97 protein-coding genes and 3 pseudogenes (2 of these 100 only partly in view) are annotated in these 114631 nt (G+C 68.9%); 58 read left to right on the forward strand and 42 right to left on the reverse strand.

Annotation, left to right across the window (positions count from 1 at the left end; translation table 11 throughout):
- Window positions 1–520, reverse strand: partial view of a ferredoxin reductase family protein gene (locus IP93_RS02805; RefSeq protein WP_199747068.1) — the 5' portion only. 743 nt of this gene lie to the left of the window's left edge; 520 of the gene's 1263 nt are visible here — the first part of the coding sequence; its start codon is at window positions 518–520; its stop codon lies beyond the left edge, outside the window.
- Window positions 521–775: 255 nt separating this feature from the next.
- Here IP93_RS02805 and IP93_RS02810 point away from each other — a divergent pair, with 255 nt between their 5' ends.
- Window positions 776–3007, forward strand: coding sequence for an NADP-dependent isocitrate dehydrogenase (locus IP93_RS02810; RefSeq protein ID WP_144812318.1), 2232 nt, complete (start codon window positions 776–778; stop codon window positions 3005–3007).
- A gap of 173 nt (window positions 3008–3180) precedes the next feature.
- Here IP93_RS02810 and IP93_RS02815 read toward each other — a convergent pair whose 3' ends face one another.
- The 5 genes from IP93_RS02815 to IP93_RS02835 form a co-directional block, all read right to left on the reverse strand.
- Window positions 3181–3396 (reverse strand): hypothetical protein, encoded by a 216-nt coding sequence (locus IP93_RS02815; RefSeq protein ID WP_144811734.1) that lies wholly within the window; start codon window positions 3394–3396, stop codon window positions 3181–3183.
- Between the two features lie 109 nt (window positions 3397–3505).
- The gene (locus IP93_RS02820) at window positions 3506–4525 is read right to left on the reverse strand and encodes a DUF4344 domain-containing metallopeptidase (RefSeq protein WP_158636254.1); all 1020 of its coding nucleotides are present in this window, start codon (window positions 4523–4525) and stop codon (window positions 3506–3508) included.
- A gap of 120 nt (window positions 4526–4645) precedes the next feature.
- Entirely contained in the window at window positions 4646–6148 is a 1503-nt protein-coding gene (locus IP93_RS02825; RefSeq protein WP_144811738.1) for a hypothetical protein, read from the reverse strand.
- The gene (locus IP93_RS02830) at window positions 6145–7083 is read right to left on the reverse strand and encodes an ABC transporter ATP-binding protein (RefSeq protein WP_242006711.1); all 939 of its coding nucleotides are present in this window, start codon (window positions 7081–7083) and stop codon (window positions 6145–6147) included. The genes IP93_RS02825 and IP93_RS02830 overlap by 4 nt, the downstream gene beginning before the upstream one ends.
- Entirely contained in the window at window positions 7080–7472 is a 393-nt protein-coding gene (locus tag IP93_RS02835; RefSeq protein ID WP_144811740.1) for a GntR family transcriptional regulator, read from the reverse strand. The genes IP93_RS02830 and IP93_RS02835 overlap by 4 nt, the downstream gene beginning before the upstream one ends.
- A 108-nt stretch (window positions 7473–7580) precedes the next feature.
- On the opposite strand from IP93_RS02835, the gene IP93_RS02840 reads away from it, so the two are divergent.
- Window positions 7581–8462, forward strand: a complete 882-nt coding sequence (locus IP93_RS02840) for a class I SAM-dependent methyltransferase (protein WP_144811743.1) — start codon at window positions 7581–7583, stop codon at window positions 8460–8462.
- Window positions 8463–8533: 71 nt separating this feature from the next.
- Window positions 8534–9100: a pseudouridine synthase gene (locus IP93_RS02845; RefSeq protein ID WP_144811744.1), complete on the forward strand. Its 567-nt coding sequence runs from the start codon at window positions 8534–8536 to the stop codon at window positions 9098–9100.
- Here the strand turns inward: IP93_RS02845 and IP93_RS02850 are convergent.
- Complete coding sequence (locus IP93_RS02850) at window positions 9077–10033, reverse strand: DMT family transporter (protein WP_199747070.1); 957 nt, start codon at window positions 10031–10033, stop codon at window positions 9077–9079. The two genes, IP93_RS02845 and IP93_RS02850, sit on opposite strands and share 24 nt — an antisense overlap.
- A 243-nt stretch (window positions 10034–10276) precedes the next feature.
- Here IP93_RS02850 and IP93_RS02855 point away from each other — a divergent pair, with 243 nt between their 5' ends.
- Window positions 10277–11368 carry a hybrid sensor histidine kinase/response regulator gene (locus IP93_RS02855; RefSeq protein WP_144811749.1) on the forward strand — a complete coding sequence of 364 codons (1092 nt, stop codon included), beginning with the start codon at window positions 10277–10279 and terminating at the stop codon, window positions 11366–11368.
- 120 nt (window positions 11369–11488) lie between these two features.
- Here IP93_RS02855 and IP93_RS02860 read toward each other — a convergent pair whose 3' ends face one another.
- Entirely contained in the window at window positions 11489–11845 is a 357-nt protein-coding gene (locus tag IP93_RS02860; protein ID WP_144811752.1) for a hypothetical protein, read from the reverse strand.
- 89 nt (window positions 11846–11934) lie between these two features.
- Window positions 11935–14586, reverse strand: coding sequence for an ATP-dependent helicase HrpB (gene hrpB, locus IP93_RS02865; protein ID WP_144811754.1), 2652 nt, complete (start codon window positions 14584–14586; stop codon window positions 11935–11937).
- Between the two features lie 118 nt (window positions 14587–14704).
- Between hrpB and IP93_RS02870 the strand changes: the two genes are divergently transcribed.
- The gene (locus tag IP93_RS02870) at window positions 14705–15499 is read left to right on the forward strand and encodes a TatD family hydrolase (RefSeq protein ID WP_144811756.1); all 795 of its coding nucleotides are present in this window, start codon (window positions 14705–14707) and stop codon (window positions 15497–15499) included.
- 85 nt (window positions 15500–15584) lie between these two features.
- Here the strand turns inward: IP93_RS02870 and IP93_RS02875 are convergent, their stop codons facing one another.
- From IP93_RS02875 to IP93_RS02885, 3 genes are all read right to left on the reverse strand, one after another.
- Window positions 15585–15938 (reverse strand): hypothetical protein, encoded by a 354-nt coding sequence (locus IP93_RS02875; protein WP_144811758.1) that lies wholly within the window; start codon window positions 15936–15938, stop codon window positions 15585–15587.
- 157 nt (window positions 15939–16095) lie between these two features.
- Entirely contained in the window at window positions 16096–16866 is a 771-nt protein-coding gene (locus IP93_RS02880) for an ABC transporter permease (protein ID WP_144811761.1), read from the reverse strand.
- On the reverse strand, window positions 16863–17804 hold the full coding sequence (locus tag IP93_RS02885; RefSeq protein WP_144811763.1) for an ABC transporter ATP-binding protein: 942 nt from the start codon (window positions 17802–17804) through the stop codon (window positions 16863–16865). Before IP93_RS02885 ends, IP93_RS02880 begins: the two co-directional genes overlap by 4 nt.
- Before the next feature lie 293 nt (window positions 17805–18097).
- Here IP93_RS02885 and IP93_RS02890 point away from each other — a divergent pair, with 293 nt between their 5' ends.
- The 9 genes from IP93_RS02890 to IP93_RS02930 all read left to right on the forward strand — a co-directional run bounded on the left by IP93_RS02890 (window position 18098) and on the right by IP93_RS02930 (window position 26392).
- Window positions 18098–18367: a hypothetical protein gene (locus IP93_RS02890; protein ID WP_199747072.1), complete on the forward strand. Its 270-nt coding sequence runs from the start codon at window positions 18098–18100 to the stop codon at window positions 18365–18367.
- Window positions 18364–19329 carry a c-type cytochrome gene (locus IP93_RS02895; RefSeq protein WP_144811766.1) on the forward strand — a complete coding sequence of 322 codons (966 nt, stop codon included), beginning with the start codon at window positions 18364–18366 and terminating at the stop codon, window positions 19327–19329. The genes IP93_RS02890 and IP93_RS02895 overlap by 4 nt, the downstream gene beginning before the upstream one ends.
- Window positions 19326–21035, forward strand: coding sequence for a cbb3-type cytochrome c oxidase subunit I (locus tag IP93_RS02900; protein ID WP_242006712.1), 1710 nt, complete (start codon window positions 19326–19328; stop codon window positions 21033–21035). The genes IP93_RS02895 and IP93_RS02900 overlap by 4 nt, the downstream gene beginning before the upstream one ends.
- 121 nt (window positions 21036–21156) lie before the next feature.
- Complete coding sequence (locus IP93_RS02905; protein ID WP_277874009.1) at window positions 21157–21921, forward strand: ferredoxin--NADP reductase; 765 nt, start codon at window positions 21157–21159, stop codon at window positions 21919–21921.
- Between the two features lie 186 nt (window positions 21922–22107).
- A complete protein-coding gene (locus IP93_RS02910) occupies window positions 22108–22536 on the forward strand; it encodes a hypothetical protein (RefSeq protein WP_144811769.1) in 429 nt (142 codons plus the stop codon).
- Window positions 22533–22730 carry a helix-turn-helix transcriptional regulator gene (locus IP93_RS02915; protein WP_144811772.1) on the forward strand — a complete coding sequence of 66 codons (198 nt, stop codon included), beginning with the start codon at window positions 22533–22535 and terminating at the stop codon, window positions 22728–22730. The genes IP93_RS02910 and IP93_RS02915 overlap by 4 nt, the downstream gene beginning before the upstream one ends.
- A gap of 170 nt (window positions 22731–22900) precedes the next feature.
- Window positions 22901–24427 (forward strand): alpha/beta hydrolase, encoded by a 1527-nt coding sequence (locus IP93_RS02920; protein WP_144811773.1) that lies wholly within the window; start codon window positions 22901–22903, stop codon window positions 24425–24427.
- Window positions 24428–24446: 19 nt separating this feature from the next.
- The gene (locus IP93_RS02925) at window positions 24447–25193 is read left to right on the forward strand and encodes an ABC transporter ATP-binding protein (protein WP_144811776.1); all 747 of its coding nucleotides are present in this window, start codon (window positions 24447–24449) and stop codon (window positions 25191–25193) included.
- The gene (locus IP93_RS02930) at window positions 25190–26392 is read left to right on the forward strand and encodes an ABC transporter permease (protein WP_144811778.1); all 1203 of its coding nucleotides are present in this window, start codon (window positions 25190–25192) and stop codon (window positions 26390–26392) included. Before IP93_RS02925 ends, IP93_RS02930 begins: the two co-directional genes overlap by 4 nt.
- A 75-nt stretch (window positions 26393–26467) precedes the next feature.
- On the opposite strand, the gene IP93_RS02935 is transcribed toward IP93_RS02930, so the two are convergent.
- The 5 genes from IP93_RS02935 to rpmH all read right to left on the reverse strand — a co-directional run bounded on the left by IP93_RS02935 (window position 26468) and on the right by rpmH (window position 31704).
- Window positions 26468–27505, reverse strand: a complete 1038-nt coding sequence (locus IP93_RS02935; protein ID WP_144811781.1) for an energy transducer TonB — start codon at window positions 27503–27505, stop codon at window positions 26468–26470.
- A gap of 169 nt (window positions 27506–27674) precedes the next feature.
- Window positions 27675–29024: a tRNA uridine-5-carboxymethylaminomethyl(34) synthesis GTPase MnmE gene (mnmE, locus tag IP93_RS02940; RefSeq protein ID WP_144811784.1), complete on the reverse strand. Its 1350-nt coding sequence runs from the start codon at window positions 29022–29024 to the stop codon at window positions 27675–27677.
- Window positions 29025–29280: 256 nt separating this feature from the next.
- On the reverse strand, window positions 29281–30996 hold the full coding sequence (gene yidC, locus IP93_RS02945) for a membrane protein insertase YidC (protein WP_144811786.1): 1716 nt from the start codon (window positions 30994–30996) through the stop codon (window positions 29281–29283).
- Window positions 30997–31022: 26 nt separating this feature from the next.
- A complete protein-coding gene (gene rnpA / locus IP93_RS02950) occupies window positions 31023–31520 on the reverse strand; it encodes a ribonuclease P protein component (protein ID WP_144811789.1) in 498 nt (165 codons plus the stop codon).
- Window positions 31521–31563: 43 nt separating this feature from the next.
- The gene (rpmH, locus tag IP93_RS02955; protein WP_144811792.1) at window positions 31564–31704 is read right to left on the reverse strand and encodes a 50S ribosomal protein L34; all 141 of its coding nucleotides are present in this window, start codon (window positions 31702–31704) and stop codon (window positions 31564–31566) included.
- Window positions 31705–31967: 263 nt separating this feature from the next.
- Here rpmH and IP93_RS02960 point away from each other — a divergent pair, with 263 nt between their 5' ends.
- The 6 genes from IP93_RS02960 to IP93_RS02985 all read left to right on the forward strand — a co-directional run bounded on the left by IP93_RS02960 (window position 31968) and on the right by IP93_RS02985 (window position 36302).
- Window positions 31968–32756 (forward strand): ABC transporter ATP-binding protein, encoded by a 789-nt coding sequence (locus IP93_RS02960; protein ID WP_144811795.1) that lies wholly within the window; start codon window positions 31968–31970, stop codon window positions 32754–32756.
- 61 nt (window positions 32757–32817) lie between these two features.
- Entirely contained in the window at window positions 32818–33567 is a 750-nt protein-coding gene (locus tag IP93_RS02965; protein WP_144811798.1) for an MlaE family lipid ABC transporter permease subunit, read from the forward strand.
- A 58-nt stretch (window positions 33568–33625) separates the two neighbouring features.
- Window positions 33626–34177, forward strand: a complete 552-nt coding sequence (gene mlaD / locus IP93_RS02970) for an outer membrane lipid asymmetry maintenance protein MlaD (RefSeq protein ID WP_144811800.1) — start codon at window positions 33626–33628, stop codon at window positions 34175–34177.
- A 6-nt stretch (window positions 34178–34183) separates the two neighbouring features.
- A complete protein-coding gene (locus IP93_RS02975; RefSeq protein ID WP_144811803.1) occupies window positions 34184–34840 on the forward strand; it encodes an MlaC/ttg2D family ABC transporter substrate-binding protein in 657 nt (218 codons plus the stop codon).
- A gap of 2 nt (window positions 34841–34842) precedes the next feature.
- On the forward strand, window positions 34843–35151 hold the full coding sequence (locus IP93_RS02980; RefSeq protein WP_144811806.1) for an STAS domain-containing protein: 309 nt from the start codon (window positions 34843–34845) through the stop codon (window positions 35149–35151).
- Window positions 35152–35225: 74 nt separating this feature from the next.
- Entirely contained in the window at window positions 35226–36302 is a 1077-nt protein-coding gene (locus IP93_RS02985) for an MlaA family lipoprotein (protein ID WP_144811808.1), read from the forward strand.
- 41 nt (window positions 36303–36343) lie between these two features.
- On the opposite strand, the gene IP93_RS02990 is transcribed toward IP93_RS02985, so the two are convergent.
- Window positions 36344–37780: a DNA recombination protein RmuC gene (locus tag IP93_RS02990; RefSeq protein WP_144811811.1), complete on the reverse strand. Its 1437-nt coding sequence runs from the start codon at window positions 37778–37780 to the stop codon at window positions 36344–36346.
- A gap of 277 nt (window positions 37781–38057) precedes the next feature.
- Here IP93_RS02990 and IP93_RS03000 point away from each other — a divergent pair, with 277 nt between their 5' ends.
- Complete coding sequence (locus IP93_RS03000; protein WP_144811813.1) at window positions 38058–38405, forward strand: GFA family protein; 348 nt, start codon at window positions 38058–38060, stop codon at window positions 38403–38405.
- Between the two features lie 72 nt (window positions 38406–38477).
- Here IP93_RS03000 and IP93_RS03005 read toward each other — a convergent pair whose 3' ends face one another.
- Window positions 38478–39662, reverse strand: coding sequence for a class I SAM-dependent rRNA methyltransferase (locus IP93_RS03005; RefSeq protein ID WP_144811816.1), 1185 nt, complete (start codon window positions 39660–39662; stop codon window positions 38478–38480).
- Between the two features lie 271 nt (window positions 39663–39933).
- Between IP93_RS03005 and IP93_RS03010 the strand changes: the two genes are divergently transcribed.
- The 5 genes from IP93_RS03010 to IP93_RS03030 all read left to right on the forward strand — a co-directional run bounded on the left by IP93_RS03010 (window position 39934) and on the right by IP93_RS03030 (window position 45921).
- Complete coding sequence (locus tag IP93_RS03010; protein WP_144811819.1) at window positions 39934–40935, forward strand: TerC family protein; 1002 nt, start codon at window positions 39934–39936, stop codon at window positions 40933–40935.
- Window positions 40936–41000: 65 nt separating this feature from the next.
- The gene (locus tag IP93_RS03015; protein ID WP_144811822.1) at window positions 41001–41786 is read left to right on the forward strand and encodes a rhomboid family intramembrane serine protease; all 786 of its coding nucleotides are present in this window, start codon (window positions 41001–41003) and stop codon (window positions 41784–41786) included.
- Window positions 41787–41817: 31 nt separating this feature from the next.
- Window positions 41818–43572, forward strand: coding sequence for a M28 family peptidase (locus IP93_RS03020; protein ID WP_158636255.1), 1755 nt, complete (start codon window positions 41818–41820; stop codon window positions 43570–43572).
- Window positions 43573–43671: 99 nt separating this feature from the next.
- Window positions 43672–44700: a TIGR00266 family protein gene (locus tag IP93_RS03025; protein ID WP_144811826.1), complete on the forward strand. Its 1029-nt coding sequence runs from the start codon at window positions 43672–43674 to the stop codon at window positions 44698–44700.
- A gap of 180 nt (window positions 44701–44880) precedes the next feature.
- Window positions 44881–45921, forward strand: a complete 1041-nt coding sequence (locus IP93_RS03030; RefSeq protein WP_144811829.1) for a patatin-like phospholipase family protein — start codon at window positions 44881–44883, stop codon at window positions 45919–45921.
- Window positions 45922–46049: 128 nt separating this feature from the next.
- On the opposite strand, the gene IP93_RS03035 is transcribed toward IP93_RS03030, so the two are convergent.
- Window positions 46050–46523, reverse strand: coding sequence for an Lrp/AsnC family transcriptional regulator (locus IP93_RS03035; RefSeq protein ID WP_144811831.1), 474 nt, complete (start codon window positions 46521–46523; stop codon window positions 46050–46052).
- A 282-nt stretch (window positions 46524–46805) separates the two neighbouring features.
- Between IP93_RS03035 and phhA the strand changes: the two genes are divergently transcribed.
- Window positions 46806–47699: a phenylalanine 4-monooxygenase gene (gene phhA, locus IP93_RS03040; protein WP_144811833.1), complete on the forward strand. Its 894-nt coding sequence runs from the start codon at window positions 46806–46808 to the stop codon at window positions 47697–47699.
- Here the strand turns inward: phhA and IP93_RS03045 are convergent.
- On the reverse strand, window positions 47588–48970 hold the full coding sequence (locus tag IP93_RS03045) for an FAD/NAD(P)-binding protein (RefSeq protein ID WP_144811836.1): 1383 nt from the start codon (window positions 48968–48970) through the stop codon (window positions 47588–47590). The genes phhA and IP93_RS03045 overlap by 112 nt on opposite strands.
- A gap of 98 nt (window positions 48971–49068) precedes the next feature.
- Window positions 49069–49821: a hypothetical protein gene (locus IP93_RS03050; RefSeq protein ID WP_144811839.1), complete on the reverse strand. Its 753-nt coding sequence runs from the start codon at window positions 49819–49821 to the stop codon at window positions 49069–49071.
- Window positions 49822–49966: 145 nt separating this feature from the next.
- Here IP93_RS03050 and IP93_RS03055 point away from each other — a divergent pair, with 145 nt between their 5' ends.
- From IP93_RS03055 to IP93_RS03080, 6 genes and pseudogenes are all read left to right on the forward strand, one after another.
- Window positions 49967–51073, forward strand: a complete 1107-nt coding sequence (locus IP93_RS03055) for a sensor histidine kinase (RefSeq protein WP_144811842.1) — start codon at window positions 49967–49969, stop codon at window positions 51071–51073.
- A 20-nt stretch (window positions 51074–51093) separates the two neighbouring features.
- Complete coding sequence (locus tag IP93_RS03060) at window positions 51094–51735, forward strand: response regulator transcription factor (protein WP_144812330.1); 642 nt, start codon at window positions 51094–51096, stop codon at window positions 51733–51735.
- Between the two features lie 40 nt (window positions 51736–51775).
- Window positions 51776–52486: pseudogene (locus IP93_RS03065) on the forward strand (MOSC domain-containing protein); the annotation flags it as partial.
- 265 nt (window positions 52487–52751) lie between these two features.
- Window positions 52752–53063, forward strand: coding sequence for a hypothetical protein (locus tag IP93_RS03070; RefSeq protein ID WP_158636256.1), 312 nt, complete (start codon window positions 52752–52754; stop codon window positions 53061–53063).
- 208 nt (window positions 53064–53271) lie between these two features.
- The gene (locus IP93_RS03075; RefSeq protein ID WP_144811851.1) at window positions 53272–54297 is read left to right on the forward strand and encodes a class 1 fructose-bisphosphatase; all 1026 of its coding nucleotides are present in this window, start codon (window positions 53272–53274) and stop codon (window positions 54295–54297) included.
- Entirely contained in the window at window positions 54297–55001 is a 705-nt protein-coding gene (locus IP93_RS03080) for a 2OG-Fe(II) oxygenase (RefSeq protein ID WP_144811854.1), read from the forward strand. Before IP93_RS03075 ends, IP93_RS03080 begins: the two co-directional genes overlap by 1 nt.
- Before the next feature lie 96 nt (window positions 55002–55097).
- On the opposite strand, the gene IP93_RS03085 is transcribed toward IP93_RS03080, so the two are convergent.
- Complete coding sequence (locus IP93_RS03085; RefSeq protein WP_242006713.1) at window positions 55098–55535, reverse strand: response regulator; 438 nt, start codon at window positions 55533–55535, stop codon at window positions 55098–55100.
- A gap of 40 nt (window positions 55536–55575) precedes the next feature.
- Window positions 55576–56283 (reverse strand): sensor histidine kinase, encoded by a 708-nt coding sequence (locus IP93_RS03090; RefSeq protein WP_158636257.1) that lies wholly within the window; start codon window positions 56281–56283, stop codon window positions 55576–55578.
- Window positions 56284–56442: 159 nt separating this feature from the next.
- On the opposite strand from IP93_RS03090, the gene IP93_RS03095 reads away from it, so the two are divergent.
- The 4 genes from IP93_RS03095 to IP93_RS03110 all read left to right on the forward strand — a co-directional run bounded on the left by IP93_RS03095 (window position 56443) and on the right by IP93_RS03110 (window position 61039).
- Window positions 56443–58236, forward strand: coding sequence for an SLC13 family permease (locus IP93_RS03095; RefSeq protein WP_144811862.1), 1794 nt, complete (start codon window positions 56443–56445; stop codon window positions 58234–58236).
- 204 nt (window positions 58237–58440) lie between these two features.
- Complete coding sequence (gene cls, locus IP93_RS03100) at window positions 58441–59877, forward strand: cardiolipin synthase (RefSeq protein WP_144811865.1); 1437 nt, start codon at window positions 58441–58443, stop codon at window positions 59875–59877.
- A 69-nt stretch (window positions 59878–59946) separates the two neighbouring features.
- A complete protein-coding gene (locus IP93_RS03105; protein ID WP_144812332.1) occupies window positions 59947–60204 on the forward strand; it encodes a hypothetical protein in 258 nt (85 codons plus the stop codon).
- Window positions 60205–60250: 46 nt separating this feature from the next.
- Window positions 60251–61039, forward strand: a complete 789-nt coding sequence (locus IP93_RS03110) for a pyridoxine 5'-phosphate synthase (protein ID WP_144811868.1) — start codon at window positions 60251–60253, stop codon at window positions 61037–61039.
- A gap of 131 nt (window positions 61040–61170) precedes the next feature.
- On the opposite strand, the gene IP93_RS03115 is transcribed toward IP93_RS03110, so the two are convergent.
- The 11 genes and pseudogenes from IP93_RS03115 to dnaA all read right to left on the reverse strand — a co-directional run bounded on the left by IP93_RS03115 (window position 61171) and on the right by dnaA (window position 73518).
- Window positions 61171–61587, reverse strand: a complete 417-nt coding sequence (locus IP93_RS03115; protein ID WP_144811870.1) for an ExbD/TolR family protein — start codon at window positions 61585–61587, stop codon at window positions 61171–61173.
- Window positions 61588–61599: 12 nt separating this feature from the next.
- Window positions 61600–62022 carry an ExbD/TolR family protein gene (locus IP93_RS03120; protein WP_144811873.1) on the reverse strand — a complete coding sequence of 141 codons (423 nt, stop codon included), beginning with the start codon at window positions 62020–62022 and terminating at the stop codon, window positions 61600–61602.
- Window positions 62023–62073: 51 nt separating this feature from the next.
- On the reverse strand, window positions 62074–62826 hold the full coding sequence (locus IP93_RS03125) for a MotA/TolQ/ExbB proton channel family protein (protein ID WP_144811876.1): 753 nt from the start codon (window positions 62824–62826) through the stop codon (window positions 62074–62076).
- Between the two features lie 76 nt (window positions 62827–62902).
- Window positions 62903–63583: an energy transducer TonB gene (locus IP93_RS03130; protein WP_144811879.1), complete on the reverse strand. Its 681-nt coding sequence runs from the start codon at window positions 63581–63583 to the stop codon at window positions 62903–62905.
- Window positions 63584–63732: 149 nt separating this feature from the next.
- Window positions 63733–64947: a tetratricopeptide repeat protein gene (locus IP93_RS03135; protein WP_144811882.1), complete on the reverse strand. Its 1215-nt coding sequence runs from the start codon at window positions 64945–64947 to the stop codon at window positions 63733–63735.
- A 127-nt stretch (window positions 64948–65074) separates the two neighbouring features.
- Complete coding sequence (locus tag IP93_RS03140; RefSeq protein WP_144811884.1) at window positions 65075–65878, reverse strand: M48 family metallopeptidase; 804 nt, start codon at window positions 65876–65878, stop codon at window positions 65075–65077.
- A gap of 245 nt (window positions 65879–66123) precedes the next feature.
- On the reverse strand, window positions 66124–68598 hold the full coding sequence (gene gyrB, locus IP93_RS03145) for a DNA topoisomerase (ATP-hydrolyzing) subunit B (protein ID WP_144811886.1): 2475 nt from the start codon (window positions 68596–68598) through the stop codon (window positions 66124–66126).
- A gap of 410 nt (window positions 68599–69008) precedes the next feature.
- Window positions 69009–69860: pseudogene (gene recF / locus IP93_RS03150) on the reverse strand (DNA replication/repair protein RecF); the annotation flags it as partial.
- A gap of 171 nt (window positions 69861–70031) precedes the next feature.
- Window positions 70032–70259: pseudogene (locus tag IP93_RS16005) on the reverse strand (AAA family ATPase); the annotation flags it as partial.
- A gap of 112 nt (window positions 70260–70371) precedes the next feature.
- Window positions 70372–71472, reverse strand: coding sequence for a DNA polymerase III subunit beta (gene dnaN, locus IP93_RS03160; RefSeq protein WP_144811889.1), 1101 nt, complete (start codon window positions 71470–71472; stop codon window positions 70372–70374).
- A gap of 708 nt (window positions 71473–72180) precedes the next feature.
- On the reverse strand, window positions 72181–73518 hold the full coding sequence (gene dnaA / locus IP93_RS03165; protein ID WP_144811892.1) for a chromosomal replication initiator protein DnaA: 1338 nt from the start codon (window positions 73516–73518) through the stop codon (window positions 72181–72183).
- Window positions 73519–73694: 176 nt separating this feature from the next.
- Here dnaA and IP93_RS03170 point away from each other — a divergent pair, with 176 nt between their 5' ends.
- On the forward strand, window positions 73695–75377 hold the full coding sequence (locus IP93_RS03170) for a sensor domain-containing diguanylate cyclase (protein ID WP_158636258.1): 1683 nt from the start codon (window positions 73695–73697) through the stop codon (window positions 75375–75377).
- A gap of 31 nt (window positions 75378–75408) precedes the next feature.
- Complete coding sequence (folE, locus tag IP93_RS03175) at window positions 75409–76002, forward strand: GTP cyclohydrolase I FolE (protein ID WP_199747074.1); 594 nt, start codon at window positions 75409–75411, stop codon at window positions 76000–76002.
- 756 nt (window positions 76003–76758) lie between these two features.
- On the opposite strand, the gene IP93_RS03185 is transcribed toward folE, so the two are convergent.
- Together IP93_RS03185 and gltB are read right to left on the reverse strand one after the other, a co-directional pair.
- On the reverse strand, window positions 76759–78294 hold the full coding sequence (locus tag IP93_RS03185) for an FAD-dependent oxidoreductase (protein WP_144811902.1): 1536 nt from the start codon (window positions 78292–78294) through the stop codon (window positions 76759–76761).
- A gap of 106 nt (window positions 78295–78400) precedes the next feature.
- Window positions 78401–82885: a glutamate synthase large subunit gene (gene gltB / locus IP93_RS03190; RefSeq protein WP_144811905.1), complete on the reverse strand. Its 4485-nt coding sequence runs from the start codon at window positions 82883–82885 to the stop codon at window positions 78401–78403.
- A gap of 283 nt (window positions 82886–83168) precedes the next feature.
- Between gltB and IP93_RS03195 the strand changes: the two genes are divergently transcribed.
- Entirely contained in the window at window positions 83169–84443 is a 1275-nt protein-coding gene (locus IP93_RS03195; RefSeq protein WP_144811908.1) for a TCR/Tet family MFS transporter, read from the forward strand.
- Between the two features lie 43 nt (window positions 84444–84486).
- On the opposite strand, the gene IP93_RS03200 is transcribed toward IP93_RS03195, so the two are convergent.
- The gene (locus IP93_RS03200; RefSeq protein WP_144811910.1) at window positions 84487–84927 is read right to left on the reverse strand and encodes a barstar family protein; all 441 of its coding nucleotides are present in this window, start codon (window positions 84925–84927) and stop codon (window positions 84487–84489) included.
- Window positions 84924–85427 carry a ribonuclease domain-containing protein gene (locus IP93_RS03205; protein ID WP_144811913.1) on the reverse strand — a complete coding sequence of 168 codons (504 nt, stop codon included), beginning with the start codon at window positions 85425–85427 and terminating at the stop codon, window positions 84924–84926. The genes IP93_RS03200 and IP93_RS03205 overlap by 4 nt, the downstream gene beginning before the upstream one ends.
- A gap of 127 nt (window positions 85428–85554) precedes the next feature.
- Here IP93_RS03205 and IP93_RS03210 point away from each other — a divergent pair, with 127 nt between their 5' ends.
- On the forward strand, window positions 85555–86847 hold the full coding sequence (locus IP93_RS03210) for a L,D-transpeptidase (RefSeq protein WP_144811916.1): 1293 nt from the start codon (window positions 85555–85557) through the stop codon (window positions 86845–86847).
- Window positions 86848–86872: 25 nt separating this feature from the next.
- Window positions 86873–87709 carry a murein L,D-transpeptidase catalytic domain family protein gene (locus tag IP93_RS03215; RefSeq protein ID WP_338419400.1) on the forward strand — a complete coding sequence of 279 codons (837 nt, stop codon included), beginning with the start codon at window positions 86873–86875 and terminating at the stop codon, window positions 87707–87709.
- On the opposite strand, the gene IP93_RS03220 is transcribed toward IP93_RS03215, so the two are convergent.
- Window positions 87687–88010 (reverse strand): I78 family peptidase inhibitor, encoded by a 324-nt coding sequence (locus IP93_RS03220; protein ID WP_144811918.1) that lies wholly within the window; start codon window positions 88008–88010, stop codon window positions 87687–87689. The two genes, IP93_RS03215 and IP93_RS03220, sit on opposite strands and share 23 nt — an antisense overlap.
- Before the next feature lie 140 nt (window positions 88011–88150).
- Here IP93_RS03220 and IP93_RS03225 point away from each other — a divergent pair, with 140 nt between their 5' ends.
- The 4 genes from IP93_RS03225 to IP93_RS03240 all read left to right on the forward strand — a co-directional run bounded on the left by IP93_RS03225 (window position 88151) and on the right by IP93_RS03240 (window position 93259).
- On the forward strand, window positions 88151–88747 hold the full coding sequence (locus IP93_RS03225) for a DUF938 domain-containing protein (RefSeq protein ID WP_144811921.1): 597 nt from the start codon (window positions 88151–88153) through the stop codon (window positions 88745–88747).
- Window positions 88748–88853: 106 nt separating this feature from the next.
- A complete protein-coding gene (locus IP93_RS03230; RefSeq protein ID WP_144811924.1) occupies window positions 88854–89390 on the forward strand; it encodes an EF-hand domain-containing protein in 537 nt (178 codons plus the stop codon).
- 215 nt (window positions 89391–89605) lie between these two features.
- Window positions 89606–91390, forward strand: coding sequence for a serine hydrolase (locus tag IP93_RS03235; protein WP_144811927.1), 1785 nt, complete (start codon window positions 89606–89608; stop codon window positions 91388–91390).
- 159 nt (window positions 91391–91549) lie between these two features.
- Window positions 91550–93259 (forward strand): NAD(P)/FAD-dependent oxidoreductase, encoded by a 1710-nt coding sequence (locus tag IP93_RS03240; RefSeq protein ID WP_144811930.1) that lies wholly within the window; start codon window positions 91550–91552, stop codon window positions 93257–93259.
- Here the strand turns inward: IP93_RS03240 and IP93_RS03245 are convergent.
- Window positions 93243–96203, reverse strand: coding sequence for a GGDEF domain-containing protein (locus tag IP93_RS03245; protein WP_144811933.1), 2961 nt, complete (start codon window positions 96201–96203; stop codon window positions 93243–93245). The two genes, IP93_RS03240 and IP93_RS03245, sit on opposite strands and share 17 nt — an antisense overlap.
- A gap of 236 nt (window positions 96204–96439) precedes the next feature.
- On the opposite strand from IP93_RS03245, the gene IP93_RS03250 reads away from it, so the two are divergent.
- From IP93_RS03250 to IP93_RS03260, 3 genes are all read left to right on the forward strand, one after another.
- The gene (locus tag IP93_RS03250) at window positions 96440–97444 is read left to right on the forward strand and encodes an alpha/beta hydrolase (protein ID WP_144811935.1); all 1005 of its coding nucleotides are present in this window, start codon (window positions 96440–96442) and stop codon (window positions 97442–97444) included.
- Between the two features lie 371 nt (window positions 97445–97815).
- Window positions 97816–100626 (forward strand): HsdM family class I SAM-dependent methyltransferase, encoded by a 2811-nt coding sequence (locus IP93_RS03255; protein WP_144811937.1) that lies wholly within the window; start codon window positions 97816–97818, stop codon window positions 100624–100626.
- Window positions 100613–101305, forward strand: coding sequence for a hypothetical protein (locus IP93_RS03260; RefSeq protein ID WP_144811939.1), 693 nt, complete (start codon window positions 100613–100615; stop codon window positions 101303–101305). The genes IP93_RS03255 and IP93_RS03260 overlap by 14 nt, the downstream gene beginning before the upstream one ends.
- 328 nt (window positions 101306–101633) lie before the next feature.
- Here the strand turns inward: IP93_RS03260 and IP93_RS03265 are convergent, their stop codons facing one another.
- A complete protein-coding gene (locus IP93_RS03265; protein ID WP_144811942.1) occupies window positions 101634–105359 on the reverse strand; it encodes an indolepyruvate ferredoxin oxidoreductase family protein in 3726 nt (1241 codons plus the stop codon).
- Window positions 105360–105563: 204 nt separating this feature from the next.
- On the opposite strand from IP93_RS03265, the gene IP93_RS03275 reads away from it, so the two are divergent.
- The 9 genes from IP93_RS03275 to IP93_RS03315 all read left to right on the forward strand — a co-directional run.
- Window positions 105564–106193 (forward strand): tetratricopeptide repeat protein, encoded by a 630-nt coding sequence (locus tag IP93_RS03275; protein WP_144811947.1) that lies wholly within the window; start codon window positions 105564–105566, stop codon window positions 106191–106193.
- A 95-nt stretch (window positions 106194–106288) separates the two neighbouring features.
- Window positions 106289–107179, forward strand: a complete 891-nt coding sequence (locus IP93_RS03280) for an EAL domain-containing protein (protein WP_144811949.1) — start codon at window positions 106289–106291, stop codon at window positions 107177–107179.
- The gene (locus IP93_RS15970; RefSeq protein WP_158636259.1) at window positions 107106–107486 is read left to right on the forward strand and encodes an EAL domain-containing protein; all 381 of its coding nucleotides are present in this window, start codon (window positions 107106–107108) and stop codon (window positions 107484–107486) included. Before IP93_RS03280 ends, IP93_RS15970 begins: the two co-directional genes overlap by 74 nt.
- A gap of 8 nt (window positions 107487–107494) precedes the next feature.
- Window positions 107495–110434 carry an ATP-binding protein gene (locus tag IP93_RS03290; RefSeq protein ID WP_144811955.1) on the forward strand — a complete coding sequence of 980 codons (2940 nt, stop codon included), beginning with the start codon at window positions 107495–107497 and terminating at the stop codon, window positions 110432–110434.
- Between the two features lie 82 nt (window positions 110435–110516).
- Window positions 110517–112247 (forward strand): gamma-glutamyltransferase, encoded by a 1731-nt coding sequence (gene ggt, locus IP93_RS03295; protein WP_144811958.1) that lies wholly within the window; start codon window positions 110517–110519, stop codon window positions 112245–112247.
- The gene (locus IP93_RS03300; protein ID WP_144811959.1) at window positions 112247–113155 is read left to right on the forward strand and encodes an AEC family transporter; all 909 of its coding nucleotides are present in this window, start codon (window positions 112247–112249) and stop codon (window positions 113153–113155) included. Before ggt ends, IP93_RS03300 begins: the two co-directional genes overlap by 1 nt.
- A gap of 164 nt (window positions 113156–113319) precedes the next feature.
- Window positions 113320–113952 carry a ParA family protein gene (locus IP93_RS03305; RefSeq protein WP_144811962.1) on the forward strand — a complete coding sequence of 211 codons (633 nt, stop codon included), beginning with the start codon at window positions 113320–113322 and terminating at the stop codon, window positions 113950–113952.
- Between the two features lie 22 nt (window positions 113953–113974).
- Window positions 113975–114451 carry a SixA phosphatase family protein gene (locus tag IP93_RS03310; RefSeq protein ID WP_144811964.1) on the forward strand — a complete coding sequence of 159 codons (477 nt, stop codon included), beginning with the start codon at window positions 113975–113977 and terminating at the stop codon, window positions 114449–114451.
- Between the two features lie 71 nt (window positions 114452–114522).
- Window positions 114523–114631, forward strand: the beginning of a protein-coding gene (locus tag IP93_RS03315; RefSeq protein WP_242006716.1) for a YceI family protein. 380 nt of this gene lie beyond the right edge of the window; the window shows 109 of its 489 coding nt (coding positions 1–109); the start codon lies at window positions 114523–114525; its stop codon lies beyond the right edge, outside the window.

Below are 114631 nucleotides of genomic sequence, written 5' to 3' on the forward strand. Positions count from 1 at the left end.
ACCACGCGCCAGCGGGGCTGGCCAGCGCCAGCGGTTGCTTGAAGCTCAGCCAGTGCAGGACCACCACCACGAACAGCGGCCCGGACAACTTGTGCCACAAACGCCACTGGCCGTAGGGGATGTTGCGATTGAGGGCCAACACCACGATGAACATCAGGCCCACGAACGAGAACTGGCGCAGGAACCGCGTCCAGCCACCGGACAGGGCCAGGATCGAAGCGGTGTCCCAGCCGGGCATCCCGGCCTTGAACACCAGGTGGATGCTGGCCAGGCCCAGTGCCCATACGCCCATCCATTTGTGCACCTGGTAGACGCGATCCAGGCCGCCGAACCGCGATTCGACCCACGACCAGCGCGCGCCCAGCACCGAGGCGGCGGCCATCAGGGTGAATGCGGCCACGCCGCTGGACAGGCTGAGCGCAGCGGTGCCCAGCCGGGTGTCCGCCGGCAGTTCCATCGCCACCAGTACTGCGCTGGCCACCACCAGGGCCGTGATCACGTGCCAGGACTTCAGGGTCATGCCTTTGCTCCGGAGGTGTGTCCGCACGCAAGGTCGAATCTAGTGCGACCCCCGTCGCGCCGCATTGATCGGCATCAACTGCGTCCCATCCGCCTGCGTATGCAACCCGCCTTGGCTATTGGCAACACCGGGGCGACAATGACCCGCTTGCGTTGGCGCCCCCGCGCCCGCATCGACGTATTGCCGATGGCGTCGGCGTGCCCGCGCACGCACGATCGTCCTTTCCCCCGCCGCAACCCGCGAGTGCCCACCGACATGTCCAACACCCCGAAGATCATCTACACGCTGACGGATGAAGCCCCGTTCCTGGCCACCCAGTCGCTGTTGCCGATCGTCGAGGCGTTCGCCGGCACCGCCGGCATCGCGGTGGAAACCCGCGACATCTCGCTGGCCGGGCGCATCCTGTCGCAATTCCCCGAGTCGCTGGCGCCGGAACAGAAGGTCGGCGACCACCTGGCCGAGCTGGGCCAGCTGGCGACCACGCCCGAGGCCAACATCATCAAGCTGCCCAACATCAGCGCCTCGGTGCCGCAGCTCAAGGCCGCCATCGCCGAGCTGCAGGCGCAGGGCTACGCGCTGCCCGAGTACATGGACGAGCCGCAGGGCGAGCGCGACCGCGAGCTCAAGGCGCGCTACGACCGCATCAAGGGCAGCGCGGTGAACCCGGTGCTGCGCGAAGGCAATTCCGACCGCCGCGCACCGAAGGCGGTGAAGGCCTACGCGAAGAAGCACCCGCACCGCATGGGCAAGTGGGACGCCGGCTCGAAGACGCACGTCGCGCACATGGAGAGCGGCGACTTCTTCGGTAGCGAGCAGTCCTACACCATGATCAACGCGGGCAGCGTGCGCATCGAGTACACCAGCGTGACCGGCAGCAGCTTCCCGCTGCGCGGCCCGGTGAAGGTGCAGGCCGGCGAGATGATCGACGCCGCGGTGCTGGACGTGAAGGCGCTGGGCGATTTCATCGATGCGCAGATCGCCGACGCCAAAGCGCAGGACGTGCTGTTCTCGCTGCACCTCAAGGCGACCATGATGAAGGTCAGCGACCCGATCATGTTCGGCGTCGCGGTCAGCCGCTTCTACGCGCCGGTGCTGGAGAAGCACCCGCTGAACCTGGAGAAGATCGACTTCAACCCGGAGAACGGCATCGGCGACCTGTACGCCCGCCTGGGCGAGCTGCCCGAAGCGCGCCGCGCCGAGATCGAGGCCGACATCGCCGCGCTGTATGCGCAGCGCCCGGGGCTGGCGATGGTCAATTCCGACAAAGGCATCACCAACCTGCACGTGCCCAGCGACGTGATCGTGGACGCGTCGATGCCGGCGATGATCCGCGACAGCGGCAAGATGTGGAACGCCAAGGGCGAGTTGCAGGACACCAAGGCGGTGATCCCGGACCGCAACTACGCCGGCATCTACCAGGCGGTGATCGAGGACTGCAAGGAGCACGGCGCGTTCGACCCGGCGACGATGGGCAGCGTGCCCAACGTGGGCCTGATGGCGCAGGCCGCCGAGGAATACGGCAGCCACGACAAGACCTTCCGCATCAGCGGCGACGGCACCGTGCGCGTGATCGACGAGCACGGCACCGTGCTGCTGCAGCACCCGGTCAAGGCCGGCGACATCTGGCGCATGTGCCAGACCAAGGACGCGCCGATCCGCGACTGGGTCAAGCTGGCGGTCAACCGCGCGCGCCTGTCCAACACCCCGGTGGTGTTCTGGCTGGATCCGCGCCGCGACCACGACCGCGGGCTGATCGCCAAGGTCGCCACCTACCTCAACGAGCACGACACCACCGGGCTGGACATCAGCATCCTCAGCCCGATCCGCGCGATGCGCCACACGCTCAAGCGCACCCGCGAGGGACTGGACACCATTGCCGCCACCGGCAACGTGCTGCGCGACTACCTGACCGACCTGTTCCCGATCATGGAGCTGGGCACCAGCGCCAAGATGCTGTCGATCGTGCCGCTGATGAACGGCGGCGGCCTGTTCGAGACCGGCGCCGGCGGCAGCGCGCCCAAGCACGTGCAGCAGTTCGTGGAAGAGAACTACCTGCGCTGGGATTCGCTGGGCGAGTTCCTGGCGCTGGCCGCCTCGTTCGAGCACCTGGCCAACACCACCGGCAACGCGCGCGCGCAGGTGCTGGCCGATGCGCTGGACGCGGCCAATGCCGAGTTCCTCGACAACGACCGCTCGCCGGGCCGCAAGCTGGGCACGATTGACAACCGCGGCAGCCACTTCTACCTGGCGATGTACTGGGCGCAGGCACTGGCCGGGCAGACCGCCGATGCGGCATTGGCGGCGAAGTTCGCACCGGTGGCCAAGGCGCTGACCGACAACGAGGCGAAGATCGTCGAGGAACTGCTCGCGGTGCAGGGCCAGCCGGTGGATATCGGTGGCTATTACCACGCCGACCCGGCCAAGCTGGCCACGGCGATGCGCCCCAGCGCCACGCTCAATACGGCGCTGGCCACGCTGGCCGGCTGAGTGCTGCAGTGACCGTGCGCGATTGGCGCATGGTCACCCCTGCCACGGACCGCGGATGCGCGATCGCCCTTGCGGCAACACGACGAAGGCCCGCCAATGTGCGGGCCTTCGTCCTTCTGGTCTTGTTGACGATGTGCCGGCGATGGGTGGCAGCATCGGGTGACGCAGGCGGGTTACGCGGCCTGGTCGTAGTGCACGGCGGTACGGGCGGCGGCCACTTCGGCGGCGAGTTCGCGGGCGGCCTCGATGCGGGCCTCCAGCGTCACCAATGCGGTCTCCCGCGCGGACACCGAGCGGCGGCCGTAACGGTTGCCGTACGCGCGGTCGCGGTACGACGCGACGACCGGTCGCGTGACTTCCTGGAACAACGGACCACGAAACAGTTGCATGGCACACTCCTATCCTTGGGTTGGCGGTGCGCAGTCTGCGCCTGCCCAATGACAGCCGGGTGCATGCGGTCTTGCAGATTTGTTGCTATGCAGCATCGCCACGGCGGGCTCAACGCACGTACGGGCTTTCCACGTTCTTGCGCCGTTCGCGCTCGCGCTGGTCGAAGAAGCGCAACGCCTTCTCCTCGGTCATCTGGAACTTCGGCGCCACGTGCGGCAGCAGCAGGCGGAGCCACGCATGGTCCACGCGTTGCGCCTCTTCCGGACAGCGCTCGGCGCGACCCGCCGGCAGGTCGCCGTCGGTGACGATGTACAGGTACTTGCCCGGGTCGCGACCGTAGATCAGGCACTGCAGGTTGAAGTAGCGCTGCTCGCCCAGCGCATGCTCGTCGGCATAGGCGTCGAGGTTGTATTGGCCCTGCGCGCGCTGCAGGAACCAGTGCGCGGCCATGCGCAGGTTCTCGGTGACCTGGCGCGGCGACTCGTCCACGCTGGCGAACTTCTGCATCAGCATCACCGCCAGTTGGTCCACCGCATCCTCTTCGCGGCCGGTGGTGGGCAGGTCGAGCAGGCGGATCAGCGCGTGGCCGGTTTCGTGCAGCAGGATGAAGCGCAGGTTGGCCAGCACGTACTGGTGCGGGAACTCCTCCTCCAGCGTGCCGGCCGCCTTCATCGCCTCGGCCTGCTTGGTGAGCACCTGGATGGTCTCGTAGCACAGCACCACCTCGTTGGTGGCGGGCGCGTAGAACGCATCCGGGCTCTTGCATTCGGCGGTCACGAACTTGATCGATGCGGGCAGCATGAACAGGCCGTCGATGGCCTTGATCTCGTGCAGCTTCTGCAGGAAGTTGCCCTCGCTGGCGGCCTGGTAGATCGGCTGCAGCGCCTCGGACTTGGGCGGCACGTACTCGTAGGTGAAGTTGGTGCCGGCCTCGGTCTTGGCCGACGCGCGCTGCAAGGCGGGATTCCCGCCGGCCCGGTCGAACGACGCCACGGTCACCGGCACGCGGGCCGTCACCACCGCGGGTGCGGGCGCGGGACGCATGCGGTCCCAGGTCGCATGCCCCAGCGCACCCGCGAGCACGCCGACGATGGCCGCGGTCAGGATGCCGATGTACTTGGGCCGCACGTGCCTTCTCCCCTGGCGGGACTGGTGCGTGGCGCTGCACGCGTTGCAGGAAACGATGCTGGAGCCTGCGACGTGAAGCAAGTGGCCCGGCGCCATCACCCCGGGCCTTGGCCCATGGCGTCAGTCCTGCAGGAAAGGATGCGTGCGCGCGCTGAACCGGCTCCACGAACCCCGCAAGGCCGCCAGTGTCGCCAGCGCCACCAAGGCGCACAGCAGGAACGCGACGGCACCCGGACTTCGTTCCGGATGGGGGCCGTACACGACCAGGCAGACCGTCGTCAGCAGCAGCGCCGCGCCCAGGAGCAGCAGCGGCCACCAGTGCATCAGGGGCTGCCCGGCCAGTGGCCGCAGGCAGGCCATGGCCGTGGTCAGCGCCAGCACCACCAGGCAGGAGACGAGCAGCAGCAGGCCGGTCGAAGGGAGGCCGACCAGCGCCGCGGCACCCAGCAGTACGCCGCCGATCAGCCCCCACGCACGCAAGGGAGCGTATGCAACGGCCCGCAACAGCAGGGCCCTACGGGCGTGGGCCGTGTCGCCCCAGCCGGGCAGCAACGCCAACTCGGCGAGCTCGCCCGCGCTGGCCCGCCGCATCTGTTCCAGTCGCCAGGCGTACATCGACACCATCACGATCACGCCGCCGCCCACACCACCAATGAGCCCCCCGACCATGCCGGACTGCACCAGCCTGGAGCCGTCGTCGGGGACGGCACCGAGCGCCATCACCAGGAACAGGCCCGCGATCAGCACGAGTTGCAGCCACCGCTGGCGGGCGTGCAGGGGCGCGAACGGGTTGCCCAGCCAGATGCGCATCGCGTGCGGGGGTTGTGCCGGGCCGGCCGTGGCCTTGCCCGACGGCCACAGCCATTCCGGCAGGTGCGCCCGCCACAGGTTGGGGTCCGCATCCACGCCCGTCATCCACAGCATGGGGCCGCGCTGGGCGGCGATCAGCGGGCGGCCCCACGGCGAGGCGTGGGCGGCCTTGCCGGCGGCAACCACCACCCGCCACCGCCAGATCGCCAGCAGGGACAGGCCCAGCAGCAGCCACGGCAGGTCGGCCCGCCCGGGGTGGAAGTCCAGGCTCGTCCAGAGCCCCGGACCAAACTGCGTGGTCAGCGCCTTCTTCAACAGCACCAGCACCAGCGGGGTGAAGCTGAGCGCGGTGTACGCGCCGACCGGCAACAGCGCCAACGACAGGCCCGACAGTGCTCCGACCAGCAGCACCTGCAGCGCGAAGCCCGGTGACGCGCCCAAGGCGGCCAGACCCAGGGCCGGCACCAGCACCGAGGCGAGCAGGGCGACCCCGAGCGCATGGGGCAGGTCCCGAACCAGCGCGGGCACGTGGGCCTCCCTCGCCTCGATATGGAGCAGGGCCAGCCGGGCGAACCAGAGTGCCCAAACGACGGCCGTCGCCATCCCGACGATGGCGACCAGCGCCACCAGGCCGCGTTCCGGCCGGCGGGCGATCTGGGAGAGCAGCACACCCAGCGCGGCGAGCAGTGCGTACAGCAGCATCGCCAGCCCGCGGCCGTGGCTACCGTGGCTGGCCTGCAGCAGGGCAAGGCCACGCATCCATGCACCGCCGCCCTGGCGGCCACTCGTTCCTTCGACAGGCGGCGCGTTCATCCCGCCACCTCGACGAACAGGTCTTCCAGCGAAAGACTTTCGCGTTGCACGCCCGGGGCGTGGACCAGCGACGGCCAGGGGGCGCCTTCCTCGCGCACCAGCACCACGCTGATGCCACCGTAGGGGTGCTGGCGACGAGCCACCTCGCCCGGCACCCGCCCGACCAGCTGGTCGGCGGCATGGCGCGGGACGTGCAGGCGCATGTGGCGCTCCTTCAGGCCGTCCAGTTCGCTGTGCAGCAGCACGCGGCCCTCGTGCATGAAGGCCACGTGCGAGGCGACGCGCTCCAGGTCGGAAACGATGTGGGTGGAGAACAGCACCGTGGTGCCGAACTCGCCGGCGCGCGTTGCGATCTCGCGCAGCAGGTCGCGGCGTGCGACGGGGTCGAGCGCGGCGGCGGGTTCGTCAAGCACCAGCAGCTCGGGGCGCATGGCCAGCGCACGCACGATCGCCACGCGCTGGCGTTCGCCCGGCGAGAGCTTGGCCAGCAGGCGGTTGCGCGGCAGTTGCCAGCGTTCAAGCGTGGTGTTGACGAAGTCGTGATCCCAGCGCGGATAGAAGCGGCCGACGAAATCGAGCATGTCGCCCACCTTCAGCCATGCCAGCGCCTCCGGTTGCTGCGGCACGTAGCCCAGTCGCGCCTTGCTGGCGTCGTCCAGCGCCAACGCGGACCGGCCCCAGACCCGCGCTTCGCCGGCATCGGGCTGGATCAGGCCCAGCAAGGCACGGATCAACGTGGACTTGCCGGCGCCATTGCGGCCGATCAGGCCCAGCACCGTGCCCGGCGCCAGCGTCAGCGTCAGCCGGTCCAGCACGTGACGCCCTTCGTACACCTTGAGCAGGCCGTCCGCGACCAAGGGCGGCGGGCCGCCGTCCCCCGCCCTGGCCTCGTCGTCGATGTCCCCTTGTCCCCGTCCCTGCAGCATCGCGTTCATTCGTGTTCCTCCTGCATCCGTTGCGAAAGGCGGGCGAGCACCTCGTCCGGCCCCAGTTCAAGTTCCCGTGCCTGCCGGGCCACCGCATCCAGCGCGGGGTCGAGCAGGGCCCAGCGGTGACCCGCGCCAGCCGCGTGCGGGGCACGTGCGGCGACCGCCATCCCCTTGCCGCGAAGGCGTTCCAACACGCCTTCGATCTCCAGCTGGCTGTAGGCCTTGGACACCGTCATCGGGTTGATGGCGTGGGCGGCGGCCACTTCGCGCACCGAGGGCAGCGTCGCACCGCGTGCGAGCTGGCCGCCCGCCACCATCCGCCGGATCTGCTCGGCAATCTGGCGGTAGATGGGCTCCGGCGAGGCCGGATGGATGTGCAGCAGCGTTGCGTCCATGTGTATTACTACAACAATACAGTTGACTGGAGTCAAGGGTCCTGTGCCCGTTCATCGTGGCCCGATTGGCGTTAGGCTGGTCGCCCGCCCTGGAAGGAACCGACCTGCATGAAAGCGCTGCTGCTTGCCACCGTGATTCCGCTGCTTGCCGCCTGCGCCCACGACCCCGGCACCACCGTCTCGGCGGCCGGCCTGTCCGGCGAAGGCGCCAACCCCGCGACTGCGGCAACGGATGCGGCGCTGGAGGCCGCGATTGCCGGCGCCTGGCGCGATCCGGCCAATGTGGCGCGCGACGCCTACCGCCATCCGGCGCAGACCCTGCGTTTCTTCGGCGTGACACCGTCCAGCCGGGTCATCGAAATCACGCCCGGCGGCGGCTGGTACACCGAGATCCTGGCCCCATACCTGCGCGAGCGTGGCCACCTGGTCGCGGCGCTGGCGGTGGCCGGCCCGGCGCAGTCCGAAGGCACGCGCAATTACCTGGCCAAGGGCAACGCCAACTTCCGCGCCAAGCTCGCGGCCGACCCGTCGCGTTACGACACGGTCGAAGTGCGCGAGTTCAGCGTGCCGCAGCCCACGCTGGGCGCGGACGGCAGCGCCGACGTGGTCCTGACCTTCCGCAACGTGCACAACTGGACCGGCTGGGGCAGCGACCAGGCGATGTTCGATGCGTTCTTCCGCGTGCTCAAGCCCGGCGGCGTGCTGGGCGTGGTCGACCATCGCGCCAGGCCCGGCACCTCGATCGAGGCGATGAAGAAATCGGGGTACCTGACCGAGGCCCACGTACTGGAACTGGCGCAGCGCGCCGGGTTCGTGCTGGAGGAACGCAGCGAGGTCAACGCCAACCCGCGCGACAGTGCAGACTACCCCAACGGCGTGTGGACGCTGCCGCCGAGCAACCGCCACGACCCGGAGGACGCGCAGATGTACCGCTCCATCGGCGAGAGCGACCGGATGACGTTGCGGTTCCGGAAATCCGCCCGCGACTGACGATCCGCCACGGCAGCGACCGCGCCGCGCGCGCGGCTGTCACCACCAGGCAGCCCGCGCTTTCCACCCCCATGCTCATCGCCTTCAACAAACCCTACGGCGTCCTATGCCAGTTCACCGACCGCAGCATGCCGCCACGCCCCACCCTGGCCGGCTTCGGCCTGCCAGCGGACGTGTACGCCGCCGGCCGCCTCGACCATGACAGCGAGGGCCTGCTGCTGCTCACCGACGACGGCGACCTGGCCCATCGCCTGACCGACCCGCGACACAAACAACCCAAGACCTACTGGGTGCAGGTGGAAGGCGACCCGGCCGAAGACGCGCTCGAGGCGCTGCGCCACGGGGTGACGCTCAACGACGGCCCGACCCGTCCCGCCGAGGTGCGCCGCATCGACGCACCGGCGCTGTGGCCGCGCGATCCACCGGTGCGCTTCCGCAAGACCGTCCCCGATGCCTGGCTGGAAATCACCATCGGCGAAGGACGCAACCGCCAGGTACGGCGCATGACCGCGGCGGTGGGCCTGCCCACGCTGCGGCTGGTGCGGGTGGCGATCGGTCCGTATCGGCTGGGTGAGCTCGCGCCCGGCACGTGGCACGCGGTGGAAACGGGGCGCTCAGCGCGTCCCGGGCGGCGCTGACGGCGCGATCGGCACCGAGTTGGCGCCCGCGCGGGTCAGCAGCAACACCGCGCCCAGCACCACCGCCGTGCCCAGCAGTTGCAGCGCGGTGATGCGTTCGCCCAGCAGCCAGCCGCCGAGGAACACCAGCGACACCGGCCCCAGCGCCGACAGCTGCGCGGCCGTGCCCGCCCCCAGCCGCGCCACCGCCCCCATGGTGAAGGTGACCGGCAGGAACGTGCACAGCACCGCGTTCACCAGCGCCAACCCGTACGCTTCGACGGGCCACGACAACAACCGCGCCGGTTCCCGCGCCAGCAGGTAATGCACCGCGGTGGCTGCGCTCGACACGGTCATCGCGTAGGCCACCAGCCGCAGCGAACCGATGCGCCGGATCAACTGCCCCGACATCGCCAGGTACAGCGCGTAGCTGAATGCTGCCGCGAGCACCAGCAGGCTGCCGCGCACCATGTGCGGGCCCTCCATGTGCAGGTTCTCGACAAACACCAGCGCCACGCCGGCGTAGCTGACCGCCATCGCGATCCATTCGCGGCGACTGACCCGGCGCCCGAACGCCAGCAGGCCGATCAGCACCACGAAGGTGGGGTTGAGGAACAGGATCAGCCGCTCCATCGACACCGGCACGTACTGCAGGCCCCAGAAATCCAGCAGGCTGGACAGGTAGTAGCCCAGCACGCCCAGCACCAGCACCTGCGCCCATTCGCGGCGGTTGAGCGGGGTGCGGTTGCCGCGCAGGTGCTCGCGCAGGCCCAGGCCGAGGAACAGCGGCAACGAGAGCGCCATGCGCAACGCCATCACGTCCAGCGCATCCAGCCCGTAGCGGAACTGGAACTTGGCGAGGATCGCCTTGGCCGAGAAAAGCACCGCACCGGTGGCCCCCAACAGGAGACCCACCCGTCGCGCCCGCGCCGGCGAAACGGCCAACGCGGTCACGGCCCCGCCACCGGGCATCGATGCAGCATGGGCACACTGGCGATGGTCATCGCGGGATCCTGAACCGGGGTCGCCTAGGATGCGGCCCAACCCGGTGCGTGGCCAGTCGCCAGGGGTCGGATACCGGTGCGATGGGGGGGCTGAACCAACGGCCTGCCACATGCGCCGACTTTTGTTAACGTGGCGCCTCTGGGTGCTAACCACTGATTGGCATTCCGCCGGTCGCTCACGTCCAGGGAAAGCATGGGCAACGCCATTCCGACCGCTCGCGTCCTCGTTGTCGATGACCAGCCGGCCAACCTGCGTGTGGTCAGCATGCTGCTGGCACGCCAGTCGTTCGAGGTCATCACCGCCGCAAGCGGCGAGGAGGCCCTGGACCGCTTCGAGGAAAAGCCACCGGACCTGGTGCTGCTGGACATGATGATGCCCGGCATGGACGGGTTCGAAGTGCTGTCCGGCCTGCGCGAACGCCGCCATCCCTTCGACGTGCCGGTGGTGTTCGTCACCGCCGCGCAGGACCGGGACCTGCTGTTGCGTGCGTTCGAAGCCGGCGCGGTGGATTACGTGACCAAGCCGTTCCTGCCCGAGGAACTGCTGGCGCGCGTCAATGCGCACGTCGGCCTCAAGTTGACCCGCGACCGGCTTGCACGCGTGGCACGCGAGCGCGAGGAGCTGGTCAACCTCGTCGCACATGATCTCAAGAACCCGTTGAGCAGCGTGCTGTTCGCCAGCGACATCCTGATGCAGGAAGGGGTCAAGCCTGAACGTGTGCCGCGCTACGTGCGGATGATCCACGAGAGCGCGCAGGACGCGCTGGGCTACATCCGGGAATACCTGGAAAGCCGCGCGCGCGGCGGGGTCAACCCGCACGCGGACGCCAGGGCCGACCTGGGCACCACGCTGGATTGGCTGATGCAGCGCTATGAAATGCAGTTGGAGGCGCGGGGGATCGCACCGACGGTGGTCCCGCCTGCGGAACCCGCGCAGGTGGCCATCGACGAACGCGTGCTGCGCCAGGTCTGCGAGAACCTCGTGACCAACGCGATGAAATACGCCGCCAACGCACCGCTGACCCTGGCAGCGCAGCGCGGCGCACCTGGCTTCTGGCGGCTGGTGGTGGCCGACCGCGGGCCGGGAATTCCCGCGTCCCGGCAGCGCGAGTTGTTCAAGCCTTTCACCCGGTTGCAGGCCGACCCCAAGGATACGATCTCCAGCGGGCTGGGCCTGTCGCTGGCCAAGCAGATCGTCGAATCCGCCGGCGGCCAACTCTGGCACGAGGCGCGGACCCGGGGCGGATCACGCTTCGTGATCGAACTGCCGGAAGCGGCGCCATGATCTGGCCGACGACACCCCGACGGACCTGATACCTGCCTGATCCTGGTCGGCGAACGCCGGTACGGCCGCATTCGATGCCGGCCTGGGCGCAGCGGCGGACAGGCCCTTCGCGGCGATCAGTTACGCTTGGTCACTGCCACCGTCATCGCGACTGCGCGCCGTGCTGCGCTGCTTGCGGGCACTCTTCTTCGCTTCGACACGGCGCGCGGTGCCCTCGATCGGCGCGTTGGCCTCGGCCTCGCGCGCCTTGCGGCGGGCGGCGTACCAGAGCAGACCGACACCGGCGACGGTGGCCACGGCAACGAACGGGTGACGGCGCACCATCGTGGTCGCCACGCGCGCACCGCCCTTCAGCGCGCCGAGCTTGGCGCCGGTCTGCAGCCACTTGTCCGCGGCAGGCAGCGCGTGCTTGAGGCCATCGCCCACGGCGTTGGCCAGGCCCAGGGCACGGTCGGGGAGGGTATGCAGGGCGTTCACGAGGGTGTTCTCCAAGGTTGAACCATGGGGGGCAGTCTCGCGGGGGCGCTGTTGCGGCGGCGTGAGCGCAGCGCCGATACGGCATTGGTTCAGGTGCCACGCGGCTTGGCGCGGTGGGTGGCGGTGGCGGTCCACGGGTCGTCGGGCCACGGGTGCTTGGGGTAGCGACCCTTCATTTCCTTTTTCACCTCGGGATAGGTGCGTTCCCAGAAGCCTTTCAGGTCCTGGGTGACCTGCAATGGGCGGCCGCCAGGTGAGAGCAGGTGCAGGGTGACGGGGACGCGACCGTCGGCCACGCGCGGGGTGTCGGCCAGGCCGAACAGCTCCTGCAGCTTCACCGCCAGCACCGGCGGCTGCGGCCCACCGACGGTGCGGCCGTCGGCATCGGTCAGTGCGTCGTCCCACGCGTACTCGATGCGGCGCTCCATGCCGGAGGGCACGGTGATGCGCGTGGGTGCAAGTGCGTCGATGCGTTGGCGCAGCGCCCACGGCAACGCGCTCTTCAGCGCTTCGCCGAACGCCTGCTCGTCGAGTGCATCGAGGCGGGTTTTGCCGCTCAACGCGGACTTGAGCCAGTCGTCGAGCGTGGCCAGCAACGCGGCGTCGGACAGGTCGGGCAACGCTGCTTCACCTTCGGCCAGTTCCGCGCACCATGCACGCAGGCAGCGCACGCGGGCGCGCCACTGACGCAGGCCCTCGGTCCACGGCAGCGCGTCCAGGCCGAGCTGGCGCACTGCGTCGACCAGCGCATCGGCGTAGCGCGCCGGGTCAGGTCTGGCCAGCGGTCTGGACGACAGCACGATGCGGTCGAAGCGGCTCTCGCGCACCGCGGCGATGCCGCGCACGGCCGCGTCCCACACCACGCGGTCCTCGGTGGCAAAGCGGCTGGGAAAGTCGCGGCGCAGCACTGCTTCGTCCGGTGGCGCGGCACGCAGGATGCGGGCGTCACGCGCCTCATCGCGCAGCTCGGTGATCACCAGCCACGGTTCGCCGTACAGCGCACTGTCATCGAACAGCTTCGCGCTGCGGCCGTTGGCGAGCTGGTAGCGGTACGGGTCGCCCGGGTGCTGGCGCGCGATGCGGTCGGGAAAGGCGTGCAGCAACAGGTCGCCGAGCGCGTGCGCGGGGTGGTCGGTGCGTGGCGGCGCGTCCACGCGCAGGCGACGGCGCCACTGGCGCGTGGCCTGGTCGAGTGCGGCCAGCGCCGAGCGCGAGACATTGCCGGCGACGCGACCATTGCGGAATGCGGCCAACGCCTGCCAACGATCGGCCAGTGCGTCGGAGCGAGGGACGCCCGGGCCGGTGCGCAGCGGGTCGCGTGCTTCGAGCAACGCGGCGAGGTCGCAGGCGAGCGAGCGCGCTTCGGCATCGCGGGGCGCCAGCAGCATCGCGGCCAGGCGTGGGTGGGTGCCGAGTGCCAGCATGCGACGGCCGACCGACGTAATCGCGGGGAGCGCGGCAAGGGGCTTGGCGGTGGTGGCGCTGCCATGGGTCGGGCCGATCGCCGGGGCGGCGTCGCGCGGTGACGCCGTCGATGCGCCGCCCGCCGCCAGTGCGCCAAGGCGTTGCAACAACTCGCAGGCGGCGGCCATCGCGCCGCTGGGCGGCGCATCGACGAACCGCAACTGCGTGCTGCCCCATGCGGCCAGCTCCAGCGCTAGGCCGGCCAGTTCCACCTGCGCGATTTCCGGCCGGCGCTGCGGCTCCAGCCGCTGCGACTCCGGCCAAAGGCGGTAGGCCCAACCTTCGGCGACGCGTCCGGCGCGGCCCGCGCGCTGGTCGGCCGAGGCCTGCGCGATGGTGACCACATCCAGCCGTGGGAAACCGCTATTGGGATCGTAGCGCGGCTCGCGCGCGAGACCGCTGTCGATCACCACGCGCACGCCGGGCAGGGTCACGCTGGACTCGGCGACGTTGGTGGCCAGCACCACGCGGCGATGGCCCTCGGGGTCGGGCTGCAGCACGCGCGACTGCTGCTCGACCGGCAACTCGCCGTGCAGCGCCAGCACATCCACCCCACGCAATGCGTCACTGCTGGCAAGCGCCGCGTCCACGCGCGATATCTCGCGCTGGCCCGGCAGGAACACCAGCACGTCGCCCGGATGCTGTGACACCGCGTGCTCGATGGCGCGGCGCGTCTGGTGCTCCAGCGCCTCCTCGCGACGCGCCGGGAAATGCGCAACCGACACCGGGAAGCTACGGCCGGCGCTGCCCAGCCGCGGCGCATCGAGGAACTGCGCCAGGCGCTCGCCATCCAGCGTGGCCGACATCACCACGATGCGCAGGTCCTCGCGCAGGCCGGCCTGCACGTCCAGCGCCAGCGCCAGGCCGAGGTCGGCGCTGAGGTGGCGTTCGTGGAATTCGTCGAACAGCAACGCGCCCACGCCTTCCAGCATTGGGTCGTCCTGCAGCATGCGGGTGAGGATGCCTTCGGTGACCACTTCGATCCGCGTGTTGGCGCCGACCTTGTTCTCGAAGCGGATGCGGTAGCCCACGGTTTCGCCGGGTTGTTCACCGCGCTGCCGCGCCATGAAGGTGGCGGCGGCGCGTGCGGCGACGCGGCGCGGTTCCAGCATCACGATCTTGCGGCCTTGCAGCCAGGGCGCATCGAGTAGCGCTGGTGGCACCTGGGTGGTCTTGCCGGCGCCGGGCGGGGCTTCAAGGACGAGACGCGGGTGCGTGGCAAGGCTGTCGCGGATCTGCGGGAGCAGTGCGTCGATGGGGAAGACGAGAGGGTTCATCGCTGCCAAGGATACGGGGACTTGGCAGCTTCAAAGCTGTTTGGGGACGGGTTGGTCGCGCGCCGACCGAAGACACGCCGCCAAAGCCCAGAAACCCGCCGTCGACTAAAATCCCCCTATGAACTTGATCGACATCGGCGCCAACCTCACCCACGACTCCTTCGACCACGACCGCGACGCCGTGCTGCAACGCGCCCGCGACGCTGGCGTTGGGCAGATGGTCATCACCGGCGCCAGCCGCGAGCATTCGCCGCAGGCGTTGGCGCTGGCGCAAGCGCACCCCGGTGAATTGTTCGCCACCGCCGGCGTGCACCCGCACCACGCCATCGAATACACCGCCGAGTGCGACGCGGAAATGCGCGCACTGCACACGCATCCGGAGGTGGTCGCGGTCGGTGAGTGCGGCCTCGACTACTTCCGCGACTTCTCGCCGCGCCCGGCGCAACGCCGCGCCTTCGAACTGCAGTTGCAGATCGGCGTGGACACCGGCAAGCCGCTGTTCCTGCACCAGCGCGACGCGCATGCCGACTTCATGGCAATGATGAAGAACTTCAACGGCCGCATCGGCCCGGCGGTGGTGCACTGTTTCACCGGCACGCGCGAGGAGCTGTTCGACTACCTCGACCAGGACTGGTACGTGGGCATCACCGGCTGGCTGTGCGACGAACGCCGCGGCCTGCACCTGCGCGAGCTGGTCAGGCACATTCCCGCCAACCGGCTGATGATCGAGACCGACGCGCCGTACCTGCTGCCGCGCACCGTGCGCCCGCAGCCCAGCCATCGCCGCAACGAGCCGATGTACCTGGCGCACATCGTCGAGGAGCTCGCACGTGACCGCGGCGAGGATGTCGCCACGACCGCGGCCAACAGCACGTCCGCGGCGCGCGCGTTCTTCCGTCTGCCTCCGCGCTGATGCTGTCGGCGACTGGCTCGGGCGGCGGTTGAAGCGCCAGGCGCACGCCTGACCGCGCGACGACACCACGGTACGGGCCGGGGTGTCAACGTATCGGCGTGTCCAGCCGCGCGAGGTAATGGGCGTCATGCCGCGATGGCGCCGCAGGCAGCACCACCACCTCGACACGTTCGATGCCCACGCGCTGGCAGGCACGTCCGACCTCGCTCATCAGCCGCGCCCGTGCGTCGTAGACCTGGCTGAAGTTGTACAGGCCCAGCACCTCGCCCACCTCGCGCTGGGTGGGCAACGCGCGCGCCTGGCAATCAAACGCCAGCCGCACGGCCCCGATCGGCGCCACATCGGTCACCGGCGGTTCGGCAGCGAATCCGGTGCCCGTAGCTGCCAACAGCGCAGCGGTGACACACCCACGCTGCATGGAGCGAAATGAAATGGCCATGGCGATGCTCCCTCGCGACGGACACGCGACCCGCACGGTGTGCAGGCGCGCCGTCATGCCGAAGCATTACGGTTTCACGCGCGGCGATGACGAAGTGCCGTCGCCCCGACGCCACCCGCCGACGAACGGCGCGCATTCCTCTGCATTGCCTCGCGCCTCAGCTGCGCAGCCCCACCCCGCGCTTGAGCAGCCACAGGCCGAACGCCGCCAGCGCGGCCGCGAACGCCAGCATCAGTGCATACGCCACCCACAGCGGCACGTCGCTCACGCCCAGCAGGCCGTAGCGGAACGCATTGACCATGTAGAAGATCGGGTTGAGGTGGGTCGCCGCCTCGGCCCAACCCGGCAGCAGCTTCACCGAATAGAACACGCCGCCCAGATAGGTCAGTGGGGTCAGGATGAACGTCGGCACGATGGCGATGTCGTCGAACTTCTTGGCGTACACCGCATTGACGAAGCCGGCCAGCGAGAAGATCGTCGCGCCCAGCAGCACGGTGGTGAACGTCACCAGCGGATGCGGGATCCGCACCTTGGTGAACAGCATGGCGATCAACAACACGATCACCCCGACCATCAACCCGCGCAGCACCGCTCCCGCCACGTAGCCGGTGAGGATCACCCAGTTGGGCATCGGGCTGACCAGCAGCTCCTCCACGTGGTGGCCGAACTTCGCGCCGAAGAACGAGCTGCTGATGTTGCCGTAGCTGTTCTGGATCACGCTCATCATCACCAGTCCGGGGACGATGAAGTCCATGTACGTGATTCCGTCCATCTCGCCCACGCGCGAGCCGATCAGCTGGCCGAAGATCATGAAGTACAGCGTCATGGTGATCGCCGGCGGAATCAGCGTCTGCGTCCAGATCCGCAGGATCCGCATCACTTCGCGGCGGGTGATCGTGCCCAGCGCGACCAGGTTGGGGTTGCTCATGCCGCCGCCCCCTCACGCGCGGTCATCCGCACGAACAGTTCTTCCAGCCTGTTGCTCTTGGTGCGCATCGAGCGCACCCGGATGCCGGCGGCGTCCAGCGCGGCGAATACCCGGTTGAGGTCCATCTCCCGCGGCATGTCCAGCTCCAGCGTGTGCGCGTCGGCGGCGACCAGGGTGGCGCCCTCGATGGCCGGCAGCGCTGCCGGCAGCGCGCCCTCGACGTCGAACAGGAAGCCTTCCACGTCGAGCTTGGCCAGCAGCGACTTCATCGGCCCGCTTTCCACGATGGTGCCGTGGTCGATGATGGCAAGGTTGCGGCACAGGCTCTCCGCTTCCTCCAGGTAATGCGTGGTGAGGATGATCGTGACGCCGGCGGCGTTGATCTCCTTCAGCGTCTTCCACATGCCGCGGCGGATCTCGATGTCCACGCCGGCGGTGGGTTCGTCCAGGATCAGCAGCTTCGGCTGGGTCATCATGGCGCGGGCGATCATCAGCCGCCGCTTCATGCCGCCGGACAGCGTGCGGCTCATCTTGTCCGCCTTGTCCCACAGCTGCGCGTCCTTCAGCACCTGCTCGGCGCGCACCAGCGCCTGCGCGCGCGGCACGCCGTAGAACCCCGCGTAGTTCACGCAGATGTCCAGCGGCTTCTCGAACATGTTGAAGTTGAATTCCTGCGGCACCAGCCCGATCAGGCGCATCGCGGCGCTGCGGTCTGCGTCGATGTCCACCCCGAACACCTCCACCGTGCCACCACTCTTGTTGACCAGCGAGCTGACGATGCCGATCAGGGTGCTCTTGCCGGCGCCGTTGGGGCCCAGCAGGGCGTGGAAATCGCCGGGCGCCACGTCCAGGCTCACGCCTTTCAGCGCCTGCACGCCGTTGTCGTAGGTCTTGCGCAGGTCACGCACGCGCAGCGCGGGCGCGGGAATCTCATGCATGCGGGCTCCGAACCGCCGCGCAGCGCGGCTTCCAGGGTCGAATAACGGGACGCTCCAGTATAGGTGACTGGGCCGGCCCTGCCCCGGCACCGGCGTTGCGGTAGGCGAACGGTCCGTCCCGCCAGCGGCATAACGTGATGATCATCACCTTCTACTGTCAGGGTGCTTGACTCAGGTCAAACCGTTTTCCTTGCGTTCAGGCGTAGTTTCAGATTGCGGCCATCGCCGCGTCGTCAGCTTCTGCCATCCAGGCCAACAACAGGCGCCCCGGCGCCTCGTCGAGGAGTTTGGGCATGCGCAAGCGCACCATCGATTTGTCCCTGTCCGTCATCGCCAGCGTCGCGGCACTGCTGCTGTCGTGGCCGTATTTCCGCGATTTCGAATATTTCGCCGAGTCCCGGCTGGCGTGGATCGTGTATTTCGTCGGTGGCTTCCTGCTGGCGGTGTACGTGTTCTACGTCTTCCTCCAGGCCACGCATACGCTGTTCGAGCATGATGCGCTGGAGCACGCGGAGGCCGCGAAGAACAGCGACCGCACCGGCAGCGGGGGGACGCAACCATGACCTGCACGCCAGGCCAGCCCTGCGAAGAAGGGCGCAAGCGCCGCACCGCCATGATGGCGCTGGGGATGATGGCGGCCATCTTCATCACCCTGTCGGTGGTGTCATTCACCGCTTCCCGCGGGCAGGTCACGCCAGCCACCGTGAACTACCGCGCCCACGATGCCGTGCAGGGCAAGCGCGTCTTCCAGGCCTACAACTGCATGGGTTGCCACACCCTGCTGGGCAACGGCGCCTACCTCGGCCCGGACCTGACCCGGGTGTATGCGCAGGCCGGGCCGGCCTGGCTGGAGGCGTTCCTGCCCTCCGCCGGCGGCTGGCCGACCGGACCGGCCGTGCAGGTACAGCTGCAGAAGGCCGATGTCGCCGCCGATGCCGGCGCCAGCGGGCTCGACGACTACCTGAAGCGCTATGCCGGCGCCGCCGAACGCGTGCAGCGCCGCGGCGGACAGGTGTCGCACATGCCCAACCTGCCGTTGACCGCCGAACAGGTCGGTCAGCTGATCGCGTTCCTGAAGTACGCCTCGGCGATGAACACCGAAGGCTGGCCGCCAAAGCCGAAGGTGGACGGTCTGGCGTCGCCGCTGGCCTGGCGGGCCCCGGCCGACACCGCGGTGGCAACCGCAGCCACGGCAGCAGCGGCGGCTCCCGCCAGCGACGACCCGGTCGCCGCCGGCGCACAGCTGGTGAAGGAGTTCGCCTGCGCCTCATGCCACGCGCTGGACAGCAGCAAGGTGGTCGGTCCCGGCTGGGGCGGGCTGGCGGGATCGCAGGTGGCGTTGGCGGACGGCAGCAAGGCCGTCGCGGATGACGCCTACCTCGCGGAATCCATCCGCGCACCGGACGCCAAGCTGGTGGCCGGGTACGCCGCGGGCACCATGCCGTCCTACGCCACCTTGCTCAACGAAGGCCAGGTCAGCGCCATGGTCGCCTACATCCGCAGCCTGCCGGGAGAAGGACAATGATCCGGATCCAGTACCAGACCCAGCGCCTGAGCATGCGTTTCTTCATGCTCATGCTCGCGCTGTTTTTCGTCCAGGTCGGTTTCGGCCTGCTGCTTGCCCTGCAACATTACGATCCGGCGCTGCTGGCCGGGACGCTCAATTTCAACATTGCCCGCGCCGAGCACCTGAACCTCGGCATCCTGTGGATCCTGTCGGGCTTCATCGGCACGATCCTGTTCGTGGGGCCGCTGCTGTCCAAGCGCGAGTTGTACGCGCCATGGCTGGTCAAGTTCCTGTTCTATGCGCTGGTGGTGGTCACCGCCTGGAACGTGTTCGCCCAGTCGTTCGCGGCCAAGGGCATTTCCGGCTGGTGGATGGGGCAGCCCTGGCTGCAGGAAGGCCTGGAGTACCTGGAAGCCGGTCGTGGTGCCGACGTTGTGATCCTGATCGGCTTCTCGATCCTGGCCTTCGTGGTGCTCAAGACCTTCCCGCCACGCAAGGAATGGAACGAGATCCACTGGGGGCTGGCGATCGGCGTGGTCGCGCTGACCGTGGTGTGGACGTTCGGCATGTTCTTCATCGAGCGCCAGGACGTCAGCGAGTACTTCCGCTGGTACGTCGTCCATTACTGGGTGGAGGGCGTGTGGGAAGTCATCCACATCACCCTGGTCGGCTTCCTGCTGGTGCTGCTGTTCGAGGCCAACATCAAGAGCGTGGGCTATGCGGTGTTCTGGGGGGTGTCGCTGATCTGGCTGTCGGGCCTGATCGGCAACGCACACCATTATTTCTGGATCGGGACACCGGAGTTCTGGCAGTTCTGGGGTTCGTTGTTCAGCGCACTGGAACCGCTGCCGCTGATCTTCTGTTTCTGGCACATCTACCTGGACGCGCACCACGACCGCAAGCCGCTGAAGAATGCCCCGGCGTTCTATTTCATCCTCGGCTCGGTGGTGCTGGAACAGGTGGGCGCCGGCATCCTCGGCTTCACCATGACCTTCGCCCTCACCAATGTGTGGTCGCACGGCACCTGGATCACCCCGGCGCACGGCCATCTGGCGCTGTTCGGCACCTTCGGCATGCTCGGCATCGCCGCCGCCTATTACGCCGTGCCGGCGATGCGCGGGATCACGACCTACGACCAGCGGCTGGGCAAGCTCGGGTTCTGGCTGCTGTTCACCGGCATGCTGGGGATCGGGTTTGCCTTCGCCATGGGCGGCACGGCACAGGTCTTCATCAACCGCACGCTGGCGCTGGACTGGTTCGGTGGCGACCTGTATCCCGCGATCCTGTTCTACAAGGGCCTGGTCCTGGTGTTTGGCCTGGTCTTCACCACGGGAACCTGCATCGTCGCCTACGACCTGATCACCCTGGGGTTGCGAGGCCGGTCGACGACGAACGCTCCCGCCCATGATGATGCCGACGCCGGCCATGCGGTCACGCGCTGGGGCCGCTACCTGACCGGTTTCGAAGCCGGCACGTGGCTGCTTGGCATGTGGGTCTTCGGCGCGGTCATCACCCTCGGCCTGCTCAGCTTCAACCTGCCGAGCGTGCAGGCCGGCAATCCGACCCTGCCCTACACCCTGGCGTGGATCGGTTATCCGGGACTGCTGCTGATCACGCTGCTGTTCGTGTGGCGATTCCTGGCCTCGCTGGAGGCGCGGGCGCTGGACCCCGCCAACACCGCCGCCCGCCCGCGCGTGGATCTCCCCCAGGTGGGCACGGCCTGAAAACGCGTTCGCCATGCCGCAGCTTTCCCGCTTGCGGCATGGCGAGCACGCGCCGTCGCGCATGATCCCGGTACCATAGGCATTCCGTGGCACACGCAGCGCCACGCCATTGCCCGGCGCCGTGGCCACCGCCCATTTCCCGCTCAAGCTCGTTTCCCACCGCATGCTGGCACCGGCAGTGGGCCATTACGTGTTCCAGCGCGACGACGGCCAGCCGCTGGATTTCATCCCCGGCCAGTTCATCCAGGTGCACTTCGAGTACGCCGACGGCACGCCGGCCAAGCGCAGCTACTCGCTGGCCACCATCCACGACCACACGCTTGACCCGGGCGAAGCGGTGGAGATCGCGGTCAGCTACGTGCACGGTGGCTCGGCCACGGCGCTGTTCCAGGACCTGCCCGTCGGCGGCACCCTCTCTGTCAGCGGACCGTACGGCCGTTTCTGCCTGATGCCCGCCGACAGCAACCGCCGCTACCTGCTGATCGCCACCGGCACCGGCGTCACCCCCTACCGTTCGATGCTGCCGCAGCTGGAGACGCTGATGCGCCAGCGCGGTGTGGAAGTAGTGCTGCTGCTGGGTGCGCGCACGCCGGCCGAGCTGCTGTACGGCGACGAGTTCCGCGCCTTCGCCAACACCCATCCGGGCTTCCGCTTCGTGCCGTGCTTCTCGCGCGAAATGCCGGCCGAAGGCTCGGCGCATGCCCATCCCGACGTGCGTCAAGGTTACGTGCAGGACGCCCTGCCCGAGTTCGCCCCGCAGGCGGCCACCGACATCGCCTACCTGTGCGGCAACCCGAACATGGTCGATGCGTGTTTCGAGGCGTTGAAGGGCTTTGGCCTGGGCGTGCCGCAGATCCGCCGCGAGAAGTACGTCAGCAGCAAGTAGGTCGCTGCCAAGGGCCCAAGCCGCCCTGTAAAGGACGCTTGACACCACCACAAGCGATGGCATACCGTCTGTAAAGGAAACTTTACAGGAACTGTGCCGCATGTCCGTTTCCCCATCGTGGATCAACGCCGGCTATCGGCGGCACCCGGCTGCCCTGGCCAAGATCGTGGCCGCGAGGCGGTACCGGTGACGGGGCCGGTACACCGCTACTGGACGGGCCTGAGCCCTGCCCTGCGACGCTACTACCGCGCCTCCATGCTGCCGGGCGTGCTGTTCCTCGCCCTGACCTTCGCGCACGAAGGGGCCGCGCGGCATCCGGGCCTCACCCCAGTGGCGCGCACCGCCTTCGCCCTCGCGCCCGTGCTCGCCTTGGCCTGGCTGTTCGTCGCCTACCTGCGCTTCCTGCGCGAATGCGACGAACTGGAACGGCGCATCGAGCTCGACGCGCTGGCCTGGGCCGCCGGCATCACCCTGCACGGTGTGCTGGCCTGCCTGTTCCTGCTCGATGCGCGCGTCCTGGCCTGGCCGGCACCGCGCGCGATGGCGGTGCTCGGTGTGCTGCTGCTGGGCAGTTACGCCGTGATCCGTTCCCTGCTGCACCGCCGCTACCAATGAACAACCACCTGCGCGAACTGCGCGACCAGCGCGGCTGGTCGCAGGGCGAACTGGCCGAACGCCTCGACGTCTCGCGGCAGACGATCAACGCGCTGGAAACCGGCAGGTACGACCCGTCGCTACCTCTGGCGTTCCGCATTGCCCGCCTGTTCGAGCGCCGCATCGAAGACATCTTCCTTCCCGATTCCGACTGAGCCGTCCGGCTCGCCAACCGCATCACCGAAAGCGCAAGGAGACGCAGCTGCCCATGTTCCGCCACCCTTTACCGGCTACCGGCGCCACCCCCCTACCTGACTTTTCTCACGTTCGGAACCACGAGGTCGCCTGCGATGCTCGGTCGCTGTCCGCAGCCAACGGGAACGCCATGAACGCACGACTGACCGGGACCGCGCTGGGCGCGGCCCTGCTGCTGGCCGCCTGCCAGCCCACCGGCGACACGGCGCCAACGGCCGCCACCGCCGACACCGCCGTCCACCACCTGGGCCAGGTCACCCTGCAGCCCTGCGTGCTGGGTGGCGACAATGGCCTGCCCACGGTGGAAGCACAGTGCGGCCAGTTCGAGGTCGCCGAGAATCCCGCCCAGCCGCAGGGCCGCCGGATCAAGCTCAACCTCGCGCGGCTGCCGGCCACCGGCAAGGGCGACGCGCAGCCCGATCCGGTGTTCTTCCTCGCCGGTGGACCGGGCCAGGCGGCCACGCGGCTGGCGCCGGTGGTGAACGCCGCCCTGCGCGAGGTGCGCAAGCAGCGCGACCTGATCCTCGTCGACCAGCGAGGCACCGGCGATTCCAACCCGTTGGACTGCAAGGACGCCAAGGGCGCGCCGCTGGAACTGGACGCCACCCGTACCCCGACCGATGCGGAGCTGGCCGGGTTCGCCCGCCAGTGCCTGGCCTCGCTCGCGGGGCGCGCCGATCCGCGCTTCTACACCACCACCCACGCCATCGCCGACCTCGAGGCGCTGCGTGCGGCGATGGGCGTGGACAAGATCAACCTCGTCGGCGGCTCCTACGGCACCCGGGTGGCGCAGCAGTACGCCATGCGCCATCCCGCACACACCCGTACCGTGGTGATCGACGGCGTGGCACCCAACCGGCTGGTCGTCGGCGGCGAGTTCGCGCGCACCCTGGAACGCGCGCTGCAACTGCAGCAGGCGCAATGCGCCAAGCTGCCGCAATGCCAGCAACGCCTGGGCGGCGATCTGGTCGCGCGGCTCAAGGCGCTCAAGGACAAGCTCAACGCCGCACCGGTCGAGGTCGCCTACCGCGACCCCACCACCAACGAACCCAGGCGCGACACGCTGTCCGGGGACCTGGTCGCTGGCCTGGCACAGGGCGTGTCATACATGCCGCAGGTCGCGGCGATGCTGCCGCTGGTGGTGAGCGAGGCCGAACAGGGCCGCTACGAATCGTTGATGGCCATCGCCCGGATCTGGTCCGGGCAGGTCGGCGGGCAAATGAACCGAGGCATGCAGTGGTCAGTGGTATGCGCCGAGGATGCACCGCGCTACCGGGCCGATCCGGCCGACGACGCCACCGTGTTCGGCGGCGGCATGGGCAAGCTGTTCTTCGCGGCCTGCGCGACCTGGACCAAGGGCGAGGTGCCGGCCGACTTCCACGCACCGTTCAAGTCGTCGCTGCCGACCCTGTTGCTGTCCGGCGAACTGGACCCGGTCACCCCGCCGGCGTATGCCGACGAAGTGGCCAAGGGCCTGGGCAACGCCCGCCACCTGGTGTTGCGTGGCCAGGCGCACGGCACGATGGGCACCGGCTGCATGCCCAAGCTGCTGAGCCAGTTCATCGAGAGCGCCGACCCCAAGGCGCTGGACACCCAGTGCCTCGACAGCCTGACCTACACCCCGCCGTTCACCAGCTTCAACGGCTGGGAACCCTGAGCGCGCAAGGACCGATTCCATGATCATCGCAAACGATCTGCACAAGGCGTTCAAGACCAAGACCGGCACGGTGCAGGCGGTCGAGGGCGTCTCCTTCCAGGCCCACGACGGCCAGATCACCGGCCTGCTCGGCCCCAACGGCGCCGGCAAGACCACCACCCTGCGCATGCTGTACACGCTGATGGCGCCCGACCGCGGCAACGTCACCGTCGACGGCATCGACGCGGCCAAGGATCCGGCCGCGGTGCGCCGCGCGCTGGGCGTGCTGCCCGATGCGCGCGGCGTGTACAAGCGCCTGACCGCGCGCGAGAACATCGCCTACTTCGGCGAACTGCACGGCATGTCCACCGCCGACATCGTCCGCCGCACCGACGTGCTGGCCCAGGCGCTGGACATGGGCGACATCCTCGACCGCCAGACCGAAGGCTTCTCGCAGGGCCAGCGCACCAAGACCGCCATCGCCCGCGCGCTGGTGCATGACCCGCGCAACGTGATCCTCGACGAGCCGACCAACGGCCTGGACGTGATGACCACCCGCGCCATGCGCGGTTTCCTGCAACAGCTGCGGGCCGAAGGCCGCTGCGTGATCTTCTCCAGCCACATCATGCAGGAGGTGGCGGCGCTGTGTGACCGCATCGTCATCATCGCCAAGGGCCGCGTGGTCGCCGCCGGCACCGCCGACGAGCTGCGTGCACAGACCGGCGAGAACAACCTGGAAGACGCCTTCGTCAAGGCCATCGGCTCGGAGGAGGGCCTGCACGCATGAAGACCCCGCTTTCGAAGACCGCGTTCTTCCAATCGATGTTCGCGGTGATGCGCAAGGAACTGCGCGAGGTCATGCGCGACCGCCGCACGATGATGATGGTGCTGGTACTGACCCCGCTGCTTACCCCGATCCTGTTCATGGGCATCGGCAAGTTGGGCGAGAACCGCGCCAAGACCGAGCTCGACAAGGTGCTGGAGGTGCCGGTGGTCGGCATCGAGCGCGCCCCCAACCTGGTCGCGTACCTGGCCACCCGCGGGATCAAGGCAGTGGCCGCGCCCAAGGACCTGGACGGCGCGATCGCCCGCCAGGAAGTCGACGTGGCGCTGGAGTTGGACAAGGATTTCGCCCAGCATTGGCGCGAGGGCCGCGCCGCCTCCATCGACATCGTCGCCGACACCACGAGCCGGGCCACCGAAGTCCCGATGGCCCGGGTCAGGAACGCGCTCGAAGGCTACCGTGACCAGATGGGCACGTTGCGCCTGATGGCCCGCGGCATCGACCCCGGCGTGGTGCGCCCGCTGAGCGTGGGCGTGCGCGACATGGCGTCGGCGGCGGCCAAGCGCGGGCAGCTGGCTGCGCTGATGCTGCCGTACCTGCTGATCCTGTCGTCGTTCCTCGGTGGCGTGTACCTGATCCTGGACGCCACGGCCGGCGAGCGCGAGCGCCAGTCGCTGGAACCGCTGCTGGCCACCCCGGCCCCGCGCAACGCCGTGGTCAGTGGCAAGATCGCCGCCGCGTGCGCGCTGGGCATGACCTCGCTGCTGCTGATGCTGTTGACGTTCAAGGCGCTGGCGATGCTGGCACCGGGCGCCGGCATGGTCATCGACGTCAGCACCCGCACCATCGTCATGCTGTTGCTGGTGCTGCTGCCGATGGTCTTCATCGGCACCTCGCTGCTGACCTACCTGGCCGCGAGCGCGAAGAGCATGAAGGAAGCCCAGAGCCACATGACCTGGCTGATGCTGCTGCCGATGATCCCGTCGATCGCGCTGATGGTGAACCCGATCAAGCAGCAGCTGTGGCAGTACGTGGTGCCGTTCCTCGCGCAGAACCAGATGATCCTCAAGATCGCGCGTGGCGAGGTGATCCAGCCGCAGATCTGGGGCCTGTACCTGGCCGCGAGCTTCGGCCTCGCCGGCGTGCTGTGGCTCGCCGCCGTGCGCCGCTACCAGCAGGAGCGGTTGGCGATTTCGGGCTGAGTCCCGAGCTCCGGCGTGGCAAAGAAGAAGCCCGGCATCGCCGGGCTTCTTTGTTTACGCTTTCGACGCCTTGGCTTACTGCCCCGGATCGAACCCGATCGTGCGGCGCGTGGTCACCGGCGCCGCGACCGGCTGGAAGCGCCACTTGCGCACGGCGTTGACCGCTTCGCGGTCGAAGATGCGCGGCGGATTGGCGCGCACCACGCGTGCGGCGGTCACGGTGCCGTCGGTGCCCACGGTGAATTCCACCTGCACCTCGCCCGACTGGCCCGAGCGCAGCGCTTCCGGCGGGAAGCGCGGTGCCGGCGTGGACAGGGCACGCAGTTCGCTGCTCGCCGACGACGCGGCGGACGACGTGGCCGCGGCCTGCTGCGCGGCACGCTGCTGGGCGGCGCGCTGTTCGGCTTCGCGCTGCTCGCTGGCGCGCTGTTCGGCGGCACGCTGGTCGGCTTCACGCTTCTGCGCGGCCTCACGATCGGCGACCTGCTGCGTGGCCAGCTTCTTCGCCGCGTCTTCCTGCTGCTTCTTCTGGTCGGCCAGGCGCTGCTTTTCCAGCTCGGCCTGCTTCCTGGCCTGTTCTTCGGCGGTCAGTGCCTGCTGTTCGGTGCGCTTGGCGGCCTCCGCCTGCCGGGCGGTGATGCTCTCCTTCAGGCGAGTGAGCGCGGGATGGCTGGCATCCGCCTTCTCCAGCAGGGCCGCCAGGCGCTGGGCCTCGGCGAAGTCCTCGCGGTTCACGCTCTGCTCGATCGCGATCACGGTCATCGGCAACAGGTCGACCAGCGCGCTGGACACCGCGGCATCGCCGGGCAGCTTGTCGCGCAGCGCCAGGTAGTACTCCACGGCATTGTCCTCGGCCGGGGCATACAGGCGGTTCTCGGTATAGGCCTTGCTCGCCGCCTCGCGGAGCGCGTCCACGCTCATGGCCGAGACCTTGGAGGAGACAGCCGTCTGCGGTGTTACCGCCGCGGCGGCCTGTTCGGCGGCAGGCGCGGCGGCGGGCGCCTCTTCCTTCTTGCCGCATGCCGCCAGCGCCAGGGCCAAGCCCAGGACCAGGACGGTTCGATCGATGGACGGCCAGCGGCGCACGGGCCGGGCCAGTGTGTTGTCGGTCATTGCGGAAACTCTCCCCAGAAGTACGCAGTTGGAAGCGTACGCGTACTAGGACGCTCTAGCAGAGGATATTTGTCAAGCGCCACCGCGCTCGTCCACCACCGTCAGCCAACACATGTTTTGCGACATGCGTCACGATTTCGTGAGTGACCCGGGGCCGTGGGCGGCCAGGTTATTTGCCGATGCAGAAGCTGGAGAAGATGTGCCCCAACAGGTCGTCCGCCCGCACCCGCCCGGTGATCTCGCCCAGCGCCTCATGCGCCAGGCGCAACGCCTCGGCGGCCAGGTCCAGCATTTCGTGTTCCAGCTGCAGGCGCGCTTCGGCCAGTTCATGCCGGGCCCGCTGCAGCGCCTCCACGTGGCGCGCGCGCGCGGTGAAGGTGCCCTCGGCACCGTCCGCGGCGTGGCCCAGCGCCAGCGCGCGCAGCCGCGCGTGCAGGTCGTCCAGGCCGGTTCCGGTCCGGGCGGAAACCCGAACCGTGGCATTGGCCTGCGCGTGCGGTTCGTCCAGCAGGTCGGCCTTGTTATGCACCCACAGCACCTCCGGCACGCCCGCCAAGGCGTCCTCGACCACAGCGCGCCCGGCATCCGGGTCACGCGCATCGACCACCACGATGGCCAGGTCGGCGCGCCCCAGTTCCGCCCGCGCCCGGCGCATGCCCTCCTGCTCGACGGCGTCGCCGCCCTCGCGCAGGCCCGCGGTATCCACCAGGCCCAGTTCCACGCCGTCCACGCGCACCACCTCGTGCAGCAGGTCGCGGGTGGTGCCGGCGATGTCGGTCACGATCGCCCGTTCGGCGCCGGCCAGCGCATTGAGCAGCGAACTCTTGCCGGCGTTGGGCGGGCCGACGATCACCGCGTGCAGGCCGTCGCGCAGCCGACGACCGCGTTCCGTGGTCCGCAGCAGGGCATCCAGGTCCAGCGCCAGCGCCGCCAGCTGCGCACGCAGCGCCGCGCCACCCAGGGTGTCGATGGGTTCGTCGGCGAAATCGATCGCCGCTTCCACGTGCACGCGGGTGCGCAGCAGGCCATCGGCGAGTGCCTCGACCCGGCGCGAAAACTCGCCGTCCAGCGCACGCCGCGCGGCGCGCGCCGCGGTCAGGTCGGCCGCGGCGATCAGGTCGGCCACCGCCTCGGCCTGCGCGAGGTCCAGACGGCCTTCGAGAAACGCGCGCTCGCTGAACTCACCCGGTCGCGCGCGACGCGCGCCCAGCGCGCAGCAACGCGCCACCAGCGCCTCCAGCACCGCGGGACTGCCGTGGGCCTGCAGTTCGACCACGTCCTCACCGGTGTAGCTGGCCGGCGCGGCGAAGTACAGCGCGATGCCGTCATCCAGCGTGGCGCCATCGGCGTCGCGGAAGCGCACGTGGTGTGCATGGCGCACGCGCAGGGCACGGCCGCTGATGGCCTCGGCGATGGCGCGCGCGCGCGGGCCCGACAGGCGCACGATGCCCACGCCGCCGGCCCCTGGCGCGGTGGCAACGGCGGCGATCGTGTCGCGGATGTCAGCGGCAGTGTTCATTGGGGAATCGTCGCATTTTTGACGGGCCGGACGGAGGGGAGTGCGGCCATGCATTGCTCCGTCCCTCCATCGCGGCATCCTGCCGCGAGTCGGGCCGCGCGCCATCCATGGCGCGCTTCTGCGCAACGCACGGCCACACTCCCCTCCTTGCCCAACCTTGAGGTGTGTTGCAGGAAAGCCGGCGCTCGACATTGTCGGACGTCCAAAAACAAAGCCCGCCAAGCGGCGGGCTTCATCGGGGCGAGGCGTCGCGGGCTTACGCCTTCGCCGGCGCCTCGGCGTACTTCTTGGTCATCCACCACTGCTGCAGCAGGCCCAGCGCGCCGTTGGTGATCCAGTACAGCACCAGGCCGGCCGGGAAGAAGGCGAACATCACGCCGAACACCAGCGGCATGTACTGCATCATCTTCTGCTGCATCGGGTCCATGCCCGGCGTCACCGGCGTGAGCTTCTGCGTGGCCCACATCACCGCCATGTTCAGCACCGGCAGCACGAAGTACGGATCGCGCGCGGTCAGGTCCTGGATCCAGCCCATCCACGGCGCGTGGCGCAGTTCCACCGATTCCGACAGCATCCAGTACAGGGCCAGGAACACCGGCATCTGCAGCAGGATCGGGAAGCAACCGCCCATCGGGTTGATCTTCTCCTTCTTGTACAGCTCCATCATCGCCATCTGGAACTTCTGCTTGTCGTCGCCGTAGCGCTCCTTGAGCTGGGCGATGCGCGGCTGGAACTTGCGCATCTTGGCCATCGACTTGTACTGCGCGGCGGACAGCGGGTACATCAGCAGCTTGAGCACCACCACCAGGCCGACGATCGACCAGCCCCAGTTGCCGATCAGGCCGTGGATCTTCTCCAGCACCCAGAACAGCCAGCCGGCGATGGTGGCCATGATGCTGTAGCTGCTGAAGTCGACCGCGCGCTCCAGGCCCGGCACGTTCGACGCCTCGATCTGCTTGACCAGCTTCGGGCCGACCCACAGGCGCGCCTCGGTGGCGGCCTTGGTGCCCGGGGCCACGCTCACGCCGGGGCCGACTTCGCGGATCAGGTACTGGGTGCCACCGGTGCCGGTGGGGGTGGCGAGCGAGAAGGTGCCGACATCCTTTTCGCCCGGTACCCATGCGGCGAAGAAGTGGTGCTGCAGCATGCCGATCCAGCCGCCGGTGACCTGCTTGTTGAGCGGGCCATCGTCGACGAAGTCATCGAACTTGCGCTTCTCGTACTTGTCGGTGCTGCTGTACCACGCCGCACCCTGGAAGCTGTACTGCTCGGCGCTCATGGGTCCGGACTTGACCAGCGCACGCGGCACGCGCGCCAGCTGGCGGTAGACGAAGCCCTGCCACGGCGCGGTGCCAGCGTTGACGACCTCGTCGCGCACGGCGACCACGTACTGGCCGCGCGTGAAGGTGTAGGTGCGGCGGATGCTCACGCCATTGGGGCCGGTCCAGGTGAACGGCACGGTCACGCTGTCGGCACCGGCCGGCAGGGCGAAGGTGGTCTGGCCGCCTTCCGGCACGAACCCGGACTGGTGGGTCGGCGCGGCGCCGCCCTGGCTGACCCAGCCGCTCTGGGCGACGAAATAGTTGGCCGCGTCCTGCGCGAACAGGCGCACCGGCGGGCTGCCGGCGGCACCGGTCTGCGGATAGGCCAGCAGGTCGGCCTCGCGCATCTCGCCGCCATCGAGCACCACCTTGAGTACGTCGGTGGTCACGGTAACGGTCGTGGCCTGCGCAGCGGCCGGGGTGGCGCCCACGGTGGCCAGCGGGGCCGCGGCCGGCACGCCCGGTAGCGCACCCTGGACAGCACTGGGTACGCTGCCCGGCGCGGCCGCGGTGGGCACGGCGGGTGCACTTGCCACCGGCGCCGCAGCGGCTGGAGTCGCCGGTGCGGCCTGCTCCTTGCCCCACTCCATCCACAGCAGCGCAGCCACCATCAGCCAGGCGAAGATCAGGAAGGTGCGGGTCTGGTTCATGGGCAGGAAGGCTCGGCCGGCGCCGCTCAGGGCGCGGGATCGGTGGACGGGGAAGCGGCCGGCATTGTGCCGGGCGCGGAAGTCAGGGGCAATTCACCACTGCCCCGAGATGCGGCCGCTTCGGCCGGACGCAAGGCGCCGGCCCGCTTGAGCAGGCCGAGGAAGGCGCTGCGCAGCTCCTCGCCGCTGCAGCGCGAAGCACCCGGGCGCGCGACCACGACGTAGTCGCCCGCGGCGAGCCGGGCCCGCTGCAGGCGGAAGGTGTCGCGCAGGATGCGCTTGATGCGGTTGCGACCGACCGCGCGCGGATCGACCTTGCGCGAGACCGCCAGACCCAGCCGCGGCGGGCCGGCAGGCGGTGTCGGGGCGGATTCGTCATCCCCGCCCGCACCGGCCGACGCGGGCGCGCCCTGCCAATGCAGCGCAAGCACGGGCAGCGCCACGCGCCGGCCGTGCTTGAAGATGCGGTCGAAGTCGGAACGCGCGCGGACCCGCGCGGTGCGCGGGTAGCGGTTCAGCGCCATCGGGCGTCTACGGCCACGCGGGGCGGCCGGAGTCAGTCTGCGCTCAGGCGCAGAGACGCTTGCGGCCCTTGGCGCGACGGCGGGCGAGGACCTTGCGGCCGTCGGCGGTCGCCATGCGGGCACGGAAGCCGTGGTCGCGGGCGCGCTTGAGGTTGCTGGGCTGGTAGGTGCGCTTGGTGGCCATGGTCCGGCTCTGCGTTTATGCGGGAAAAGACTTGGGATGGTAGCGCGAGACCCCTGCGCGGTCAACTGGGCAGCCACGCACACGCAGGGGCCAAGGGTGACCGTCGCCCCGGATTGGCCACCGCGGCGCGCACGCCGGCCGGTGGCCTGCGACAATGATAGCCCTTTCGTGTCCTGTTCAGCTGGCCATGGCCAAGCTGCACGGGTTTTGTCCCGCAGCACGCCCTTGCCATCCGGGTTCGCCCGCCCTTTGCCAGAGACCGCATGACCGACGTCCAGCCCATCGTCCGCCTGCGCGACGTCCGCCTCGAACGCGGCGGACGGGTGATCCTGCGCGACATCAACCTCGACGTCCCGCGCGGACGCGTGGTGGCGGTGCTGGGCCCTTCGGGCTGCGGCAAGTCGACCCTGCTGTCGGCGCTGACCGGACAATTGGAGCCGGCCGCCGGCACGGTCGAAGTGCTGGGCCGCCAGGTGCCGCGCGGCCACCGCGAACTGCTGGTGCTGCGCCGCAGCCTGGGCGTGCTGCTGCAGGGCAACGGCCTGCTGACCGACCTGACCGCGGCCGAGAACGTCGGCCTGCCGCTGCGCACCCACACCGACCTGCCCGAGCCGGTGATCCGCCGGCTGGTGCTGATGAAGTTGCACGCGGTCGGTTTGCAGGCGGCCGCCGACGCCTACCCGCGCGAACTGTCCGGCGGCATGGCGCGGCGCGTGGCGCTGGCGCGCGCGTTGGCGCTGGACCCGCCACTGATGATCTACGACGAGCCGCTGACCGGGCTGGACCCGATCGCCAGCGGCGTGGTCATGGACCTGGTGCGCCGGCTCAACGACACCCTGGGCCTGACCAGCATCGTGGTCACCCACCACGTGCACGAGACCCTGCCGGTGGCCGACCATGCCATCGTGATGGCCAATGGCGGCATCGTCTTCTCAGGCACCCCTGCCGAGCTGGAGACCAGCGACGATCCGCTCGTGCGCCAGTTCCTGCGCGGCGAGCCGGACGGCCCGATCGCCTTCGACGCGGCCCCGCGCACCCCGGAGGCCGCATGACCGCCGCCCATTCCGCCGCGGGCCCACGCCCGGCGACCCGCCACGCCCCGGAGGGCTGCTGATGCCGTTTGCCACCGCGACCCGCTCGCTGGGCCAGGCCGGGCTGTTCACCCTGTCGGTGTTCCGCGCGTCCAGGCCGAGCCTCGACTTCTGGCGCGAGCTGACCCGCGAGATCTATAAGATCGGCGCACGTTCGCTGCCGATCATCGCCGTTGGCGGCGCATTCGTCGGCCTTGTCCTGACCTTGCAGGGCTACCGCACGCTCGCCACCTTCGGCGCCAGCAATTCCCTGTCCACCCTGCTGGGCCTGTCGCTGTACCGCGAGCTGGGCCCGGTGCTGACCGCGCTGCTGTTCATCGGCCGCGCCGGCAGCTCCATCGCCGCCGAACTGGGGCTGATGCGCGCCACCGACCAGATCACCGCGCTGGAGCTGATGGCGATCGACCCGGTGGGCAAGGCGGTGGCGCCGCGCTTCTGGGCGGCGGTGCTGAGCGTGCCGTTGCTGACCGGCTTCTTCTGCAGCTTCGCCATCGCCGCCAGCTACCTGGAGGCGGTGCACGTGATCGGGCTGGACGCGGGCTACTTCTGGCCGGCGCTGAAGGACAATGTCGACTTCGTCGATGATTTCCTGGTCTCGCTGCTCAAGTCGGCGGTGTTCGGCGCCACCGCGGCGTTGACCGCGGCCTTCGTCGGCTTCCATGCCGAGCCGACCATCGAAGGCACCTCGGTGGCGACCACCCGTGCGGTGGTCAACGCCTCGCTGCTGGTGCTGATGCTCAACTTCGTCATGTCGGCGCTGCTGTTCCAATGACCCGTCCGTTTCCTACCCGTGCGCGTACTGCGATGCGCGCCTGCCAGGTGATCCACCCATGAGCTCACGCAGTCCTCGTATCGAATTCGCCGTCGGCGCCTTCCTGCTGCTGGCCCTGGCCTCGCTGCTGGTGCTGGCGGTGGCCTCCACCAACGGCCAGTGGGGCTTCGGCAGCGACAACTACCCGCTGAAGGCCCGCTTCAGCACCATCGGCGCGCTGCGCCCCAACGCCCCGATCAAGATCGGCGGCGTGGCCATCGGCCAGGTGGCGAAGATCGAGCTGGACCCGGTCAAGTTCGATTCGGTGGTGACCCTGTCGATCGACAACCGGTACAAGGACCTGCCGGCCGACACCGCCGCCAGCATCCTGACCAGCGGCCTGCTGGGCGAGAGCTACATCAACCTGGCGCCGGGCGGCGACCCGGAGACGCTCAAGCCCGGCGACGAGATCTACATGACCCAGGCCGCGGTGGACCTGATCCAGCTGGTGGGCAAATACATGTTCAGCGGCGGTGGAGCCAAGGCCGGCGACAATGCCGCGCAATCGACCGAGGGTGCCGGTGACGTGCCGGACTACCTGCAGGAAGACACCCCGACCCCCAAGGAATAATCCGCCATGAAGCGATCCTTCCTCACGATCGTCATTGCCTCGGCGCTGCTGACCGCGGCCCCGGCCACGGTGCTCGCGCAGGCCAAGGCCGCTCCAGCCGCCACGGCGGCCAAGGCCGGCACCCCGAGCCAGCTGGTGCTGACCAACAGCACCCGCATCCTGACCACGCTGGAGGCCCGCCGCGGCGAGTTCACCAAGGACCGCGCCGCGTTGCGCGCGTTCGTGGCCAGCGAGTTCGACGCGCTGTTCGACCGCGACTACGCCGCCCGCCTGGTGCTGGGCGTGCACGGCCGCGGCGCCTCCGAGGCCGACATCAACGTATTCGCCGACGCACTGGCCGACAGCCTGATGCAGCGCTACGGCTCGTCGCTGCTGGACCTCAACGCCAAGCTGAAGGTGCGGGTGAAGTCCGAGACTCCGTTGCGCAACGGCGCCATCGTCAAGGTCTCCAGCGAATACCTGCGCCAGGGCGCCGAGCCGGTACCGGTGGATTACCTGATGCGCAAGGTCGGCTCGCAGTGGAAGGCGTTCGACGTGATGGTGGAAGGCGTCAGCTTCGTGCAGACCTTCCGCAACCAGTTCGACGCGCCGCTCAAGCGCAAGCCGATCGTGCAGGTGGCCGCCGACATCAAGGCCGGCCGCCTGCAGGCCACGGCCAACTGAGCATGGCTGTCACCACCGGCCAGGCGGGCAGCGTCGTCGCGTCGTTGCGCCGCGACGGCGAGGCGCTGGTGTTCAATGGCGTGCTGGCGCGCGATGCGGTGGCAGGGTTGTGGCGGCAGGCGCTGCCACAGCTGGCCGGCGTGCACCGGCTGGACCTGGCCGGTGTGCGCAGTGTCGACAGCGCCGGCCTGGCGCTGCTCGCCGAGCTGGCGGCACGCACCGGGGGCGCCACCGTAGTGGGCCTGCCCGAAGGCCTGCCGGAACTGCGCGATGCCTACCGCCTGGACGACGCGCTGGCGTTTGCGCGCTGAATTCGCACACAGCATTCCGGTGGCGGTGGCAGAAGAACACACCGGCCGGCCACCCCAGCGACTACACTGACACGATGCGCGCACACGGACTCGCCCTTGCCCTGGCCGGCCTGCTGGCCACTGCCCCCCACGCCTTCGCCCAGGCTGCGGCGCAGGGCGCTGAACCGGCCGCGCCGGCCGCCGTCGAGGCGCTGGCGGTCGAGGTGGCGGAGGCTCCGCCCGCCACGAATGCACCCGTGCCGGCACCGGTGGACGCGACCGGCGGTACCCCGGTCGCTGCAGCGACGCCGACCGATGCGGCCACGACCCAGGATCCGGCTACGGCACCGCCTACCGGCACCGACGCGCGCACCAACGCCGAGCGCGACTTCGATGCGCTGTACGGCAACGGCGAGCCCTACAACCCGGTCGCCGATCCCACCCTGCCCCCTGCGGCCAACGTGGGCGTCGCGTACGACCCGTGGGAGCGCTACAACCGCCCCATGCACCGCTTCAACAACGCGGTCGACCGTACGGTAGCGCGGCCGCTGGCGCGCGCCTACGTGCGCGCCGTGCCGCGGCCGGTGAGGCTGGGCGTGACCAACTTCTTCAACAACCTCGGGCAGCCGGTGTCGGCGGTCAATGCGCTGCTGCAGGGCAAGCCGAGGCAGGCTGCGCATTCGCTGGGCCGCTTCGTGGTCAATTCCACGCTGGGTATCGCCGGCCTCTTCGATCCGGCCAGCGACGCCAAGCTCGACAACCGCCGCGAGGACTTCGGCCAGACCCTGGGCGTGTGGGGCTGGAAGCGCTCGCGCTACGTGGAGCTGCCACTGTTCGGGCCGCGCACGCTGCGCGACACTTTCGGCATGGCGGCCGACGCGCCGTTGAGCCCGGTGCGGCAGATCGAGGAAGACAAGGTGCGCGTGGGCCTGCAGGGCCTGCAGCTGGTCGACGTGCGCGCGCAGCTGCTGGCCATCGACAGCCTGCGCGAAGGCGCCGAGGATGACTACACGCTGGTGCGCGATGCGTGGATGCAGCGCCGCGACTACCAGATCTTCGGCGATCGCCAGCTCGACAGCGACCAGACACTGCCGGACTACCTCAAGGAAGAGAACAACCCGCTGGTGCCGATCGACGCGATCCCGGTAACCCCGTCCACCGGCAACAACTGAGCACGGCGCGGCACGCACGCCGTGCCGCCACAATCCCAACCTCAGTCCTCGTCGGCCACGTCCAGCGCTTCGCCCAGCAGGCGCTGGCTGTCTTCGCCCGCCAGTGACTCGACGCCGCGCAGCTTGCGCTCGATGGCCCGGGTGCGCACGCCGGCGGCCTCGATGCTGTTGCGCACCGTATCGAGCTGGTTGCGGGTCTTCTCCAGCACCACGCCGAACTTGCCGAACTCGGTCTTGACCGCACCCAGCAGCTGCCAGACCTCGCTGGAGCGCTGTTCGATGGCCAGCGTGCGGAAGCCCATCTGCAACGAGTTGAGCAACGCCAGCAGCGTGGTCGGGCCGACCAGGGTCACGCGCTGCTCGCGCTGCAACGCGTCGAACAGGCCCGGCCGGCGCAGCGCCTCGGCGTACAGGCCTTCGGTGGGCAGGAACAACAGGGCGAAGTCGGTGGTGTGCGGCGGCGCCAGGTACTTCTCCCGGATCTTCTTCGCCTCGTCACGCAGGCGGCGTTCGAGCGCGGCGGCGGCGACGTTGACCGCATCGCTGTCGGCGCGGTCCTGCGCATCCAGCAGGCGCTCGTAGTCCTCGCGCGGGAACTTGGCGTCGATCGGCAGGCGCACCGGCTGGTCGGCGGTGGTGCCCGGCAGGCGCACGGCGAATTCCACGCGTTCGCTGCTGCCGGGCACGGTGGCGACGTTGCTGTCGTACTGTTCGATGGTCAGCACCTGCTCCAGCAGCGCGCCCAGCTGCACTTCGCCGAAGGTGCCGCGGGTCTTGACGTTGGTCAGCACGCGCTTGAGGTCGCCCACGCCGGTGGCCAGCTGCTGCATTTCGCCCAGGCCGCGCTGCACCTGCTCCAGGCGCTCGGACACCAGCCGGAACGACTCGCCCAGGCGCGTCTCCAGCGTGGCGTGCAGCTTCTCGTCCACGGTGGCGCGCATCTGTTCCAGCTTGGCCGCGTTGTCGGTCTGCAGCTCGCGCAGCTTCTGTTCCAGCGTGGCGCGCATCTCGCCGATGCGCAGTTCGTTGCGCTGGGTCAGCTCCTGCAGGCGCTGCGACAGCGACTCGGCGTGGCGCTGCTGCTGTTCGGCGACCTCGATACGGAAGCGGTGCGCGTCCTCGATGGCCGCGGTGCGCGCTTTGAGTGCGTCGTCGACCAGTGCCTCGCGCAGTACGTCCAGGCGTGCGTCGGTACGGGTGCTGAGCTCGGTCAGGCGGGTGTCGGTGCGGCCGGTGAAATCGGTCAGGCGCGCGCCGAAGCCTTCGATGCGCTGCGCCTGCTGCGTGGACAGGCTGTCCAGCTGCTCGCGCAGTTCGCCGCGGCCGCCGCGCTGTTCGTCGCGCAGCGTCGCTTCCAGCCGTTCGCGCAGATCGGCCAGCGCGGCCTCCGGCTTGCGCAGCAGCAGCAAGACCAGCAGGACGATCGCCACGGCAACGGCGACCAGCAGCAACAGCAGCAACACGGAGGACTCAGGCATGGCGCCAGTGTAGCGGCCCGCGTCACGGGGGTTGAGATTGGCGGCGATCGCGACTCGCGCTGGCCGGGATGGCCTGTGGGACGGCGGCCGCCTGCCAGTGGGCGGTGGGCGGTGGGCGGTGGGCGGTGGGCGGTGGGCGGTGGGCGGTGGGCGGTGGCCAGTGGGCGGTGGGCGGTGGGCGATGCGCGGTCGGCATCCGGTTGCAGGCCGTGGCGACGCCGCCGGCGCTGGCAAGGAGTATCGTCGGCACATCCACCCACCCTGGAGGAAGCCCGCCATGACCCACACGGGAAGCTGTCACTGCGGGCAGGTGAAGTTCGAGGTCGATGGTGACATCGCCGGTGCTCTCGCGTGCAACTGCTCGATCTGCCAGCGCAAGGGCTCGCTGCTGTGGTTCGTGCCGCGCGCGCAGCTGCGGGTCACCGCCGGCGAGGACGCGCTGGCGACCTACACCTTCAACAGGCACGTGATCCGGCACCGCTTCTGCCCGACCTGCGGCATCCACCCGTTCGCCGAGGCCACCGACCCCAAGGGCAACGCGATGGCCGCGATCAACATCCGCTGCCTGGAGGACATCGACCTCGAGGCCATCCCGGTGCAGCACTACGACGGGCGTTCGAAGTAGCCGAATTCGATACTGCGCCGGGTTCCCGCACGGTGTCGACACGCGACCCGTGCGGGCGGGTGACGGGGCTGATCAGTCCAGCACGCGGCAGAACACCGCCTTCAGGTAGCGCGACTCCGGCACCTGTGCCAGCCACGGGTGGTCGGCGCCGGCGCCGGCCACCTTCAGCACCTGCACCGTGCGCCCGGAATAGAACGCGGCGCGGCGCAGCATGTCGAGGAACTGGTCCTCGCTGACCAGCCCGGTGCACGAGAACGTGGCGAACAGACCACCGGGCTTGACCACGCTCAGCGCCAGCTTGTTCATGTCCAGGTACTTCTTCAGCGCCGGGATCACCTGCTCGCGGTCGCGGGTCATCTTGGCCGGGTCGAGGATGACCACGTCGAAAAAGTCGCCGCGGTTCCCCGCATCGCGCAGCCACGGGAAGATGTCGGCCTGCACGAACTTCACCTGCGCGCCGTTGAGCTTGGCGTTGCCGCGCGCGATGTCGATCACGTCCTGGTCGATGTCGATCCCGACCACTTCTTCCGCACCGCCCTTGGCCTTGGCGTACACGCCGAAGCCGCCGGTGTTGCAGCACAGGTCGAGCACGCGCTTGCCCGCCACCTGGCGCGACAGCCATTCGCGGTTCTCGCGCTGGTCGGCGAAGAACCCGGTCTTGTGCGCGCCCGCCGGGTCGGCGCGGAATTTCACCCCGTACTCGGTGATGGTCGCCGGCGGCACCGGATCGCTGCCACGGTAGTCGAACGACTCCTGCTTCTGCACGTGCTCCTCGGCGAAGCTGTAGAAGCGGCAGCCGGGGAACTGCGCGCGCAACGCGTCGAAGATCCACTCGCGGTGGCGGAACATCCCGGCGCTGAAGAACTCCACCACCAGCAGATCGCCGTAGCGGTCCACCACCAGCCCGGACAGGCCGTCGCCCTCGCTGTGCACCACGCGCCAGGCGTCGGTGACCTCGTCCAGGCGCAGCACGTCGCGGCGCAGCGACACCGCCTCGGCGATCCTGCGCGCGAACCACGCCGCATCGACCGGGATGTTGCGGTCGGTCTCGAGGATGCGCACGGCGATGCGTGAGTGGCCGTTGTAGAAACCGCGGCCGATCCAGTCGCCGTCCACGCCCAGCACGTCGACGATGGCGCCGGGTTTGGGGCGCTGCGCGGGCTTGTCGACCAGGCGCTGGAAAATCCACGGATGGGTGGATTTCCACGCGTTCTTGAGGCGGACGGTGGGGATCTCGGTGCTGGGGTCGCGGTTCATCCGCCCATTGTACCGACCCGCCGTCGCCTTCATTGCCGCGCAACGGGTGGTGCTCTAAGCTATGCGTTCGAAGGGGAGTAGCTCCCTCACGCCGCGACCGTCATTCCGAGCCTAGCCCAAGGCAACCGCTCCGGTCCGTCGGCAACCCGCCTGGCAGCGCCCCGTGCGTGCCGTTTCAGGTCCGGGTTGCGAGCAAGACCTTCGCCGTCCACGGCGAAGGTGCGTCCATCCGTCCTCCGCCGTGGCCCCGAGCCACTCCCGAGGACCTTGCATGACCACCATCGGTACCCCCCTGCTGTGGGGCGTGTTCGCCGCCACGATTGTCATTGCGTTGCTGATCGACCTGGTGCTGATGCGCCACGGCGGCCCGCACCGCGTCACCTTCCGCGAAGCGTTGCTGTGGAGCATCGGCTGGGTGGCGCTGGCGCTGCTGTTCAACCTTGGGCTGTGGTGGTACGTCAGCGACCAGGCCGGCGCGGCCGAGGGCCAGCGCGTGGCACTGGAGTTCCTCACCGGCTACCTGGTGGAGAAGTCGCTGGCGGTCGACAACATCTTCGTGTTCCTGATGCTGTTCACCTACTTCGCGGTACCGGAGGAACAACGGCAGAAGGTGCTGGTGATCGGCGTGCTGGGCGCGATCGTGCTGCGCGCGCTGATGATCTTTGCCGGCGCGGTGCTGCTGGCGAAGTTCCACTGGATCCTCTACGTGTTCGGCGTGTTCCTGCTGGCGACCGGGGTGAAGATGCTGTGGTTCGCGGGCAAGGAACCGGACCTGGCGCGCAACCCGGTGCTGCGCTGGATGCGCAGCCACCTGCCGCTGACCGATGACTACCGCGGCAACCGCCTGGCGGTACGCGAGGCCGGCGTGCTGCGCTTCACCCCGCTGTTCCTGGTGGTGGTGCTGATCGGCATCACCGACGTGATCTTCGCGGTGGACTCGATCCCGGCGATCTTCGCCATCACCACCGACCCGTTCATCGTGCTGACCTCCAACGTGTTCGCGGTACTGGGCCTGCGCGCGATGTTCTTCCTGCTGGCGGGCATGGCCGACCGCTTCCACCTGCTGCCGTACGGGCTGGCGCTGGTGCTGATGTTCATCGGCAGCAAGATGCTGCTGGTGGACGTGGTGAAGATTCCGCTGCCGGTATCGCTGGGCGTGGTGGTGGCGGTGATCGGGGCGACGGTGGCGTTCAGCCTGCGGTTCCCGCCGCGGACGCCGCCGGGCGACGGCCGCGGCGGCACCAAACCACTGGAGCCGCGGTCTGGACACTGACCGCGGCACCGATGCGGCCGGCAGGGTGGACTTGCAAATCGCGGCGGTGGCGCCACGTCTGGAACATGCACCTGCCCACGCCCGAACATCCGCTCGACAGCCCCGCGCAGCGCAACGCCGACCGTCGGCGCCTGCTGCGCGCGCTCAACGCCAGCCTGGCCTTCGTCCTGCTGCTGGCCGCCGTGTTCGCCGCGCAGGGCCAGTTCGACACTGCAGCGTGGACGGTTACGCCAGGCTCGACGGCGGGCCTGCTGGGACTGCTCACCGCGCCCCTGCTGCACGGCTCGGTGGAGCATCTGGCGGCCAATGCCATCTCGTTGCTGCTGCTGGGCACGCTGGCTGGCGCGGTATATCCGCGTGCCACGCTGCGCGCGGTGCCGCTGTTGTGGCTCGGCTCGGGGTTCGGCGCATGGCTGCTCGGCGATCCCGGCTCGCACCACCTCGGTGCCAGCGGCCTGACCCACGGGCTGATGTTCCTGGTGTTCGTGCTGGGCGTGCTGCGCCGCGACCGGCCGTCGATCGCCGCGGCGATGATCGCATTCCTGTTGTACGGCGGCATGCTGCTGACGGTGCTGCCGCGCGAAGTCGGCGTGTCGTGGCAGTCGCACCTGGGCGGCGCGGTGGCTGGCGTACTGGCGGCATGGCTGTGGCGCCGTCGCGATCCGCTGCCGGTACGCAAACGCTACAGCTGGGAGGATGAGGACGAAGCGCAGGCGGCGGCCGACGCCGCCACACGTGATGCGCTGGAACCGCCCTCGCCAAATGGCGTACCGGTGATCTGGCAGCGCCCGGACGCGACGGATGAGCGCGGCGTGGTACTGGAGTTCCGGCCGCGCGGACGGGGACGATAGTCGTCGGGCCCCTGTCGCTGTTGCCGATGCCATGCCGCACGCCACGCTGATGCGCGCCAGCGCCGGCATCGTCATTGCCGTGGCGGTGCTGCTTGCGGCCTGCCAGCGTCCGGATGACGGCAGCCGCGCGGCGCAGGCCCGGATCAAGGCTGATGTAGGCCAGTTGGCCGACGACCGCATGGAAGGGCGCCGGGCGGGCGCGCGTGGACATGAGCGCGCCGCCGCCTATGTGGCCGCTCGGTTCGCCCAGATCGGCCTGCAGCCAGCCGGCGACGCGGAGGGCTACCTGCAGTCGGTTCCGCTGCTGCGGGCCGTTCGCGAACGGCAGGGCGCCGCGCTGGTGCTGCACCGCGACGGCCGGGATGACACTTTCGTTTTTGCCGGTGAGTACCTGCCGGCGCCGGACTTCAATCGAACCCGCAGCGCCCTGACGGCGCCGGCGGTGTTCGTCGGCCAGGCGGTTCAGGACCCCGGGTCCGGCCATGACGATTTCGCCGGCCTGGACCTGCACGGCCGGATCGCGGTGGTGCTCAACGGCGCGCCCGGTGGCATGGAACACGATGCGCGTGCGTACCACGGCTCGCTACAGCGCAAGCTGGCGCTGCTGAAGGCACACGGGGCAGTCGGCGCGGTACTGGTCAACACGCGCGGCGACGAAGCGCAGCGGCCGTGGGCGCGGGTGGCCGCGGACTGGCGGCAGCCGGTGTTGCGGCTGCGCTGCACAGACTCCGCGTGCGGAGGCGATGGCGCGGCGATCGACGCATTTCCCGAGCTGCGCGCGGTGGCCAGCGTCAGCGCGGCGGCCGCGCCACGGCTGTTTGCCGGCAGCGGTCGCGCGTATGGGGACCTGCTGGATGCCGCCGACGCAGGTACCCTGCGCGGCTTCGCCCTGCCCGGCACGATGACGCTGGCCACGCACACCCGCATCATGTCCCTGGCGTCGCCCAACGTGGTGGGGCGGCTGCCCGGCCGGGGGCCACTGGCGGCCGGGCACGTCGTGGTCACTGCGCACCTTGACCACATCGGTATCGGTACACCGGTACGTGGCGATGCGATCCACAACGGCGCGCTGGACAACGCGCTGGGCGTGGCGGTGATGCTCGAGAGTGCCCATGCCCTGGCCAGCACGCCATCCGAGGGGCGCTCGCTGCTGTTCGTGGCCACCACGGCCGAGGAGTCGGGGCTGCTGGGCGCGGAGTGGCTGGTCCGCCATCCGCCGGTGCCACGCGCGGCGCTGGTCGCCAACCTCAACCTGGACATGCCGTTGCTGCTGGCCCCGAGCAACGACGTGGTGGCGATCGGCAGCGGCCACTCGACGTTGCAGGCGGTGGTCGCGGCGGCCGCGCGCGACATCGGCGTGGACGTGTCACCGGATCCCGCCCCCGAGCAGAGCATGTTCGAGCGCAGCGACCAGTACCCGTTCGTCCGTGCCGGCATTCCCGCGGTGTACCTGGCAGGCGGCATCAAGGGTGCCGGATGGGGCGATGATCCGGCGGGTGCCGCGCGCACGTTCATGCGCGAGCGTTACCACCGCCCCGGCGACGACGCCTCGCAGCCGATCCAGTATGCCGACGCGGCGCGGCTGTCCCGGCTGGTGTCGCGCATCGCCACGCGCGTCGCACAAGCGTCACCGCCGCCGCGCTGGAATGATGGCGACTTCTTCGGCGAGCGGTTCGGACGGAGCGGCAACCACGATCCCGCGGCTTCGCGCGACAGTGGGTCCGACATGGCATCCAGTGCCCGTTCCACCCACGATGACACCCCGCGCGCCCCGCCTTTGCGCTGACACCGGGCACGACGACCTTCACCCCACGTTCGGCACAGGCATCCACCGGCCGATTACCGCTACCGTAGCCACCGCTACCTTTCGACAGAGGACGTTCCCATGACCCGTTGGTATTTCCACACCGGCAACGACAGCAGCCGCATCGGTCCCTTGGATGACGCGACCGCACGCGAGCACGCGCAGCGCAACCCGTCGGCGTTCTGCTGGCGCGAGGGCTTCAGCGAATGGAGACCGGTGCGCGACGTGGCCGAACTCGGTAGCGCGCCGCCGGATCTGCCCGAACACCTGCCGCCGCCGGCCGCGCGCAGCAGCGGCGCCAGCCGCCGCAGCGACGACATCGACTACCGCATCGTCGGCAACGACATGCCCTTCGTCGAGGTCGAGCTGGACCCGGGCGAAAGCGCGATCGCCGAGGCCGGCGCGCTGATGTACAAGGACGCCAGCGTGCAGATGGACACGGTGTTCGGCGACGGTTCGCACAGCGGCCAGGGCGGCGGCTTCATGGACAAGCTGTTCTCCGCGGGCAAGCGCGTGCTGACCGGCGAGAGCCTGTTCACCACGATGTTCACCCACACCGGCAGCGGCAAGGCGCACGTGGCGTTCGCCGCGCCCTACCCGGGCACGGTGCTGGCGATGAAGCTGGACGAGCACGGCGGCCGCCTGATCTGCCAGAAGGACAGTTTCCTGGCCGGTGCGCGCGGCGTGTCGGTCGGCATCCACCTGCAGCGCAAGATCCTGACCGGCCTGTTCGGCGGCGAGGGCTTCATCATGCAGAAGCTGGAAGGCGACGGCTGGGTGTTCGTGCACGCCGGGGGCACCCTGGTCGAGCGCGAGCTCAAGGCCGGTGAGCGCCTGGACGTCGACACCGGCTGCGTGGTGGCCTACCACGACAGCGTGCAGATGGACGTGCGGGCGGTCGGCGGCATCAAGAGCATGCTGTTTGGCGGCGAAGGCGTGTTCCTGGCCACGCTGACCGGGCCGGGCAAGGTGTGGCTGCAGTCGCTGCCGTTCTCGCGCATGGCCGGGCGCATGCTCGCGGCCGCGCCGCAGGGCGGCGGGCAGAATCGCGGCGAAGGCTCGGTGCTGGGCGGGTTGGGGCGGATCCTGGATGGCGACAACAGCTTCTGAAGCTTGCCGTCCGCGGGCATCGGTACACTCACACCGGCTCCTGCCCATCCGCGCCGACGTGTGTTGGTCCCCGAACGCGCCTGATGGCCGGCGGCCGACAGTTCCGCAACGCTGGTTGCGATGGGTTGGGCCTGGGGCGGCTAAGCTGTCGCCCCGTCTTCCGCTGACCGCATTGCACCCATGATCCGCGTCTTCCGCCTGCGACCGCTGCTGCTCCTGTCCTTCGCATTGCTGCTGGGCGCCTGTGGTGGCGGCAACGTCAAGCCGACCGCGACCGCCGCCACGCCGGTGGCACCGGTGCGCGTCGCGCCGGTAAAGGTGGGCATTGCCCTGGGCGGCGGCGCGGCCAAGGGCTTCGCCCACATCGGCGTGATCAAGATGCTGGAAGCCAACGGCATCCAGCCGGTGGTGGTGTCCGGCACCAGCGCCGGCAGCGTGGTCGGCGCGCTGTATGCCAGCGGCATGGACGCGTTCCAGATGCAGAAGGTCGCCTTCGCGCTGGACGAGGACAAGATCCGTGACGTCAGCCTGTTCTCCGGCGGCGTGATCAAGGGCCAGAAGCTGCAGGATTACGTCAACGAGCTGGTCGCGCAGCGCAAACTGGAGGCGATGAAGCGGCCGCTGGCGGTGGTCGCTACCCGATTGGAAGACGGCAAGCGCACGGTGTTCGTGCGCGGCAACACCGGGCAGGCGGTGCGCGCCTCCAGTTCGATCCCGGGCGTGTTCGAAGCGGTGAAGATCGGCGACAGCACCTATGTCGACGGCGGCGTGGTCAGCCCGGTGCCGGTGGACGCCGCGCGCGAACTGGGCGCGGACTTCGTCATCGCCGTGGACATTTCCAGCAAGGCCGACGGCAAGGCGCCGGGCAGCCTGCTGGGCAACATCAACCAGTCGATCACCATCATGGGCCAGAAGCTGGGCGCGCTGGAACTGCAGCGTGCCGACATCGTGCTGCGCCCCAAGGTGTTGGACATCGGCGCGGCGGACTTCGCGCAGAAGAACACCGCGATCCTGGAAGGCGAGCGCGCCGCGCTGGCGGCGATGCCGCGAATCAAGGCGAAGATCGCCCAGCTGCAGCAGGCGCGCCTCGCCGCCGCACGAGAGAAGGTGCGGGTGCAGGCGGTGCAGGACGCCGCCAGGGCGCAGGCCGAATGCGAGGCACGGCAGGGCACGGTGGACAAGCTGCTGCGGCGTGAGGACTGCACGGCGCTGGCGCGGTAACCGCCCCCGCCACTCCTGGTATCGACATCGATCGGCGCTGACCCAACCGCGGGGAGCCCTGGAGAATCGCGTGGGTTCATGGAACGGCCGCGCATTTCGGCCATCTTGTTGCGGGCTTGTGACCGGTCTCAACGCGGCAGCGGCAACCCCCGGAACGCCTTGACCGTGCGCAGCACGAAGCTCGAATTGACGTCCGCCACGCCGGCCTGGTTGAGCAGGCGGTCGAGCAGGAAGCGCGAGAAGTGGTCCAGGTCCTGCACCACCACGTGCAGCAGGTAGTCCATGTCGCCGGTCAGCGCGTGGCAGGCCACCACTTCGTCCCACTGGTCGACGAAGGCGGCGAAATCGCCGACCGCGGCGCGATCGTGGCGGCCCAGCTGCACCCGGACGAACGCCTGCAGGCCCAGCCCCAACCGTTCCGGGATGACCTCGGCGCGGTAGCCGCCGATCACCCCCTCACGCTCCAGCCGCTGCACCCGGCGCAGGGTGGCCGATGGCGAGAGGTGCACGCGCTCCGCCAGTTCGGCGTTGCTAAGACGGCCGTTGCGTTGCAGTTCGGTCAGCAGCAGCAAGTCGGTGCGGTCGAGATCGATGGCAGGCATGTTGGTGCGCGTTCAGGAGAGGCAGCGCAATGATTGTGCGCGTCTATCCTTAGTACTGCAATTTTTCACTCTTTTATCGACCTGACACGCATCAACTAGCAACCCGATTGCGCCCCCGCCACGCTAGCCTGAAGGACTGGCGGTATACCAGCCGCGCGGCACCCTTCGAGGACGCTGCGGAGGCCGGCCACGGCGCCCGCGTTCACGGTAGGCCGTTCGACCCGCGGATGGCTTGCCCACCTGCCGCCCAACTGTCCGCCTCTCTTTTTCGCCGAGCTCCCCATGACCCCTGCCACCCCCAACCGCGTCGAACACCAGCTCACCGACAAGGGCTACGTGCCGGTGTACACCACCGCGGTGGTGGAGCAGCCATGGGCAAGCTATTCGCAGGCCGACCACGACGTGTGGAAGGCCCTGTTCGCGCGCCAGCAGCAGATCCTGGTCGGCCGCGCCAGCGACGAGTTCCTGCGCCAGCAGCGGGCGATGGGCATGACTCCGGATCGGATCCCCAGGTTCGACGAGCTCAACAAGGTGCTGCGCGCCGCCACCGGCTGGGAACTGATCGGCGTGGAAGGCCTGCTGCCCGAACTCACCTTCTTCGAACACCTGGCCAACCGTCGCTTCCCGGTGACGTGGTGGATCCGCAAGCCCGAGCAACTGGACTACCTCAGCGAGCCGGACCTGTTCCACGACCTGTTCGGGCACGTGCCGCTGCTGATGAACCCGGTGTTTGCCGATTACATGGCCGCCTACGGCCGTGGCGGGGTCAAGGCGCACGCCATCGGCCCGGAGGCGCTGGTCAACCTGACCCGGCTGTACTGGTACACGGTGGAGTTCGGCCTGATCAAACAGGACGATGGCCTGCGCATCTACGGCAGCGGCATCGTGTCGTCGAAGGGCGAATCGATCCACTGCCTGGAAAGCGCCGCGCCCAATCGCATCGGCTTCGACCTGGAGCGGATCATGCGCACCCGCTACCGCATCGACACCTACCAGAAGACCTACTTCGTCATCGAAAGCTATGAGCAGTTGATGGATGCCACGCGCCCGGACTTCACCCCGATCTACGCCAGGCTGGCGCAGCAGGAGTCGATTCCGGCCGGCAGCGTGCTGGACACCGACACGGTGTTCAACCGTGGCACCGGCGAGGGCTGGCTCAACGACGGCGACGTGTGAGCCACGTCGCGCGGTGCGGCGGCGGCGCACGGCGCGCGCACCGCGCGGCCGTGGCGGTCGATCGCTTCCCAGCGGTCGTTGGTGTCCACCCCCAGGCCCAGCGGATCGGCACTGAGCAGGCCGGATTCGCGCAGGCTGGCCATCAACGGATGGGTCGTGCGGGCGAAGTCGGTGTCCAGTCCGGTGGCGCGCACCAGCACGTCGTAGCGCGCATTGCGGATGGCGCTGCTGCCGCGTTCCAGCAGCGAGACCTCGACCCCGGCTTCGCCGCGGCGCGCGCGCACCAGCCGCCCGGCCAGCAGCTGCAACTGGCCACTGGCGCGCAGTGCGTCCAGATCCTCGGCCACGGCCGGCGCCAGCCTGTGCCGCGCGACCTCCCAGTGCGGACGCAGGTGCCGCAGGAACCGGCGGCGCTGCGTCTCCGGCAAGTGGCGCCAGAAATCCTGCAGGTAGGGGCGCAGCGCATCCACCAGTCCGCGCCAGTCCGGCACGATCGGCGCCAGCGCGCGCAGGCTGCGCAGCACGCCGCGCAGGTCGTGGCGGTTGAGTGCGTGCAGCACGCCCGGCGGCAGCGCGATCGGCTCGCCACGTTCCGCGGTGTGCGCATGCGGCCACAGGCCGTGGCGCGACAGCACGGTGATCGGACCGCGGTGGCGACGGCGCCGCAGGGTGGCGGCCACGTCGGCCATGGTCAGCCCACTGCCGACCACCAGCACGGCCGCCTCCGCGGGGATCCGGTCGATCGCCCGCTCCTGCCACGGCCAGCCGATGTAGCCCGGATCCAGCGCCAGCCGCGGTCCAACCCCGGTCAGCGGCTGTGGTGGCAACGCGCCCACCGCAAGCACCACCGCATCGCTGAGGAAGGCACTGCCGTCGGCCAGGTGCACGCGGAACGCGCCGCGGCCCATGCGTTCCACCGCGATCGCCTCCTGTTCGATGCGCTCCAGCGCGGCCTCGGCCAGGTGCTCGGCCGACTGCAGCCGCGATTGCAGGTACTCGCCATACACCAGGCGTGGCAGGAACGCATCGCGCGCGCGCTCGCTCAAGTGCAGCCAGTCGGCAAACTCTCGCGGGTAGTCGCGCGTCGCACCCAGGTCACCTGCGCGCACGTTGAGCAGGTGCTCGATGCGTGCCTCGCCGTAGGCCACGCCGCGGCCGTAGGTCTCGGGCACGCCGACCAGGCTGATCGCCACGCCGGCGGTCGCGCGGCGAGCCAGTTCGATGGCGAGGACGCTGCCGGTGAATCCGGCGCCGATGATGGTGATGCGCATGCCGGCTCCCGCCGTCTGAGGGTGGAGGCATTAAAGCGAGCCGCGCGGCGCTTGCGGGTAAAACCGGGGTTACGCGTTGAGAACGGTTGTGCACATGCTCATCGCGGCACGGCATGAGTGGCGTGGGCGGTGGCTCCACCCCGCCTGGCCACGGCACGCGGCGGCAGGCGATGGCGACGGTCCAGCCACACCTTCGCCACCGCCGCCGCCGCCAATGGACCGAACCAGGCGGCGTAATACAGCCCGCTCGCGCCGACCGACGGCAGCAGCTTCGGCAGGCCGATGATCAGGAAGGCGATGTGCGTGGCCACGGCATTGCCGAGCATGGCGGTGTAGTGCTCGGTGCGCCACCACAGCGGGTGCCGGGCCAGCTGCGCGCGACGCAGGCGCTTGCGCAGCATGTCCACACCCACCGCCAGGCCGACGATCGAGAACCCGACCAGCAACGGCGCCTCCTTCTGCAGACCCAGGGCCAATACGCCCGCGCCCGCGAGGAAACTGGCCGCGCCCAGCGACACGTACACCGGACCGGTGTAGCGCGCCACGTCCGACTTGTCGCGCACCGCGCGCCATGAACTCCAGACCGCGGCGGCAGTGATCAGCAGCAGGTAGCCCAGGAACGACGATGCGACCACGTGGCCCTGCAGCGCCTTGCCCAGCGCCATCGCCGCGCCGGTCAGCAGGATGCCGGTCATCGCCAGCAGGTAGACTTGGCCGACCCGGCGGTGCAACGGGCTCCCTTTGCGCAGGAACGCGGCGGCCCAGAACGCGCCAAGTGCAACCGCGCCGATGCACGCGTGCACCGTGGCGATGGCGGGATAGGCGGCAAGCAGGGTTGCGGTCACCGACATGGCACGACTCCGGGTTGGGGTGCGCACAGGCTGCGTGCCGACGTGGTGACAACCCAGTTCCCGAAGTCACCGAGGCGGGGTGCCGGAAGTCACTTTCTTCTCCACAGCCATTGCCGCCCGGTCGCGGGCGTCGCAGCATGCGCCCATGTCGCCACTTCTTCGCCATTTCCTGCAGCCGCTGAACCTGGCCGGCCTGTTCACCCTGGTTGCGGTCGGCATGACCCTGCGTTGGCTGCCGGCCGAGCGGCAGGCCCCGGCGATGGCGTTGCTGGTGCTGTTCGGCGTGGTTCTGGTGTGGCGCGAGCTGGCCGAGCACGCCCGGCCGCGGCTGGCGCAATGCCTGCTATGGCTGATGCCACCGCTGGCGCTGGCGCTGCTGGCACTGGCGCCACGCCTGGGCACGCCGCAGATCCTGCTGGTGGTGTGGGTCGGTCTGGCCGCCTACCTGCTGCCGGCGCGCATGGTGCTGCTCGCCACGCTGGTGGCCAACACGTTCGCCTACCTGCTGATCCGCCAAGGTGGCCACGAGGCACCCTTCGTGATGGTGATGTTGTATGTCGCCTTCCAGGCCTTCGCGGCGCTGACCTCCCATTACGCCTGCACTGCCGAACGCGCGCGCGACAGCCTGGCGCGGGTCAATGCCGACCTGCTCGCCACCCGCGTGCTGCTGGCCGACAGCGCACGCGACAGCGAGCGATTGCGGGTGGCACGCGAACTGCACGACGTCGCCGGCCACAAGCTCACCGCACTGACCCTCAACCTGCGTGCAATCGCCGCCGAGCCGGCGTTCGCCGGCCGCCGCGAGCTGGCCGTGGCCCAACAGATGGCCGGCGAGCTGATGGGCGACCTGCGCAACGTGGTGCAGCAACTGCGCGACAGCCGGGGACTCGACCTCGCCACCGCCTTGCGCGCGCTTGCCGCGCCGTTGCCGCGGCCGGCGCTGCAGCTGGCGATCGACGACGACGTGCGCATCACCGATGCCCATGTCGCCGATACCGTGCTGCGCGTGGTGCAGGAAGCACTGACCAACAGCGTGCGCCACGGCGACGCCAAGACCTTGCACGTGCACCTGCAGCGCGATGGCGGCCGCATCCGGGTGAGCGCGGAGGACGACGGCCGCGTGCAGGCACCGCTGCGCGAGGGCAACGGCCTGGCCGGCATGCGCGAGCGCGTCGAGGCGGTCGGCGGCGCGCTGGCCCTGTCGACCTCGGCGCGCGGCGCACTGCGCATCGACGCGAGCGTGCCGGCGTGAACGCGGCCACAACCGGGGACATGGGCGGTGGCGCAGGCGTGCGCATCGCCTTGGCCGACGACCAGGCGTTGGTCCGCGCCGGGCTGCGCGCGCTGCTTGAACGCCAGGGCATCGCCATCGCCCTCGAGGCCGAGGACGGCGCGTCATTGCTCGACGGCCTGGCGCAGACCCCGGTCGACGTGGTGCTCAGCGACATCCGCATGCCCGGCACCGACGGCATCGACGCGCTGCAGCAATTGCGGGCGCGCGGCGACACCACGCCGGTGCTGCTGCTCACCACCTTCGACGACAGCGAGCTGCTACTGCGCGCCACCGAAGCCGGCGCCCAGGGCTTCCTGTTGAAGGACGCCGCGCCGGAGGACCTGCGCGATGCGATCGTGCGCATCGCCGCGGGCGATACCCTGCTGCAACCGGTCAGCACCGAACCGGTGCGCGCACGCTACCAGTACCACGCCGCCGATGCGCCACGGGAGCGCTTCAGCGAGCGCGAAGTGGCGGTCCTGCGCCTGCTCGCCGGCGGCTACTCCAACAAGGAGATCGCGCGCGCACTGTTCCTGGCCGAAGGCACGGTCAAGAATTACGTCTCCACCATCCTCGACAAGCTCGACACCCGCGACCGCACCCGCGCGGTGCTGAAGGCGATCACGCTGCGGGTGATCTGAACCGCGCATCGGCAAGCACCGCCGTACTCCACGGACTAGAATGGACGTCCGTACCGCGCCCTCGGATTGCCGCATTGACGCCGTTTCGCTTCTGACCGTCCTCACCGGCCGCGCCGTCCCGTTCACCCGGCCGGGCAGCGCCAGCGCCATCGCCAAGCAACCGCGCACCGAACGGATCGAGGTTCACGCCGAAGGCCTGCACGGTGACGAACAGGGCGATCGCCGCGTCCATGGAGGCCCCGACAAGGCCGTCCACCACTACCCGCTTGACCACTATCCGCCCTGGCGCGACGAACTCGGCGCGCACCCGCTGCTGCGGGCCGCCGGTGCCTTTGGCGAGAACCTGTCCACGCTCGGCATGACCGAGCAAAACGTGTGTCTGGGCGACCGCTTCGCGGTGGGCAGCGCGATGCTGGAAGTCAGCCAGGGCCGCATGCCGTGCTGGAAGCTCAACGACCGCTTCGGCGTGCCCCGCATGGCCCGCCGCGTGCAGGACACCGGCCGCACCGGCTGGTACTACCGCGTGCTGCAGCCGGGCGCGCTGTGCTTGGGCGACAGCCTCGCCCTGCTGGAACGCCCGCACCCCGCGTGGCCGCTGGCGCGCCTGTCCGCCTTGCTGTTCCAGCGCGTGCTCGATTTCGATGAGTTGCGCGCGGCACAGGCGCTGCCGTTGGTGCCATCGTGGCGCAGGCTGATCGACACCCGCCTGGCCCGTGGCGAGCGCGAGGACTGGAGCCGGCGCATCGATGGACCAGACTCCACGACCCCTGTCGAAGCCCTGCCAGTCCCGTTCAACGGTGTTGTGCCGGCTGCGGGCGACGCCCACGACGGCTGAGGCGCCGTAATGGCGCGCGCACCGCGCCGCTTGCACAAACCTGCACGCACGCTGAGCCGTCATCGCGCCATCGCCGTGCTGTCATTCTCGCGCGCCACCCTGTGCACCCGTTGCTCACAGCGGAATCGGCACCATGGCGCGCTACCCCAATCGGACCCTGGCCACGCCCAGTCCCCAAGCGATGCACGATAGCCCCGACCTGCACGATGCGCTGACGCGCACCGACGCCACCCTCAGCGAGGTGATCCGCCGTGCCGGCCGTGGCCTGGAACCCGAGCTGGAACGCGAGCTCGACGCCCACCTGCGCGGCCTGCGCGCGGTCCTGCCCGACGCCGATGTCGACGCCGCCGAGGCCACCATCGAAGCCGCCAAACGCGTGGCCGACTCCGCCGAACCCGAAGCCCCGCTGCTGATGCTGGCCATGGCCCGCGAGCAATTGACCCACGTGGTCCACCGTCGCGCCCGGTCCCGCCGCCGCCGCGCAGCGGCCTGACACCAGACCTCCCACACCCTCTCATCAGGTCTTGGGGTGCCGGGCGCGTTGTGGAAAAGCCGGCCAAGGATGGCCGGCGGCGCGACTCCGCGCAGGACTGCGCGTACGGGGCGCTGCAGCAACGCGCCCGGCACCCCAAGGCCGTGCGACCAAGCATTCCCCACCCACATCGGCGAAAATGGCGGCTTCGCGTCCACCCGTGCCCGCCATGACCCAGCCCAGCAGCCCCGTCTCCCTCACCCGCTTCCTGATCGAGGAGGAGCGCGCCGACCACATCAGCGCAGACCTGCGCCTGCTGATCGAAGTGGTCGCGCGCGCCTGCAAGACCATCTCCATCGCCGTGGGCAAGGGCGCACTGGGCGGCGTGCTGGGCGACGCCGGCACCGGAAACATCCAGGGCGAAGCACAGAAGAAACTCGACGTGATCGCCAACGACGTGCTGCTCGAGGCCAACGCCTGGGGCGGCCACCTCGCCGGCCTGGCGTCCGAGGAGATGGACCACAGCATGCCCATCCCCGACGTGTACCCGCGCGGCAACTACCTGCTGCTGTTCGATCCGCTGGACGGCTCGTCCAACATCGACGTCAACGTCTCGGTCGGCACCATCTTCTCGGTGCTGCGCTGTCCCGAGGGCGTGACCACGCCGGCCGACGAACACTACCTGCAGCCGGGCACCGCGCAGGTCGCGGCCGGCTACTGCGTGTACGGTCCGCAGACCACGCTGGTACTGACCGTCGGCCACGGCACCCACGCCTTCACCCTCGATCGCGAGGTTGGCAGCTTCGTGCTGACCACGCGCGGCATCCGGATTCCGGAAGAGACCAGGGAATTCGCGGTCAACGCCTCCAACCAGCGCTTCTGGGAGCCGCCGATGCAGCGTTACGTCGGCGACATGCTGCTGGGCAATCAAGGCACCCGCGGCAAGGACTTCAACATGCGCTGGATCGCGTCGATGGTGGCCGACGTGCACCGCATCATGACCCGCGGCGGCATCTTCAGCTATCCGCTGGACAGCAAGTGCGCGCCCAAGGGCGGCAAACTGCGGCTGATGTACGAAGCCAACCCGATGAGCTTCCTGGTGGAACAGGCCGGCGGCGCCGCCAGTACCGGCCGCCAGCGGATGATGGAGGTGCAGCCCAGCGGCCTGCACCAGCGCGTGCCGGTGTTCCTCGGCTCGAAGGCGGAAGTCGAGACCGCGGTGCGCTACCACGCCGAACACGACGCGGCGGGTTGATGACGGCACCCGCGGACTTCATCGAGGTCTATCCCGACGCACTCAGCCGCGAGCAGTGCGCGACGCTGCTGGCGCGCTTTGACGGCAGCAACGAGACCGCACCCGGGCGCGTCGGCGGCGGCGTACTGCCCGAGCTCAAGGACAGCCTCGACCTGACCCTGGCCGGCAAGCCCGCCTGGCGCGATGTCGAGAGCCTGCTCAACCAGGCCGTGTTCAACGCGCTGCTGGCCTACCTGCGCCGCTACCCCTACACCCTGATCGCGCCGCTGATGCTGGAAGTGGCGGGCGACGGCGGCAAGCGCCACCGGCTCACCGCCGAGCGCCTGGCGGCGATGGACGATGCCGCCCTGACCCCGATCGTGCAGGCCGTGCTGCGCCCCGGCGCGATCAACCTGCAGCGTTACACCGGCGGTCGCGGTGGCTACCCGTACTGGCACTGCGAGCTGTACCCGCGCGATCCGCGCGCTGACACCCTGCACCGCCACCTGCTATGGACGCTGTACCTCAACGACGAGTTCGAGGAAGGCGAGACCGAGTTCCTCTACCAGGGTCGCAAGATCACCCCGCGCACCGGTTCGCTGCTGATTGCGCCGGCGGGATTCACCCACACCCACCGCGGCAACCGCCCCCTGGGCGGCGACAAGGTCATCGCCACCAGCTGGATCCTGTTCCAGCGCGCCGAGCAGCTGTTCGGCGGGCAGTGACCATCCCGGCAGGCGCCGGATCGAAATGCGTCCGACGCGGATCGCGCGGGCCGACAACGGTCGCTGCGCCGCTTCCGGCGCCAGCACGCGCGCCGGTCAGCCGCCGGTGCGCGGGTGGTTGAGCACCAGCCAGTACAGCCCCACCTGCTTCACCGCCCAGACGAACTGCTCGAAGTCCACCGGCTTCTGGATGTAACTGTTTACCCCCAGCGCGTAGCTGGTCTCCACGTCGAACGGCTCGGCGCTGGTGGTCAGCACCACCACCGGCAGGGTTTTCGTCGCCTCGTTGGCGCGGATCGCCTGCAGCACCTCGCGGCCGTTGACCTTGGGCAGGTTGAGGTCCAGCAGCACGATCGATGGCAGTTCGGCCGGGTTGCGCCCGGCATGCGCGCCGCGCGCGAACAGGTAATCCAACGCCTCGGCGCCATCGGAAACCACGGTCAACGCGTTGGCGATCTTCGCCTCCCGGAACGCGATGCGGGTCAGCTCGACGTCGTCAGGATTGTCTTCGACCAGCAGGATTTCCTTGTGCATCATGCGTCTGCCCCCCGTGACGACGCGCCAGGCGCGCCGCTCATGTAACCGTGGCCGGCGCCACCGGCCATTCAAACGTGAAGACAGTACCGGTGCCCGGCACGGACTCGCCGCGCAGTTGGCCGCCGTGGCGCTCGGCGATGGCCTGCGCGATGGCCAGGCCAAGGCCATGGCCGGCGCCCTGCTCGGCCACGTGCAGGCGCTGGAACGGCTCGAACAGCTTGTGCGCATAGCGCATGTCGAAGCCGATGCCGTTGTCGCGCACCAGCAACTGCTGCCGGGTGCCATCGGTATTGGCGGAGACCTCGATGCGCGCGTTGGACACGCTGGCGGTGAACGCCCACGCGTTGTGCATCAGGTGCTGCACCAGCTGGCGCAGCAGGCGTTCGTCGCCAGTGACCTGCAACCCCGGCTGCACCGTCACCACCACCCGACGCTTCGGATCGCGATCGGCCAATTCGGCCGCCACCCATTCGACCAGCAGGCTCAGGTCGACGGCCGTGATATCCGGCTCGGCCCGTTGCGCTGCGGAAAGTTCGGACAGCGAGGCCATCAAGGCGCCCATGCGCGCGGACGCCACGCGGATCCGCGACAGGTAGTCGCGGCTGGTCTCGTCCATGCCATCGCCCGCGCGGCGCTCCAGCAGCGCCGCGAAGTTCTCGATCGCCCGCAACGGCGCGTACAGGTCATGCGCCAACGCATCGGCAAACGCCCGCTCACGCATGGCCGCGGCGGTCGGCGGCGACACGGGACTGCTCCCAGGGGGGGCTGACCCCTCTTCGGGAAGGCCGGATTGGCGGACGGAACTCGACATGGGCACTTCAGGTGGCGTACGTGGAGTTTAACCACTGCCGATGTGAGGGACGGGTGGACGCACCCTCACGCCGACTTCACGCACAATGGCTGGATGGACCTCCACCAGATCGTCTTCCTGCTGATTCTCGCCGGCTCGCTGTACCTGTTCATCAGCGAGCGGTTGCGGGTGGACGTCACCGCGATGCTGACCCTGCTGGCGCTGGTGGTCACCGGCGTGCTGGACTCCAAGTCCGCCCTGTCGGGCTTCGCCAGCGAACCGGCGATTATCGTCGCCGCGGTGTTCGTGATCTCCGGCGGGCTGGCCGCCACCGGCATCACCGAGAAGATCGGCCAGTGGGTGGAACGCGCCGCCGGCGCCAGCGAATCGCGGGCGATCGCGGTGACCATGCCGGTGGTGGCGGCGCTGTCGTCGTTCACCCACCACGTGATGGTCACCGCGATGATGCTGCCGATCCTGACCCGCCTGGCGCGGGCCAAGGGCCTGTCCGTCTCGCGGCTGCTGATGCCGATGTCGTTCGCCGCCTCGCTGGGCACCACCCTGACCCTGGTCAGCGCGCCGGCCTTCCTGCTGGCCGACAACCTCATCGAGCGCTCCGGCACCGAGGGCCTGGGCATCTTTTCCATCACCCCCATCGGCCTGACGCTGGTGGTGGTGGGCGTGGTGTACATGCTGCTGGCGCGCTGGCTGCTGCCCAAGCGTGCCGGGGACGCCGGCGATGACGGCTACCTGCGCCTGGATCGCTACCGCACCGAACTGCTGGTGGTGGAAGGCTCGCGCTGGAGCACGCGGCCACTGGCCGAATTGCAGAAGGCGCTCGGCGACAAGTTCCGCCTGATTGGCTGGCTGCGCGACGGCAAGGAGCGCGATGACCTGACCGCCAGCAGCCCGCTGATCAGTGGCGACGTGCTGCTGGTGGAGGCCTCGGCCGACGCGCTGGCCTCGCTGCATGACGACCCCGGGCTGGACCTCAACGCCCTGGCCCGCTTCGGCAACCGGATCACCGGCGAGGGCCAGCGGCAACTGGTGCAGGCGGTGGTAGCACCGGGCTCGGAGTTCATCGGCCGCTCCATCCGCGAACTCAACTTCGCCCGCCGTTTCCACACCGTGATCGCCGGGCTGTGGCGACGCGATGGTGACGTGGATTCGCGCCTGGCCGACGCGCGCCTGCGCGAAGGCGACCTGCTGGTGTTGTGGGGCCGGCCATCGCGCTTCACCGAGCTGGCCGCGCACCACGGCTTCCTGATGCTGGTGCCGTTCGCCGGCGAGGCCAAGCGCCGCGTGCGCGCGCCGCTGGCGCTGGCGGTGCTGGCGGCGACCGTGTTCGCCGCCGCCACCGAGCTGCTGCCGGCGGCGTTGGCGTTCCTGCTGGGCGCGGTGGCGATGGTCGCCACCCGCTGCGTGGACATCGAGCAGGCCTACCGCGAGATCGACGTGCGCATCTTCGTGATGATCGCCGGCGTCATCCCGCTGGGCATCGCCATGGAACGTACCGGGACCGCGGAACTGATGGCCGATGGCCTGCTGCACGTGGTCGCCGGCTGGCCCGCGTTGGCGGTGCTGCTGGTGATGTTCAGCGTGGCCGCGTTGCTCACGCAGATCCTGTCCGATGCGGCGACCACGGTATTACTGGGGCCGATCGCGGTGTCGCTGGCGCAATCGCTGGGACTGCCGGTGACTCCGTTCGTGGTGTGCACCGCACTGGGTGCGGTGGTCGCGTTCCTCACCCCGATCGGCCACCACGGCAACCTGCTGATCCTGGGACCTGGGCAGTACCGTTTCCATGACTTCCTGCGGATTGGCCTGCCGCTGACGGTGCTGATCGCGCTGGTGAGTGCGTGGATGGCGCAATGGTTGTGGCTGGACGGGCCGCTATTGCCCTTCTGAGGACCGCACGGCCTGCCCGGCCTACACCGGACCCCGTCGTCATCAGCGTCCCTGGCGACCTCGTTCCGGCGCGCCCCATCCCCCGTAAGGCGCCACCACGCCGTCCGGGGGCGCCGGGGGTTTGCGTGCATCGTCCATGCCGCTAGCCTAAGTCCCCGGGGCGGCGTGGACGCGACGCCCTCGCCCGCCGCCACCGAGCCCGTGATGCCGCCTTCGCCGCTCAACCTGTGGTCCTCGATCCTCGCCGTGCCCAACCTCGGGCTGTACCTGTGGCTGGGCTGGGCCGCCTACCTGCTCGGCCTGGGCAGCTGGATCATCCTGCAAAAGCGCGAACCGGCGGCTACGCTGAGCTGGCTCCTGAGCCTCGCTGCCCTGCCCTACATCGGCTTCGTCATCTACTACTTCCTCGGGCCGCAACGCATCCAGCGCCAGCGCCTGCGCCGCGTGCGCGCGCGCGCCACACTGCCGCCGCTTCCGCCGGACCTGAATCCGAGCCAGGACACCATCGAACTGGCGCGCATCGCCCAGTCCACCACCGGCCTGCCGCCCACCACCGCCACCGCCGCCGAGCTGCTGATCGACGGCGCGGCGAAGTTCGACGCGGTGCTGGCCGCCGTGGCGCAGGCGCGCGAGCACGTCCACCTGGAGTACTACATCTACCAGCCCGACCATATCGGTACCGCCCTGCGCGATGCGTTGGTGGAGCGCGCCCGGGCCGGGGTTCGCGTGCGCCTGCTGCTGGACGCGGTCGGCTCCGGCCGGACCAAGACGCGATTCCTGCAGCCGCTGGTCGACGCCGGCGGCGAGGTCGCGTGGTTCCATCCGATGCGGCTGCGCTGGTTCTGGCGGCGGCCGTGGCTGAACCTGCGCACCCACCGCAAGATCATCGTGATCGACGGCCGGATCGGCTTCACCGGCGGCATCAACATCACCGACGAGGAGGACGAACGCCGCCGCGACGACGCCTATCGCGACCTGCACCTGCGCCTGGAAGGCAACGTGGTGCATGAACTGCAGCTGGTGTTCGCCGAGGACTGGGCCTACGCCACCGGCGATGCGTTGCGCATGCCGCCGAGTCCGCCGGCCAGCCGCGGCACGACCATCGCACAGGTGCTGGTGTCGGGGCCGGATTCCAACTGGGAACCGATCCATCGGTTGCACGTCAGTGCCATCCACGAGGCCCGGGAGCGGGTCTGGCTGGTGACCCCCTATTTCGTCCCGGGCGAAGCGGCCCGGATGGCCCTGACCTCCGCCGCGCTGGGCGGCCTGGACGTGCGCCTGCTGGTGCCGCGGCTGAGCGACAGCCGCCTGGTGACCTACGCCGCCCGCTCCTATTTCGACGAACTGCAGGAGGCGGGCGTGCGGATCTACGAGTACGGCCCGCGCATGCTGCACACCAAGGCGCTGTTGTGCGACGACGACCTGGCGATCATCGGCAGCGCCAATTTCGACCATCGCAGTTTCCGCCTGAACTTCGAACTGTCGGTGCTGTTCCGGGACACCACGCTGGCGGCGCAGCTGGCGGAGCTGATCCGCGGCGAGTGCGCCAGCGCCACGGTGGCGCGCCACGACCGACCGCGCGACCTGTGGACCGTGCGCCTGCCCGAGGCGATGGCGCGGCTGGTGTCGCCGCTGCTCTGAACGCACGGGCTGCCAAGCGGCGGGACGACGGGTACACTCCGGCGACATGTCGAAGGAAGCCGCACCATGATGGCCTGGGTCTACCTCCTGCTTGCGATCGGCGCGCTGGCCGTGGCGTTCAAGACCGCGTCGGTCGGGCTGATGGCGGTGTGCCTGTTGCTGGCGCTAGGCCTGATCCTGGCCTGGGTGATGACCCTGCTCGCACAGCGCATCGACAGCCGCAGCCGCTCCGAGCACGCGATGATCGACCCCGACGAACTGCGTCGCATGCGCGAACAGGCCGAAGCGCGCAAGGCCGCCGCCGCGGCAGGTGAATCGCCGCGCTGACGTGGCAGCCGCCGTCGCCGTCCGCGGCGCGGCGTAAACTGCGCGGATGACCGTCCTCAGCGTCAACGTCAACAAGATCGCCGTGCTGCGCAATTCGCGCGGCGGCGACGAACCCAACGTCGTCCGTGCCGCCCGCGTCTGCCTGGAGGCCGGTGCGCACGGGATCACCGTGCACCCGCGTCCCGATGCCCGGCACATCCGCGCCGACGACGTGGTCGCCCTGGCCGCGCTCACCCGCGAGTTCGGGGTCGAGTTCAACCTGGAAGGCAACCCGTTCGCGCCGCCCCGGCCGGGCTACCCGGGGTTCCTGGCATTGTGCGAACAGGTGCGTCCGGCGCAGGCCACCCTGGTGCCCGACAGCGACGCACAACTGACGTCCGACCACGGCTTCGACTTCAGCCGCGACGTGGAGCCGCTCAAGCCGCTCGTCGCCGCGCTCAAGCGCCACGGCTGCCGCGTCAGCCTGTTCGCCGACGCGCATGGCGACCCGGGCCTCGATACCGCGGCCGGCGCCATCGAGCGTGCGGCCGAGACCGGCGCCGATCGCATCGAGTTGTACACCGGTCCTTATGCGGAAGCCTTTGCGGCCGGACAGGCCAGCACCATGCTGCAGCGCTTTGCCGGCATCGCCCGCCGCGCACAGGCGGCGGGTCTTGGGGTCAATGCCGGCCACGACCTGAGCCAGGCCAACCTCGGCGCGTTCCTGCAGGCGGTGCCTGGCGTGCTCGAAGTATCAATCGGCCACGCCCTGGTTGGCGAGGCGCTGTACGCCGGACTGGAGGCCACCGTACGGGGCTATCTCGCCGTGTTGCGGGACACGGCGCCGGCTGGCTGAGAGGCAACCGGCACGGACACGCTGTTGCCGCCCAGGCCTGGTGGCGAACACGGCTTCGTTGAGGCGGGTTGGGAACAGCAAAAAAAACGCCGCCCGAAGGCGGCGTTTTCACGACGGTAAGTGTCTTGCGGTCAATCGTTCTGCACGAAGCCGATCTTCTGCATGTCGGCATTCTTTGCATGTGCGAGCACCTTGGCCAGCACGCCGTAATCGGCGTCGCTGCTGGTTTCGATCTCCAGCAGCGGCTGGTTGGTCGGGTCACGCTCGACTTCCTGGCGCATCAGGTTCGGCAGGGCCGCTACCGGTTGCGTCTGGTCGTTCCAGAACACCTGGCCGCTGGCATCGATCCGCAGCCGGATCGGCGGCGGCGGTTCCTTGAGCTGCGGCGGCGGGTTGAGCGACTTCTGCGGCAGGTTCACCTCGATCGGATACGAGGCGATCGGCGCGGTCACCATGAAGATGATCAGCAGCACGAGCATCACGTCCACGAGGGGCGTGACGTTCATGTCCGACATTGCACCGCTACCGGAGTTGGATGCGAAAGCCATGGTCAGGTCTCCTTAGCGCTCTTTGATCGCGACGAAGCCGACCTTGCGCATGCCCTGGGCCTGCGCAATCTTCACGACATCCTGGACGATCCGGTACTTGGTGGTCTTGTCGCCGCGGACGTTGATCTGCGGCTGCGGGGTCTTCTGGGCCTCGACCGAGAGGCGGCTCTCGAGCTGGTCCTTGGAGATCGGCTCGTCATTCCAGAACAGCGAACCGTTCTCCTTCACCGCCAAGGTGATCGGCGGCACTTCCGGCGCCTTCTCGTCCTTCTTCGCCCCGATCTGGACCTCGGGGAGTTCGACCTGGATCTTATGCGACATCAGGGGCGCGGTGATCATGAAGATGATCAGCAGCACCAGCATCACGTCCACGAGTGGCGTGACGTTGATTTCGGCCATCGGGCCGCCGCCGCCGTTGCCTGTACTGAAAGCCATGTCGAAACTCCAACTACTGCGCTAAAGGAGAAAAGGCGCTGGTTGTGGGGATCAGCGCTTGCTGCCGATCTCGCCCACGCGCGAACCGGTGGCGAAGAAGTCGTGCAGGTCGTGCGCGAAGGTGTCGAACTTGTTGTTCGTCACGCGGTTCACGCGGGTGAAGAAGTTGTACGCCAGCACCGCCGGGATCGCGACGAACAGGCCGATCGCGGTCATGATCAGTGCTTCACCGACCGGGCCGGCCACGGCGTCGATCGAGGCCTGACCGGTCGCACCGATCTTGATCAGGGCGTGGTAGATGCCCCACACGGTGCCGAGCAGGCCGACGAACGGCGCGGTCGAACCGGTGGTGGCCAGCACGGCCAGGCCGTCTTCCAGGCGACCGCTCTCGCGGGTCACGGCCTGGCGCAGGGCGCGGTCCACGAACTCCGAACGGTTCAGCGACTCGACCAGGCGCGAGCCCTCATGGCGCTGGTGGTGGGCGGCGGCCTGGGCGGCGTCGAGGGCGATCTTGGAGAACGGCTCGGCCTTGGACTGCTCTTCCATGTAGCGGATCGCATCCTGCGCGTTCGGGGTTTCCCAGAACGTGCTGATCACGCGATCGGCGCTGCCGCGCAGGCGCATGTTCTTGATGAAATTGATCACGATCCAGTAGACCGACATCACCGACATCACCGCAAGCGTGATGAAGACGATCCAGCCGACCGTATCGAAGTTCTGGAGCAGATGGGCGAAGCTCATCTGCTGGAGGGCTTCGGCGTTGTTGCCCCCGGCAGCAGCAGCGGTGGTGGTTTCCTGCAGCATGACGCTTACCTTTCGATGTCGTGGAAAGAGGTTTGGGTATTACTGGTTATTGCGTGTTGCGCCCGGGCGGGTCCGATCACTCGCCCAGGTTGAACTCGTACGGCACGCGGACGCGGCTCGGCACGCCAACACCGCCCTTCTTGGCCGGGTTGAACTTCGAGCGACGGGCCGCATCCATCGCGGCACGGTCGAGGTTGCGGTTGCGGCTCGACTTCTCGACGGCCACGTCGGTGACGTTGCCGTTACCGTCGATGGTCACGATGACCACCACCGTGCCCTGCACGCCCCCGCGCAGCTCGGCCGGCGGGTACTTGGGCTGGTTCATGCGGCGCGACGAGGGGTCGATCGAACCCTCGACGTCGATCGAGGTCTGCGGGGCCGGTGGCGACGGCGGAGCCGGCGGCGGGGCCTGCACATCCACCGGCGACGGCTCGTCCACGATCACCGGCGGCTCTTCCGGCGGCGGCGGCAGCGGCGAGGGCTTCGGCGGCGTCAGGTCCTTCGGCGGGGTGATCGGCTTGATCTCCTGCGGCGGCGGCGGCGGCGGCGGCGGTGGCGGCGGCGGCGGCTTGATCAGGTTGACGAAGGTGACTTCCTCTTCCGCCTTGTCTTGGGCGGGAGGGGCCATCGGGGCCAGCATGAACAGCAGGGCCGCGGCATGCACGGCGATCGCCATGGTGATACCGGCGATACGTGCCCAGTTCAGGCCTTCGTCGCTATCGTCGGCGGAGTGGTGATGTGCGAGGTCTTGCGTCATGCGCCGTCAACTCGGGAGGGGTGACCGGACGCACGGGCGCCACGGGACTTGAACAGTTCCCGCGACAATTTCTCGTCGTGGGAACCTCCTAGGATATACCAAACCGAGACTTCCATTCCAAGGCCGGTGCTGCAAAAACGTGACGCCGGTTACTTGGACGGCAGCGCGAGGATTTTCTTGATGTCGGCCGGGTTCTTCACTCCCTTGGCCTGGGCCTGGCGGGCGGCTTCCTTGGCCTCCGGGATCCGGTCCTCCTGCCACAGCAGGCGGGCGAGGTTGAGATAGGCCTCGCCGTTGGTCGACAGCGGTGCCGCCTTGCGGTAGGCCTCGATGGCCGGGCCGGGCTGGTCGGTGAAGTAGTACGACTGGGCCAGGGCCAGATAGGTCTGGTAGTCGCCCTTCAACACGCCCTTCTGCAGGCCCTCGTTGATCACCGAGATCGCCTGCTTTTCCTGCCCATCGGTGTTGAGGTAGGCGGCGTACAACTGGCGGTACTCCCGCTCCTCGGTCAACTGGCCTGCACTGCGCAGCTTTTCCAGCACGCCGATCGCCTTATCCATCTGGTCGGCGTTCTGGTACGCCGCCGCCAGGTTCAGCTGGGCGCGCTTGTCGCTCGGGCTCTTGGCGGCGATGCGCTCGGCCAGCGCGGTCGCCTCGGCGTAGCGCTCGCTTTCGAAGTAGGTCGCCATCAGCACCTGCAGCCAGTCGTTCTTCGGCTCGGGCGAGGCGTCGATGGCCTGCTTGAGGATGGCCGCGGCCTCGGGGTAGCGCTCCATGCGGTACAGCGCGTTGCCCTTGATCATCAGGTGCTCCGGCTTCTGGCTCTTGCTCTCGGCCAGGAAGCGGTCCATCACCGCCAGCGATTCGGCGTACTTTTCGTCCTGCAGCAGCAGCTGCGCCTGCATCAGCATCGCGTTGAAATGGCCGTTGTTGTCCAGGCCATTCAACTGCTGCACCTGGGTGAGGTACGCCAGCGCCGCAGGGTTGTCATCGGCCTCGTAGGCGATCTGCGCACCCATCTGCGCCGCGAACGACTTGTCGTAGGCGTTGCTCTTGGCATCGGCGATCAGCTCATCGGCCAGGGCGCGGGCCTCGTCGCCCTTGTCGTCCTCGTACAGCTTGAGCAGCTTCTGCAACTTGGTCGATGCCTTGGCGCTGGCCTTGGCGTCCGGTTCCTGGCGCGTGGCCTGCGGATACAGGGCCTCGGCCTTCTTCTGGCTGCTCTTGCCGGCGCGTTCGGCGTCACGCTGGGCGCGGCGCTCGGCAGCCGACTGTGCGCTGGCCTGCGACACGGCACCCAGGGCGAGGACGGCACCCACCGCAATGGCGATGAGGGAACGATTGAGGGACACGGAAGTGTTCATGGGAGGTACCTCGGCCACGGCTGCAGTCATGCCGTTCCACCGACCACCGGCGGAACGAGAGGGAGGCAAAGCTATCATTAATGGCGGGACGTTCGAAACTGATCGAAATCAAGTATGAACGATTCGTTCAGCCACACCTTGGCGTATGGCCGGACGCGCGGGCCTGCTGGTAAACCGGCACCAGCGACGCGGCGCGGCTGCGCAGTTCGCTGATCCGGTTCTCGGGATTGGGATGGGTGGACATCCATTCCGGCGCGCGGCTGGTCTCGGCGGCGATCATGTTCTGCCACAGCGACACCGCCTGCTGCGGGTCGAAGCCGGCCTTGGCCATGAGCTGCTGGCCAACCACGTCGGCTTCGGATTCCTGGGTCCGGTTGTTGGGCAACAGGATCAGGGTCTGCGCGCCGATGCCGGCGATCTGCCCGGTGGTCTCCGCTGCACCGCTGCCGTAGCGCGAACCGATCAGCGCGCCGAGCAGGTTGACGCCTGCCTGCGCACCGGCCTGTTGGGTGACGCGTTCGTCGTGGTGGCGGGAGATGACGTGGCCGATCTCGTGCGCGATCACCGCCGCCAGCTGGTCCTGGTTCCTGGCGACGGTGAAGATGCCGGTGTTCACCCCGATCTTGCCGCCTGGCAGGGCAAAGGCGTTGGCCGAATTGTCGGCGAACAGCGCGACCTCCCAGTTGGCCTGCCACTCCGAGGGCAGCTGGCGGGTCACGGCGCTGGCCACGCAGCGCACGTACGCGGTCTGGGCCGCGTTGGTGCTCTGCGGGGTCTTGGCCTTGGCCTGTTCGAAGGCCTGCGCACCCATCTGGTTGAGCTGTTCCTGCGAGACCGCGCCGACACGCTGGGTGCGGCCGGTAGGCGAGGTGGCAGTGGCGCAGGCGGCCAGCGTGGCGGAGATGGCTAGGGCGAGCAGGACGCGCTTCATGGGGGGGCCTCTGGCAGGTTCATGTTGGTGAACTATGTAGTCCTGCGGCCATGAATGCGCCGTCAATTCCCATGCCAGCGTCGCCAACGGTTCAGCCAGGCGGCGGGCGCCCGGCCGCGCCTGCCCTGGACCCAACGAAGGCGCGCGTGCGGTTCGGCCAGGCGACGGCGCGGTCCCGCCGGCCTCGGCTCCATCGCTGGCACGCGAGCGCAGGGCGGGGGGCGGGGCGGGCCCCCTGCCTGCTGTCACACGTCGAGGTTGGACACCTTCAGTGCGTTGTCCTCGATGAACTCGCGGCGCGGTTCGACCACGTCGCCCATCAGGGTGCTGAAGATCTGGTCGGCGGCGACTGCGTCCTCGATGCGCACCTGCAGCAGGCGGCGGGTTTCCGGGTTGACCGTGGTGTCCCACAGCTGCTCGGGGTTCATTTCGCCCAGGCCCTTGAAGCGCTGGATCTGGCGACCCTTCTTGGCCTCTTCCAGCAGCCACGCCTGCGCCTCGGCGAAGCTGGCGATGGGCTGGGCGCGGTTGCCACGCACGATCTGCGCGCCTTCGCGGATCAGGCCGTGCAGCTGCGAGGCGGCTTCGCGCAAGGGGCGCAGGTCGCCGCCTTCGAAGGCGGACATCGGCAGGACCTGGATCAGCTCCTCGCCCATGTGCATGCGGTGCACGAGCAGGGCGGCCGGGCGCTGCTCATTGGCCGGCTGCAGCTCCAGGCGGTAGCGCGGGCGGCCCAGGCCGCCGCGGTTGAGGCGCGCCTCCAGCGCATCGAGTTCGTCGCGCTGGTCGACGCTGGCGTACAGCCGTTCGGGATCGAGCGCGGTGTAGTCGACCAGCACTTCCAGCACGTGGCTGTCGTAGCGGTACGCGTTGCGGGCGATGGTCTCGCGCGCCGCGGCGTAGGTGACCAGCAGCTTCTCCAGGGCGGTGCCCTCGATCGGCGGCTCGCCGGTAGCCGGGACCAGGCTGGCGCCATCGACCGCGTTGTTGGCCAGGTACGCATCCAGCGCGGCATCGTCCTTCAGGTACAGCTCGTTCTTGCCCTGCTTGATCTTGTACAGCGGCGGCAGGCCGATGTAGATGTGGCCGCGCTCGAGCAGCTCCGGCATCTGCCGGTAGAAGAACGTCAGCAGCAGGGTGCGGATGTGCGAGCCGTCCACGTCGGCGTCGGTCATCACGATGATCTTGTGGTAGCGCAGCTTGTCCGGGTTGTATTCGTCCTTGCCGATGCCGGTGCCCAGCGCGGTGATCAGCGTGCCGACCTCGGCGCTGGACAGCATGCGGTCGAAGCGCGCGCGCTCGACGTTGAGGATCTTGCCGCGCAGCGGCAGCACCGCCTGGGTCTTGCGGTTGCGGCCCTGCTTGGCCGAGCCGCCGGCCGAGTCACCCTCGACGATGAACAGCTCCGACAGCGCCGGGTCCTTCTCGGAGCAGTCGGCCAGCTTGCCGGGCAGGCCGGCAATGTCCAGCGCGCCCTTGCGGCGGGTCAGGTCGCGGGCCTTGCGTGCGGCCTCGCGGGCGCGGGCGGCGTCGACCACCTTTTCGCAGATGGCACGGGCCTCGTGGGGGTGTTCCTGCAGGAACTCCTCCAAACGTGCGCCGAACGTGCTTTCAACGACCGGCTTCACGTCGGAACTGACCAGCTTTTCCTTGGTCTGCGACGAGAAGGAGGGGTCCGGGACCTTGACCGACAGCACCGCGATCATGCCTTCGCGCATGTCGTCGCCGGACAGGTTGATCTTGGCCTGCTTGGCAATCCCGCTCTGCTCGATGTAGTTGCTGAGCGTGCGGGTCAGCGCGGCGCGGAAGCCGGCGAGGTGGGTGCCGCCGTCCTTCTGCGGGATGTTGTTGGTGAAGCAGAACATCGTTTCCTGGTAGGCGTCGGTCCACTGCAGGGCCACGTCCACGGTGATGCCGTTCATCTCACCACTGACCGAGATGACGTTGGGGTGCAGCGGGTTCTTCAGCTGGGCCAGGTGCTCGACGAACGAGCGGATGCCGCCCGCGTACTGGAAGGTGTCGCGCTTGCCTTCACCCCGTTCGTCGATCAGGGTGATCTTGACCCCGGAGTTGAGGAACGACAGCTCGCGCAGGCGGCGGGCGAGGATGTCGTAGTGGAACTCGGTGTCGGTGAAGATCTCCTTCGCCGGCAGGAAGCGCAGGGTGGTGCCGCGACGGGTCGAGGCTTCCAGCTGCTTGAGCGGGTAGACAGGCTCGCCCAGCGCGTATTCCTGCTGGTAGTGGTGGCCGTCGCGCCAGATGTCCAGCCACAGGCTGGAGGACAGCGCGTTGACCACCGACACGCCCACGCCGTGCAGGCCGCCGGAGACCTTGTAGCTGTTGTCGTCGAACTTGCCGCCGGCGTGCAGCACGGTGAGGATCACCTCGGCCGCGGACACGCCTTCTTCCTTGTGGATGTCGACCGGGATGCCGCGGCCGTTGTCGGACACCGAGCAGGAGCCGTCCTCGTGCAGGATCACGGTGACCTCGTCGGCGTGGCCGGCGAGGGCCTCGTCGATGGAGTTGTCCACGACCTCGAAGACCATGTGGTGCAGGCCGGTGCCGTCGTGCACGTCGCCGATGTACATGCCCGGACGCTTGCGCACGGCTTCCAGACCACGCAGGACGGTGATCTTGCTGGAGTCGTAGGTCTGGGAGACAGCGGTCGGGGCGTCGATCTGGGCCGGGTCTTGCGCGGGGTCGTGCGGGGTCTGGGTCATGCGGGAAAAGGCTCCGGTGACGCGGGTTCCGGGGTAGTCCGGACGCGTCGGGATACATCAAAGGGATGTGTTCCGAGTATAGCAGGCGGGGGCCTTGTGGCCGGGCTGGCCTGCTTTTGTTCCACGTGGAACACGGTGAGTGTTCAGCGGGTGGAGAGGGAACGGCGGGCGCGGAGCAGTGAGGGACAGGAGAAGTCCGGCACTGCCGGGCCTGCAAGCGCCAGCTGCCTTGAATCTGGAAGGTCCATCCAAGGAAAACCGGCGCGCCAGGGGCTGTCAGCGCCATCCCGTGGGTACGCGACGCGCGACGGAGGCGCAGGCGGTCGACACAGGTGCCCGGCACGAACGGGCGGCCAGTCTCCCCGCTGCGGGGGCGGGCGCCGGGACGCGCGGCGCGGCCGTGCAGGGGTTCAGTCGAGCGAGGGTGTGATCCGCCCATGTTCCACGTGGAACATGGAAACGTGGGGGGATGGCCCCTGCAGGGCAGGCGGCACCTCGGTGCCGGTAATGAAGGCCTGCGCACCAGTCGACCTCACCCAGGCCAGTACCCGGCCCTGGTGGTGCCGGTCCAGTTCCGATGCCAGGTCATCCAACACGATGACCGGCCAGTCCCCGCGCACCGCCGCATGGTGCTCGGCCTGGGCCAGCAGGGCGGAGAGCGCGGTCAGCTTGGCCTGCCCGCGCGACAAGGCCTCGCGGCCGGGCACGTTACCAAACGCGATCCGCCAGTCCGCACGGTGTGGCCCAACGGAGGTATAGCCGGCCTGCCGGTCGCGGTCGCGGACAAACAACAGGGCATCCAGCAACGGGAACTCCTCCCGGCGCCAACCGGGCAGATACTCCAGGCGCAGACCGCCCAAGCCAGGCGCCAGTTCCGCGGCCAGGCGGACCAAGGTCGGTTCGATGGCCTCAAGATAACGCTGGCGATGCTGGCCCAGGGGCTCGCCGGCCTCGGCCAGCTCCCGATCCCACGCATCGAGCTGGTCATCTCCCGACCTGGCCTTGAGCAGGGCATTGCGTTGGCGTAGTGCACGGGCATAACGTCGCCACAACGACAGGAACTCGTGTTCCACGTGGAACAAACCCCAATCCAGAAACCGGCGCCGGTTCTCCGCTGCGCCGGTGATCAGCGCGTGGCTGCCAGGTTCAAAGCTGACCACCGCCAGGGCCGCACACAGGTCGCCCAGCTGTGCCACCGTCTGCCCGTCCAGGCGGCCCTGCCAGTCGCGGCCGGTATGGCGCAGGCCCGCCCGGCGCGTGCGCAACGGATCCGTCGGGCTGCCAGGCATGGTTTCCTCCCGACCCGGGGCGGTACTGGCGATGGTCGAGCTCACGTCATCAGCTCCCAACTTCGGGCGTGGCCCATCCACGCCTGTCAGGCCAGCGCCCGAGGCTGGAGTGTCCGTTGCCGTCGCGCCGACGCCCGGCACACGCTCGCGCCATTCCACGAATACCTCGGTGGCCTCCGCGCCCTGGCGGATCAAACCATCGCCCACCCGCGCACGGAAACTGCGGCCATAGGCCATCAGGTGCAGGGCCTCCAACACGCTGGTCTTGCCGGCCCCGTTGTCGCCAGTGACCAGGTTGATCCCGGCACCCGGCAACAGCTGGACCTCGTCAAAGCGACGCAGGTTATGGAGGTCGAGGCGGGTGACATGCATGGCAGGCTAGGGAACCAGAAAGAACGACGCCCGGGCAAGCCGGGCGTCCAAACGGATTGCGACGGTTGGCCAAGGTTTGTTCCACGTGGAACAAACCGTCGGCATACCGGGGTTACAGGCGCAACGGCATCACCACATGGCGACAGCGCTCGTTGGAGGCCTCGCGTACCAGTGCCGAAGAGTTGGCGTCGCGCAGTGCCAGCACCACGTTCTCGTCACGCAGCGAGGTCAGCGCATCCAGCAGGTAATTGACGTTGAAGCCCACCGCCAGGTCGTCGACCCGGGTGTCGGCCTCGACTTCCTCCTGCGCCTCTTCCTGCTCCGGGTTGTGCGCGCTGATCTTCAGCTGGCCCGGCGAGACCTCGATGCGCACGCCACGGTACTTCTCGTTGGACAGGATCGCGGCACGCTGCAGCGAGGCGCGCAGCACTTCGCGGTCGATGCGCACTTCCTTGTCGGCGCCAATCGGGATCACCGCTTCGTAATCGGGGAAGCGGCCGTCGATCAGCTTGCTGGTGAAGGTCACGTCGTCGCGCTTCACGCGGATGTGGCCGCGACCCATCTCGATCTCGATCTCGCGGTCGCCGCCTTCCAGCAGGCGCTGCAGCTCGGTCACGCCCTTGCGCGGGACGATGATCTGGCGCTTGGTCTGCACGGCATCTTCCAGCTGCGCCTCGCAAAGGGCCAGGCGGTGGCCGTCGGTGGCCACGCAGCGCAGCGAGCTTTCACGCAGGTCGAACAGCAGACCGTTGAGGTAGTAACGCACGTCCTGCTGGGCCATGGCGAAGGCGGTGCGTTCGATCAGCTCCTTCAGCGAGGCCTCGGGCACGCGCACGCGCTCGGTGGTCTCGATCTCCTCGATGGAGGGGAAGTCGTTGGCCGGCAGGCTGGACAGAGTGAAGCGCGAACGACCGGCCTGCACGGTGATCTTCTCCGCGCTCTGGCTGATGGTCACCTTGCTGCCGTCGGGCAGGGCCCGGACGATCTCGAACAGCTTACGCGCCGGGATGGTGGTTTCGCCGTCCTGGGCGTCATCCACGGCGATGCGCGAAACCATCTCGACCTCGAGGTCGGTACCGGTCAACGACAGCTGGCCGCCGTTGACCTGGACCAGCAGGTTGGCGAGCACGGGGAGCGTCTGGCGGCGCTCGACGACGTTGACCACCTGGGCCAACGGCTTGAGAAACACTTCGCGTTGCAGGCTGAAACGCATGCGGACCCGCTCCCCTTTCCAATATCAAGTTGTTGAATAAATCAAAAGCCTGGTGGTGGTGGAGTCGCGGAAAAACCGGGAAAACCACTTCAAGCAATTGATTTAAAACGTTATTTCTTCAGTGCAAACAGCGGTATAACGGCCCCGGTTGCGTGCGCACAAGCTGTGGACAGTTTTCTGGTCCTCGCCGGCAGGCCAGGTTATCCACATGTTGTCCGCGCCGTGGCCACAGGATGCCCAGAGCCGGAAGTGCTCCCGCCATTTTCCACAATCTGGAGCAGTTTGCCTGCTTTCCGACCACAAACGCTGGGAATGGGGGACCGGGATGTCGGCTCGCGTGCGGCGTCGTTGCGGATCATGGGGGGGCAGGGGCTCTCCGCTGGGCTCCCAAGCGCGCACCGGTGGGCCGCCAAGGCGCGTCCGATGGTAGACCGTGGGGAGAGCCCCAACAGGTGCCTGCCTGCCGTCTGGAGCGCGTACGCGGCACAACCGTTCCGATCGGGCGTTTGTGGCCGGGGTCCGCGCAGTGGACCCGCGCTGCGTCCACAGTTCCCGGCCGGCGAGGACGAGTTCGACGCGCATGCCTTTGTCCTGCCGTGTGGAGACACGGCAGGACGCGTTGGAGGTGTAACCGGATTCGCGGATCCAGCGCGCACGGTGGGCCAGATGCAATGGCCTGCGGGGTATGCGGCGTGCGCGGGCGCGTGCCTACTCGCTGAGCTTGCGGATCAGCTTGTCCCAGTCCTCGCGCAGCTTGCCGTCGGTTTCCATCAGGGTGCGGATCTGCCGGCAGGCGTGCAGCACGGTGGTGTGGTCGCGGCCGGCGAAGGCGTCGCCGATCTCCGGCAGGCTGTGCTCGGTCAGCTCCTTGGTCAGCGCCATCGCCATCTGCCGCGGGCGCGCCAGCGAGCGCGTGCGGCGCTTGCTCAGCAGGTCCTTGATCTGCAGCCCGTAGTAGTCGGCGACCACCTTCTGGATGTTGGGGATGCCGACCGAATGCTGCTGCGCGCGCAGCAGGTCGCGCAGGGTTTCCTGGGCGAATTCGACGCTGATCGCGCGGCCGGTGAAGTTGGCGCGCGCGGCCAGGGTGTTGAGCGCGCCCTCGAGGTCGCGCACGTTGCTGCGCATCTTCTTGGCCAGCAGGAACGCGACGTCCTCGGGGATGGCCAGACCGCGCTCACGCGCCTTGCTCAGCACGATCTGCGCGCGGGTCTCGAAGTCCGGCGGCTCGATCGCCACGCTCAGGCCCCAGGCCAGGCGCGACTTCAACCTGGGTTCGAGCCCTTCGACCTCGCGCGGGTAGCGGTCGCAGGTCAGGATGATCTGCTGCTTGCCGTCGAACAGCGCGTTGAAGGTGTGGAAGAACTCCTCCTGCGTGCGGTCCTTGCCGGCGAAGAACTGGATATCGTCCACCAGCAGCGCGTCGACCTGCTGGAACTGGCGCTTGAACGCGTCCATGGTCTTGTCCTGCAGCGCCTTCATCATGGCGCTGAAGAACTGTTCGCTGCGCAGGTACATCACCCGGAAGCCGGGGTTGTTGGCGCGCATGGCGTTGCCGGCGGCGAACATCAGGTGGGTCTTGCCCAGCCCGGTGCCGCCGTACAGCAGCAGCGGGTTGTGGGCGCGGTCGCCGGGCTTGATCGAGGCGTGGAACGCGGCGGCGCGGCCCATCTGGTTGCTGCGGCCCTCGACGAAGTTGTCAAAGGTGTAGTGGTTGTCCAGGTGGCCCTGGAACGGCTCGGCGGCCGGGGTGGGCGCGGCGGCGCGGGCGGCGGCCAGCGCGGCGGTGGGCGAGGGCGCGGCCGGCGCGCGCGGCAATGAACCCACTTCCAGCGCGACCTGGTCGCTGCCGGCGAAGTACGACAGCAGCTCGCGGATGCGCGGCAGGTAGCGGTCGCGCACGTGCTCGACCACGAAGGCGTTGGGGGCGTACAGCACGGTGAGGTCGTCGCGGCGGCTGGCCTGCAACGGCTTCAGCCAGGTGTGGACGTCTTCGACCGGGTATTCGGCTTCAAGGCGTTCGAGGCAGCGGGGCCAGGCGTCCATAGGTCAGGCGGGGTCAATCCGGTCAGGCAAAAGGCGGTCCGGCGCGAGGCTTGCGGCGTCGCGCAGCACGAGCGGTCGGGGGTGGATCAGACTACCACCCCCCACCCGCCGCTGCATCCGCCATGGTGCGGTCGCGGCTTCGCGCTAGACTGCGACGGCAAGCGGGGGATTGGATGATGCGGTGGACGGGGTGGGCCGTGCTGCTGCTGTGCGCGTGGCTGTGGGCCGCGCCGGCAGGGGCGCAGGCATTGCGGGTGGAACTGCTGCAGAGCGGGGGCGGGGCGGCATCGCCACCGCTTTCGGCATCGGTGCTGGACGTGGGCCGGATGGACGCGGCCGGGCGGGAACTGGTACTGCATCCCCCCTATCTGCAGGGCAGCTACTGGTTGCGGCTGACCACCGACCGCGGCATCGCGCCGTCCGAGGGGCGGGTCCTGGTGCTGGAAGGCGCCCACGCCATCGGCCCGGTGGTGTATTTCCCGCCCGCCGGCGCGGTGCGGGTAGTGCATGAGTCCGGCCGTGGCGGTTCCGGCCTGCTGCGCCGCGGCTGGGTGCTGGCCCTGCCCAACGGCTGGCCGACGGGCGCGGTGGCCTACCTGCGGGTGGGTGGTGCCTCGACCGAGGCGGTGCGCCTGCGCTTCTCCGACGTGTCCACCCTGGCGCTTGAACAGCGCGCCCAGGCCCGGTTCTTCACCGCCTCGTTCACCGCGCTGATGCTGATGGCGCTGGCCATGCTGGTGATCGGGCTGAACTTCAGCGAGCGCCTGTACCTGGGTTACGGAGCCTACCTGGTGTGCCTGGCGCTGTACCTGATGCTGCAATCGGGCGATGCGGCCGAGATGTGGGGCTTGGCGTGGCTGGACCGTACCGGCGTGCTAGGCCAGTGGGGCCTGGCCACCTTGGCGGTGATCACCCAGCTGGGGTTCACGCGGTTGTTCCTGGAGCTGCCGAAACGATTGCCCAACGGCGCCCGGGCGGTGCGCGCGCTGCAATGGATGCACGTCGCCCTGCTGGCCACGCTGCTGGTCGGTGGCCGACACGTGCAGGACTGGTATTACCTGGTCGGCAACACGCTGCTGGTGGCCAGCGTCCCGGTGGTGGTGGTGCTGGCCGTGTGGGCGTGGCGCAAGGGCGCCACCTATGCGGGCTATTACCTGCTGGGGTGGGGCCCGCTGCTGGCCATGGTCATGACCATGACGGGACACCTGCTGGGGCTCTTCAACGCGCCATGGGCCGAACAGCTGCTGCCGGCGACGGCGGTGCTGGAGTCCGGTGTGCTGGTGCTGGCCGTGAGCCGGCATGCGGCCAACCGCCACCGGCTGGCGGTGCTGGCGCGCGAGGCGGTGGAGCGCGACCCGCTGACCGGTGCGATGAACGCGCACGCGTTCCATGAGCTGCTCGCGAGTTGGCAGCATCCGGGTGCGTTGGGCAGCAGGCATTATGGGCTGCTGCTGATCGACCATGACGACCTGCGCCAGGTCAACGCACGTTACGGCCGGGCCGTCGGCGACGCGGTGCTGCAACAGGTGATGGGCCGGATCCGGGGCGTGTTGCGGCCGGACGACGTGGTGGCGCGCCTGGAAGCGGACAGTTTCGTCGTGGTGACCGAATGCAGCCGCTCGGACTGCGAACAGCTGGCTTACCGTCTGTCGGAAGTGGTTGGCAAGCGTCCGTTGCGCATTGATGGCCAGGCGATCCGGGTGACGGTCAGCATCGGGGTGGCGATGTCGCGCCCAGGTGATTCGGTGGCGGTGCTGCTGGCGCGTGCCGAGCGTGCGCTGCAGGGTGCGCGCATTGCCGGACACGGCGCGGTCGGCCACGAGCCGGCACGCCCGGCGGCCGAACCGGCCATGGAGTAGGATGCCGGTCCCCCCGCCGCAGGAGCCCGTCATGGCCGACACCCCCCGCAAGCCCAGTCGTGAAGAGGCCGAAGCCGCCATCCGCACGCTGCTCAGCTGGGCGGGCGACGACCCGGGGCGGGAGGGGTTGCTGGACACGCCCAAACGCGTGGTCGAGGCCTACGGCGACTGGTTCAGCGGTTACGGCGAGGATCCGGCCGAGTACCTGAAGCGCACCTTCGAGGAAGTCGAGGGTTACGACGAGATGATCGTGCTGCGTGACATCGAGTTCGAGAGCCACTGCGAGCACCACATGGCGCCGATCATCGGCAAGGCGCACGTGGGCTACCTGCCTGACGGCAAGGTGGTGGGCATCAGCAAGCTGGCGCGGGTGGTGGAGACCTATGCGCGGCGGTTGCAGGTGCAGGAGAAGATGACGGCGCAGATCGCGCAGGCGATCCAGGACGTGCTGCAGCCGCGTGGGGTGGCGGTGGTGGTCGAGGGTTCGCACGAGTGCATGACCACGCGCGGGGTGCACAAGCGCGGGGTGAGCATGATCACGTCGACGATGCTGGGGACGTTCCGCGAGGATGCGCGGACGCGGGCGGAGTTTTTGCGCTTTATTGATGTGGGGTCGGGGCGCTGAGTTCTGCGCTGACGTCAAGACCAGGCGGCGGGACGGCGCCGGGCTGCGTGGGGCATCGCTTCGACCCTCCGTCCGCGCATTCCTGCGCGGAGTCGGGCCGCGGGCCATCCATGGCCCGCTCTACGCGATACCCCACGCAGCCCGACGCCTGGTGACACGCGGCGTTGAGTCGGAAGTAGAGCGAGAAAGCGGCAAAGCGAGAAAGCGGCAAAGCGGCAAAGCGGCAAAGCGGCAAAGCGGCAAAGCGAGCTTCGGGAATATCGCGAGTTGCGGGAACCTGCTTCGGCGTGGTCATGCACATCGCTCGCGATGCCGGTTCGGTCAACGCAGAACCAGAAAGCCTCATGTGTGAGGCGAACAGTCTCGAAAGCGATGGTGTGAGCCGCACGTGAGAGGCTTTCTGACTCACGCACGACCCAGAAGGCCTGGGGCGCGAGTCAGAAAGCCCGGCGTTTGAGTCCGATTGCCTCATCGGTGGGGCAATAAGCGCCATGCATGGCACGAGCGGACGCATCGATGGCGAAAAAACCGCCATCCGTCACCGTTGCAGCGTGGCCGTTGGGCCTCAAAGTCTCACGAACGGCCCCGAGCGCTCCGTGGCCGTTAGGAAACGCGGTGCGAATCGCCCCAAAGCGGGCAAGCGGCGCGCCGGAACTCTCCGCTGACGAGTGGGGGTGGACAGTCGGGGTGTGGCGTAGAGCGGGCCATGCCCCGGCTGGCCGCCCCCACCCACCCGAAGCCGACCACGCTACCGCTTTAGGCTGCGGCATCAACCTTCGTGGATGACACCGACTCCACCACCGGCTGGCTGGCGAGGTAGCGCGTGATGCCCGCCGCGGCCTCGCGGCCTTCGAAGGTCGCGGTGACCACCAGGTCGGCGCCGCGCACGCAGTCGCCGCCGGCGAACAGGCGCGGGTGCGCGGTCTGGTAGGCGAACGCGTCGTGTTCGCCGTTGGTGACGATGCGGCCGTTGCCGGCCAGCGCGACGCCGTGGCGGGCCAGCCACTCCGGCGCGTCGGCCTGGAAGCCGAAGGCGATGATCACCACGTCGGCGTCGAGCACGGTCTCGCTGCCTTCGATGATCACCGCGTTGCGGCGGCCGTTGGCGTCGGGCGCGCCGAGCGTGGTTTCGCCCACCCGCACGCCGGTGACCGCGTCGTCGCCAAGCAGGGCCAGCGGCTGGCGGTTGAACAGGAAGGTCACGCCTTCCTCGCGGGCGTTGGCGACTTCGCGCGCGGAGCCGGGCATGTTGGCCTCGTCGCGACGGTAGGCGCAGGTGACCTGCGCGGCGCCGAGGCGGATCGCGCTGCGCACGCAGTCCATGCCGGTGTCGCCGCCGCCGAGCACGACCACGCGTTTGCCCTTCAGGTCGGGCAGGTCGATGCGGTCTTCCCAACCGGCGATTGGGCGGCTGGTGACGGTCGGGTCGACGCCTTCGTCGTGGTGGGTGACGGTGTGCACGACGCGGCCGTTCTGCACGAGGAAGGGCAGCGCAGGAAGTACGCCCGTGAGGTCCTGGCCGGGCAGGCCGCCGTCGGTGTAGCGGTAGCTGCCCAGGCCGAGGAACACCGCATCGAACTCGGCGAGGAGCTGGTCGATGGTGATGTCGCGGCCGACCTCGACGCCGAGGCGGAACTGCACGCCCATGCCTTCCAGCACCTCGCGGCGCAGGCTGACGATGGACTTGTCGAGCTTGAAGCTGGGGATGCCGAACTGCAGCAGGCCGCCGACGGCTTCGTAGCGGTCGAACACCACCGCGTCGATACCGGCGCGCGCCAGACGGTCGGCGCAGGCGAGGCCGGCGGGGCCGGCGCCGACCACGGCGACGCGGCGGCCGGTGCGCTGCACCTTGTCCAGGCCCGGACGCCAGCCTTCGGCCAGTGCGCGGTCAACAATGTATTTCTCCACCGCGCCGATGGTCACCGCTCCGAAGCCGTCGTTGAGCGTGCAGCTGCCTTCGCACAGGCGGTCCTGCGGGCAGACGCGGCCGCAGATCTCGGGCAGCGGGTTGGTCTCGTGGCACAGGTCGGCGGCTTCATGCACGCGGCCCTCGCGCGCCAGCTCCAGCCAGCGCGGGATGATGTTGTGCAGCGGGCACTTCCACGAGCAGTACGGGTTGCCGCAATCGAGGCAACGACCGGCCTGGTGCTTGGCCTCGGCCTCGTCGAAGCGGCCGTACAACTCGCCCCAGTCGCCGTCGCGGCGCAGCTGCAGCGGGATGCGCGTGGGCATCTCGCGTTGCACGTTGCGGAACTGGAAGATGTCCTTCTTGGGGGTGTCGTTCTTGCTCATGCGATTCCTCCCACGCGCGGGTGGGTGACGCGGCGTTGTCGATGCGGCATCGGGTGGCAACGGAGCGCGGCGCGGCGGGACGCGCACGCATGGCGGAGGGCGTGGCTCATGCGGCCCTCCGCAGGTTCTCGACCAGCGAGGCGAGGCTGGCGGCCTTGGGTTTGACCAGCCAGAACTTGCCCATGAAGTCGCGCATGTCGCTGAGCACGCGCAGCGCGTAGGCGCTGCCGGTGTGTGCGAGGTGCGCTTCGAGCAGGCCGCGCAGGTGCGCGCGGTGGTGTTCGAAGCCGTCGCCGGCGATGCGCAGGATGTCGACCAGTTCGTGGTTGTAGCGGTCGACGAAGTCGCGGTCGGTGTCGAGCACGTAGGCCATGCCGCCGGTGAAGCCGGCGCCGAAGTTCAGGCCGGTCCGGCCCAGCACCACCACCACGCCGCCGGTCATGTACTCGCAGCAGTGGTCGCCCGCGCCTTCCACCACCGCGGTGGCGCCGGAATTGCGCACCGCGAAGCGTTCGCCGGCGCGGCCGGCCGCGTACAGCTCGCCGCCGGTGGCACCGTACAGACAGGTGTTGCCGAGGATCGGCGACTCGTGCGCCGGCCAGCGCGCGCCCTGCGGCGGACGCAGCACGATGCGGCCGCCGGCCATGCCCTTGCCGACGTAGTCGTTGGCCTCGCCGATCAGTTCGAAGTTGAGGCCGTCGGCGTTGAACGCACCGAAGCTCTGCCCGGCGGTGCCGTTGAAGCGCAGGTGCAGCGCGGCGTCGGCCATGCCGTGGTTGCCGTGCAGCTTCGCCACGCGCCCGGACAGGCGCGCGCCGATGCTGCGGTCGGTGTTGCGGATGGCGTATTCGAAACGGCCGCCGCGCTTGTGGGTGATCGCGTCGCGCAGGTCGGTGTCGAGCTGCGCGGCCAGGCCGGTGGCCAGTTCGCGCGGCGCGGCGACGCCGCAGTGGCCGCCGTGCAGCAGGCCGTCGCTGGCCAGCAGCGGCGACAGGTCGAGGTGGCGCTGGCGCGGACCGGCCGCATCGTTGGACGCACCCTGCGACAGGCGCACGCCGCGCTGCTCCAGCAGATCGACGCGGCCGACGATCTCGCCCAGCGTGCGCACGCCCAGCTGCGCCAGCAGGCGGCGCACTTCCTCGGCCATCAGCCGGAAGAAGTTCTCCACGCGCTCGGGCAGGCCGGTGAAGTGGTCGCGGCGCAGCGCGTCGTCCTGGGTAGCGATGCCGGTGGCGCAGTTGTTGAGGTGGCAGATGCGCAGGTACTTGCAGCCCAGCGCGATCATCGGCGCGGTGCCGAAGCCGAAGGTCTCCGCGCCGAGCAGCGCGGCTTTGACCACGTCCAGGCCGCTCTTGAGCCCGCCGTCGGCCTGCACGATCACGCGGTCGCGCAGGTCGTTGGCCAGCAGCGCCTGCCGCGCTTCCGACAGGCCCAGTTCCCACGGCGTGCCGGCGTAGCGGATCGACGACAGCGGGCTCGCGCCGGTGCCGCCGTCGTGGCCGGAGATGGTGACGAGATCCGCGCCGGCCTTGGCCACGCCCGCGGCAATCGTGCCCACGCCCGCGTGCGAGACCAGCTTCACCGAGATCAGCGCCTGGGGGTTGACCTGCTTGAGGTCGTAGATCAGCTGCGCGAGGTCCTCGATCGAATAGATGTCGTGGTGCGGCGGCGGCGAGATCAGGCCGATGCCCGGCCGCGCGTAGCGCAGCTGCGCGATCATCGTGTTGACCTTGTGGCCGGGCAGCTGGCCGCCTTCGCCGGGCTTGGCGCCCTGCGCCATCTTGATCTGCAGCACCTCGGCGTTGACCAGGTACTCCGGGGTGACGCCGAAGCGGCCGGAGGCGATCTGCTTGATCTTCGACACCTTGTCGGTGCCATAGCGCACCGGGTCTTCGCCGCCTTCGCCGGAGTTGCTGCGTCCGCCCAGACGGTTCATCGCGATGGCGAGCGCTTCATGCGCTTCCGGCGACAGCGCGCCCAGGCTCATCGCCGCCGTGTCAAAGCGACGCACAATCGCTTCCACCGGTTCCACTTCGTCCAGCGCGAGGGGCGTGGCGGCGGTGCGCAGTTGAAGCAAATCCCGCATCGCCGCCGTCGGCCGCTCGTTGACCGCGGTGGCGTAGTGGTGCCAGTCGGCCCAGTCGCCGGTGTGCACCGCGCGCTGCAGGCGGGTGACCACGTCGGGGTTGAACAGGTGGTATTCGCCACCGGGCACGTAGCGCAGCAGGCCGCCGATCTCCGGTGGTGTGGTCGCATCCCACGCCTGCGAGGCGAGCAGTTCGGCGTCGGCCTGCAGCGCGTCGAAGCCGGCGCCGCCGATGCGCGCCGCGGTGCCGCCAAAGCACAGCTCGACCACGTCCTTGTCGAGACCGATGATCTCGAACAATTGGGCGCCGCGGTAGCTGCCGATGGTGCTGATGCCCATCTTGGAGATGATCTTGAGCAGGCCCTTCTTGATCGCGCGGCGGTAGCTGCGGCCGATCTCGGTGACTTCGCCGCTGGCGGTGTTGAGGATGCCGCGCGTGCCGAGGTCGTGCAGGGTCTGGTACGCGAGGTACGGGTACACCGCGGTGGCGCCGAAACCGATCAGGCAGGCGAAGTGGTGCGCATCGCGCGCGGTGCCGGTCTCGACGATCAGGTTGCTGTCGCAACGCAGCCCGGTGCGCACCAGGTGCTGGTGCACGGCGCCGGTGGCGAGCAGCGCATGCATCATCACGCTGCCGCGTTGCGGACGGCGATCGGTGAGGACCAGCAGCACGTGGCCTTCGCGTACGGCCGCTTCGGCCTCGGTGCAGAGGCGGCGCAGCGCGGCCTCCAGCCCTTCCTCGGGCCGGTAGTTGAGGTCGAGGTAGTGGTGCGAGCTGTCGTACGGCGCCATCGACAGCAGCTGCTTGACCTTGCGCTGGGCGAGGATCGGCGAGTTGAGCACCACGTGGTTGACGTTGCCCGGACCGTCGACGAACACGTTGCCCTCGCGGCCGATCTGCGTGGACAGCGACATCACGCAGTCCTCGCGCAATGGATCGATCGGCGGGTTGGTGACCTGCGCGAAGGCCTGGCGGAAGCAGTCGTACAACGGGCGCACGCGCTGGCTGAGCACCGCCATCGGCACGTCGTCGCCCATCGAGCCGGTGGCTTCCTGCTCGAGTTCGGCCATCGGCCGCAGCACCAGCTCGCGTTCCTCGCGGGTGAGCTGGAACAGCTTCTGGAAACCTTCCAGCGTCTCCGCGTCGAACGGGTCGGCGGTCAGGTTGGGGTCGATCAGCTCGGTCTGCAGGTGGGTGGTGCCCTGCTTGAGCCAGCGCTTGTACGGCGCGCGTGCGCGGTTGATCGCGTCGATGGCCTCGCTGTCGAGCAGTTCGCCGGAATACAGGTCGGCGGCGATCATCTCGCCCGGACCGAGCTTGCCCTTGGCCTCGATCTCCTCGGGCGGCAGTTCCCACACGCCCGCTTCGGAGGCGATGAGGAAATGGCGGTCGCGGGTGCGCAGCCAGCGCGCCGGGCGCAGGCCGTTGCGGTCGAGCGTGCACGCGGCGTAGCGCGCATCCAGGGTGACGATGCCGGCGGGGCCGTCCCACGGCTCGGTGTTGAGCGCGTAGTACTCGTAGAACGCAGCGAGGTCGGCGTCCTTGTATTCCAGCGACTGCGTGGCCGGCGGGATCAGGATGCGCATCGCCTTGAGCAGGTCCATGCCGCCGGCCTGCAGCAGCGCGAGCATGTCGTCCAGGCTCTGCGAGTCCGAGCCGCTGGTGGTGATCACCGGATCGAACTCGCGCAGGTCCAGCGCCGGGGTGCGCCACACGTGCGCGCGCGCCTGCGCCCAGGCACGGTTGCCGGCGATGGTGTTGATCTCGCCGTTGTGCGCCAGCAGGCGGAACGGTTGCGCCAGCGGCCACCGCGGCGTGGTGTTGGTGGAGAAGCGCTGGTGGAAGACGACGGCGCTGGCGGCCAGGTCGGCGCGCTGCAGGTCGGGGTAGAACTGCGCCAGGCGGTCGGGCAGCACCATGCCCTTGTAGCCGATGCTCGCCGCCGACAGGCTGACCACGTAGAAGTCGGCCAGGTCCTGCAGCTGCTGCTCGGCGCGGCGGCGGGCGAGGAACAGCGAGCGCTCGAAGCCGACCGCGTCGAAGCCGCCGGTCGGGGTGACGAACACCTGTTCGATGCGCGGCATCGACGCCTGCGCCAATGCGCCGCACGCGGACGGGTCCACCGGCACCTCGCGCCAGCCGGCGACCGCGAGCTTTTCGTCCTGCAGCAACACGGCGAGCGTGTCGCGTGCGCGCGCCGCTTCGTCCGCGTCGTGCGGCATGAACACCAGCCCGGACGCGAAGTGGCCGCGCACCGCGATGCCGCTTTCCTCGGCCAGCCGGCGCAGGAACGCGGTGGGCTGGCGCAGCAGCAGGCCGCAGCCGTCGCCGCTGAGGCCGTCACGGGCCACGCCACCGCGGTGGGTCATGCGCACCAGCGCCTCGATGCCGCGCTCGACGATGGCGCGGCTGGGCGTGTCGTCCAGGTGCGCGATCAGGCCGAAGCCGCACGCGTCGTGTTCGTCGCGCGGGTCGTACAGCGGCATGCGGGTGGCGGTGGACATGGCGGTTCCTCGGGTGACGTGTTCGCCATGAGGCGATCATGGCGATGGCACTGGAGCAGGGCACGCCCGTCCGTCGCGCCCGGGGTTTCGGCGCGACAGACCCAACGTGTCCGTGTATGACCCGAATAAAGCACAATTTGTGCAGCGCCGCAAATGCGTAAATAGTTGAATCTGAAATAGTTTCCGGCGCAACGACCCATGGCCCTTCGAGTGCCGCCAGCCGTGCGGGAAAGTGCGCTCCACGGGCCCACGCTAGACTGCGCGACCGCCCCGAGCCCCGCGAGTGTCCGTGACCGAATCCGTTGCTCCACGCGTGCGGAAGGCCGCGCTGGTGTTCATCTTCATCACCGTGCTGATCGACGTGCTGTCGTTCGGCGTGATCATCCCGGTGCTGCCGCACCTGATCGAACAGTTCGTCGGCGGCGACACCGCCAATGCCGCCTACTGGGTAGGCGTGTTCGGCACGGTGTTCGCCGCGGTGCAGTTCGTGTGTTCGCCGATCGAGGGCGCGCTGTCGGACCGCTTCGGCCGACGCAAGGTGATCCTGCTGTCGTGCCTGGGCCTGGGCATCGACTTCATCTTCATGGCGCTGGCCAACACGCTGCCGTGGCTGCTGGTGGGCCGCATCATCTCGGGCGTCACCTCGGCCAGCTTCAGCACCGCCAATGCGTACATCGCCGACGTCACGCCCCCGGAAAAGCGCGCCAAGAGCTTCGGCATGATCGGCGCCGCGTTCGGCCTGGGCTTCATCGTCGGCCCGCTGATCGGTGGCTGGCTGGGCGAGATCAACCTGCGCTGGCCATTCTGGTTCGCCGCCGGGCTGGCGCTGTGCAACTTCCTGTACGGCTGGTTCGTGCTGCCCGAATCGCTGCCGCCGGAGAAGCGCAGCGCGAAGTTCGACTGGTCGCATGCCAACCCGGTCGGCTCATTGCTGCTGCTCAAGCAGTACCCGCAGGTGTTCGGGCTGGCGGCGGTGGTGTTCATCGCCAACCTGGCGCACTACGTGTACCCGAGCGTGTTCGTGCTGTTCGCCGACTATCGCTTCGACTGGGGCCCGCGCGACGTGGCGTGGGTGCTGGCGGTGGTGGGCGTGTGCAGCGTGATCGTCAACGGTGCGCTGGTCGGGCGCGTGGTCAAGGCGTTCGGCGAACGGCGCGCGCTGCTGTTCGGGCTGTCGTGTGGCGTCATCGGGTTCCTCATCTACGGATTCGCCAGCGAGGGCTGGATGTTCTGGCTGGGCATCCCGGTCAGCGCGCTGTGGGCGCTGGCGTCGCCGTCGACACAGGCGCTGATCACCCGCCAGGTGGGCGCGCAGGTGCAGGGTCGGATCCAGGGTGCGCTGATGAGCCTGGTCAGCCTGGCGGGCATCATCGGCCCGACGTTGTTCGCGGGCAGTTTTGGCTACTTCATCGGCAAGAGCGCGCCGGTGCACCTGCCGAGCGCGCCGTGGTTCATTGCCGCGGCGTTGCTGGCATGCGCGGTCGCGCTGGCGTGGGTGTTCGCGAAGGTGCCGCCAGACGACGAACCGGGGGCTGCGCCGGGTGCATCCGCCACCTGACCAGCCGGCTTGATGGCGCGCATGCTTCCCCCGTGCGGCGGGCCTATTCGTCCTCGTCGTCGGGCAGCGCCTCGGCCGGCATCGGCAGGATCGCCCAGAACGGGCGGTCGTCCTCGGCCCAGCGGAACGCGGCTTCGTTGAGGATTTCCAGCAACGTGTCGAAGTCTTCCGGCGACGCGTCGCGCAGGTCGTTGGCGTGCTCGATCAGCAGCAGGTAGCCCACCGCCGGTTGCCACGACAGATCGCCCAGCACGTCGGCCAGCGCATCCCAGGTGCCGCCGAACCAGGTCGGCAGGCGCATCGCCGCGGCCAGCCGTTCCATCAGTTCGACCTTGTCCGGGCAGCCCGCCAGGTCGATGTGGTAGACGTGGTAATCCAGCGCTTCGCCGGCCTCGGCCATCGCCGCGCTGTCGCCCTCGGCGACGAAGTAGGCGCCGCTCTGCGCCGGGTCGGCGAGCACGTTGCGCAGGTCGGTGTCGTTCATCGTGCCGCTCCGTTCGGTTCGAAGCGGCGGAAGGTACGGTAGTGGTCGTCGGTGTACCAGTACTCCACCGGCGGATTGCCGCCGGTGACGATGCGCCGCGCGCCGCGGTCGTCGGAGCCGGGCGTGTCGACGGTGAACTCGTGGTAATAGCCGCGCGGCTGCGCCGGCAGGCGGCGTTCGCGGTTCTGGAACACGTTGCCGTCCTGCCGGTAGTGGTACGGGCCGCCGCGGGCGATGGCCTCCAGCACCGGATGCGCTTCGGGTGGAATGAACGCGGGATACGCGGCGGTGCCGGTGCGGCCGGTTGCGGCCGCGGGCTGCGGTGCGGTGTCGGCCGGCCCGGATGGCGTGCCCACGGGACCCGGCGCCTGCGGCGCGGGTTGTGTGGCCGGTTGCGATGCGGGTGCCGGTGGCGTCGTGTCCGGGTTGTCCACGCGCTTGGACCACGTCCACAACCCCAGCAACACGACGGCGGCCAACAGCCAGTGGTGGTGACGCATCGTCCTGCTCCCTGCAGCGGTGTGGCTGCAGTCTAAACCCACGGCAACCTGGCGGTGGCGGCTTGAGGGGGATCAAGCCCGCCGGTGTGCCGGCCGGTTACCGTAGTGCCAGAAGGAGCGTGCATCCATGTCCAGTCCCACCCCTCGCGTTTGCTGCGCAAGGCCCGGGCATCCTCCCATTGTGGTGCTGGCGGCGGCATTGGCCGTTGCATTGACCGCACCGGCACTGGCCGCGCCTCCGGCGGCGGCAACGCCCCCGGCACCGGCGACAACTTCGACAACGTCCGAGGCGACGTCCACGCCCAGGACAGCCGCAACGCCCAAGGCGACCGCAACATCCGCCGCCACCCAGGACGCCGCGGCGAAGGCGGTGATCGCGCCGGTTGCTGCACCGGCGACCGAACCCGCCACGCCCGCGCGCGAGGCCCCGACGCTGGCGCTCAAGCCCGGCGAGTACCTGTGGACGCCGGAACTGGCCCCGCAGGGCCCGGTGGTGATCGTGATCAGCCTGCCCGAGCAGATGGCCTACGTGTACCGCAACGGCGTGCGCATCGGCGCGTCCACGGTGAGCAGCGGCAAGAAGGGCTACGAGACACCGACCGGCGTGTTCACCATCCTGCAGAAACGCAAGGAGCACTACTCCAACCTGTATGACAACGCGCCGATGCCGTACATGCAGCGCCTGACGTGGGATGGCGTCGCGCTGCACGCCGGCCGCGTGCCCGGCTACCCGGCCTCGCACGGTTGCGTGCGCCTGCCGCTGGAGTTCTCGAAGAAGCTGTTCGACGTCACCTCGCATGGCATGACCGTGGTGGTGGCCAACGCCGCCTCGCACGCGCCGGACGTGGTTTCACCCGGCCTGTTCGCGCCGGTGGACGCCTCCACCGGTCACGCGCGCGCGACCGCGAAGGCCCTCCCGAAGGGCCAGTTCAGCTGGACGCCGGAGCGTGCCAGCGACGGGCCGATCACCCTGGTGTTCAGCACCCGCGACGAGGAAGTGGTGGTGATGCGCGGTGGCACCGAGATCGGCCGTGCCGCCGTGACCCTGACCGGCGATCCGCTGAGCGGCACCCATGCCTACGTGCTGCTGGACGGGCAGGGCGACGGGCCCAACACACTGGCGCCCGGCCGGCCGCCGCTGCGCTGGTTGCAGGTGGAGGTGCCCGGGGCCACGCCCGACCTGCACCAGGGCCTGCAGACGGCGATCCGCGGTGAGCGCCTGATGGTGCCCCCGGTGTTCAGCCAGCTGGTGTACGAAGCGCTGACGCCCGGCGCCACCATGGTGGTGACCGACGAGCCGCTGCAGGCGCGCGGCGCCAGTACCGGCCTGACCGTGATCCGTGGCCAGGACGATGCAGCGGACGCAGAAGACGATGCCGTGCAACCTGACCCGGCCGGTCAGCAAGCTGAACACCCTTGACGCGATCATCATGTAACCTCCCCGCATGACCAAATCCCCCCTGGCCCTGCTCATGGCAGTGCTGGCAGCGGGATGCGTCGCGCCTTCGGCAAGGACGTCCATCGCCGCGGCCATTCCGCCCGTCGCACCGCCACCGTCCACCGCGCCCGCGGTCGTCGCCCCTGCCGACGCCGGGCTCCCCGTCGTAGCCAGCGCCCCCGTCCAGCCCACGTTGCTGCAGCGGTTGGCCAAGGCTGCGCCGGAAGCCAATCCCGAAGTGCTGGCACTGGCACTGGAAGCCCGTACCTGCGCCGGCCGCGTGGGCACCGGCACCGACGCCACCCGGCTGGCGGTGATCGACTACTCGCGCCCGTCGACCGAGCGCCGGCTATGGGTGTTCGACCTGACCAAGGCAAGCCTGCTGTACGACGAACACGTGGCCCATGGCCGTGGCAGCGGCGAGAACCTGGCCACCGCGTTCTCCAACACCGACGGCAGCCACCAGACCAGCCTGGGCCTGTTCACCACCGCCGAAACCTACATGGGCGGCAACGGCTACTCGCTGCGCATGGACGGCCACGAGCCGGGCTGGAACGACAAGGCGCGCGACCGCCTGATCGTCATGCACGGCGCGCCGTACGTGAACCCGCGGCAGGCACACGTGCAGGGCCGGCTGGGGCGCAGCTTCGGCTGCCCGGCGGTGCGCCCGGAAGTGGCGCGGCCGATGATCGACACGCTCAAGCAGGGCCAGCTGGTCTTCGCCTATGCGAAGAACGACAAGTGGCTGAAAGGCTCGCGCTTCCTGGGATGTAACGGGGCCGCCGCCCTGGTGCGCGGCGGACGGCCCGACACCGGCATGGTCAACCGCACCGCAATCCTGTGATCGCCTCGCGTTCGTTGACGTCGATGTTGAGGCGTTCGGCGCGGTATTCCATCGTCACCACCTGACCGGGACGCAGCACGCGCGAGAGCTTGGCGCCGCTGTCACGGGTGGCGCGGTCCACCACGTCCTGCGTGGGTGCGCGGCCGATGGCCCAGCTGGCGGCCTGCGCGTTGCACACGCCCACCGGCGGGGCGTCCATCGGCGGCTCGGCGGGCATGGTGCTGCAGGCCACCATCGAGGCGAGCAGGACCGCCAGCGGAACCAGGGGCAGGCGGGTGTCGGCGGTGCGGGGTGAGGCCATGGCGGGGACTCCGGCGGGGCTTGCGGCGACAATGCGGGGGTGAGGGTGATCAGCATGTAAAGGCCGCGCCGTCGCACCGGCTGCGACCGACCGTGCCGTTGCTCGCGCCGACCCCGTCCCCCAGAGTGGAACGCACGCCGATGGACAAACCCCACGCCCCCGCCTGCGAGCGCAACCGCGACCCGATCCTGGCGGTGCTGCAGCCACGCCTGGCCGATGCCCGCCGCGTACTGGAGATCGGCAGCGGCACCGGCCAGCACGCCGTGCACTTCGCCGCAGCCATGCCGTGGCTGCAGTGGCAGTGCAGCGACCGCGCGGACAACCTGCCGGGCATCGCGCTGTGGCTGGATGACGCGGCGCTGGCCAACACCCCCGTCCCGCTGCAACTCGATGTCGCTGCAGGGCCGTGGCCCACGCAGACCTTCGATGCGGTGTTCAGCGCCAACACCCTGCACATCATGGGCTGGCCGGAGGTGCAGGCGTTCTTCGACGGCGTGGCGCGCGTGCTCGCGCCGGGCGGTGTGCTGGTGGTGTACGGCCCGTTCAACTACGACGGCAGGTACACCAGCGACAGCAACCGCGAGTTCGATGCGTGGCTGCAGGCGCGCGATCCGCGCTCGGCGATCCGCGACGCCGCCGCGGTGGATGCGTTGGCCGCGACCGTCGGCCTGGTGCTGGAAGAAGACCTGGCGATGCCCGCCAACAACCGCTGCCGGGTGTGGCGCAAGCTGCCGTGATGCCGACCGCGCGCTGAACGGCGTGGATGCGCCGTCAACGGCGATGCGGCTGTGGCGTTAACCGGTACATGCCCGGCACGTCGCCGGCGCCACCGAGGATCGCCACATGAACCGCACCACCCTGCTTGCCCTTGCCCTGACGGCCGCGACGGTGTCGGGCCTTGCCATCGCCCAGAACGCCACCGACGGCGCCCGCCCGCACCGCATGCACGGCGACCGCATGATGCAACTGGACACCGACAAGGACGGTCGCATCAGCCGCAAGGAAGCCGAGGCCCGCCCCGCGCTGGCGCAGCGCTTTGCCGAAATGGATGCCGACAAGGACGGCTTCCTTGACCAGAAGGACCGCCAGGCCCGCCACGCTGCGCGCAGCGACGAATGGTTCACCAAGGCCGACGCCAACCGCGACGGCAAGCTGACCCGCGCCGAGCTCGATGCCGCGCACGAAGTGCGTCGCGCCGAGATGGAAGCCCGCCGCAAGCAGCATGCCGACGAGCGCTTCGCGCAGATGGACACCAACAAGGATGGCGCCATCAGCCGCGAGGAGATGGCCAAGGCGCCGAAGATGGGCGGCCGTGGCGGTCGTCACCATGATGGCCAGCACCATGGCGGTCAGAAACACGATGGACAGAAGCACCACTGAGGCTGGGGCGCTCGCCCCGAGGGAGCGTGACCGCTCCCCGGGGCGATGCGTTGGCAGCCGCTCCGGGTTTGGAGGCATGGCGACCGTGCCAAGCGGCCCCGTGCCATCCGGCAGGCCGTCATCGGCACCGAATCGCCGTAGGCTGTAGCGGACGCCAAACGCGGCCGCCACCCACGGCGCACCGTGCGAGGCCATCCACTCAAGGAGGATTGCCGATGCGCCCGTTGTCACCTGCCACCTCGCTGCTCACCCTCGCCCTGGCCGCAACGATGGTTGGCAGCGGGTTTGCCGCCACGCCCGCGCCGACGTCGCGAATCAGTGTCCTCGCCCATGCCGCCGCTTCGACCGCGGCCCCGGCCACCGTGCCGGTGCCTGCTGCCGAAGCAAGCACGGTGCCCACGCCGGCCGCCGTCGCGCGCTACGCCGCACAGATGCTGGCAAAAACCTACGACCCCGCCGGCCCTGGCGCCGCGGTGCTGGTGACCCGCGGCGACCAGGTGCTGTACCGCGGTTCCATCGGCCGCGCCGACATGAGCGCCGCCAATCCGCTGACCGCCGACGCGATGTTCCGCATCGCCTCGGTCAGCAAGCAGTTCGCCGCGGCCGGCGTGCTGCGCCTGGTCGAGCAGGGCAAGGTCGCGCTCGACGACCCGCTTACCCGGTACCTGCCCGGCTATCCCAACGGTGATGCGGTCAGCGTGCGCCAACTGCTCAACCACACCTCCGGCATCCGCAGCTACACCGACATGCCCGGGATGATGGACGGCCCGATCCGCAAGGACGTCACCACGGCGCAGCTGATCGACGTGTTCAAGAACGAGAAGCCCGACTTCGCCCCGGGCGAGGGCTGGCGCTACAACAACTCCGGCTACGTGCTGGTGGGCGCGGTGATCGAAGCCGCCAGCGGCATGCCGTGGCACCGGTTTCTGCACCAGGAATTCTTCGCCCCGCTGGGGATGAGCCACACCGGCTATGGCCATGACCCCGCCATCGTCGCCCGCCAGGTGCATGGCTATGCGTGGGAAGGCGACAAGGTGGTCGATGCGCCGCCGATCAGCATGACCCAGCCGCATGCGGCCGGTGCGCTGGTGTCGTCGGTGGACGATCTGCAGAAGTGGAATCGCGCGCTGCACGAAGGCCGCCTGTTCAAGGACGCCACCTACACCGCGATGATCACGCCCGAAGGCAAGGCGGTGGACAACAAGTACGGCTACGGCATCACCACCGGCACCCTGCGTGGGCGGCCGATGTTGTCGCACGGCGGTGGCATCTTCGGCTTCTCCACCACGCTCAACTACCTGCCCGGCCCCGACATCGGCGTGGTGGTGCTGCAGAACGGCCAGGGCTCGCGCGGCGAGCACGAAGGCCCCAGCGAAATGGCGCGTCGCCTGGCCGCCTTCACCCTTGGCGATCCGTACCCCACGCCCTCGCCGATCGCCATCGACGCGGCCACGCTCAAGCAGTACGAAGGCGTGTACCGCATCGACGACAAGACCACCCGTACCCTGCGCGTGGTGGACGGCAAGCTCACCGGCCAGCGCACCGGCGGCCAACGCGCGGAGCTGACCTCGATTGCCCAGGACACCTTCCTGTACGAAGACGGCTTCAACCGCTTTGACGTGCTGCGCGACGCCACCGGCAAGATCACCTCGATGCGCTTCTACCCCGAGGGCGAAGGCCCGGGCACGGTGGTGGCATTGAGCAAGGAACCGCTACCGGCCGACCGCGCTTCGGTGCAGCTGCCGGCACCGGCCCTGCAACGCCTGGTGGGCCGCTACGAGTTCAACGGCATGCCGATGCTGATCACCGTGGCCGACGGCGCCCTGCACGCCCAGCTCGGCAGCCAGCCGGTGTTGCCGCTGCAGGCCGAATCCGCCGACCGCTTCTACCCCACCGTGGTGGACGCCACGTTGGAGTTCAGCCCGGCCAGCGGCATGCCGGAGACCGTGACCCTGCACCAGAACGGCCAGCAGATCGCGTTCAAGCGCAGCGCCAACTGACCCACCCAACACCGCGTCCCCATCCGGGGGCGCGGACCGCCCCCTCACCCCCTCAGGGCGCAGGGTCAAACTCACCCCGTGCCCACCCGAAGCGCGACCTTGGCACCTTGCGCCCGCCCTCACCCGTAAAATGGCGGACCGCACCCCCGGCCGCCGCAAATGCTCCGCATCACCGACCTCAAGCTGCCCCTCGACCATCCGCCCGAGGCGCTGGAAGCGGCAGTGCGCGCGCGGCTGGGCCTGCGCGCCGACGAGCCGGCGAGCGTGCACGTGTTCCGCCGCGGCCACGACGCGCGCAAGCGCGGCGACATCCAGCTGATCTACACCCTCGACGTCGACACTCCCCGCGCAGCCGAGTTGCTGGCGCGCGAACACGCCGCTGCAGACAGTGCCCCAAGCGGGGTATCCGGCGCTGCACCGGGCGCCTCGGCCCGCAAAGGCGAGTCGAAGGGCCAACCCAAACTCGGTCCCACCCCCGACACCACCTACAAACTCGTCACCCACGCCCCCGACGGGCTGACGGAGCGTCCCATCGTGGTCGGCTTCGGCCCCTGCGGCCTGTTCGCCGCGCTGCTGCTGGCGCAGATGGGCTTCCGCCCGATCGTGCTGGAGCGCGGCAAGGCCGTGCGCGAACGCACCCAGGACACCTGGGGCCTGTGGCGCAAGCGCGAGCTGACGCCCGAATCCAACGTGCAGTTTGGCGAAGGCGGCGCCGGCACCTTCTCCGACGGCAAGCTGTACAGCCAGATCAGCGACAAGGAACACCGCGGGCGCAAGGTGCTGCGCGAGTTCGTGCTGGCCGGCGCGCCGGAGGAGATCGAATACGTCAGCAAGCCGCACATCGGCACCTTCCGCCTGGTGTCGATGATCCAGTCGATGCGCGAAGAGATCCTCCGCCTGGGCGGCGAGATCCGCTTCTCCGCGCGCGTGGACGACCTGCTGGTGGAGACTGACGCCGAAGGCGTGCGCCACGTGCGCGGCGTGAAACTGTCCGACGGCAGCGAACTGCACAGCGGCCACGTGGTGATGGCGCTGGGCCACAGCGCGCGCGACAGCTTCGAGATGTTGCACGCCCGCGGCGTGCACATGGAGGCCAAGCCGTTCTCGGTCGGCTTCCGCATCGAGCACCCGCAGTCGCTGATCGACCGAGCGCGCTTCGGCCCGCAGGCCGGGCATCCGCTGCTGGGCGCGGCCGACTACAAGCTGGTGCACCACGCCAGGAACGGGCGCGCGGTGTACAGCTTCTGCATGTGCCCCGGCGGCACGGTGGTGGCCGCGACCAGCGAACCGGGCCGGGTGGTGACCAACGGCATGAGCCAGTATTCGCGCAACGAGCGCAATGCCAACGCCGGCATCGTGGTCGGCATCGAACCGGCGGACTTCGCCGAGTACGACAACAGCGGCTCGCCGCTGGCGGGCGTGGCGCTGCAGCGGCACTTCGAATCGCTGGCGTATGAGCTGGGTGGACGCACCTACGATGCGCCGGGCCAGCTGGTCGGCGACTTCATCGCCAACCGTGCATCCACCGCGTTCGGCGAGGTGCAGCCGTCGTACAAGCCCGGCGTGCACCTGACCAACCTCGAGACCGCGCTGCCGCGCTACGCCATCGACGCGATCCGCGAGGCGTTGCCGGCATTCGGGAAGCAGATCAAGGGCTTCGACCGCGCCGATGCGGTGCTGACCGGCGTGGAGACACGCACTTCGTCACCAGTACGAATCACCCGCGGTGAAGATCTGCAGAGCCTCAACACCCGCGGCCTGTATCCGGCCGGCGAAGGCGCCGGCTATGCCGGCGGCATCCTCTCGGCGGGCGTGGACGGCATCCGCGTGGCCGAGGCGGTGGCGCGCGCGATCATGGCGCCGCGCTGACGGTCGCCGCCGCTGCCGGCGATGCGACCACGGCGGGCAGCGTGACCGCCGCCGGCCGCCCCAGCAGGTAGCCCTGGCCGAACTCGCACCCCAGGGCCAGCAGGGCCTGGCGCTGCGACTCGGTCTCGATGCCTTCGGCGATGACGTCCATGCCCAGCGCGCCGGCCAGCGCCAACACCGAGGCGACCACCGAGACGATGTTCTCCTTGCCCGGCTGGCCAAGTTCGGCGACGAAACTGCGATCGATCTTGAGTACGCGCAGCGGGAACGTGTGCAGGTAACTGAGCGCGGAGTAGCCGGTACCGAAGTCGTCCAGCGCGGTGCGCACGCCGGCCGACTGCAGCCGCGCCAGGATGTCGCGCACGTGGTCGCTGTTGTCCAGCAGCGAGCCTTCGGTCACCTCGGTCAGCAACCGCGCGGGCGGCAACCCGGTGCGCGCCAGCACGTCGAGCAGGCGCCGGTCGAAATGCGCGTCGCGGAAGTGGCGCGGCGAGACGTTGATGGTGAGGTAGGTATCGCCCGGTTGCTGCGCGGCCAGGTGGCAGCTGAGTTCGAACATGCGCCAATCGATGGCGTCGATCGCGCCGCTGTCCTCGGCCACGGACAGGAAGCTGTCCGGGGCCAGCACGCCGCGGGTGGGGTGGCGCCAACGCAGCAGCGCCTCGTGGCCCACGACCTCGCCGGTGGACAGGCGCACGATCGGCTGGAAGAACGGCTCGAAGTGGTCGTTGTGCAGGGCCTCGTGCAGCTCCGCCTCGACCGTGAGCACGTCCGTGGTGCGGTGCTTGAGCGAGTCGTCGAACAGCGCGTACTGCTTGCGGCCCAGGGCCTTGGCCCGGTACAGCGCCAGGTCGGCGTCGCGCAGCAGTTCGCTTGCATTGTGGTAACCATCGCCGGCCACCGCGATGCCGATGCTGGCCGACGGCGACAGCGTCTTGCCACCGATCTGCAGCGGCTCGGACAGCAGTTCGAGCAGTCGCTTGGCCACCCGCACCGCCACCTCGGGCGTGGCGATGTCGACCAGCAGGATCGCGAACTCGTCGCCGGCCAGGCGCGCGACCACGTCCGGTTCGCGCACACAGCGCACCATGCGCCGCGATACCTGCTGCAGGAACTCATCGCCGCCGCTGTGGCCGAGGCTGTCGTTGATGACCTTGAAGCGGTCCACGTCCAGGTACAGCAGCGCACAGCGCGGCCCATCCTGCTCGTGCATGTCCTCCAGCGCGCGCTCCAGCCGCTGCTGCAGCACGCCGCGGTTGGGCAGGCCGGTCAGCGCGTCGTGCTGCACCTCGTGTTCCAGCTGGCGCTGGATGCGTTCGCGCTCGCCGATCTCGCGACGCAGCTCGCGGGTACGCTCCTGCACCCGGTCTTCCAGTTGCGCGTAGGCCTGCTCGCGGATCCGGGTGGCCCGGCGACGATTGAGCACGCTGGCAATCTGCGAGGCGACGAACTCCAGCAACTCCTGGTCGGTGGTGCCGTAGCCCACCGCCCCGTCGTAGCTGCGCACCGCGACCACGCCGCCGATTTCATCGCCAAAGCGCAGTGGCACGCCCAACCACGACACCGGCACCGGGCCAATCAGCGCAAGGTCCAGCTGCCTGCGGCGGTGCAGGTCGAAGATGTCGCTGGTGGCCAGCAGCTGCGGCTGGCCCTGGCGCATCACGTACTCGGTCAGGCCCTGGCCCGGGATCCGCGGCTCCGGAACCGCGTCCAGCTCGTCGGCGAAATACGCGAACTGCAGCGTGCGCCGTTCGTCGTCCAGCAGCGCGATGAAGAAGTTGCGCGCCTCGATCAGCTGCCACACCACCTCGTGGATGCGGTAGTAGAACGCGCGCTCGTCCAGGTCCGCGTTGGCCAGATCGGCGATCTGGAACAAAGCGGCCTGCAGGCGCTCGGCGCGCTGGCGCTCGACGATCTCCTGCTGCAGGCCACGGTTGGCCTCGGCCAACTCCACGGTGCGCAGGCGCACGTTGTGCTCCAGCGCCTCGGTGCTGCGTCGCCGGTCCAGTGCGGTCAGCAGGTGGCTGCCCACGAACGCCAGCAGCGCCTGGTCCTCGCCGGTGTACGACATGCCGGGCTCATAGCTCTGCACCACCAGTGCGCCGCGCACCTGGCCGTCGCCCAGCAGCGGTACGCCCAGCCAGTCGAACGCGTCGGTGCCGATCCGTCGCACCGGTCCCTCCAACTGGCGATGGATCTGGTCGGTGGCGCCGCGCAGGGCCATGCCCTTGCGGATCACGTACCAGGTCAGCGAGTGCTCGATCTCATCCAGCGCGAATTGCTCGCCCGGCGCCGGGGCCGGATCCTTGACGTCGACGAAGTACAGCAGCTGGGCGGCATCGCTGGCCTCGTCGTACAGCACGATGAACAGGTTCTCGGCGTACATCAGCGTGCCGACGATGGCATGGATGCCGCGTAGCAGCTCGGGCATGTCACGGCCGGAACCGGCCAGGTCGGAGATGGCGAACAACGCGCGCTGCAACTGCTCGGAGTGCTCCAGGCGGACCACCGAGTTCTCCAGTTCCATGACCCGGAGCAGGCCCCGCAGGCATTGGTCGATGGCGCCGGGCAGGGCGCCCAGTGCGGCGATCACGGCCCCGGTGCCCTCGGGGTCTTCGGGGTCCTCCAGTCGAAGGAGCAGCACGGCGCCGCTGTGGGGAAGCGGTATGCCCAGCCACGTCCCGTCGGTGGAGCGCCTGGGATGCTGGTCCTGCCACGCCTGCCACGCGACGGTTTCCGGCTTGTCGGCGTCGTGGAGACCGCCTGTTCCACTGGCTGCCGGTTTCAACACCACGCGTGCGTCCGCGACGCCGGGCGTGGCGTGTGCCAGCCGCCGCGCCACGGCAATGCCCTCGCCCAGGTTGCGGACCTCAAGCAGCTCACTGATACGTGAGATACCGAGGTCGGCGATTGGCGGCAGCGATGCGGCGTGGTCGGACGGCATGGTCGGATCGGTGGGTCAGGAGGGCGGGGAGTACCCCGTATCTGAATCCTAACGGCGGCTTTCCATGAAACTTCAGCACGGGATGTGAGCCAATTTCTCGCCCACGGCCGCCCGGTGGCGCGGGACATCCTCGGCTGACGGCAAGGCACGGCGTCCGCCTAACGTCGATGGCCTTCGGTGCCGCTGCCTGGATCACAATGGCCGCCACGCCCATCCGCCATCCAAGGAGGCCCACGATGCGCCGCTGGCTTCGCTCACTGCTTCCGGTCCTGTGCTGCGCACCGTTGCTCGCGCTGGCCGCCGAGCCTGCCTTCGGCCCCAACCTGGAAGGCTTCGATTACCCCTATCCGGTTGGCAGCTTCGCGTTCGTCTCGCAGGGCAAGCCCGTGAAGATGGATTACATGGACGTCAGGCCCGCCGCCCGGGCCAATGGCCGCACGGTGGTGCTGCTGCACGGCAAGAACTTCTGCGGCGCGACCTGGGAGGGCAGCATCAAGGCGCTGACCAAGGCCGGTTACCGCGTCGTGGCACCGGACCAGATCGGCTTCTGCCGCTCGACCAAGCCCGACGGTTACCAGTACAGCTTCCACCAACTCGCGCACAACACCGCCGCGCTGCTCGACCACCTGGGCGTGGACAAGCACGTGGTGCTGGGCCATTCGATGGGCGGCATGCTGGCCACGCGCTACGCACTGCTGTACCCGCAGCGGGTCGAGAAGCTGGTGCTGGTGAACCCGATCGGGCTGGAGGACTGGCTGGCCAAGGGCGTGCCCTACACCCCCGCGGATGCCTGGTACCAGGGCCAGCTCAAGACCACCCGCGACGGGATCAAACAGTACCAGCTCACCACGTACTACAACGGCGAATGGCGGCCGGAGTTCGACCGCTGGGTGGACATGTCAGCGGGCATGTTCAACGGGCCGGGGAAGGAAACCGTCGCTTGGCACGCGGCCCTGACCTTCGACATGATCATGACGCAGCCGGTGTACCACGAGTTCCCGCGCCTGCAGGTGCCGACGGTGCTGATCATAGGCGAGCACGACAACACCGCCATCGGCAAACACCTGCTGCCGAAGGCGCAGCAGTCGACGGTGGGCGACTACCGCGCGATGGCGCGCGACGTGGCGGCGAAGATTCCGGGTGCGGTGCTGCACCTGTACCCGGATCTTGCGCATTCGCCGCAGATACAGGACCCGGGGCGGTTTCATGCGGATTTGTTGAGGTTGCTGGGAGAGCGGTGAGTGCAGATGTGTACTGACCCAGTACCGTCGATGGCGATGAGGTGGAATATCGCTGGCTGACGTAGTCAACGTGCCCGAATGATGTCCATGGCAACTGCCGACCCGAAGCGGACATCGGCAACGACTGGGTCACTCGCAGGAAATTGGCCCTGACATACTGAGTTCCAGAGGGGCGCTCGAACACATGTGGCACATACAAAGCTATAGTCTCAACCCGTGAGGCTGGAGGCGCTTAAATTCCACGCCAAATTCTATGCCATTGACACAGAAAGAAATTTGCCTCAGTGCCTTCCGCCCTTGCCAAAGCCCTTCAATCGTACGGCGCGCAGCCGGATCAGCTAGTCGAGCTCGCGGATAGCTCGCCTCGGGCGTTGCGCTACGCCGACCTAAAAAATGGGGATGAGGCCTGGTCGCCGCCAGTCGTAGCGGAGCATGAGCATGTCCCCCGGGTGTTCATCTTTGACGGTCGAAGCAAGTCCGGCGAAGTCTCCCAATCCATCGTTGACCAGTGGTGCCGGCGGATTCTGCTGCGTGGGGATCCCGCGTGGACTGCGATCCTCCGGCCCGGCCGGCTGGATGTGCTCTCGTTCGAGATCCATGGCACGGACGTAGCCACTTCAACAGAGTCGATCGCGCCGGATTCGGGCGGGCTTACGCGGTTCATCCACGACGTGCGCAGTGGCGCCGCCGACCTGCCGCGGCGTACGTACCTCAAGGATCTGCTCTCGGAGTCGATGCGGCAGGCCGTTGATCTGGGCGTATCGCCCATCGATGCCGTGTCGCTCGTCGGTTGGGGTCTGTTCTGGCGCTTTCTTGTGGACCGCGACTTGCTCGTGGGAAAAACGCCGGATGCCATCGCCGATGGCGCCAATTCATGGACAGATTGCCTCAACACAAAGGGTCGTGCCCTAAAGACGCTGAAATGGCTGGAGGGCACCTTCAATGGTGGCTTGCTGCCGTTCGAGACGTCGCCCAAGGACTACGCGCCAGAAGTGTTCTCGCAGGTGCTCGGGAACATTGCGGCCGGCGCTACGCCACAAGGCCAACTGCGCCTGCCTACCGATTGGGACGAAATCAACTTCTCCCATGTTCCGGTGGGCCTGCTCAGCGAAGTCTACGAGGCGTTCGCAACGGCGCTCGATGCTCCCAACGCAAAGAAGGCCAGCATCCACTACACGCCACAGCACATCGCCGAGTTCGTGGTCGGCGAAGCGCTCAGCGCCATCCGGGACGTTGATCGTCCCCGTGTACTAGATCCGGCAGTTGGGGCGGGTGTTTTCCTGATCTCCACGTTCCGTCATCTCGTACAGCGCGAATGGGAGAGAACAGGGACGCGGCCAAAGCGGCGGCAGATTCGGCGCATCCTCTCGAATCAGCTTTCGGCATTCGATGTGGACAAGCGTGCGTTGCGTCTGACGCAGCTCGGGCTCTACCTCACTGCCCTGGAACTCGATCCGAGTCCGACGCCTGTCGAAGACCTAAAGTTCGATGACCTCGAATCGGTGCTGCGGTTGCGCCATGAGATCGACGGGAGCCTTGCAGGTGTAGCGAAGGAAGATGCCGGCCAGTTCGATCTGGTCGTAGGTAATCCGCCATGGACCGGGCACGATAACACCGCAAAGCGACGCTGGGTTGCCAATACAGACAAGACGTTCCTAGAGCGGCTCGGTTCGGAATCGAATTCGTTCGATTTGCCAGACGCCAATCCCGACCTGGCGTTCTTGTGGCGCGCTGGCGAATGGGCGAAGCCCAAGGGGCAGATCGCGCTTGTTATTCATGCGCGCTGGTTGTTCGGGTTGTCGGAACGATTGCTTAAGGCGCGTAGCCGGATTTTCACTGCGTTCAACGTGACGGGTGTCTTGAATGGTGCCGCGCTTCGCCAGACAAGGGTGTGGCCAAACGTTACAGCTCCCTTTTGCCTTGTCTTTGCGCGGAATGAGGTTGCGCCAGGGGACGGCGCGTTCCAGTTTGTCAGCCCGTTCGTGGAAGCTGATGACACGAAGGAGCAAACGGTTCTCCGGGTTGATTGGGCCGATGCGCAGGCCGTTCCTCATGAGGAAGTTAGATCCACGCCGTGGATACTCAAGGCTCGCTTCCGAGGTGATCCTCTGGCGCGCCGCGCATTCGAGACGTTGCGTGCGGTCGGCGTTCCGCTCGGAAATTACCTGGACGGTCTAAAGCCGGGCCTGCGCTTCAGGAATGGCTATCAGGTTGGTGGCGAGGCCGGCACACAGCAATCCGCAAGGCAGATGCACGGAATGCCGGATCTGAAGAACACAGATGCCGATGAATTCCTCGTCACTACGTCGGAACTCCCCAAGTTCAAGAGAAAGACGCTTCTGTTCCCGCGTAACCAGGCGATCTATAAATCGCCTTTGCTGCTCGTGCGGCAGACGATTCCGGCAGACCCGCTCCGACCGCGTGCGCTCCGCGCCGAATCACCAGTCGCATTTCACGAGTCGTTCCATGGAATCTCGTTCTCTGGAGTTGCCCGCGGAGCGGACCATGCAAGATTGCTGCAAACATTTCTGCAATCGCAGATAAGTCCATTCGTGTCCTTGCTTATGGATGCGAGGTTCGGTGTCGAGCGCGATACGATCTACCAAGAAAGTCTCGATGCCATCCCAGTGGTCCCGCTTGACCGGCTTTCGGATGGCCAATTGGCTCAGATGCGGCAGATTTCAAAGGAGATGGAGGGCGGGCTCGGCGATGCGCAATTCGAGAGGCTGAACACATTCGTGTTCGACCTTTATGGGCTTGGAAATCTAGAGCGCCAGGCTATCGAGGACACGCTTCAAACGCGGGGGCCAACATCCGCGTCGGTCGGGCGGGCAGTGACTCCACCTGACAAAACAGAACGTGCGGTGTTCATCACGGCATTGAAGGATTCACTTGATGACGTGCTTCAGGCATCGGGTCTCCAAACGACGATAGAAGAAGTGTCGGTCGGTAATATCCCGTGGCGAGTACTTTCCATCGCCACTCGCTCCGCTCCGAGAATGTCTTTGCCAGTGGACGCGCTACTCAAGGAGGCCGACGAGTCCGGCACAAGTCTGGTGGTGGTTCCCGTGAGCAAGTCGCATGTTTTCGTAGGCCTGCCAGACCGCTATCGGTATTGGACACGAACACAAGCGGTGCTCCTCGCACACGATCTCCTCGGAGGGTCGCTTGGCGATGGCTAAACGACCCTCCCTTGCGGATCCGCCTGCACAACTTGCGGCAGAACCGGATCTTTCATCCGCCCATAAGCGAGCAATTGAAGGAGCGCTGCGATGGGCTTGGCAACAACTTGTTTCGGCAAATGACGTCGTATTGAATGACGGTTCCGAGGAGGCCATCACGGCGGCGCTCGAAACCCAACTCGGTCGAATGGAGCACGGGCGCCGTGTTGCACCTGGGCTCAAGGACTTCGACCACCCTGTTCGTGGCGCAAAGCAGTGCACGTCGGACGGGCGTATCGAGAAGCAACCCGATCTTACATTCAGGCCACCGACTTCCCGCTATCAACGGGTCACGAATACCGCCTGCTGGGGCTGTTTCGTCGAATGCAAGCTCATCGAAGATGGCCATGCCTCCCGCACGGTCGAGTCCTATAGCGACAAAGGCATTCGGCGATTCGCCATAGGTGAGTATGCGGCACGGATGCCATCCGCCATGATGATCGCGTTTGTACGCGGCAATAAGCAGCCGGCTGAGAGCCTTGAACCATTGCTCCCGCTGCATGGTGCAACAACCATCGCGCGTGGGAAGTCCGCGGACACCTGCTCCACACAACATCCTCGCATAGCGCTCTTTCCATCATGCGCTGACGTGAATCTCATACACCTTTGGTTGCTGGTTCCGACTAAGCTAGCAGCCTGAAAGCCACTGTCCTCGTACGCAACGAAAGCAGTGGCCGGGGGATGCTGAGGCGAAAGTACGGTCAGAGTCGAGTTTTTCTTTTTCTTGGTCCTACGACCGCTCTTGGCCGTAGGCGGACCTAACGCGGGAATCGACGAACAAAAAAAGCCCCATCAAAGACGGGGCTTCTGCCTTTCAACCTCACCACCTGTCATCAGGTGGGAGGGTGTGGGCGCTGTGTCGCGCAAGAGCCGGCCATGGATGGCCGGCGGCCCGACTCCGCGCAGGACTGCGCGGACGGAGGGTCGGCGCGACACAGCGCCCGCGCCCTCCCACCGTGCGACACCCCTTACGCCACCTTCACGATCCGCAGCGGGTTATCCCACTCCTTCAACAGCTCCGCCTCACGCAGCTTCGCTTTGTGCAGGTGATCTTCCTTGACGTGCCCGTAGCCCCGGATGTGCTCCGGAATCGAAGCAATCTCAGCCGCCAGATCCACGTTGCCCCGATCCAGCTTCGGCAACAACCCTTCCACCGTCTTGATGTAATCGGCAATCAACTGCCGCTCCATCTTCCGCTCCTCGGTGTAACCGAAGATGTCCAGCTTGGTGCCGCGCAGCTTGCGCAGCTTCGCCAGCCACTTGAACGCGGTCAGCACCCACGGCCCGTACTCGCCCTTGACCAGCTGCCCATCGGCATTGCGCTTGGCCAGCAGCGGCGGCGCCAGGTGGAACTTCAGCTTGAAGTCGCCGTCGAACTGCTGCTGCACCCGGCGCAGGAACTCGCCGCTGGTGTACAGGCGCGCCACTTCGTACTCGTCCTTGTACGCCATCAGCTTGAACGCATAGCGCGCCACCGCCTCGGTCAGGTCGGTGCTGCCCGGCGCCTTGCCCTGCTCGGCGTCGCGCACGCGGGTGACGAAACCGGCGTAGCCCTTGGCGTACTCCGCGTCCTGGTACTCGGTGAGGAACGCCACGCGACGCGCGATCAGCTCGTCCAGTGAGCGCGACAGGCGCTCGTCGTCGAGCGGCAGGAACGCGACGTTGTCGCCGCCGGTGTTGCTCGGCAGGTGGCGCAATTCGTCCTCGTTGCGTACCGACTTCAGCGGCGCGGCGTTGGCGCCCCACTCGTGGCCTTCCCACTCGGCGGCCCCGAGCATCGGCAGTGCGTGCGGGGTGGCTTCGGCGGCGGTCGGCGCGTTACGGATCAGCCCGGCGGCCTCGGCCACGGCGGCCGGGTCGATCACCGCCAGGCGGCCCCACGCGAACGCGGTCTTGTTCATTTCCACCGCGGCGCCGTTGAGCTCGATGGCGCGCATCAGCGAATCCATCGACAGCGGCACCAGGCCGCGCTGCCAGGCGTAGCCGAGGATGAACAGGTTGGTGGCGATCGCATCGCCCATCAGCGCGGTGGCCAGTTGGGTGGCGTCCACCGCGTGCAGGCCTTCGCCGCCCAGGGCGCTGCTGATCGCGGCCATGATGTCGGTGGCCGGGAACTGCATGTCCGGGCGGGTGGTGAAGGTGCCGGGCATCGCTTCGTAGGTGTTGAGCACCACCTGCGCGCGGCCGCTGCGGATCTTCGACAGCACCCAGTAGTCATTCACCACGACCATGTCGCAGCCCAGCACCAGGTCGGCCTCGCCGGCGGCGATGCGCACCGCGTGGATGTCGTCCGGGGTCTTGGCGATGCGGATGTGGGTGGTGACCGCGCCGCCCTTCTGCGCCAGGCCGGTCTGGTCGAGCACGGTGGCGCCGCGGCCTTCCAGGTGGCCGGCCATGCCCAGCAGCGCGCCGATGGTGACCACGCCGGTGCCGCCGACGCCGGTCAGCAGGATGTTCCACGGCTGCGACAGGTCGCTGGCCACCTGCGGCAGCGGCAGGTTGGCGAGGCGGTCCTTGGCGCCGGAGCCCCCGCTCTTATTAAGCGCGCCCTTGCGCAGGCCACCGCCTTCGACGGTGACGAAGCTGGGGCAGAAGCCGGTGGTGCAGCTGTAGTCCTTGTTGCAGTTGGACTGGTCGATCTCGCGCTTGCGGCCGAACTCGGTTTCCTTGGGCAGCACCGACACGCAGAACGACTTCTTGCCGCAGTCGCCGCAGCCTTCGCACACCAGCGAGTTGACCACCACGCGCTTCTGCGGGTCGACCATCTTGCCGCGCTTGCGGCGGCGGCGCTTCTCGGTGGCGCAGGTCTGGTCGTAGATCAGCACCGAGGTGCCCTTCACTTCGCGCAGGCGCTTCTGGATGGTGTCCAGTTCGCTGCGGTCATGGAACTCCATGTCGGCCGGGAACAGCTCGCGCTTGCTCCACTTCTTGATGTCGTCGGACAGCAGGATGATGGTGTGCACGCCTTCGCTGCGCACCTGGTGGGCGATCTGCGGCACGCTCAGGGTGCCGTCCACCGGCTGGCCGCCGGTCATCGCCACCGCGTCGTTGTAGAGGATCTTGTAGGTGATGTTGACGCCGGCCGCGATCGACTGGCGGATCGCCAGCGAACCGCTGTGGAAGTAGGTGCCGTCGCCCAGGTTCTGGAACACGTGCGGGGTGTCGGTGAACGCCGCCTGGCCCGCCCACGTGACGCCTTCGCCGCCCATGTGGGTGAAGGTGTCGGTGTTGCGGTCCATCCACGTGACCATGTAGTGGCAGCCGATGCCGCCCAGCGCGCGCGACCCCTCCGGCACCTTGGTGCTGGTGTTGTGCGGGCAGCCGGAGCAGTAGTGCGGCACGCGCGGGAACTGCGCGCGCGGCAGGGCCAGCTCGGACTCCTTCTCGTCCATCCAGCGCAGCACCTGCGCGATGCGCTCGGCGTTGCTGCCTTCCACCAGGCCCAGCTTCTGCATGCGGCGGCCGATGACGCCGGCGATGGTCGCCGGGGTCAGCTCGCCGGTGCTGGGCAGGATCCACTCGCCGGCCTCGTCGTACTTGCCGACGATGCTCGGGCGCTGGCCCGGCCAGTTGAACATGTACTCCTTCATCTGCCGCTCGATGAAGGCGCGCTTCTCCTCCACCACGACGATGTCCTGCAGGCCTTCGGCAAACGCGCGCAGGCCCACCGGCTCCAGCGGCCAGGTCATGCCGACCTTGTACACGCGGATGCCGAGGTCGGCGCAGGCCCGCTCGTCCAGGCCGAGGTATTCCAGCGCCTGCAGCACGTCCAGGTAGGACTTGCCAGTGGTGACGATGCCCAGGCGCGCGCGCGGCGAGTCGATCACCACCTTGTCCAGGCGGTTGGCGCGCGCGAAGCTCTGCGCGGCCTTGACCGCGTAGCGGTGCAGGCGCATCTCCTGGTTCATCGGCGGGTCCGGCCAGCGGATGTTGAGTCCGCCTTCCGGCATCTCGAAGTCGTCCGGGGTGATGATCTGCAGCGCCATCGGGTCGGCTTCGACCGAGGCGGAGGACTCGACGGTTTCGGCGATGGTCTTGAAGCCGACCCAGCGGCCGGTGAAGCGGCTCATTTCCCAGCCGATCAGGCCCATCTCGAGGATGTCCTGCACGCCGGCCGGGTTGAGGATCGGCATCATCGCGCTGACGAATTCGTCCTCGCTGCCGTGCGGCAGGGTGGAGGAGCGGCAGGCGTGGTCGTCGGCGGCCAGCGCCAGCACGCCGCCGTAACGGCCGGTGCCGGCGGCGTTGGCGTGCTTGAACACGTCGCCGCAGCGGTCCACGCCGGGGCCCTTGCCGTACCACATGCCGTACACGCCATCGACCTTGGCGCCGGGGAACAGGTTGGTCTGCTGGGTGCCCCAGACCATGGTGGCGCCCAGGTCCTCGTTCAGGCCCGGGGTGAACTTCACGCCGGCCTTCTCCAGGTACTTCTTGGCGCGCCACAGCTCCAGGTCGAAGCCGCCCAGCGGGCTGCCGCGGTAGCCGGAGATGAAGCCGCCGGTGTTGAGGCCGTTGGCCTCGTCGCGCAGGCGCTGCATCAGCGGCAGGCGCACCAGGGCCTGCACGCCGCTCAGGTAGATGCGGCCCTTTTCGCGGCTGTACTTGTGCTCGAGGGTGTAGTCGAGGTCGAGGACGTCGTGGGTCAACAACGACTTCGCGGATTCGGGCGAGCTGAGTTCGGCGGTGCTGGTCATGCGTGGCTCCGGGCGCGGCGTGGGGGCCGGCGGCGTGGCGGCGGGGCGGGTGGCGGGGGAAAAGGGGGGCGTTGTCGCGGGGGCAACGGACCGGGGTGCAAAACCGGGCAATTGTACCAGCGACCAAAGTCGTAGCCCGGTCGGGACGTCCCGTGCGCGACCCGCAGCGGGTAGGATTCAAAGGGCCATACAGGGGGAAATGCCATGCAAGTTCGAGGTTTGCTGCTGGCCGTGGGGCTGTTGCTGGCCACTGGAGCGCAAGCGCAGACGCTGCCCAAGCCCGCGGAGTTCTATTTCGAGAACGATGCGCTGGCCATGAAGCCCATCGTGGCGGTGCGCGAAACCGGCGAAGCCGCCACCGAGAAACTGCTGCGCGCCATCCAGCGCAATCCGCGCGGCGTGGCCGAGCGTGCGCAGCTGGCCCACATCGCCATGGAGGCGGGCCGCGTCGAGCTGGGCCGCCAGCTTTACGACGACGCGCTGCTGCGGGTCACCACCAGCGACGCGCTGTACCGGCCGCTGCTGTGGAATTACGGCTGGGACCTGTACCGCTCCGGCGACGACCAGGCCGCGCTCCGGCAGTGGCTGCAACTGGTCGCGGCCCGCAACTCCACCGCCCACTGGATCCCCATGACGCTGGCGATGGTGCTGTGGTCGCTGGACCGCCGCGACGAGGCGGTCCAGTGGTACGCCGCCGCGGTGCGCAGCGAGCCCACCCAGTGGGCCACGACGGCACGCCATGCCGAGCTGCTGCCCGGCTGGACGGCGTCCGAGCGCGCCACGCTGGCCGAGGTCCAGGCCGCCTGGGCGGCCAATCCGCCGACCTGGCCGTAGCCCTGCCGGGCCCGGCAGCGCCTTTGCCCGGGTCCCTCGCGTTGTAACGGTGGGCACGCTACAGTCGGACCGGCCCACCCAGCACCGAGGAACGGATGTCCCTGTCGGCCCTGAGCATCATGGTGGTCGAAGACCACGGTTTCCAGCGCCGCATGGCGCTGCGACTTCTCGCCGAACTGGGGATCAGCCAGGTATCGCAGGCCGCTGACGGCATCGGCGCGCTGCTGCAGCTGGACGAACTGGAGCACGTGCCCGACGTGGTGCTGGTCGACCTGGACATGCCGGGCATGGACGGCATCGAGTTCATCGGCCACCTTGCGCAGCGCCGCCTGGCGCGGGCGGTGGTCGTGGTCAGCGCGCTGGATGCGGCGCTGCTCAACACCGTGCAGACCATGGCCCGCGCCTATGGCCTGCGCGTGCTGGGCAGCGTGGAAAAGCCGCTGACCCTGGACAAGCTGGCCACGGCGCTGGAGGACTACGTCCACGGCCCGCACGACGATGCCGACGACGAGCCGGTGGAGATCAGCGCCAGCAGCATCCGCGAGGCGCTGGCCGCCGGCGAGATCGAGCCGTGGTACCAGCCGCAGGTGGAGTTTGCCAATGGCCGCGTGGTCGGCGTGGAAGCACTGGCGCGGTGGGTGCGCCCGGACGGCCACGTGGTGGGCCCCGTGCATTTCGTGCCGCTGCTGGAACGCGAGGGGCTGCTGGAGGCGCTCACCGACCACATGCTGACCCGGGCGTGCCGTGACAAGCGCCGCTGGGACCAGCAAGGCCTGGACCTGACCCTGTCGGTGAACGTGTCGCCGACCTCGCTGACGCTCAACAGCGCCGCGGACCGCTACCAGCGCCTGGTGGAAGCCGAGGGCGTGGACCCGGCCGCCATCATCCTCGATGATCACCGAGAGTTCGGTCATGGCCGACGCAGCGCGCGGGTTGGGGGTGATGGCGCGCCTGCGGCTGAAGGGCTTCGGGCTGTCGATCGATGACTTCGGCACCGGCTGGTCGTCGCTGGCGCAGTTGTCGCAGGTGCCCTTCACCGAGCTCAAGATCGACCAGGGCTTCGTCACCGGGGCGCACAGCCAGCCGCGCAAGCGCGCGGTGGTCGAGGCCAGCCTGGACCTGGCGCGCAAGCTCGACCTCAAGGTGGTGGCCGAAGGCGTGGAGAGCGTGGACGACTGGCAGATGCTGGCCGAACTGGGCTGCGGCATCGCGCAGGGCGCACTGGTCTCGCTGCCGGTGCCGGCGGCGAACCTGCCGGACGTGGTGGCGCACTGGCGGCGGCCCGGTTACTGACGCGCGCGATGGCCGGGTTCTTTGCCAGGCTGAGTTTGCGCCACCAGCTCTGGGCATTGTTCGCCCTGTTCCTGTCCACCGGCGTGGCGGTGCTGGTCATCGACGAAGTGGCGCAGTACCGCGCGCGCCAGTCGCTGTTGCTGCTCAAGGACGACACGCTGCGACGGATGGCGATCCTCAAGCGCGTGTCCGACGCCTATGGACTGGACGTGGTCGACACCACCTTCCGCGTGCGCAACAACCTGATCCCGTGGCGCCAGGGCGTGGCCACGCTGGATGCCGCGCGCACGCGCATCGACAGCGAGTGGGCGCGCCTGGCGGCGCTGCCGCACGATCCGCACGAACAGGTGCTGTTGGACCAGATCGCGCGCGCGCGGGTGCGCGCGGATGCGACGACGATGGAGTTGCGGGCGATCCTGCTGCGCCGTGACATCCGTGCACTGGGCCGCTTCGCCGACAGCGAGTTGTACCCGGCCATCGATCCCGTCACCCGCCGCATCAATACCTTGTCCGACCTGGCGCAGGCGCGCGCGGAGACGCTGGTCGCGGACCAGGTGCGCCGCAACCGCACGGTCAGCGCGCTGCGCATCGGCCTGTCGGTGCTGGCCCTGCTGGCCGCTGCGTTGATCGGAAGGGTGGTGCTGCGCAACGCCTATCGCGGCGTGGAAAGCCTGACGTGGATGGCACGGCGCATGCGCGCACACGACTTCGACGCGCAGCCGCGTTTCCAGCCGCGCGGCGAGCTGGCCACGGTGATGGAGGCGTTCGTGGACATGCGCCAGAACGTGGTGGAGTTCGAGCAGCGGCTCACCGAGAACCTGCTGCAGGCCGAGCGCACCAAGGGCGAACTGGCTCGCCGTGAGCGCTTCCTCCGTTCGGTGCTGGAAGCCGCCCAGGCGGCGATCCTGGCGGTGGACCGCGACGGGCGCTGGAACGTGTTCAATCCCTTCGCCGAGCAGATGCTGGGCTGGCGTGCACAGGACATCCTCGGCAAGGTGGTGCGCTACGGCGCCGCGCCGCGCCCGGACGACAGCCCGCTGCTGGTGCCGCCGCAGGACATCGAACGCACCGTGCAGCGCCTATCGAAGCGGCTGGGCCGGCCGGTGCCGACCGACTGGCGCGCGCTGGAGGCGCTGGCGGCACTGCGCCGCCCCCCCGGCGAGGCGGCGCTGCGCCACCGTGATGGCCACCTGGTGCCGGTGCTGATCGCGCTGTCGCCGGTCGAGGACGAGCACGGCCGCGCCGCGGGGGTGATCGCGGTGGCCATCGACCTGACCCGGTTCAAGCAGCTGGAACGGCAGCTGCGCGAGAGCGAGGCGCGGGCGCAGCAGGCCAACGAGGCCAAGTCGTCGTTCCTGGCGGCGATGAGCCACGAGATCCGCACGCCGATGATCGGGGTGACCGGCATGATCGAGGTGCTGGCGCATTCGCGCATGGATGCCGACCAGCGCCGCGCGCTCAACGTGATCCAGGAATCCTCGCAGTCCCTGATGCGGATCATCGGCGACATCCTCGACTTCTCCAAGATCGAGGCGGGCCGGCTGGCGCTGCAGGCGGAGCCGACCAACCTGTCGGCGCTGGTGCGCAGTACGGTGGCCAACTACCTGGGATCGGCTTCCAGCAAGGGGCTGGCGCTGGAGTGCCAGGTCGATCCGCGGGTGGCGCCGGCCTACCGTACCGACCCGCTGCGCGTGCGGCAGATCCTCTCCAACTTCCTGTCCAACGCGATCAAGTTCACCGACGCGGGCCGGGTGGACGTGGCGCTGGAATGGCTCGGCACCGACGTGCCGGAAGCGGGCGATGGCCTGGGGACCGACCAGTTGTGCGTGCGCGTGACCGACACCGGCATCGGCGTGAGCACCGCCCAGCAGCAGCACCTGTTCGAGCCGTTCAGCCAGGCCGAAGGGGACACCACCCGCCGCTTTGGCGGCACGGGCCTGGGGCTGGCGATCTGCCGGCGGCTGGCCGAGTTGATGGGCGGTACGGTCAGCATGCTCAGCGCTCCCGGCGAAGGCACCACCCTGCGCCTGCAGGTGAGCCTGCCGCGCGCGCGGGTGGAGGACGTACCAGCGGAGCCCGTGGTCCGCGCCGAACGCGAGGGCTTCACCCCGCGGCCGCTGCCGACCGTGGAACAGGCGCGCGCCGACGGCACGCTGGTGCTGCTGGTGGACGACCATCCCATCAACCGCATGGTCATCGCGCGCCAACTGGCCCTGGCCGGTTTTGCCAGCGAGGCCGCCGAGGATGGCCGCCATGGGTTGGAGCGTTGGCGCGACGGGGGCTACGGCCTGGTGCTGTCGGACGTGCACATGCCGGGACTGGATGGCTACGACTTCGCCCGCGCGATCCGCGAGGAAGAAGCCCGCAGTGGCCGCACGCGCACCCCGATCGTGGCCCTGACCGCGTCCGCGCTGAAAGGCGAGGCCGAGCGCTGCCTGGCGGCGGGCATGGACGACTACCTGGCCAAGCCGGTAAGCGTGCCGACGCTGGCGGCGTGCCTGCGGCGCTGGCTGTCCGGCGTGTTGCCGGAGGTCGTGGCCGACGATGCGGCCGGTGCGCCACCCGCGGAAACCGTGCATGCCACGGACCATCTGGTGCAGCTGGACCACCCGCCCGCGCTGGACGCGAGCGTGCTGGCCGAACTCACCGGCGACGACCCGATCGAAGCGCGCAACGTGCTGAACGACTACCTCACCAGCGTCGACCACGACCTGGGGGCCCTGCGAAGCGCGCGTGACGCAGGCGACCTGGGCGCGGTGACGCGCGAGGCCCACAAGCTCAAGGGCGCCGCCCGCCTGGTCGGCGCGCGCGAGTTGGCGGCGGCGGCGGGCCGACTGGAAGACGCGGCCCGCGACGGCGCGTGGGCCGAGGCAAGGGTGCTGGCGGTCGATGTGGAAACCGCGGTACAGCGCCTGCAGTTGACCGTACGCGAACGCTGGCTGGACTGAGGACTGGCTCGCCCATTGTCGCAATGTCGCCGGCCGGGTGGCGCGCTAGCATGGGCGGATCGCCATCACCCCGGATTCCGGCATGCGCCCATTGTTCGCCGCGCTCCTGCTCGCCCTGCCGCTGGCCAGTCCGGCGGCGGACCGGATCACCGGCAAGCCGTTCGCCACCCGCAGCGAGGTGTACGCGCCGCACGCCATGGCCGCGACCTCGCATCCGCTGGCCACCCAGGTGGCGCTGGACGTGATGCAGGCTGGCGGCAGCGCGGTGGACGCGGCGATCGCCGCCAACGCCACGCTGGGCCTGATGGAACCGACCGGCAACGGCATCGGCGGCGACCTGTTCGCCATCGTGTGGGACCCGAAGACCAGGCGGCTGCATGGCTACAACGGCTCCGGCCGTTCGCCGACGGCACTGACCCTGGCCGAATTCCAGCGCCGCGGGCTCACCCAGGTGCCCGCGCACGGGCCGTTGCCGGTGACGGTGCCCGGGACCGTGGACGCGTGGTTCGCGCTGCACCAGCGCTTCGGCCGGCGCGCCATGGCCGACAACCTCGCGCCCGCGATCCGCTACGCGCGCAACGGCCACCCGGTGCACGAGGTGATCGCGTACTACTGGGGCCGGTCGGTGCCGACGCTGTCGAAGTGGCCGGGTTACAGCGAGCAGTTCACCGTCCCGTGCGCGGCGGGTGAAAGCGGTTGCGTGGCCGGCCGCCGCGCCCCGCGTACCGGTGAGACATGGAAGAACCCGTACCTGGCCGCGACATTGGAACGGATCGCCCGCGGCGGTCGCGATGCGTTCTACAAGGGCGAGATCGCGCGCGGCATCGATGCGTACTTCAAGGCCAACGGCGGTTTCCTCGCCTACGCTGACCTCGCCGCGCACCGCGGCGAGTGGGTCGATCCGGTCAGTACCAGCTACCGCGGCTTTGACGTGTGGGAACTGCCGCCCAACGGGCAGGGCATCGCCGCGCTGCAGATCCTCAACCTGCTGGAACCGTATGACCTGAAGGCTTACGGCTTCGGGAGCCCCGAGCACGTGCACCTGTTCACCGAAGCCAAGAAGCTGGCCTTCGCCGATCGCGCCGCGTCCTATGCCGATCCGGAGTACTACAAGACGCCGGTCGCGAAGCTGGTCTCGAAGGAGTACGCGCGCGAACGCGGCAAGCTGATCAACATGGACCGCGCGATGAAGGCCGCCGAACCCGGCGTGATCCCGCAGCTCAACGAGGGCGACACCATTTACCTCACCACCGCCGACGTCGACGGGATGATGGTCTCGCTGATCCAGTCCAACTACCGCGGCATGGGCAGCGGCATGGCGCCGCCTGGGCTGGGCTTCATCTTCCAGGACCGCGGCGAGCAGTTCGTGCTGAAGGAAGGCCACCCCAACTCGTTCGCACCGGGCAAGCGTCCGTTCCACACCATCATTCCCGCATTCGTGACGAAGGGCGGCAAGCCGTGGCTGAGCTACGGCGTGATGGGCGGCGCGATGCAGCCCCAGGGCCACGTGCAGATCCTGCTCAACCTGATCGACTTCGGCATGAACCTGCAGGAGGCCGGCGATGCGCCCCGCATCCAGCACGATGGCTCGACCGAACCGGCGGGCCAGGCGACCGCGATGGCCGACGGCGGCGAACTCGACCTCGAGTCCGGCTTCCCCTACGAGACCGTGCGCGCGCTGATGCGCAAGGGCCACAGCGTGCGCTTCGCCGACGGTCCGTATGGCGGCTACCAGGCGATCATGGTCAATCCGCACGGCGGCTACATCGGCGCCAGCGAATCGCGCAAGGATGGCCAGGCGGCCGGGTACTGATGGCCTTCGATGCGTTCGCCCTGGTGCTGGCGATGCTGGCGCTGGGCTACCTGTTCCAGCGCACGAAGGTGCTGCCGCCGGATGCGGCGCAGACGCTGAACCTGGTGGTGCTGTACGTCTGCCTGCCGGCCGCGGTGCTGCGCTACGCGCCGCGCCTGCAACTGGAGCCGGCGCTGCTGGGCGTGGTGGCGGTGCCCTGGCTGCTGCTCGGCGCCACCGTGCTGCTGGTCGGCGCGCTGTCGCGCTGGCTGAAGTTCCGCGACGACGAGCGCGCGGTGCTGTTGCTGGCCGTGGCGCTGGGCAACACCAGCTTCCTCGGCTACCCGCTGACCCGCGCGCTGATCGGCGAGCACGCGCTGCCGTACGCGGTGATCTACGACCAGTTCGGCGCGTTCATCATCCTGTCCACCTTCGGCTTGTGGGTGCTGGCGCGCTATGGCGGCGAGCACACGCCCACGGCCGGCGAGATCGCACGGCGCATCGTGCGTTTTCCGCCGTTGTGGGCCTTGGTACTGGGCTTCACCGTGATGCCGGCCGAGCCACCGGCGTGGATCGCCAGCGGCCTGCAGCGGCTGTCCGATGCGCTGCTGCCGCTGGCGATGCTGACCATCGGCCTCTCGGTGCGGCTGGCGCTGCCCCGCGACGAACTCAAGCCGTTGGCCACCGGGCTGCTGTTGAAGCTGCTGGTGATGCCGGCGCTGGCCTGGGCGCTGGTGCCGATCCTGGGCCTGCATGGCGACATGGCCCGGACCACCGTGCTGGAGGCGGCGATGCCGCCGATGGTCACCGCCGGTGCCTTGGCCATCGCGCACAACCTGGCGCCGCGGTTGGCGGCCGCGCTGGTCGGCTACGGCCTGCTGCTGTCGTTGTTGACGCTGCCGGCGTGGGTGCGGGTACCCGTCGGCTAGGGTCGACGGCAACCGAAGGGACAGGGGAGGCAGCAACAGTACCGCCAGTTGCTGTCCGGCCGCGGATGACCGGTGGCTGAGGCCGCCTCGCCCCGGTGGCCGCCCGCGCCGCTCCCGGTGTACGCTGCGGTTCCCGTCTGATGGAAACGCCAAAGGTGGGCCCGATGAGAACCGTGCTGGTCGCCAGCTCCAAGGGGGGCGTAGGCAAGACCACGATCGCCACCCATCTTGCCGCGCAGGCGGCGCTCGAGGGCCTGCGCACCGCGCTGGTCGACGCCGATCCGCAACGCTCCTCCACCCGCTGGGCGGAGAAGCGCGCCGCGCTGCAGGCCGCGGTGCTGCCGCTGGACGGCACCCGGCGCAAGGCCTGGCGCAAGCAGATGCCCGACGACACCCAGCAGCTGGTGGTCGATGCGCCCGCCGGCGCCATGGCCGACGAACTGGAAGCCTTCCTCGAGCAGGTCGATGCGGTGGTCGTGCCGGTGCAGCCGTCCAGCTTGGACATCGAGGCCACGGTGCCGTTCCTGGATTCGCTGGCCCGGCACCCGCGGGTGCGCAAGGGCACGCTCAGGGTGGGGCTGGTGGGCAACAAGCTCAAGCCGTGGACCAATGCCTCGCAGGAGGCGATGGACCTGCTGCGCGCCTGGCCGTATCCGGTGGTGGCGCAACTGCGCGACAGCCAGGCCTACGTGGTCACGACCGGGATGGGCAAGAGCCTGTTCGACTACCACTCCGCCCACGTGCGCGACCACCAGTCCGACTGGCAGTCGTTGCTGAAATGGCTGCGAAAGTCCTGATCCCTGCCGGAAGCCCGATCGAATGCGCGAACTGATCCTGCTGCGCCACGCCCACGCCGACGCGGCCTCCGCGGGCCAGGCCGACCTGGACCGCCCATTGTCCGCCGAAGGCTTGGCCGAGGCCGAAGCCGCCGGCCGCTGGCTGGCCGCCAACCACCTCATCCCCGATTGCGTGCTGTGTTCGCCCGCGCGGCGTACGCGCGAGACGCTGGAAGCGGTGCTGGGTGCCATCGGCTACATCGACCAGCGCATCGAGCCTGCGATCTACGAAGCCACGCCGGGCACGCTGATCGGCCTGGCCGATGCCAACGTGGAGGTCGGCCGGCTGATGCTGGTGGGCCACAACCCGGGCCTGGAACGCCTGGCGGCGCTGCTGCACAGCGGCCAGTCCGGCGACTACCGCGGCATGCCGCCGGCGGGCATCGCGGTGCTTACCGTCCCCGTGGAAACCGCGCTGGAGCCGGGCATCGCCCAGCTGTCCGCCTTCTGGTGGCCGTGATCCGGCGAGCGCGATGCTGGCTGGCTGCCATCGCCCTCGGGGTTTGCATCGGCCCGGGCTGGGCCCAGCCGGTGGACGCGGAACGCTCCAGTGTTGGTTTCGAGTTGCGGACGCGCTGGGGGCAGCGCATCCACGGCACCTTCGGCCGTCCCCTGGGTCACGTCACCGAGCTGGGCGACA

The sequence above is a fragment of the Aerolutibacter ruishenii genome (assembly GCF_007830115.1).
GTDB classification, from domain to species: domain Bacteria; phylum Pseudomonadota; class Gammaproteobacteria; order Xanthomonadales; family Xanthomonadaceae; genus Aerolutibacter; species Aerolutibacter ruishenii.

Bases quoted from the DNA above. Each gene is read 5' to 3' on its own strand.
- IP93_RS02810 (WP_144812318.1), top strand. From the start codon at position 776: ATGTCCAACACCCCGAAGATCATCTACACGCTGACGGATGAAGCCCCG.
- IP93_RS02815 (WP_144811734.1), bottom strand. From the start codon at position 3,396: ATGCAACTGTTTCGTGGTCCGTTGTTCCAGGAAGTCACGCGACCGGTC.
- IP93_RS02825 (WP_144811738.1), bottom strand. From the start codon at position 6,148: ATGAACGCGCCGCCTGTCGAAGGAACGAGTGGCCGCCAGGGCGGCGGT.
- IP93_RS02830 (WP_242006711.1), bottom strand. From the start codon at position 7,083: ATGAACGCGATGCTGCAGGGACGGGGACAAGGGGACATCGACGACGAG.
- IP93_RS02835 (WP_144811740.1), bottom strand. From the start codon at position 7,472: ATGGACGCAACGCTGCTGCACATCCATCCGGCCTCGCCGGAGCCCATC.
- IP93_RS02840 (WP_144811743.1), top strand. From the start codon at position 7,581: ATGAAAGCGCTGCTGCTTGCCACCGTGATTCCGCTGCTTGCCGCCTGC.
- IP93_RS02845 (WP_144811744.1), top strand. From the start codon at position 8,534: ATGCTCATCGCCTTCAACAAACCCTACGGCGTCCTATGCCAGTTCACC.
- IP93_RS02855 (WP_144811749.1), top strand. From the start codon at position 10,277: ATGGGCAACGCCATTCCGACCGCTCGCGTCCTCGTTGTCGATGACCAG.
- hrpB (WP_144811754.1), bottom strand. From the start codon at position 14,586: ATGAACCCTCTCGTCTTCCCCATCGACGCACTGCTCCCGCAGATCCGC.
- IP93_RS02870 (WP_144811756.1), top strand. From the start codon at position 14,705: ATGAACTTGATCGACATCGGCGCCAACCTCACCCACGACTCCTTCGAC.
- IP93_RS02875 (WP_144811758.1), bottom strand. From the start codon at position 15,938: ATGGCCATTTCATTTCGCTCCATGCAGCGTGGGTGTGTCACCGCTGCG.
- IP93_RS02880 (WP_144811761.1), bottom strand. From the start codon at position 16,866: ATGAGCAACCCCAACCTGGTCGCGCTGGGCACGATCACCCGCCGCGAA.
- IP93_RS02885 (WP_144811763.1), bottom strand. From the start codon at position 17,804: ATGCATGAGATTCCCGCGCCCGCGCTGCGCGTGCGTGACCTGCGCAAG.
- IP93_RS02890 (WP_199747072.1), top strand. From the start codon at position 18,098: ATGCGCAAGCGCACCATCGATTTGTCCCTGTCCGTCATCGCCAGCGTC.
- IP93_RS02895 (WP_144811766.1), top strand. From the start codon at position 18,364: ATGACCTGCACGCCAGGCCAGCCCTGCGAAGAAGGGCGCAAGCGCCGC.
- IP93_RS02900 (WP_242006712.1), top strand. From the start codon at position 19,326: ATGATCCGGATCCAGTACCAGACCCAGCGCCTGAGCATGCGTTTCTTC.
- IP93_RS02915 (WP_144811772.1), top strand. From the start codon at position 22,533: ATGAACAACCACCTGCGCGAACTGCGCGACCAGCGCGGCTGGTCGCAG.
- IP93_RS02920 (WP_144811773.1), top strand. From the start codon at position 22,901: ATGAACGCACGACTGACCGGGACCGCGCTGGGCGCGGCCCTGCTGCTG.
- IP93_RS02925 (WP_144811776.1), top strand. From the start codon at position 24,447: ATGATCATCGCAAACGATCTGCACAAGGCGTTCAAGACCAAGACCGGC.
- IP93_RS02930 (WP_144811778.1), top strand. From the start codon at position 25,190: ATGAAGACCCCGCTTTCGAAGACCGCGTTCTTCCAATCGATGTTCGCG.
- IP93_RS02935 (WP_144811781.1), bottom strand. From the start codon at position 27,505: ATGACCGACAACACACTGGCCCGGCCCGTGCGCCGCTGGCCGTCCATC.
- mnmE (WP_144811784.1), bottom strand. From the start codon at position 29,024: ATGAACACTGCCGCTGACATCCGCGACACGATCGCCGCCGTTGCCACC.
- yidC (WP_144811786.1), bottom strand. From the start codon at position 30,996: ATGAACCAGACCCGCACCTTCCTGATCTTCGCCTGGCTGATGGTGGCT.
- rnpA (WP_144811789.1), bottom strand. From the start codon at position 31,520: ATGGCGCTGAACCGCTACCCGCGCACCGCGCGGGTCCGCGCGCGTTCC.
- rpmH (WP_144811792.1), bottom strand. From the start codon at position 31,704: ATGGCCACCAAGCGCACCTACCAGCCCAGCAACCTCAAGCGCGCCCGC.
- IP93_RS02960 (WP_144811795.1), top strand. From the start codon at position 31,968: ATGACCGACGTCCAGCCCATCGTCCGCCTGCGCGACGTCCGCCTCGAA.
- IP93_RS02965 (WP_144811798.1), top strand. From the start codon at position 32,818: ATGCCGTTTGCCACCGCGACCCGCTCGCTGGGCCAGGCCGGGCTGTTC.
- mlaD (WP_144811800.1), top strand. From the start codon at position 33,626: ATGAGCTCACGCAGTCCTCGTATCGAATTCGCCGTCGGCGCCTTCCTG.
- IP93_RS02975 (WP_144811803.1), top strand. From the start codon at position 34,184: ATGAAGCGATCCTTCCTCACGATCGTCATTGCCTCGGCGCTGCTGACC.
- IP93_RS02980 (WP_144811806.1), top strand. From the start codon at position 34,843: ATGGCTGTCACCACCGGCCAGGCGGGCAGCGTCGTCGCGTCGTTGCGC.
- IP93_RS02985 (WP_144811808.1), top strand. From the start codon at position 35,226: ATGCGCGCACACGGACTCGCCCTTGCCCTGGCCGGCCTGCTGGCCACT.
- IP93_RS02990 (WP_144811811.1), bottom strand. From the start codon at position 37,780: ATGCCTGAGTCCTCCGTGTTGCTGCTGTTGCTGCTGGTCGCCGTTGCC.
- IP93_RS03000 (WP_144811813.1), top strand. From the start codon at position 38,058: ATGACCCACACGGGAAGCTGTCACTGCGGGCAGGTGAAGTTCGAGGTC.
- IP93_RS03005 (WP_144811816.1), bottom strand. From the start codon at position 39,662: ATGAACCGCGACCCCAGCACCGAGATCCCCACCGTCCGCCTCAAGAAC.
- IP93_RS03010 (WP_144811819.1), top strand. From the start codon at position 39,934: ATGACCACCATCGGTACCCCCCTGCTGTGGGGCGTGTTCGCCGCCACG.
- IP93_RS03015 (WP_144811822.1), top strand. From the start codon at position 41,001: ATGCACCTGCCCACGCCCGAACATCCGCTCGACAGCCCCGCGCAGCGC.
- IP93_RS03020 (WP_158636255.1), top strand. From the start codon at position 41,818: ATGCCGCACGCCACGCTGATGCGCGCCAGCGCCGGCATCGTCATTGCC.
- IP93_RS03025 (WP_144811826.1), top strand. From the start codon at position 43,672: ATGACCCGTTGGTATTTCCACACCGGCAACGACAGCAGCCGCATCGGT.
- IP93_RS03030 (WP_144811829.1), top strand. From the start codon at position 44,881: ATGATCCGCGTCTTCCGCCTGCGACCGCTGCTGCTCCTGTCCTTCGCA.
- IP93_RS03035 (WP_144811831.1), bottom strand. From the start codon at position 46,523: ATGCCTGCCATCGATCTCGACCGCACCGACTTGCTGCTGCTGACCGAA.
- phhA (WP_144811833.1), top strand. From the start codon at position 46,806: ATGACCCCTGCCACCCCCAACCGCGTCGAACACCAGCTCACCGACAAG.
- IP93_RS03045 (WP_144811836.1), bottom strand. From the start codon at position 48,970: ATGCGCATCACCATCATCGGCGCCGGATTCACCGGCAGCGTCCTCGCC.
- IP93_RS03050 (WP_144811839.1), bottom strand. From the start codon at position 49,821: ATGTCGGTGACCGCAACCCTGCTTGCCGCCTATCCCGCCATCGCCACG.
- IP93_RS03055 (WP_144811842.1), top strand. From the start codon at position 49,967: ATGTCGCCACTTCTTCGCCATTTCCTGCAGCCGCTGAACCTGGCCGGC.
- IP93_RS03060 (WP_144812330.1), top strand. From the start codon at position 51,094: ATGGGCGGTGGCGCAGGCGTGCGCATCGCCTTGGCCGACGACCAGGCG.
- IP93_RS03070 (WP_158636256.1), top strand. From the start codon at position 52,752: ATGCACGATAGCCCCGACCTGCACGATGCGCTGACGCGCACCGACGCC.
- IP93_RS03075 (WP_144811851.1), top strand. From the start codon at position 53,272: ATGACCCAGCCCAGCAGCCCCGTCTCCCTCACCCGCTTCCTGATCGAG.
- IP93_RS03080 (WP_144811854.1), top strand. From the start codon at position 54,297: ATGACGGCACCCGCGGACTTCATCGAGGTCTATCCCGACGCACTCAGC.
- IP93_RS03085 (WP_242006713.1), bottom strand. From the start codon at position 55,535: ATGCACAAGGAAATCCTGCTGGTCGAAGACAATCCTGACGACGTCGAG.
- IP93_RS03095 (WP_144811862.1), top strand. From the start codon at position 56,443: ATGGACCTCCACCAGATCGTCTTCCTGCTGATTCTCGCCGGCTCGCTG.
- cls (WP_144811865.1), top strand. From the start codon at position 58,441: ATGCCGCCTTCGCCGCTCAACCTGTGGTCCTCGATCCTCGCCGTGCCC.
- IP93_RS03105 (WP_144812332.1), top strand. From the start codon at position 59,947: ATGGCCTGGGTCTACCTCCTGCTTGCGATCGGCGCGCTGGCCGTGGCG.
- IP93_RS03110 (WP_144811868.1), top strand. From the start codon at position 60,251: ATGACCGTCCTCAGCGTCAACGTCAACAAGATCGCCGTGCTGCGCAAT.
- IP93_RS03115 (WP_144811870.1), bottom strand. From the start codon at position 61,587: ATGGCTTTCGCATCCAACTCCGGTAGCGGTGCAATGTCGGACATGAAC.
- IP93_RS03120 (WP_144811873.1), bottom strand. From the start codon at position 62,022: ATGGCTTTCAGTACAGGCAACGGCGGCGGCGGCCCGATGGCCGAAATC.
- IP93_RS03125 (WP_144811876.1), bottom strand. From the start codon at position 62,826: ATGCTGCAGGAAACCACCACCGCTGCTGCTGCCGGGGGCAACAACGCC.
- IP93_RS03130 (WP_144811879.1), bottom strand. From the start codon at position 63,583: ATGACGCAAGACCTCGCACATCACCACTCCGCCGACGATAGCGACGAA.
- IP93_RS03135 (WP_144811882.1), bottom strand. From the start codon at position 64,947: ATGAACACTTCCGTGTCCCTCAATCGTTCCCTCATCGCCATTGCGGTG.
- IP93_RS03140 (WP_144811884.1), bottom strand. From the start codon at position 65,878: ATGAAGCGCGTCCTGCTCGCCCTAGCCATCTCCGCCACGCTGGCCGCC.
- gyrB (WP_144811886.1), bottom strand. From the start codon at position 68,598: ATGACCCAGACCCCGCACGACCCCGCGCAAGACCCGGCCCAGATCGAC.
- dnaN (WP_144811889.1), bottom strand. From the start codon at position 71,472: ATGCGTTTCAGCCTGCAACGCGAAGTGTTTCTCAAGCCGTTGGCCCAG.
- dnaA (WP_144811892.1), bottom strand. From the start codon at position 73,518: ATGGACGCCTGGCCCCGCTGCCTCGAACGCCTTGAAGCCGAATACCCG.
- IP93_RS03170 (WP_158636258.1), top strand. From the start codon at position 73,695: ATGCGGTGGACGGGGTGGGCCGTGCTGCTGCTGTGCGCGTGGCTGTGG.
- folE (WP_199747074.1), top strand. From the start codon at position 75,409: ATGGCCGACACCCCCCGCAAGCCCAGTCGTGAAGAGGCCGAAGCCGCC.
- IP93_RS03185 (WP_144811902.1), bottom strand. From the start codon at position 78,294: ATGAGCAAGAACGACACCCCCAAGAAGGACATCTTCCAGTTCCGCAAC.
- gltB (WP_144811905.1), bottom strand. From the start codon at position 82,885: ATGTCCACCGCCACCCGCATGCCGCTGTACGACCCGCGCGACGAACAC.
- IP93_RS03200 (WP_144811910.1), bottom strand. From the start codon at position 84,927: ATGAACGACACCGACCTGCGCAACGTGCTCGCCGACCCGGCGCAGAGC.
- IP93_RS03205 (WP_144811913.1), bottom strand. From the start codon at position 85,427: ATGCGTCACCACCACTGGCTGTTGGCCGCCGTCGTGTTGCTGGGGTTG.
- IP93_RS03210 (WP_144811916.1), top strand. From the start codon at position 85,555: ATGTCCAGTCCCACCCCTCGCGTTTGCTGCGCAAGGCCCGGGCATCCT.
- IP93_RS03215 (WP_338419400.1), top strand. From the start codon at position 86,873: ATGACCAAATCCCCCCTGGCCCTGCTCATGGCAGTGCTGGCAGCGGGA.
- IP93_RS03220 (WP_144811918.1), bottom strand. From the start codon at position 88,010: ATGGCCTCACCCCGCACCGCCGACACCCGCCTGCCCCTGGTTCCGCTG.
- IP93_RS03225 (WP_144811921.1), top strand. From the start codon at position 88,151: ATGGACAAACCCCACGCCCCCGCCTGCGAGCGCAACCGCGACCCGATC.
- IP93_RS03230 (WP_144811924.1), top strand. From the start codon at position 88,854: ATGAACCGCACCACCCTGCTTGCCCTTGCCCTGACGGCCGCGACGGTG.
- IP93_RS03235 (WP_144811927.1), top strand. From the start codon at position 89,606: ATGCGCCCGTTGTCACCTGCCACCTCGCTGCTCACCCTCGCCCTGGCC.
- IP93_RS03240 (WP_144811930.1), top strand. From the start codon at position 91,550: ATGCTCCGCATCACCGACCTCAAGCTGCCCCTCGACCATCCGCCCGAG.
- IP93_RS03245 (WP_144811933.1), bottom strand. From the start codon at position 96,203: ATGCCGTCCGACCACGCCGCATCGCTGCCGCCAATCGCCGACCTCGGT.
- IP93_RS03250 (WP_144811935.1), top strand. From the start codon at position 96,440: ATGCGCCGCTGGCTTCGCTCACTGCTTCCGGTCCTGTGCTGCGCACCG.
- IP93_RS03265 (WP_144811942.1), bottom strand. From the start codon at position 105,359: ATGACCAGCACCGCCGAACTCAGCTCGCCCGAATCCGCGAAGTCGTTG.
- IP93_RS03275 (WP_144811947.1), top strand. From the start codon at position 105,564: ATGCAAGTTCGAGGTTTGCTGCTGGCCGTGGGGCTGTTGCTGGCCACT.
- IP93_RS03280 (WP_144811949.1), top strand. From the start codon at position 106,289: ATGTCCCTGTCGGCCCTGAGCATCATGGTGGTCGAAGACCACGGTTTC.
- IP93_RS15970 (WP_158636259.1), top strand. From the start codon at position 107,106: ATGGCCGACGCAGCGCGCGGGTTGGGGGTGATGGCGCGCCTGCGGCTG.
- IP93_RS03290 (WP_144811955.1), top strand. From the start codon at position 107,495: ATGGCCGGGTTCTTTGCCAGGCTGAGTTTGCGCCACCAGCTCTGGGCA.
- ggt (WP_144811958.1), top strand. From the start codon at position 110,517: ATGCGCCCATTGTTCGCCGCGCTCCTGCTCGCCCTGCCGCTGGCCAGT.
- IP93_RS03300 (WP_144811959.1), top strand. From the start codon at position 112,247: ATGGCCTTCGATGCGTTCGCCCTGGTGCTGGCGATGCTGGCGCTGGGC.
- IP93_RS03305 (WP_144811962.1), top strand. From the start codon at position 113,320: ATGAGAACCGTGCTGGTCGCCAGCTCCAAGGGGGGCGTAGGCAAGACC.
- IP93_RS03310 (WP_144811964.1), top strand. From the start codon at position 113,975: ATGCGCGAACTGATCCTGCTGCGCCACGCCCACGCCGACGCGGCCTCC.